General features: G+C 47.4%; 105 protein-coding genes and 2 tRNA genes (2 of these 107 cut by a window edge). 42 read left to right on the top strand and 65 right to left on the bottom strand.

What is annotated here, in order from left to right:
• The 5 genes from VNK96_06350 to purN form a co-directional block, all read left to right on the top strand.
• Window positions 1–214, top strand: the final stretch of a protein-coding gene (locus VNK96_06350; GenBank protein ID HWP31326.1) for a hypothetical protein. Its footprint begins 809 nt before the window's first position; 214 of the gene's 1,023 nt are visible here — the last part of the coding sequence; the start codon falls outside the window, past its left edge; its stop codon occupies window positions 212–214.
• A gap of 224 nt (window positions 215–438) precedes the next feature.
• A complete protein-coding gene (locus tag VNK96_06345; protein HWP31325.1) occupies window positions 439–978 on the top strand; it encodes a CHRD domain-containing protein in 540 nt (179 codons plus the stop codon).
• 176 nt (window positions 979–1,154) lie between these two features.
• Window positions 1,155–3,107 (top strand): heterodisulfide reductase-related iron-sulfur binding cluster, encoded by a 1,953-nt coding sequence (locus VNK96_06340; GenBank protein ID HWP31324.1) that lies wholly within the window; start codon window positions 1,155–1,157, stop codon window positions 3,105–3,107.
• On the top strand, window positions 3,104–3,520 hold the full coding sequence (locus tag VNK96_06335) for a holo-ACP synthase (GenBank protein ID HWP31323.1): 417 nt from the start codon (window positions 3,104–3,106) through the stop codon (window positions 3,518–3,520). The genes VNK96_06340 and VNK96_06335 overlap by 4 nt, the downstream gene beginning before the upstream one ends.
• Window positions 3,521–3,526: 6 nt before the next feature.
• The gene (gene purN, locus VNK96_06330) at window positions 3,527–4,117 is read left to right on the top strand and encodes a phosphoribosylglycinamide formyltransferase (protein HWP31322.1); all 591 of its coding nucleotides are present in this window, start codon (window positions 3,527–3,529) and stop codon (window positions 4,115–4,117) included.
• Window positions 4,118–4,123: 6 nt separating this feature from the next.
• Here purN and VNK96_06325 read toward each other — a convergent pair whose 3' ends face one another.
• The 3 genes from VNK96_06325 to VNK96_06315 form a co-directional block, all read right to left on the bottom strand.
• Window positions 4,124–4,471 (bottom strand): YraN family protein, encoded by a 348-nt coding sequence (locus tag VNK96_06325; GenBank protein HWP31321.1) that lies wholly within the window; start codon window positions 4,469–4,471, stop codon window positions 4,124–4,126.
• Complete coding sequence (locus VNK96_06320) at window positions 4,450–5,172, bottom strand: ribonuclease HII (GenBank protein ID HWP31320.1); 723 nt, start codon at window positions 5,170–5,172, stop codon at window positions 4,450–4,452. The genes VNK96_06325 and VNK96_06320 overlap by 22 nt, the downstream gene beginning before the upstream one ends.
• Before the next feature lie 257 nt (window positions 5,173–5,429).
• A complete protein-coding gene (locus tag VNK96_06315; protein HWP31319.1) occupies window positions 5,430–5,687 on the bottom strand; it encodes a ferredoxin family protein in 258 nt (85 codons plus the stop codon).
• Window positions 5,688–5,938: 251 nt separating this feature from the next.
• On the opposite strand from VNK96_06315, the gene VNK96_06310 reads away from it, so the two are divergent.
• The 4 genes from VNK96_06310 to VNK96_06295 are packed head-to-tail and all read left to right on the top strand — an operon-like array spanning window position 5,939 to window position 13,633.
• A complete protein-coding gene (locus VNK96_06310; GenBank protein ID HWP31318.1) occupies window positions 5,939–6,931 on the top strand; it encodes an NAD(P)H-dependent glycerol-3-phosphate dehydrogenase in 993 nt (330 codons plus the stop codon).
• 41 nt (window positions 6,932–6,972) lie between these two features.
• Entirely contained in the window at window positions 6,973–9,996 is a 3,024-nt protein-coding gene (locus VNK96_06305; protein ID HWP31317.1) for a helicase-related protein, read from the top strand.
• Entirely contained in the window at window positions 9,997–11,217 is a 1,221-nt protein-coding gene (locus VNK96_06300) for a hypothetical protein (protein HWP31316.1), read from the top strand. It abuts the gene before it with no gap.
• On the top strand, window positions 11,183–13,633 hold the full coding sequence (locus tag VNK96_06295; protein HWP31315.1) for an N-6 DNA methylase: 2,451 nt from the start codon (window positions 11,183–11,185) through the stop codon (window positions 13,631–13,633). The genes VNK96_06300 and VNK96_06295 overlap by 35 nt, the downstream gene beginning before the upstream one ends.
• 251 nt (window positions 13,634–13,884) lie before the next feature.
• Here VNK96_06295 and VNK96_06290 read toward each other — a convergent pair whose 3' ends face one another.
• The 7 genes from VNK96_06290 to VNK96_06260 all read right to left on the bottom strand — a co-directional run bounded on the left by VNK96_06290 (window position 13,885) and on the right by VNK96_06260 (window position 25,500).
• Entirely contained in the window at window positions 13,885–16,551 is a 2,667-nt protein-coding gene (locus VNK96_06290) for a discoidin domain-containing protein (GenBank protein HWP31314.1), read from the bottom strand.
• Between the two features lie 417 nt (window positions 16,552–16,968).
• Window positions 16,969–18,252, bottom strand: a complete 1,284-nt coding sequence (locus VNK96_06285) for a S41 family peptidase (GenBank protein ID HWP31313.1) — start codon at window positions 18,250–18,252, stop codon at window positions 16,969–16,971.
• Window positions 18,249–19,598 (bottom strand): S41 family peptidase, encoded by a 1,350-nt coding sequence (locus tag VNK96_06280; GenBank protein HWP31312.1) that lies wholly within the window; start codon window positions 19,596–19,598, stop codon window positions 18,249–18,251. Before VNK96_06280 ends, VNK96_06285 begins: the two co-directional genes overlap by 4 nt.
• Before the next feature lie 10 nt (window positions 19,599–19,608).
• On the bottom strand, window positions 19,609–20,097 hold the full coding sequence (rpiB, locus tag VNK96_06275) for a ribose 5-phosphate isomerase B (protein HWP31311.1): 489 nt from the start codon (window positions 20,095–20,097) through the stop codon (window positions 19,609–19,611).
• On the bottom strand, window positions 20,094–23,765 hold the full coding sequence (locus VNK96_06270) for a HEAT repeat domain-containing protein (GenBank protein ID HWP31310.1): 3,672 nt from the start codon (window positions 23,763–23,765) through the stop codon (window positions 20,094–20,096). The genes rpiB and VNK96_06270 overlap by 4 nt, the downstream gene beginning before the upstream one ends.
• Window positions 23,766–23,799: 34 nt before the next feature.
• Window positions 23,800–24,642, bottom strand: a complete 843-nt coding sequence (locus VNK96_06265) for an S-methyl-5'-thioadenosine phosphorylase (GenBank protein HWP31309.1) — start codon at window positions 24,640–24,642, stop codon at window positions 23,800–23,802.
• A gap of 3 nt (window positions 24,643–24,645) precedes the next feature.
• Window positions 24,646–25,500, bottom strand: a complete 855-nt coding sequence (locus VNK96_06260) for a helical backbone metal receptor (protein HWP31308.1) — start codon at window positions 25,498–25,500, stop codon at window positions 24,646–24,648.
• A 125-nt stretch (window positions 25,501–25,625) separates the two neighbouring features.
• On the opposite strand from VNK96_06260, the gene VNK96_06255 reads away from it, so the two are divergent.
• On the top strand, window positions 25,626–26,492 hold the full coding sequence (locus VNK96_06255) for a tetratricopeptide repeat protein (GenBank protein ID HWP31307.1): 867 nt from the start codon (window positions 25,626–25,628) through the stop codon (window positions 26,490–26,492).
• Window positions 26,489–27,475, top strand: a complete 987-nt coding sequence (locus VNK96_06250; GenBank protein HWP31306.1) for a Gfo/Idh/MocA family oxidoreductase — start codon at window positions 26,489–26,491, stop codon at window positions 27,473–27,475. The genes VNK96_06255 and VNK96_06250 overlap by 4 nt, the downstream gene beginning before the upstream one ends.
• A 254-nt stretch (window positions 27,476–27,729) precedes the next feature.
• Here VNK96_06250 and VNK96_06245 read toward each other — a convergent pair whose 3' ends face one another.
• From VNK96_06245 to VNK96_06215, 7 genes are all read right to left on the bottom strand, one after another.
• Window positions 27,730–28,929 carry a hypothetical protein gene (locus VNK96_06245; protein ID HWP31305.1) on the bottom strand — a complete coding sequence of 400 codons (1,200 nt, stop codon included), beginning with the start codon at window positions 28,927–28,929 and terminating at the stop codon, window positions 27,730–27,732.
• A gap of 112 nt (window positions 28,930–29,041) precedes the next feature.
• Entirely contained in the window at window positions 29,042–30,586 is a 1,545-nt protein-coding gene (msrB, locus tag VNK96_06240; GenBank protein ID HWP31304.1) for a peptide-methionine (R)-S-oxide reductase MsrB, read from the bottom strand.
• Window positions 30,587–30,781: 195 nt separating this feature from the next.
• Window positions 30,782–31,285 (bottom strand): hypothetical protein, encoded by a 504-nt coding sequence (locus VNK96_06235; protein HWP31303.1) that lies wholly within the window; start codon window positions 31,283–31,285, stop codon window positions 30,782–30,784.
• A gap of 69 nt (window positions 31,286–31,354) precedes the next feature.
• Window positions 31,355–32,386 (bottom strand): tRNA (adenosine(37)-N6)-threonylcarbamoyltransferase complex transferase subunit TsaD, encoded by a 1,032-nt coding sequence (tsaD, locus tag VNK96_06230; GenBank protein HWP31302.1) that lies wholly within the window; start codon window positions 32,384–32,386, stop codon window positions 31,355–31,357.
• Window positions 32,374–32,850 (bottom strand): ribosomal protein S18-alanine N-acetyltransferase, encoded by a 477-nt coding sequence (rimI, locus tag VNK96_06225; protein HWP31301.1) that lies wholly within the window; start codon window positions 32,848–32,850, stop codon window positions 32,374–32,376. The genes tsaD and rimI overlap by 13 nt, the downstream gene beginning before the upstream one ends.
• A complete protein-coding gene (locus VNK96_06220; GenBank protein ID HWP31300.1) occupies window positions 32,847–33,548 on the bottom strand; it encodes an ABC transporter ATP-binding protein in 702 nt (233 codons plus the stop codon). Before VNK96_06220 ends, rimI begins: the two co-directional genes overlap by 4 nt.
• A gap of 1 nt (window position 33,549) precedes the next feature.
• Entirely contained in the window at window positions 33,550–34,146 is a 597-nt protein-coding gene (locus VNK96_06215) for an FKBP-type peptidyl-prolyl cis-trans isomerase (protein HWP31299.1), read from the bottom strand.
• Between the two features lie 48 nt (window positions 34,147–34,194).
• Here VNK96_06215 and smpB point away from each other — a divergent pair, with 48 nt between their 5' ends.
• The gene (smpB, locus tag VNK96_06210; GenBank protein HWP31298.1) at window positions 34,195–34,653 is read left to right on the top strand and encodes an SsrA-binding protein SmpB; all 459 of its coding nucleotides are present in this window, start codon (window positions 34,195–34,197) and stop codon (window positions 34,651–34,653) included.
• Window positions 34,654–34,681: 28 nt separating this feature from the next.
• Window positions 34,682–35,104, top strand: a complete 423-nt coding sequence (locus tag VNK96_06205) for a TOBE domain-containing protein (GenBank protein ID HWP31297.1) — start codon at window positions 34,682–34,684, stop codon at window positions 35,102–35,104.
• A gap of 75 nt (window positions 35,105–35,179) precedes the next feature.
• Here the strand turns inward: VNK96_06205 and VNK96_06200 are convergent, their stop codons facing one another.
• The 4 genes from VNK96_06200 to VNK96_06185 form a co-directional block, all read right to left on the bottom strand.
• Entirely contained in the window at window positions 35,180–35,527 is a 348-nt protein-coding gene (locus VNK96_06200; protein ID HWP31296.1) for an ASCH domain-containing protein, read from the bottom strand.
• Window positions 35,528–35,603: 76 nt separating this feature from the next.
• Window positions 35,604–36,740 (bottom strand): citrate/2-methylcitrate synthase, encoded by a 1,137-nt coding sequence (locus VNK96_06195; GenBank protein ID HWP31295.1) that lies wholly within the window; start codon window positions 36,738–36,740, stop codon window positions 35,604–35,606.
• A complete protein-coding gene (gene prpB, locus VNK96_06190) occupies window positions 36,740–37,648 on the bottom strand; it encodes a methylisocitrate lyase (protein HWP31294.1) in 909 nt (302 codons plus the stop codon). The genes VNK96_06195 and prpB overlap by 1 nt, the downstream gene beginning before the upstream one ends.
• A 45-nt stretch (window positions 37,649–37,693) precedes the next feature.
• Window positions 37,694–37,876, bottom strand: coding sequence for a hypothetical protein (locus VNK96_06185; GenBank protein HWP31293.1), 183 nt, complete (start codon window positions 37,874–37,876; stop codon window positions 37,694–37,696).
• Window positions 37,877–37,889: 13 nt separating this feature from the next.
• Here VNK96_06185 and VNK96_06180 point away from each other — a divergent pair, with 13 nt between their 5' ends.
• Entirely contained in the window at window positions 37,890–38,057 is a 168-nt protein-coding gene (locus VNK96_06180) for a hypothetical protein (GenBank protein HWP31292.1), read from the top strand.
• A gap of 15 nt (window positions 38,058–38,072) precedes the next feature.
• Here the strand turns inward: VNK96_06180 and VNK96_06175 are convergent, their stop codons facing one another.
• From VNK96_06175 to VNK96_06155, 5 genes are all read right to left on the bottom strand, one after another.
• Window positions 38,073–39,452, bottom strand: a complete 1,380-nt coding sequence (locus VNK96_06175) for an amidase (GenBank protein ID HWP31291.1) — start codon at window positions 39,450–39,452, stop codon at window positions 38,073–38,075.
• Window positions 39,449–39,751 carry a hypothetical protein gene (locus tag VNK96_06170; protein ID HWP31290.1) on the bottom strand — a complete coding sequence of 101 codons (303 nt, stop codon included), beginning with the start codon at window positions 39,749–39,751 and terminating at the stop codon, window positions 39,449–39,451. The genes VNK96_06175 and VNK96_06170 overlap by 4 nt, the downstream gene beginning before the upstream one ends.
• Window positions 39,752–39,877: 126 nt before the next feature.
• On the bottom strand, window positions 39,878–40,852 hold the full coding sequence (locus VNK96_06165; GenBank protein HWP31289.1) for a pyruvate dehydrogenase complex E1 component subunit beta: 975 nt from the start codon (window positions 40,850–40,852) through the stop codon (window positions 39,878–39,880).
• Window positions 40,852–41,874: a pyruvate dehydrogenase (acetyl-transferring) E1 component subunit alpha gene (gene pdhA, locus VNK96_06160; GenBank protein HWP31288.1), complete on the bottom strand. Its 1,023-nt coding sequence runs from the start codon at window positions 41,872–41,874 to the stop codon at window positions 40,852–40,854. Before pdhA ends, VNK96_06165 begins: the two co-directional genes overlap by 1 nt.
• Before the next feature lie 244 nt (window positions 41,875–42,118).
• Window positions 42,119–43,324 (bottom strand): acyl-CoA dehydrogenase family protein, encoded by a 1,206-nt coding sequence (locus tag VNK96_06155; protein HWP31287.1) that lies wholly within the window; start codon window positions 43,322–43,324, stop codon window positions 42,119–42,121.
• 124 nt (window positions 43,325–43,448) lie between these two features.
• Here VNK96_06155 and VNK96_06150 point away from each other — a divergent pair, with 124 nt between their 5' ends.
• Genes VNK96_06150 through VNK96_06140 form a run of 3 tightly spaced genes read left to right on the top strand, consistent with a single transcriptional unit; the run spans window position 43,449 to window position 44,884 of the window.
• The gene (locus VNK96_06150; GenBank protein HWP31286.1) at window positions 43,449–43,694 is read left to right on the top strand and encodes a hypothetical protein; all 246 of its coding nucleotides are present in this window, start codon (window positions 43,449–43,451) and stop codon (window positions 43,692–43,694) included.
• A gap of 8 nt (window positions 43,695–43,702) precedes the next feature.
• A complete protein-coding gene (locus VNK96_06145; GenBank protein HWP31285.1) occupies window positions 43,703–44,191 on the top strand; it encodes a ZIP family metal transporter in 489 nt (162 codons plus the stop codon).
• Window positions 44,192–44,209: 18 nt separating this feature from the next.
• A complete protein-coding gene (locus VNK96_06140) occupies window positions 44,210–44,884 on the top strand; it encodes a DUF92 domain-containing protein (protein HWP31284.1) in 675 nt (224 codons plus the stop codon).
• Here the strand turns inward: VNK96_06140 and VNK96_06135 are convergent.
• Window positions 44,866–46,293: a Sapep family Mn(2+)-dependent dipeptidase gene (locus VNK96_06135; protein ID HWP31283.1), complete on the bottom strand. Its 1,428-nt coding sequence runs from the start codon at window positions 46,291–46,293 to the stop codon at window positions 44,866–44,868. The genes VNK96_06140 and VNK96_06135 overlap by 19 nt on opposite strands.
• 39 nt (window positions 46,294–46,332) lie before the next feature.
• On the opposite strand from VNK96_06135, the gene VNK96_06130 reads away from it, so the two are divergent.
• The 5 genes from VNK96_06130 (at window position 46,333) to VNK96_06110 (ending at window position 50,562) form a co-directional block, all read left to right on the top strand.
• The gene (locus VNK96_06130; GenBank protein HWP31282.1) at window positions 46,333–47,295 is read left to right on the top strand and encodes a KpsF/GutQ family sugar-phosphate isomerase; all 963 of its coding nucleotides are present in this window, start codon (window positions 46,333–46,335) and stop codon (window positions 47,293–47,295) included.
• A 48-nt stretch (window positions 47,296–47,343) separates the two neighbouring features.
• Entirely contained in the window at window positions 47,344–48,015 is a 672-nt protein-coding gene (locus VNK96_06125; GenBank protein ID HWP31281.1) for a hypothetical protein, read from the top strand.
• Window positions 48,016–48,025: 10 nt separating this feature from the next.
• Window positions 48,026–48,703 (top strand): hypothetical protein, encoded by a 678-nt coding sequence (locus tag VNK96_06120; GenBank protein ID HWP31280.1) that lies wholly within the window; start codon window positions 48,026–48,028, stop codon window positions 48,701–48,703.
• Window positions 48,704–48,800: 97 nt separating this feature from the next.
• Window positions 48,801–50,258 carry a proteasome accessory factor PafA2 family protein gene (locus VNK96_06115; protein ID HWP31279.1) on the top strand — a complete coding sequence of 486 codons (1,458 nt, stop codon included), beginning with the start codon at window positions 48,801–48,803 and terminating at the stop codon, window positions 50,256–50,258.
• Between the two features lie 112 nt (window positions 50,259–50,370).
• On the top strand, window positions 50,371–50,562 hold the full coding sequence (locus VNK96_06110; GenBank protein ID HWP31278.1) for a ubiquitin-like protein UBact: 192 nt from the start codon (window positions 50,371–50,373) through the stop codon (window positions 50,560–50,562).
• A gap of 1 nt (window position 50,563) precedes the next feature.
• On the opposite strand, the gene VNK96_06105 is transcribed toward VNK96_06110, so the two are convergent.
• Window positions 50,564–50,836 (bottom strand): hypothetical protein, encoded by a 273-nt coding sequence (locus tag VNK96_06105; GenBank protein HWP31277.1) that lies wholly within the window; start codon window positions 50,834–50,836, stop codon window positions 50,564–50,566.
• Window positions 50,837–50,943: 107 nt separating this feature from the next.
• Here VNK96_06105 and VNK96_06100 point away from each other — a divergent pair, with 107 nt between their 5' ends.
• From VNK96_06100 to VNK96_06090, 3 genes are all read left to right on the top strand, one after another.
• The gene (locus VNK96_06100) at window positions 50,944–51,705 is read left to right on the top strand and encodes a hypothetical protein (GenBank protein ID HWP31276.1); all 762 of its coding nucleotides are present in this window, start codon (window positions 50,944–50,946) and stop codon (window positions 51,703–51,705) included.
• 12 nt (window positions 51,706–51,717) lie between these two features.
• Window positions 51,718–52,428: a hypothetical protein gene (locus tag VNK96_06095; protein HWP31275.1), complete on the top strand. Its 711-nt coding sequence runs from the start codon at window positions 51,718–51,720 to the stop codon at window positions 52,426–52,428.
• A gap of 76 nt (window positions 52,429–52,504) precedes the next feature.
• Entirely contained in the window at window positions 52,505–52,699 is a 195-nt protein-coding gene (locus VNK96_06090; protein HWP31274.1) for a hypothetical protein, read from the top strand.
• 147 nt (window positions 52,700–52,846) lie between these two features.
• Here VNK96_06090 and glnA read toward each other — a convergent pair whose 3' ends face one another.
• Both glnA and VNK96_06080 read right to left on the bottom strand, forming a co-directional pair.
• Complete coding sequence (gene glnA, locus VNK96_06085; protein ID HWP31273.1) at window positions 52,847–54,304, bottom strand: type I glutamate--ammonia ligase; 1,458 nt, start codon at window positions 54,302–54,304, stop codon at window positions 52,847–52,849.
• Between the two features lie 354 nt (window positions 54,305–54,658).
• Complete coding sequence (locus VNK96_06080; protein ID HWP31272.1) at window positions 54,659–56,986, bottom strand: hypothetical protein; 2,328 nt, start codon at window positions 56,984–56,986, stop codon at window positions 54,659–54,661.
• Between the two features lie 128 nt (window positions 56,987–57,114).
• On the opposite strand from VNK96_06080, the gene VNK96_06075 reads away from it, so the two are divergent.
• Window positions 57,115–57,567, top strand: coding sequence for a hypothetical protein (locus VNK96_06075; protein HWP31271.1), 453 nt, complete (start codon window positions 57,115–57,117; stop codon window positions 57,565–57,567).
• Window positions 57,568–57,572: 5 nt separating this feature from the next.
• Here VNK96_06075 and VNK96_06070 read toward each other — a convergent pair.
• Window positions 57,573–57,648: transfer RNA gene (locus VNK96_06070), tRNA-Arg, on the bottom strand.
• 232 nt (window positions 57,649–57,880) lie between these two features.
• Between VNK96_06070 and VNK96_06065 the strand changes: the two genes are divergently transcribed.
• A tRNA-Pro gene (locus tag VNK96_06065) sits at window positions 57,881–57,958 on the top strand.
• A 168-nt stretch (window positions 57,959–58,126) separates the two neighbouring features.
• On the opposite strand, the gene VNK96_06060 is transcribed toward VNK96_06065, so the two are convergent.
• Together VNK96_06060 and VNK96_06055 are read right to left on the bottom strand one after the other, a co-directional pair.
• Window positions 58,127–58,480 (bottom strand): DUF488 family protein, encoded by a 354-nt coding sequence (locus tag VNK96_06060; protein ID HWP31270.1) that lies wholly within the window; start codon window positions 58,478–58,480, stop codon window positions 58,127–58,129.
• Between the two features lie 153 nt (window positions 58,481–58,633).
• On the bottom strand, window positions 58,634–59,398 hold the full coding sequence (locus tag VNK96_06055; protein HWP31269.1) for a PEP-CTERM sorting domain-containing protein: 765 nt from the start codon (window positions 59,396–59,398) through the stop codon (window positions 58,634–58,636).
• Window positions 59,399–59,482: 84 nt separating this feature from the next.
• On the opposite strand from VNK96_06055, the gene VNK96_06050 reads away from it, so the two are divergent.
• Window positions 59,483–61,978 (top strand): tetratricopeptide repeat protein, encoded by a 2,496-nt coding sequence (locus VNK96_06050; GenBank protein HWP31268.1) that lies wholly within the window; start codon window positions 59,483–59,485, stop codon window positions 61,976–61,978.
• 173 nt (window positions 61,979–62,151) lie between these two features.
• Here VNK96_06050 and VNK96_06045 read toward each other — a convergent pair whose 3' ends face one another.
• The 4 genes from VNK96_06045 to VNK96_06030 all read right to left on the bottom strand — a co-directional run bounded on the left by VNK96_06045 (window position 62,152) and on the right by VNK96_06030 (window position 67,291).
• A complete protein-coding gene (locus VNK96_06045; protein ID HWP31267.1) occupies window positions 62,152–63,399 on the bottom strand; it encodes a hypothetical protein in 1,248 nt (415 codons plus the stop codon).
• A gap of 112 nt (window positions 63,400–63,511) precedes the next feature.
• On the bottom strand, window positions 63,512–64,321 hold the full coding sequence (gene kdsA / locus VNK96_06040; protein HWP31266.1) for a 3-deoxy-8-phosphooctulonate synthase: 810 nt from the start codon (window positions 64,319–64,321) through the stop codon (window positions 63,512–63,514).
• Window positions 64,322–64,330: 9 nt separating this feature from the next.
• Complete coding sequence (locus VNK96_06035) at window positions 64,331–66,247, bottom strand: cytochrome c biogenesis protein CcdA (protein ID HWP31265.1); 1,917 nt, start codon at window positions 66,245–66,247, stop codon at window positions 64,331–64,333.
• Between the two features lie 60 nt (window positions 66,248–66,307).
• Window positions 66,308–67,291, bottom strand: a complete 984-nt coding sequence (locus VNK96_06030; protein HWP31264.1) for a Gfo/Idh/MocA family oxidoreductase — start codon at window positions 67,289–67,291, stop codon at window positions 66,308–66,310.
• A 186-nt stretch (window positions 67,292–67,477) separates the two neighbouring features.
• Between VNK96_06030 and rpsO the strand changes: the two genes are divergently transcribed.
• The 3 genes from rpsO (at window position 67,478) to VNK96_06015 (ending at window position 70,949) form a co-directional block, all read left to right on the top strand.
• On the top strand, window positions 67,478–67,759 hold the full coding sequence (gene rpsO, locus VNK96_06025; protein HWP31263.1) for a 30S ribosomal protein S15: 282 nt from the start codon (window positions 67,478–67,480) through the stop codon (window positions 67,757–67,759).
• Window positions 67,760–67,768: 9 nt separating this feature from the next.
• Window positions 67,769–70,114, top strand: a complete 2,346-nt coding sequence (locus VNK96_06020; GenBank protein HWP31262.1) for a polyribonucleotide nucleotidyltransferase — start codon at window positions 67,769–67,771, stop codon at window positions 70,112–70,114.
• Window positions 70,115–70,277: 163 nt separating this feature from the next.
• A complete protein-coding gene (locus tag VNK96_06015) occupies window positions 70,278–70,949 on the top strand; it encodes a hypothetical protein (protein HWP31261.1) in 672 nt (223 codons plus the stop codon).
• Window positions 70,950–71,012: 63 nt separating this feature from the next.
• Here the strand turns inward: VNK96_06015 and VNK96_06010 are convergent, their stop codons facing one another.
• The 7 genes from VNK96_06010 to VNK96_05980 are packed head-to-tail and all read right to left on the bottom strand — an operon-like array spanning window position 71,013 to window position 78,355.
• Window positions 71,013–73,922, bottom strand: coding sequence for a hypothetical protein (locus VNK96_06010; GenBank protein ID HWP31260.1), 2,910 nt, complete (start codon window positions 73,920–73,922; stop codon window positions 71,013–71,015).
• Complete coding sequence (locus tag VNK96_06005) at window positions 73,922–74,542, bottom strand: hypothetical protein (GenBank protein HWP31259.1); 621 nt, start codon at window positions 74,540–74,542, stop codon at window positions 73,922–73,924. The genes VNK96_06010 and VNK96_06005 overlap by 1 nt, the downstream gene beginning before the upstream one ends.
• A complete protein-coding gene (pilO, locus tag VNK96_06000; protein ID HWP31258.1) occupies window positions 74,529–75,260 on the bottom strand; it encodes a type 4a pilus biogenesis protein PilO in 732 nt (243 codons plus the stop codon). The genes VNK96_06005 and pilO overlap by 14 nt, the downstream gene beginning before the upstream one ends.
• Window positions 75,257–75,871: a PilN domain-containing protein gene (locus tag VNK96_05995; protein ID HWP31257.1), complete on the bottom strand. Its 615-nt coding sequence runs from the start codon at window positions 75,869–75,871 to the stop codon at window positions 75,257–75,259. Before VNK96_05995 ends, pilO begins: the two co-directional genes overlap by 4 nt.
• Before the next feature lie 14 nt (window positions 75,872–75,885).
• The gene (pilM, locus tag VNK96_05990; GenBank protein HWP31256.1) at window positions 75,886–76,977 is read right to left on the bottom strand and encodes a type IV pilus assembly protein PilM; all 1,092 of its coding nucleotides are present in this window, start codon (window positions 76,975–76,977) and stop codon (window positions 75,886–75,888) included.
• On the bottom strand, window positions 76,967–77,500 hold the full coding sequence (locus VNK96_05985; protein HWP31255.1) for a helix-turn-helix domain-containing protein: 534 nt from the start codon (window positions 77,498–77,500) through the stop codon (window positions 76,967–76,969). Before VNK96_05985 ends, pilM begins: the two co-directional genes overlap by 11 nt.
• 3 nt (window positions 77,501–77,503) lie before the next feature.
• Window positions 77,504–78,355, bottom strand: coding sequence for an AAA family ATPase (locus VNK96_05980; protein HWP31254.1), 852 nt, complete (start codon window positions 78,353–78,355; stop codon window positions 77,504–77,506).
• 291 nt (window positions 78,356–78,646) lie between these two features.
• Here VNK96_05980 and VNK96_05975 point away from each other — a divergent pair, with 291 nt between their 5' ends.
• From VNK96_05975 to VNK96_05955, 5 genes are all read left to right on the top strand, one after another.
• The gene (locus VNK96_05975) at window positions 78,647–79,129 is read left to right on the top strand and encodes an N-acetylmuramoyl-L-alanine amidase (protein HWP31253.1); all 483 of its coding nucleotides are present in this window, start codon (window positions 78,647–78,649) and stop codon (window positions 79,127–79,129) included.
• A 228-nt stretch (window positions 79,130–79,357) separates the two neighbouring features.
• Window positions 79,358–81,079: a type II secretion system ATPase GspE gene (gene gspE, locus VNK96_05970; GenBank protein HWP31252.1), complete on the top strand. Its 1,722-nt coding sequence runs from the start codon at window positions 79,358–79,360 to the stop codon at window positions 81,077–81,079.
• 8 nt (window positions 81,080–81,087) lie between these two features.
• The gene (locus VNK96_05965; GenBank protein HWP31251.1) at window positions 81,088–81,975 is read left to right on the top strand and encodes an HDOD domain-containing protein; all 888 of its coding nucleotides are present in this window, start codon (window positions 81,088–81,090) and stop codon (window positions 81,973–81,975) included.
• A gap of 12 nt (window positions 81,976–81,987) precedes the next feature.
• A complete protein-coding gene (locus tag VNK96_05960) occupies window positions 81,988–83,208 on the top strand; it encodes a type IV pilus twitching motility protein PilT (protein HWP31250.1) in 1,221 nt (406 codons plus the stop codon).
• A gap of 82 nt (window positions 83,209–83,290) precedes the next feature.
• Window positions 83,291–83,674 carry a DUF4870 domain-containing protein gene (locus VNK96_05955; GenBank protein HWP31249.1) on the top strand — a complete coding sequence of 128 codons (384 nt, stop codon included), beginning with the start codon at window positions 83,291–83,293 and terminating at the stop codon, window positions 83,672–83,674.
• A gap of 38 nt (window positions 83,675–83,712) precedes the next feature.
• On the opposite strand, the gene infB is transcribed toward VNK96_05955, so the two are convergent.
• The 3 genes from infB to nusA are packed head-to-tail and all read right to left on the bottom strand — an operon-like array spanning window position 83,713 to window position 87,042.
• On the bottom strand, window positions 83,713–85,629 hold the full coding sequence (gene infB / locus VNK96_05950; protein HWP31248.1) for a translation initiation factor IF-2: 1,917 nt from the start codon (window positions 85,627–85,629) through the stop codon (window positions 83,713–83,715).
• Window positions 85,630–85,689: 60 nt separating this feature from the next.
• The gene (locus VNK96_05945; GenBank protein HWP31247.1) at window positions 85,690–85,971 is read right to left on the bottom strand and encodes a YlxR family protein; all 282 of its coding nucleotides are present in this window, start codon (window positions 85,969–85,971) and stop codon (window positions 85,690–85,692) included.
• Between the two features lie 3 nt (window positions 85,972–85,974).
• The gene (gene nusA, locus VNK96_05940) at window positions 85,975–87,042 is read right to left on the bottom strand and encodes a transcription termination factor NusA (GenBank protein HWP31246.1); all 1,068 of its coding nucleotides are present in this window, start codon (window positions 87,040–87,042) and stop codon (window positions 85,975–85,977) included.
• 314 nt (window positions 87,043–87,356) lie between these two features.
• Here nusA and VNK96_05935 point away from each other — a divergent pair, with 314 nt between their 5' ends.
• Genes VNK96_05935 through VNK96_05920 form a run of 4 tightly spaced genes read left to right on the top strand, consistent with a single transcriptional unit; the run spans window position 87,357 to window position 90,427 of the window.
• The gene (locus VNK96_05935) at window positions 87,357–88,175 is read left to right on the top strand and encodes a 6-carboxytetrahydropterin synthase (GenBank protein HWP31245.1); all 819 of its coding nucleotides are present in this window, start codon (window positions 87,357–87,359) and stop codon (window positions 88,173–88,175) included.
• Complete coding sequence (gene folE, locus VNK96_05930; protein HWP31244.1) at window positions 88,172–88,741, top strand: GTP cyclohydrolase I FolE; 570 nt, start codon at window positions 88,172–88,174, stop codon at window positions 88,739–88,741. Before VNK96_05935 ends, folE begins: the two co-directional genes overlap by 4 nt.
• A gap of 9 nt (window positions 88,742–88,750) precedes the next feature.
• Entirely contained in the window at window positions 88,751–89,458 is a 708-nt protein-coding gene (locus VNK96_05925) for an SDR family oxidoreductase (protein HWP31243.1), read from the top strand.
• A complete protein-coding gene (locus tag VNK96_05920) occupies window positions 89,459–90,427 on the top strand; it encodes a Gfo/Idh/MocA family oxidoreductase (protein ID HWP31242.1) in 969 nt (322 codons plus the stop codon). It abuts the gene before it with no gap.
• 179 nt (window positions 90,428–90,606) lie between these two features.
• On the opposite strand, the gene pheA is transcribed toward VNK96_05920, so the two are convergent.
• On the bottom strand, window positions 90,607–91,647 hold the full coding sequence (gene pheA / locus VNK96_05915; GenBank protein ID HWP31241.1) for a prephenate dehydratase: 1,041 nt from the start codon (window positions 91,645–91,647) through the stop codon (window positions 90,607–90,609).
• A 156-nt stretch (window positions 91,648–91,803) separates the two neighbouring features.
• Between pheA and VNK96_05910 the strand changes: the two genes are divergently transcribed.
• Window positions 91,804–94,146: a hypothetical protein gene (locus tag VNK96_05910; GenBank protein ID HWP31240.1), complete on the top strand. Its 2,343-nt coding sequence runs from the start codon at window positions 91,804–91,806 to the stop codon at window positions 94,144–94,146.
• Window positions 94,147–94,531: 385 nt separating this feature from the next.
• Here the strand turns inward: VNK96_05910 and ftsZ are convergent, their stop codons facing one another.
• The 17 genes from ftsZ to VNK96_05825 all read right to left on the bottom strand — a co-directional run bounded on the left by ftsZ (window position 94,532) and on the right by VNK96_05825 (window position 113,902).
• Window positions 94,532–95,761: a cell division protein FtsZ gene (ftsZ, locus tag VNK96_05905; GenBank protein HWP31239.1), complete on the bottom strand. Its 1,230-nt coding sequence runs from the start codon at window positions 95,759–95,761 to the stop codon at window positions 94,532–94,534.
• 40 nt (window positions 95,762–95,801) lie between these two features.
• On the bottom strand, window positions 95,802–97,037 hold the full coding sequence (gene ftsA / locus VNK96_05900; protein ID HWP31238.1) for a cell division protein FtsA: 1,236 nt from the start codon (window positions 97,035–97,037) through the stop codon (window positions 95,802–95,804).
• 1 nt (window position 97,038) lies between these two features.
• Window positions 97,039–97,416, bottom strand: coding sequence for a small basic family protein (locus tag VNK96_05895; protein HWP31237.1), 378 nt, complete (start codon window positions 97,414–97,416; stop codon window positions 97,039–97,041).
• The gene (locus VNK96_05890; protein HWP31236.1) at window positions 97,413–98,147 is read right to left on the bottom strand and encodes a DUF881 domain-containing protein; all 735 of its coding nucleotides are present in this window, start codon (window positions 98,145–98,147) and stop codon (window positions 97,413–97,415) included. Before VNK96_05890 ends, VNK96_05895 begins: the two co-directional genes overlap by 4 nt.
• A 3-nt stretch (window positions 98,148–98,150) precedes the next feature.
• Complete coding sequence (locus tag VNK96_05885; protein ID HWP31235.1) at window positions 98,151–98,813, bottom strand: hypothetical protein; 663 nt, start codon at window positions 98,811–98,813, stop codon at window positions 98,151–98,153.
• Between the two features lie 55 nt (window positions 98,814–98,868).
• Window positions 98,869–101,214: a UDP-N-acetylmuramate--L-alanine ligase gene (gene murC, locus VNK96_05880; GenBank protein ID HWP31234.1), complete on the bottom strand. Its 2,346-nt coding sequence runs from the start codon at window positions 101,212–101,214 to the stop codon at window positions 98,869–98,871.
• Entirely contained in the window at window positions 101,189–102,286 is a 1,098-nt protein-coding gene (gene murG / locus VNK96_05875) for an undecaprenyldiphospho-muramoylpentapeptide beta-N-acetylglucosaminyltransferase (protein HWP31233.1), read from the bottom strand. Before murG ends, murC begins: the two co-directional genes overlap by 26 nt.
• Window positions 102,231–103,412, bottom strand: coding sequence for an FtsW/RodA/SpoVE family cell cycle protein (locus tag VNK96_05870; protein ID HWP31232.1), 1,182 nt, complete (start codon window positions 103,410–103,412; stop codon window positions 102,231–102,233). Before VNK96_05870 ends, murG begins: the two co-directional genes overlap by 56 nt.
• 34 nt (window positions 103,413–103,446) lie before the next feature.
• Window positions 103,447–104,847: a UDP-N-acetylmuramoyl-L-alanine--D-glutamate ligase gene (gene murD, locus VNK96_05865; GenBank protein ID HWP31231.1), complete on the bottom strand. Its 1,401-nt coding sequence runs from the start codon at window positions 104,845–104,847 to the stop codon at window positions 103,447–103,449.
• A complete protein-coding gene (locus VNK96_05860; protein ID HWP31230.1) occupies window positions 104,844–105,749 on the bottom strand; it encodes a hypothetical protein in 906 nt (301 codons plus the stop codon). Before VNK96_05860 ends, murD begins: the two co-directional genes overlap by 4 nt.
• Window positions 105,742–107,106 (bottom strand): UDP-N-acetylmuramoyl-tripeptide--D-alanyl-D-alanine ligase, encoded by a 1,365-nt coding sequence (murF, locus tag VNK96_05855; GenBank protein ID HWP31229.1) that lies wholly within the window; start codon window positions 107,104–107,106, stop codon window positions 105,742–105,744. The genes VNK96_05860 and murF overlap by 8 nt, the downstream gene beginning before the upstream one ends.
• Window positions 107,087–108,583 carry a UDP-N-acetylmuramoyl-L-alanyl-D-glutamate--2,6-diaminopimelate ligase gene (locus VNK96_05850; protein HWP31228.1) on the bottom strand — a complete coding sequence of 499 codons (1,497 nt, stop codon included), beginning with the start codon at window positions 108,581–108,583 and terminating at the stop codon, window positions 107,087–107,089. Before VNK96_05850 ends, murF begins: the two co-directional genes overlap by 20 nt.
• Window positions 108,558–110,285 carry a penicillin-binding protein 2 gene (locus VNK96_05845; protein ID HWP31227.1) on the bottom strand — a complete coding sequence of 576 codons (1,728 nt, stop codon included), beginning with the start codon at window positions 110,283–110,285 and terminating at the stop codon, window positions 108,558–108,560. Before VNK96_05845 ends, VNK96_05850 begins: the two co-directional genes overlap by 26 nt.
• Window positions 110,286–110,328: 43 nt before the next feature.
• Window positions 110,329–110,676, bottom strand: coding sequence for a hypothetical protein (locus tag VNK96_05840; GenBank protein ID HWP31226.1), 348 nt, complete (start codon window positions 110,674–110,676; stop codon window positions 110,329–110,331).
• On the bottom strand, window positions 110,673–111,608 hold the full coding sequence (gene rsmH, locus VNK96_05835; protein ID HWP31225.1) for a 16S rRNA (cytosine(1402)-N(4))-methyltransferase RsmH: 936 nt from the start codon (window positions 111,606–111,608) through the stop codon (window positions 110,673–110,675). The genes VNK96_05840 and rsmH overlap by 4 nt, the downstream gene beginning before the upstream one ends.
• Complete coding sequence (locus VNK96_05830; GenBank protein ID HWP31224.1) at window positions 111,605–112,105, bottom strand: hypothetical protein; 501 nt, start codon at window positions 112,103–112,105, stop codon at window positions 111,605–111,607. The genes rsmH and VNK96_05830 overlap by 4 nt, the downstream gene beginning before the upstream one ends.
• Before the next feature lie 261 nt (window positions 112,106–112,366).
• Window positions 112,367–113,902: a glycosyltransferase family 39 protein gene (locus tag VNK96_05825; protein ID HWP31223.1), complete on the bottom strand. Its 1,536-nt coding sequence runs from the start codon at window positions 113,900–113,902 to the stop codon at window positions 112,367–112,369.
• Between the two features lie 40 nt (window positions 113,903–113,942).
• Here VNK96_05825 and VNK96_05820 point away from each other — a divergent pair, with 40 nt between their 5' ends.
• On the top strand, window positions 113,943–115,343 hold the 5' portion of the coding sequence (locus VNK96_05820; GenBank protein ID HWP31222.1) for a proteasome accessory factor PafA2 family protein. It continues 72 nt past the right edge of the window; only the first 1,401 of its 1,473 coding nucleotides appear in the window; its start codon is at window positions 113,943–113,945; its stop codon lies beyond the right edge, outside the window.

Raw genomic sequence — 115,343 nt, 5'->3', positions numbered from 1 at the left:
GGGGGCGAAACCGGGAGACCTATATCGAGCAATCCGAAATGCAATAGAAGAAAGAACGCGATGGGAAATCGAAATCCCGTCTCGATTAGCGAACAATCGCATCTGGCTATTCCTCGATAAACATTGGAAAATCGAAGGGGCGAAAGTGATTACCAGAAATAAGAACGGAATGCTCGTAGAATGTAAAGGTAAAAAAATAATTGCAAAGAAATAACAAAAATACACTCCACTCTTTGGGTATGCCTCTCACGGACTCCTCTTTGCTGAGGGTATCGAAGACGAAGGACTAGCCTTCTGCTACAGTGGAGACGCACTCTTAGGCTTCCTCCATCATAAAACCCAAAAAACCATGGATCCAAGCCCTAAAAGCCCACGTTAAGAGGTAGTAAGGCTCGAAGGCGAGCCTAAATGACATGTCATTCAGAGAGGAGTAAAAAAATGCGCATATCTAAATTAGCGATCCTTGCAGGACTTACCTGTGCCCTAACCCTCCAGGCATCGGCAGCTACGTGGTTGTTCCAAGCCTTCCTCAGCGGTGACCAAGAAGTACCTCCGACAGATTCCCCAGGGAAAGGCGTATTCGCATTCAACTATGACGACGCCACGAATGCTATCGATGTGATTTTCCTCGATGTCATCTCTCTGACAGCAAACTCTACGACCGAAATCGTCGGTACACACATCCATGCTGCTCCATTTGGAAGCAATGGTCCTATCATCGTTGACTTCCTCGGTGGTGGCGCAGGTTCGTGGTCTGGGATGTTTGGCGTCTTCGAATACACCCAAGCCGGGTCCCTTATCCTCCCCGAAGACCGTGAAGATGACCTGTTCGCAGGGAATACCTACATCAATGTTCACACCTTCAAATTCGGAGGCGGTGAAATTCGCGGTCAAATCAACCTCGTTCCTGAACCGGCTACCCTGGTGATTCTGAGTGCGGGCTTAGGAATACTCGCTGCCCGTAGAAGGAACCGGTAGGCTCCTTCTTTTTTCAGCACTCCCAAAGCGGCTACACGAATCGTGTGGCCGCTCTTTTTCCTTGTCTACAATCAAGTAAAGGCAATGAGAACATCCCGACCCTCGGGAAATAACGAGAAGCAAAATTCCACGTAACTAGAAGCAAACACGACCAATTTCAGCATAATCTATGACCTATGCCAGAAACGCCGACCCGCACCGAATTCCTCTTCATGGATGTCTGGCAAATCATTCTTTTTTATGTCCTCATGTTCGCCGCTGTCGGGATTTTTGCCTGGCAAGTTTATCGAAGGATTCTCCTTTGGAAAAAAGGCAGACCGATTCGGTGGAAACCACCCTATTTCAAAAACTTTCTCATATTCTTTCTCGGGCAGAAAAAAGTTAGGCACTCTCGCAAAACGAGTGGAAGCCCTCTCCATTTGCTCATTTTCTACGGGTTTCTCACACTCTTCATCGGAACTACGCTTTTGGCCATCAACACTTATTCTCCGTGGAAATTCCACAAAGGTGCATACTATCTGACCTACGAATTCGTGCTCGACGTGATGGGGCTCGCTCTTATCGCTGGATTAATTTGGGCATGGATTCGACGAAAATACAATCCCCCCCGTACGCTAACCTCAGAAATCACGGATTACTACACGATTTATCTCTTATTGATTATCACGATCACCGGTTATATCGTCGAGGCGGCACGAATGAATGTCGTCCCCAAACCGTTCGACACCTCTGCGCCGGTCGGTTTTCTTCTCTCTAAAATCATTCCTGACATCACGCCTGCTTCCTATCTCTTTCTATGGTGGTTTCATGCTCTGCTCGTCGCCTTTTTTATCGCTGTCATCCCGAAGCTCAGATTGCGTCATCTGTTTTACGCGCTACTCAGCACTGCTGGCTCTGACAGCAACACCTCCATCGGAAGACTCAAAACTGTTCGATTCGAAGACATCGAAAAAACGGGAAAAATCGGTGCAGAAACGGCGGCGGATTACTCCCGTTGGCATCTCATGTCTCTCGATGCATGCATGGAATGCGGAAGATGCACAGAAGTTTGTCCCGCTTGGAATGTCGGTAAAACTCTCAATCCGAAACAAGTGGTATTGGACGTCCGAGCGGCGATGGAAAAAGACAGCAAAATCGCAGATGCCGTTACGGAAGAAGCCTTATGGGCTTGCACGACTTGCAACGCTTGCGTCGATGTCTGCCCCGTGTTGATTCGACACGTAGATTTGATTGTAGATGCTCGTCGCTGGCTCGTCTCAGAAGGAAGACTCTCCGGAACAGCAGCGAATATGCTGCGACAGGTGCAATCTACCGACCATGCTTGGGGGGGCTCGGCTACGGAACGAGAAAAATGGATGGAAAACGAAAACATCCCTTTAGCGCGAGATTTAATCACAAAAGGAGAACCTTTCGACGTTTTATTTTGGGTAGGTTGCGCGGGGGCTACAGACCCAGGTGCACTGAAAACCACGAAAGCGGTCGCTTCCCTTTTGAAAAAAGCAGGTGTACGCTTCGCTTGCTTGGGAAAAGAGGAAAAATGCACGGGCGACCCGGCGCGTAGAGTAGGGGATGAGTTTCTCTTTCAACAACTCGCCGAACAAAACGTGCGTACCTTCGAACAATACGGCGTGATAACCATCGTTACTTCCTGCCCTCATTGTTTCAACACCATCAAAAACGAATATCCAGAATTCGGCGGGTCATACGAAGTGCTGCATCACTCTCAATTCCTGAGCAAACTCCTCGAGGAAGGAAACTTACAACCTCCACATTTCGAAAAAGGCGAAGTAACTCTACACGACCCTTGTTATTTGGCGAGAACGAATCGAGAAAGTGAAGCACCTCGTCGCCTTCTCGGAGGCAAGGATAAAGTAGTCGAACCTACGAATTTCGGAGACAAAACCCTGTGCTGCGGGGCAGGGGGGGGAAGAATGTGGATGGAAGAACCCCCCGAGCAACGTCCAGGTGTGAATCGGGCGAAAGAACTTGCCACTACAGGTGCTTCGACTGTCGCATTGGCTTGTCCGTTTTGTAAAATCATGCTCGATGCCAGTTTTACGCAAGCGGGATTAGAAAACGGAGTTCGATTAGTAGACATCGCAGAAATCTTGCACGAGGCGAACCAGTGATTCGAGGTATCGGGATAGACGTCGTCGAAGTGAAACGCATCGAAAACACCATGCGCAATCCGCGTTTCACCAAACGCATTCTAACCGAAAGGGAGATCTCTTCGTTTTTAAACAAATCTATTCCCCCTATAAAACAGGCAGAACTTTCAGGGAACGATTCGAAAAGCCCCCCCTCGTTTACAGGGGCAGAATTGAAACCTTCTTTCGTCGCAGGAAGATGGGCAGCAAAAGAAGCGATAGCAAAAGCCATCAATAAAAAACTCCGCTGGCATGATGTCGAAATCCTCGCCGATGAAACAGGCCAACCAGTCGTTCATCTCACTGACAAAGCGGCGAGCATAGGGGGGGCAATAAAAATTTCTATCTCCCACGAACGCGGCATTGCCGCAGCCATAGCCATCTGGGAAGAATGAAGAACGATGAAAAAAACTCGCATCGGCATCCTCGTCGGAACGAAAGGTAGAGGCTCGAATATGCGAGCGATTATCGAAGCCTGCCAATCTGGTCGCATTCCGGGTGAAGTCGTTGCAGTTTTCTCGCCGAAAGACAATACGCCAGCAGTTCAAAATGCACATGCTCTCGGTACGGAAGTCATCCTCGTCAATCCTGACGAGCCCGATTTCGCTGTTCAGTTTCTATCACTCATTCATTGCATGCGAATCGAGTTGTTGTGTTTAGCAGGTTACATGCGACTGCTTCCTAAAGAAATCGTGCAAGCGATGCCGGGACGAATTCTGAACATCCATCCCGCACTTCTTCCAAAATTCGGCGGAAAAGGAATGTATGGAATGAAAGTCCACGAAGCAGTAATCGCATCCGGCGAGAAAGAATCCGGCTGTTCGGTACATTACGTTACGGAAGAATACGACGAAGGGGAGATCCTCTTGCAAAAAAAATGCCCCGTCTATCCCGAAGACACTCCTCAAACTCTCGCCGAACGTATCCTTCCCTTAGAACACGAATGCTACGTAGAAGCCATTAATCTCTGGATCGAAAGACACGATGACTAAAAATAATCAAGGCCTGAAAGCATCCTTATAATGCCGGACACTCCTCCCTACAATCGTCACCACATCGAAACGGACCGGAATCTCCTTCCCCACCACTTCGGAAAGATAATGCGACGCCGCTTCGGTTAACTTCCGCTGTTTGTTTGGATTCACGGTCTCTTCCGGCGAAACTATTGTGACTTTACTAAGCGACCGAACCTCCACGAAAACGAGCGTATCGCCATCCATGCAAACCAAATCTATTTCCGCACTCCGCGCATGATAATTCCTCGTAACTATCGTGTATCCATGTCGCACAAGATAATCGGCGGCTATGCTCTCCGCTTCTCTGCCTAATTTTCGAACTTCAGACACTTTTGATAGATTACTTCACGCACGCGCATAAAACTTTGCCGATGGGCAGAACAAGGACCGTAATTTTCCAGCGCTTCCAAATGCTGGCGTGTCGCATATCCGAAATTCTTCTCGAAACCATACACAGCATGCTCGAAAGATAATTCCTTCATAATCTCATCGCGATATGTTTTCGCAACAATGCTCGCTGCGGCAATCGGAAGAATTTTCGCATCTCCGTCTACTACTGCTTTACAAGCGACATTCATATCCTCAGGAAGCGAAAAAACGTATTTTCCGTCTATTAAAACCCCTTGCACATTCCTTAGTTTCTCTTCACCCATATTAAATTCGACCCCTCTCTCGCTTATTAATGAAATATCCTTATCCTCTCGAAAAGAAATCCTAACATCCTCTTTTATCCAATCGTATTTCTCCAACAACTCTAAAAAAGCCCTCTGCATTGCAAGTAGACTCGCTCGCAATATGTTCAACTTGTCGATCTCTTCCACGCTTGCGACACCATACGCATAAAAGCATTTCTCTTTGATGAGTTCTGCGAGTTCCTCCCGCTCGTTCTTCGGAACGATTTTCGAATCTCTTACGCCTCTAAGCCTAACCCCTTCCGGTATGAGCACAGCCGCCGCAACGACGGGACCTGCTAATGGTCCACGTCCGACTTCGTCTATCCCGACCCAGTTCGCTTTCCTCGCCAACGCCATGATTCCCTTTCGTATGCACGCCAGGCGCGATGCTTTTTAAAGATACTCCATAAATGTAGAGACACCTTTTGCTCCGAGTTCTCCCCTCTGCGAACCGTGTGGCAAACAAAACCGTAGGAGCGCCGTATGGCGCGATGTTTAAAAATTATTTTCGCAAAAAAATTGTAGGAGCGCCGTAAGGCGCGACTTAAAACAAGTTACCTCTGTTTACAGGGGAACTCTTCGAGGAAGGGTTTTAGATCCCCCCCCCTATGAAATCAACCAGCCTTCTTCTGCGACAACTCGCGCCCCTTCACCGCGTTGAGTTCGATGTAGTCCTTCCATTGCACGGGAACGTCTGTATCCACGAAAATCGCAGTAACGGGGCATTCCGGCTCGCACAACCCGCAATCGATGCACTCGTCCGGGTTGATATAAAGCATCTTCTCGTCTTCGTAAATACAATCCACCGGACAAACGGTTACACACGATTTGTCCTTCACTCCAATGCACGGTTCTGTAATAACGTAGGGCATCTTAAATCGTCTCGGTAATCTTTAGCGTCGCTAAACAATATTACCCATTCGCGATCATACCGCATGGAGTTTTCGCAGCGCATAGCAAAATAAAACCACGCAAACAGCCTAAACGACTCACCCGATTCCCCCTTTTAATAGGGGGAACTTTACGGAAGGAATAAGCCACGAACCAAAACCTCATTGCTTAGAATGGAATCAGAGGACTCTGCGGGGAGGGTAATCCGCATAAAGCGAGCAACATCCGTAGTATGATTTCCAGCGTGGTTCGTCCTCCGGAAAACGTGGTGTTAGGAGCAGGCTCTTGGGGAACAGCCCTCGCCCTCATTCTTGCCAGAAACAAACATCGAGTCTTTCTTTGGGGGCGTGATGAGGAACTGCTAACCGAAATAAGCGAAAGAAGAGAGAACGAGCGCTATTTGCCGGGTTTCAAACTTCCCGACAATCTCTATCCCACACATGTAATCCCGGAAAGCGCGGAACTATGGGTGATTGCCGTTCCCGCACAAGCCGTTCGAGAAACTATACGCAAACTCCCTCTCAAAAAAACGACGATTCTGATAGCCGCAAAAGGTCTCGAGCCGGAAACCGGTTTTCGTCTCAGCGAAGTTCTCTTACAAGAACGTCCTGACGCACGATTTTGTGTCATGAGCGGTCCCAATCTCGCGATCGAAATCGCAAAAGGTATCCCCACCGCGACTGTCGTCGCTTCCAATGACCTCGCTCTCGCTGAAAAGATCGGAAAAAAATTCGTAAACCCTTATCTGCGCGTGTATTTCAGTAAAGACACGATCGGCGTAGAACTGGGGGGGGCGCTCAAAAACGTTTTAGCGATTGCCGCTGGCATGAGCGATGCGCTCGGTTTCGGAGACAACACGAAAGGAGCGATTCTCGCGCGTGGATTAAGGGAAATGGCGCTTCTCGGAACTTCTCTCGGTGCAGAACTCATGACGTTTTTAGGAATCAGCGGCGCAGGAGATTTATTCGCCACCGCGGCGAGCAAACTCAGCAGGAATTATCGTATCGGATATTGCTTGGGAGAATTCAAAACCCTCGACCAAGCGCTATTGGAAGTAGGTCAAACCGCGGAAGGCGTACCGACGAGCGAAGCCGTAGTGAAATTGGCGCACAAAATCGGCGTGGAGATTCCATTGATGGAGATGGTGCATCGCGTGTTGATGGAAGAGGTGAAACCCCAAGAAGCCGTCGTCCAACTCATGCACCGCCCCGCAAGGTGCGAGTGAATGCTTCATCGAATATAAAGTACTGTAGAATGTGAAGGGAGATGCAGATAGAACAAGGGTTACTTGAGACTCTTCAAACGCTTATAGACAACCGCGCTGGCAACCAAATGCTGGAAGCGGTTCGCAGGCTAATGCGCGAATCTATTGCATTAGATCTCGCGACTGGTTATCTTGAACTGGGAGCAATGCTTGCATTAGACGGTGATTGGCAAAAGCTCAATTCTATTCGCTTACTCATGGGGGACGAGGTAACCAGAAAAACGAAAGAAGTTATCGTACAAGCATTAAAGGAAAGAGATCTTAATGGAATCGAGCAAGCCAAAGAAGAAGACGACTGGAAAACTTTGGACGGATTGGAAGCCATCAAAGCCGCATTGCAAAATGGAACCATAGACGCAAGAGTCTATACCCGCGCTAAATTTCATGCTAAAGCCCTTCACTTCAAAACCGGGGGGGTGGTGAATCATGGAATTATCGGTTCCAGCAACTTTACCCGAAAAGGACTTACAGAAAACTTAGAGCTCAACCTCTTTACGAGCGATAATGCGCAACTCAAAGAACTCGAACAATGGTTCCAAAAAGCTTGGGAAGAGGCTGAGGATATTAAACCAGAACTTCTTAAGATTATAGAACCTCACATTCGCTTATATTCCCCGTTCGAAATATATCTTCAAGCGATGAGGGAGTATTTCTTTGGCCAAGCTCCTCCTGAAACTACCTGGGAAACGAGTGAGAGTCGTGTTTATCATATTCTTGCCACTTATCAACGAGACGCATACCATACGCTTAGAAAAATAGCGAGTACATGGGGGGGTGCACTTCTTTGTGATGGAGTGGGGCTCGGTAAAACCTATGTTGCACTCGCCCTCATCGAACGCGCACTCAAAGATGGCAAACGGGTGATGGTCCTTGTACCTAAAAGCACTCAGGATTCGCTGTGGGAACCGATTTTGCAACAATATTTCCCGAATGATTATCATTCTGATAAAAATCTCCCTCGTAATATCGTTCTCATTCCCCACACCGACCTAGGTCGAGAAGGAGGGATCAAAGAGGAGCACATCGAGGCGTATCGCGCTGCATTCCAAACGATCGTGGTAGACGAAGCGCACCATTTTCGCGTGCCATTCAGAAACCGAAGTAGACGATTGCGCAAACTTGCAAAAGATAAGGAAATTTATTTGTTAACTGCTACCCCTATTAACAACTCGATCTTCGATCTTTACTGGCTCATGCAATATTTCGTGCAGGATAACCAAAGACGCTTCGAAACACTAGGTGTTCCGAGATTGCGCGATTGGTTCCGAGCCTGCGAAGCGAAAATCCTAAATGAGAAAACAACTCCTGATGGATTCATAGAGCACGAGGAATTCCTGCGAAACGTTCTCGTGTTGCGCTCGCGAAAGTTCGTAAAAGAATTGGAAAAAGCCCAAGATGCAAGAACGATATTCCCGAAACGTCAGCCCCCCCGTCTCATTGAATATTCTCTCTACAAAGTATATGCACAACTCTTGCCTGAATTCATGAAGGCAGCGGAAACGGATAAAGGTTCCCTTCATTTAGCCCTATATGAAACAGAGCGATTCAAGACACAACAAAGCAAAGAAACCCTGCAAAAGCAATCGAACATCGTAGGACTTATTCGTACAACACTTCTAAAACGGCTCGAAAGTTCCTACAAAGCTTTCGAAGCCAGTTTGGAAGACCTCCTTCTCAAACACGTGCAAGCATTAGAATATCTCGACGAAGATGCCTATAAAGCATGGCGTGGAGCGCAAGAAGACATCGTCGCTGCTGTCATAAACCATAGGAGGGAACGCTACGCATCTGAGGAAGACAAAGAAGACGAAGAAGAAAATGAATTACCGCCTCTTACCGAAAGACGCGAGCAAGAATTAGAAGAACTCAAAAAAGCCGTAGACGCCTTCGGTGCAAACCGAGGCGAATGGTTCAAACAAATACTCGAGGATATGGACATACTCTGTCAAAATTTGCGTGGAATTTATAGCAACCTCTCTCCCGATAACGACGACAAACTCCTCGCTCTCATCAAGGAAATTCTAAATAACCCGCTTCTTCGAGAAAACAAATTTATCATCTTCACGGAATTCAAAGACACCGCAAGATATTTAGAGCGAGAACTCAAAAAACGCCTCCCGGATATGAAGCAACGAATCATCGAAGTAGACAGTGGAAGGAATGTAAACAACCGGTCGCAAATCATCAAACGATTCGCACCGTATTACAACTGTTCTCAAGAAGAACTCGAAGAATACCTCAAACATCCTTTGCAAATTCTCATCTCTACAGACGTCTTGAGCGAAGGCCTCAACCTACAAGATGCGAACATTGTTGTCAATTATGACCTTCACTGGAATCCTGTTCGCCTCATGCAGCGAATCGGGCGCATAGACCGCAGAATGGACGCTTCGAAACTCGTGCATGATAAGGCTTGGATTTTTAACTTCTTACCCCCCCGCGAACTGGAAAAATTGATATCCCTCGCAAGACGCTTGCAAGACAGACTCAAAATTATTACGATGGTGCTTGGACTCGAATCACCTGTCTTAACACCGGATGACTACGTGCATACAATCGACCTCTGGATGGAACATGGCGAAGGAAAACTTACCGTCGATGACGAACTTCGCTTGATAGCAGCCGAATTAGAACGTGATTATAATTTAGAATGGGAGAAAACAAAACAATTTCCGAATCGAATCTACTCCGGAAAGAAAGGGAAACCCAAAGGCGTGTTCTTTGCTTATCGCTTTAAAATTCCGAAAAGCCTGCCAGACGGCACAATCGCAGAAAATGAATACGACTGGCGCGTTCGATGGTATTTCTGGGATTTAGAAAATGACAAACTCATTGAAGACAAAAAAGAAATTCATAATGCGATCGAATCGCTGCCAGACGAATCGAGAATCGTGCAACTGCCGCGAGAAGAACGAACACGCATTCGAAAAATTGTAGAAGAAGAAGGGGTGAGTCGTGATAAATTTATTATGCAACTCCCATCGAATTTGAAAACAGAACTGATTTGCTGGATGGAGGTAGGGTAATTGCCAAGAGTATCAGAAGAAATTGCCATCACAGCAGAGGACCTCGCAGGCGTTTCGTCATTCGATGACCTCGCTCGGCTTTTTCACGAAAAACTAAACTGGCCTCGACCGGACTGGCCAACATTCAAAGACGTCGCACATCTCTACGGCATCCCTCAGAGCGACATACCCGGCGTGACCGCTCTCGCGGCAGTCCAAAAGCTGGACGAATGGCAGCAGTGGGGCATTTTTTTAGTGGATTTCGGCGACAATCAACTACGTCGCTCGGACCTTCGCAAAATTCTCCACAAAGTCGCAGAGGAAGCGCGAAAAGAACACGCGAATCCCGTGTGGCCACACGACAACATCCTGTTCATATGTAAACACCGCGATGGCTGGACGCTTGGCTATTTTCGAGGAGAGAACCTTGCGAATGCGAAGTTACACTGTTTTGGGTGGAGTGACCCGCATCGAGCACGGACAGCACTCACCCGAAACCTTCCGGAACTGAGATGGGATAACCAAGAGAACTGGGAAAGAGCTTGGGATGCTGAGCGCCTCACTAAGGAATTTTTCTCCGATTACAGAAAAGTTTTCGAACAGGTTGAGAAAATGGTTGTCGGGCTGGAAACGGATAACGCAAGACGCTTTACACAATCGCTTTTCAACCGCCTTATGTTTCTATGTTTTCTTCAAGAGAAAGGTTGGCTTGAGTTCAATAAAGAGCGTAAAGATTACTTATTCAAACTACATGAAGAATTCGTTCCCTATAATGAGAAGAATTATCATGAAAAAAGATTTTATGATCGGCTCCGACTGTTATTCTTTAGTGGGCTGAATTCGAAAAATCATGCAGGCGGTGCAAGAAAATATTTAGAAAAACTGATTGGCAAAATACCGTTCTTGAATGGCGGCTTGTTTGAAGCTGACCCGGTACTTGACAGAGCTGATGTCTATGTTCCTGATGAGGCATTTCCAATCATATTCGATTTATTCAAACGTTACACCTTCACTGTTACAGAAAGCACACCATTAGATGTAGAAGTCGCCCTCGATCCTGAAATGCTCGGAAAGATATTCGAGGAACTCGTTATAGGTCGGCATGAAGTAGGTTCATATTACACACCGCGTCCGATTGTGTCGTTTATGTGCAAAGAAGCGCTTAAAGGCTATTTGCAAGATGCATGTCCTTCAGATCTCTCACCAGATGAGTGGAATAAGCAAATTTACGAAACTCGTTGACGAGCAAGACGCACGTAACATAAAGATTACCCATGCACAGCGGCTTATTCATAAATTAGAAGCAATCAAAGTATGCGACCCTGCATGCGGAAGCGGTGCATACCTCCTCGGAATGCTACAAGAAATTCACGCTTTGCAGGTTCTGCTCGATACTGCCGCACACAGAGACACCGCACGGGATGATTACGAGCGAAAACTGAAAATAATCGAAAACTGCCTTTATGGTGTAGATATAGACGCATTCGCAATTAATATCGCCTGGCTTCGTCTGTGGCTATCACTGGTTATAGATGACCCTCGCAACCCTTTAGACGACCCTAATGCAGACGTATCTCTACCAAACCTCGATGTTAAGATTGAGGTAGGTGACAGTCTACTTGCTCCCGTACCGTCGGACTTGATGAAGGATACGAGAGGGCAGTTTGCACTTGTAAAGCCATTCATAGAAAAGTACATAAACGAGAAAAGCGAGTATTTACGTTGTGCTCCTGAAAAAAAAGCACAATTGCGTAAAGAGATGGCAAGCACGAAAAATGAGATTCGTGCATTTTTTAAGACCGAACCTCCGGTCGGTTCTCTCGATTGGGCTATAGAGTTCATTGAAGTTTTTATTGATGAAAACGGAGTATGGCGCGGTGGCTTCGATGTGGTGCTGGCTAACCCGCCGTACGGACTCAAACTCGACGACTCTGTTCGCAACCATTACTTCGACCGCAGAACCGAAGGTGCGCAAAGCAAGGACAGTTATGGCATCTTCATTGCCCAAGGTATACGCCTTCTAAAGCCAGGGGGAACGTTGTGTTACATCGTCTCAGACACGTGGCGCACCATCAGGAGCCATCTGCCTCTGCGGAAACGGTTGCTCACGCAGACCACCGTCAGCCACTTCATCGACCTTCCGAGTTGGGTCTTCGATGCGACTGTCAATACCTGCATTCTCACACTTCGGAAGGGTGCTCCAACAGAAGAACACCAGGTCATCGCTGCTGACTTGAGGGCACTTCCACGTGGGGATTGGGATACGCTCATCAAGAACCTCAACGCGATTGCATACCACGGTCCCGACCTACAGACCCTTACCTTCGCCCGCTACACCTACCCGCAATCCCTCATCGCCACTTACGAGAACTGCTCGTTCTTCATCGCATCGCCCAAACTTTACCGGCTGATGAGCGACCCGCGGTTCCAAAAACTGGGCGACATCGCAGACGTGAAAGTCGGACTGCAGACCGGTGACAACGAATACTACCTGCGCAAGCGGCCTGGGGTGCGAGGGAACTACCAGATTCTCGACGAGTCGAAACTGTTGACGGAGGAGGAGATCGCAAACCTATCGGAGGACGAGAAACGCAACGGCGTCGACCCTGCGAAGTATGGCGGCCGCCATTTCGTCCCTTATGACAAAGGCGGAGAGAGCGACGCCGATGAAGGCTGGCTGCCGAATTATTATGTTCCCACAGGCTACTTCATTGATTGGTCGCGCGACGCCGTTCACCGCCTTAGAACCGCGACCGTTGCCGACGTTAAGAGAAGGAAGGGAGAAAAGATCAAGCCTGGGGACGAAGAACGCATCGCATCTCGTTTTCAGAACTCCGAGTTTTACTTCCGAAAAGGCATCACCTTCTCTTACACAGGGTTTTATGCGCCGAATTTCAGGCTTTCGTCAGGTGCAGTGTTCGATGTTGGTGGTTCAAGTTGCTTTTGGGACAGTAATGTCGCTCCAGAATTCCTACTAGCCTTGTTAGCATCCTGCATAAACAAGTTCGTCGCTAAGAACTTCGTTGACCACACAGTCAACTTTCAGGTTGACGAGTTCAAAGAGCTCCTTGTCAATCTGAATATTGAGGATAGCAACAAACATCGATTAATTACACTTGTCGCCAGTATCATGGCTCAGCAACGCAAGGTCCCGAACTATCCTTATCACCTCCACGAGCAGCGTGAGATCGACGCCCTGGTCTATGAAATGTATGGTCTCGACGAGCACGACATCCGGGAGGTCACGCTCTGGTACTGCCGCCGCTACCCTGCGCTCGCTAAAGCGCAGGGCGTCCTCGCCGAGGCGCGCGAGAAGTACGCCGACTACCTCGCCTGGTGCGACTTCATCCTCTCCAAGCCACCGGACTATTGGGCTTCAGATCCCCTTCTAAAACTTATCTCTCAGGGTGAGAGCGACCACCTGGAGTTCAAGCAGTCCCTCGAGTACGTGGACCCGACAACCCTCGACCCAAACATCCCGAACGACCAAAAGGCACGCGTCTTATCGGAAAAACAACGTGCAGTCCTTCATTCGGCACTCAAATCAATTTGTGCCTTCCTAAACTCGCCCGATGGCGGCACACTTCTTATCGGCGTTCATGACAAAGGCGAGATTGTCGGCATCAAGCCTGATCTCGATATAGAAAGCCACAACTGACGGCTTCGAAAACAAACTTCGCTCGCTCGTCCGCGACCGCTTCCAAGGCGTAATTCCCGGAAATATCAAAGTCGCTTTCCACACCATGGCTAACGGTGAGACGGTATGCCAAGTGGACGTATTACCCAACCCTACCGCTGTCTACCTGGATGACAAGCTCTATGTCCGAGATGGGAATGGCACTTTCGAGCTCACCGGGCCACGACTAGAGGCATGGCTTCGCAACAGAAATAAATAATTATCCAACTTGGTCACCTCACCACCTCCGTCTCTCGCACTTCTATTTCTGCCAGTCGCCCCCCCGTAGAAGAGCGGTTGGTGAGGCGAATATAGCGGACTGTTAATGGGCGGGCGCGGTAGGCGACGCTGCGAACTCGAAAATTCTTCGGGTCGATGTCGCTTCGAAACGCAGAGGCGAACGACCAAGAAGCCTCTAGCGAAAACAACTGCGCTTCTTTCACGGTTTGCCCGGTCGTGTAGACCCATATTTCGAATTTCTGCCAAAAGGCATTCGCGTCTCCATTGACGACGAGGCGCACCTCTCCAATCGGGCGGTCTCTACCCAAATCGATTTCGACCCAATCTTGCGTGGCGTCACCAGGAACACCACCCGTCGCGGGGGGCGGGGGGGCGAATTCGAAAATCGTGCTCGCGTCGCCATCGACCAACTTAGAGAGTTCGCTTTGCGGGCTGTTTCGCTTATCGATTACGATTCGCTTCAGCGCCAAATTGTCGGTTTTCAGCGGTCTGTGCGACACTGCAAAGCGCAAATCCTGAATGTAAGCGCGTTTGTTCCCTCTCGCATATGCATCCGCCAACTGCCAGACCTTCAAAAACGCCCACTCCGTTTGCCCCGCGAAATCCAGTCGAACCAGAAAGACCCCGTTCGTCCCCACCACATCGATTCTTCCGAAAGGATTGGGTTTCAAGGTGTGCCCTGTGAGCGTGGTAAATGGCTGTTCGAGTCCAGTAGGGCGATTCGGCAGCAACGCCGTTCCATTTTTGATATCCACCGTGAAATCCGGGGGGGCATCCTGAATTACACCGTTTTTCATTTGATAAAACGATAGCGTCCCTGACGGAATGGGTATTCCTTGATAATCCAAGCATCGTACAATCACGACGTCGGGAACGGAATACAAGAATTCCCCATAAAATCCGCGCCGATATCCCACATTCGCATTGAGCGCGGCGACATCGGTAGCGGAATAGAGTTGAGTCGGTTCGAAAACCGGGCTGAGAAGGGCGGGAATTTCTATGGGTTCGTTCGGAATGCTGTATGCCCAGGGGATATGGATGTCGTTGCGAGTATCCCCCCCACCCATGAGACCAGCGTAGGGATCGAAATGTCCACGGGTCAGAACGAAATCGTTCGTTTTCAGTTTTACTTTGCCGCGAGTTCCATCGGGCAAGGACGGGTCTACATTCATCCAGTACAAATCGATCAAACCGATTTGATGACTGAGTTCGTGAAGCAAGGCTCTATCGCAAATTCGGCGTACGGCTTGGATGTATTTTTCCGCTTCGCCGAAGGAGGAATCGAAGCCCCATTCGCCGTCGTACGTGAGCGTGGGGGTGTCATTCGGAATATGCGCCCCCCCCTTCAAAGTTCCATTCGGCACGATATCGATTTTCTGAATGCGAATTCTTTCCCGCGAGCCGTCTTGCGCGAAACTGAAACGGCTGTGCGTCATGAAAACGTCGTTCCAAATTCGGAACTGCCATTGAATCCAATCTTCGAAAGCGCGCGAACCGATTCCATTCGTTTGTTTTCGGAACGACTCATAGAACCCTTCGTCTACCCAAATGCCGATATTCAGTGCGCAGGCTTGAATCTCCAATGCATCGTTGGCTTTCAAAGCATCTTGCGCATCGGGCGTGACACGAAAGAGGATAGGCTGCGTTCTGTGGTCGAACGAATCGTTTAGGAATTTCGAGCGGATTTCGAATTCCACGGTTTTTCCGGGTTCGATTCTTTGCTCGTAGCGTCCCTCTGCGACTTTTTCGTCATTGAAGAGCCATTGATAGGCGAATCCATTCGAAGGCGCATCGCCGACATTTTTCACGACGGCGACATAACGGACTTCCTCACCGTCTTTGGGCCATTTTTGCGTATCCGCTTTACCTGGATTCATCATCACACCGGACTCATGACCATTCACGTTCATACGCACATACGCGTCTCCCCGATTGTCGTATCTTTCGTATTCCGGAAACCTCGAAATGTAAATCACGCTGAGGTCTGCGCCCGATGATGTCGGAGAATCCACCACCTCGACTTCCAAACGGGGGCGCAGAGATGGGGGGGCTTCGGAAGAATTCAAAACGACATTAGAAGTTACTTCTATCGCCCACCCCCAATTCTCGTACCATCGTTCATAGAAATCTTGAACGTCCTTCTGCAATCCTTCGATTACGATTTCGTTTTGCTGTGGCACGTAAGATGCCTTGGCGCTCGGATTTTTCTCTACGTATTTCTCCCCCCCGTTTTTCCATTCTTTCGGTTTTCCTTTTTCCGAATAGAACTGGTATTTCCATGTGGTTGCTCCGTGTGACGTTTTCTCGTTTGCGTCACCCATCCCTGGACCTTCGTTCCAACGTCCACGAAAGCGAAAGAGGCGAATTTCGCCGGGTGATTGAATGTAATCCGGGAATAAAACCAATTTCGCTCGACGAATCGTTTTATGAGGTCCGATGGCTCGCTCCAAATCAGCGAATCGAATGAGGATTCGAGATCTTGGAGTTGCACGTAGGGAGATTCCCTGCGCGAAGGAGCGCTCGGGAAAATCCGGCGAAAGCGTCGTGTCTTGGCAGGCGTAGTATGGTGTTTGCGGGTCTGAATCCAACTTCGCCCCTCGATAGAGGAGGATGGTTTGAGGGGATTGAAGGAAAGATAGACAGCAAATGAGCCCAAGCATGCGATGATTATACGAGATCGGTTCGGGAAAATCCTCGTCTTCACGGGTGATTTTTCTTAGGTCTTATAGACTTTTCGTTCATTCGGTGACTGGGATAGAGGGGGGGCTTTGTTTGACGGTTTTTTCGCTTCACTTTGGGTGAGTTGGGGAGAAGATTTCGCGGTTCCCAAACAGAGTTTGGGAACGAGGGAAAAACGTAGGAGCGCCGTAAGGCTCGATTTAAACCCCCTCCTTAAAGGTTCCCCCTGCTGCGCAAGGGGAACCGGATTAAGGGAAAGTAAACAAAAATTCTTTTGTGAGTGTACATTCCACACTATTTAGCCCCCCCTAAAACAGGGAGGATAGCAAACGATGCCTTGAAGACTTTGCGTTCCCAAACAGAGTTTGGGAACGAGGGAAAAACGTAGGAAATATTTATTATCCGTCGATTTTTTGTAAGATGACTTTGATTGCTTTTTGAAGTTGATTATCGCTCTTTTGGTCTCCAGGTACAGCGTTGGGTGAAAGTTTTACTTGAACATCGGGCCAAATACCACCGCTGACGTAACGACCGTTTTCGTCTTCCACGCGAGCGATGGGTTTATTGCTCGGAAGATAATATTTTCCTATCGTGATTTTCAATTCGGCACCATTGCGAAGAGGTACCATGGTTTGAACCGAAGCCTTTCCGAAGGTGTGTTCTCCTACGAGCGTTGCTACTTTATAATCTTGCAATGCCCCTGCGAATATCTCTGCCGCGCTCGCCGTAGTGTCATCCACCAAAATCACCACCGGATAATCTCTTTTTCGCGCGAAACTTCTTTTCGTAAAATAGGTTTCAGGAGCGCTATTTCGGCGTTTCATCGTAGCGACTAATTTCCCGCTCAAGAACCTGCCAGCCAAATCCACCGCCGAATCCATCAAACCGCCTGGGTTATGTCGTAAATCAATAATCAAACCTTTTATTTTTTTCGCTTCGAGAGCATCATATTCTTCATCGAACTGCCGCACCATGGTTTCCGAAAACATCCGCACTTGCATCAATCCGATGGGAACCTTGCCATTTTTACTGTCCACAAAAATCACATCTCCGTAAACGTCTTGAATCGAAACTCTGCGTCTTGTCAACGAAAAGGTTTTTGTTTTCTTCTCGGATGGTCGGAAGATCGTGATCTGCACTTTCGTTCCTTCTTGCCCTCTAATTCTTTCCACGATCGTTTCTACAGCGTCTCCTGCGACATCTTCTCCGTTGACTTTGACAACCAAGTCATTCGGTTTAAGCCCCGCTTTCGATGCTGGACTGTTTTTGAAGACTCGTTCCACGCGTGCACCGAGTTCATGAGGTGAAAGTTCTGCACCGATCCCCCCCGAATTCGTAAATCGTCCTCGATTTCTTTCGTCGAAGAGTTCCGCTTCCTTCGCTTCCAGTAAAAGAGTGTAAGGGTCATTCAATGCAGCGAGCATGCCATTCGCCGCGGCGAATATCAGTTTTTGTCGGTCGGGAGTTCCATAAAATTCCGCTTCGATTCTTCCGAGAGCCGTTACGAAAGCGGTCGAGGGTTTTAGGCTTCCCGGTTCTTCATTTCTTAATCCTATGGCTTCTGCCAGCGTGCCCAAGTTATGCGGACCTTCCCCTCGAACGATTTCACGGAAGGAATAACCGGTAATGAACGATAAAATCGCTACCGAGAAAATAAGAAACAAACGCCCCCAAATGCTCATCTGCCCACTCCCTGTTTTTCCTTCTTCGATGTCGGTTCTTTTATCGTTTGGATTTGTCCGTTAGTTTCTGCGGGCAATTTCAACAAATCGAGTGTGTTTCTCGTGCTGATGTTCTGTAAGCGATACAACGGTTTCCCTGCTATGTCGTAGAGCATGCCGGATGTCAAGGTATATCCACTGCCATCTTGAAGCGTGAAGCGTTCGATTTTCGCACCTAATCCGAAAGTAGATGAACCTATCCACTTCGCATTTGCACGATCTCTCAGAGCGACGGCAAAGAGTTCGGCTTCTCTTGCGGTGCCTTCATCAACGTAAACATCGATCTTTATCGGTTGCGCTACTCCTCTTTCAATTCGCAAAGGCTCGAGCGGTTTATCGGGCTCGCGTTTTATTTGTGCATACGTGCCTTCCGGAATCAGTAATTCCAAACAGGCTTGCATGCTTTCGAAGGAGCCTCCGCCATTTTCCCGCAAGTCAATCGTGATTTCCTTTTTATCTTCGAGAAATTTTTTCAACGCAACAGGGACGGAGGGATCGAAGCCCCTGATGCGAATCGTATTCCCATCGATCTCGACCAATTCGACTCGATGCACATCCCGTTGAATCGTAATAAGTTTCGGTTTTCCGTTTCGCAGTATTTTTAATTTTGTCTCGCCTGTGGTCGGTTCGAGTAATTGCTGCAAAGCCTGAGGTACCAAGATAAGATTTTCAATTTTATTTTTCACCCATGAGAATAACTCGTCGAATTGTTTTTGCGTAATTTGTTTTTTTCGCAATTTCATGCGCGCGGCATGCACATCTGCAACGAGCCAGCGACTCGCAACCCATTTTCCATTGATTTCTTCGATGACGTCTCCCGGGCGAAGACCTGCCTTCCACGCAACGCTGTCCATAGGAACGCTCACAACCACGATGGGAAATTCGGGCTGATTATCTTTTACTTGATGGAAAACAATCACGTTTGCTCCGATTCCTCGATAAATACCTTTTAGAATATCTTGTTGAATTTTCCATTCTTTAGGGGTGTAGAATCGGCTTCCTGTATCGTGAAGTTCTTGAAACAGGAAATCGAGTGCACCATGGGCGAGAGGGGTTTCGTCTTTGATTTCCTCTACATAAATCCCATGAACGATGTCCATAATGTGATCGAGAAATTCCCCCCCTGAAATCAACTCTTCGTCAACGACATCGAGGGTAGTTTTTTTTACTCCTTGCGCGTAATAATATCCGAGTTCTCTGCGACGCTCTTGCTCGTAGTTTTCTCGAAGACGATGACCTCCGAACCCCGCAAGGAGTCCGAAGATTACGGTCAGCGAAACAAATATTACGTCTTTTCTTTTACTCATTCTCTAATCTTTATTTTGCTTCTTGCAGTTCAGTCTTTCGCTCTGACGATTTCTCGGAAGAACAACCGAGAGCATTAATTTTCCCTACCCTGCGAATGTGACGCGGTTCTTGGCTTTCCGGTTCGTTCAAAAATGCTTCGAGAATAGCGACCGCATCTTCGGCAGAAATCAGCCTCCCCCCCATGCAAAGGATGTTTGCGTGATTATGTTCCCTACTCAGGCGAGCGCTTCGAACATCCCAACATACCGCGGCTCGAACACCTGGAAACTTATTCGCTGCCATCGCCATTCCGATTCCTGTGCCGCAAATGAGAACACCGAAAGGCGCTTCGCCTCGAGAGATTCGCTCTGCAACTGCGGCAGCGGCATCGGGATAATCGAAGGCGTTTTCATCGGTCGCTCCGAATTCCGATACTGCATATCCGCGATCGAACAGCCATTGAGCGAGAACTCTGCGAAGGGCGAAACCAGCGTGGTCAGAACCTAATAAAATTGTCATGAATTTTTTAACTCCTTTACGAGTGTGCGAACCTCAGCGTTACGATGTTCCGATAAGCGGGAGAGCATTTCATCCGGAAGTTTGATTTTGCCCGATTTTGCTACATGAAGTACAGGTAAAAGCACTTGCTCGTATTCTTCTTCGGATAAAACACTGATTTCCTCGTATTTACGCTCTCCGGGCATTTTGAAAAGCGAACTCACAGCGGCGGCACGCACATAGGGATTAGGGTCTTTGAGCATCTCTTGTAAATAAGAAACATGATGTTCTTGCGAGTCGTTCCCCATTTCTTCGCAAACTATTCTTCTGATTTCGGGGTCGGCTTCTTTTAAACCCGCATAACCGCGTGACCTGATCACCGGGTCTTTAGCGCGAGTGAGCCGAGCATAACAATATCCACGAACCACATTCGAAAGGTCGTTGACACTGCCCCATTCCAGCCTTCTTGCGACAAGGGGAACATCTGGATTCGCTCCTTGTACTACGGCAATCCGCACCATCGGGTCCAACTCCTGTAAAAACGCCATGAGCACGATTTGCGAGCGTTCATCTTGAAAATTTCCCAGCGCTTTCGCTCCATCTCGCCTTGTCTTCCATGAGCGTGCAGCCAACAGGATGGAGATGTCCTTTCTATATTCGGGGTTTCCTTTTTTGCTCAACTGCAAGGCTGCCTCGGAAAGTGGTTCTTCGCCGTAGCGGTGAAGCCTCGTAAAAGAGGCTATCGCTTCCCAAGCCTCGGGTGTATCTTGAAAAGCGAGGGCTTTTACTGCTTGTAGAGCGACTCCAGGGTCGGGGTCGAGTTTTACTCTTTGTATAAGCATCGGAATCGAATCGGCGTCTTTGATACGAGTAAATGCAGCAGTGGCATTCAATCGCACCAAAGGAGATTTATCTTCGATGAGTTTGCGAATTTGAGCAATGCGTTCAGGGGGGGCATTTTCCGGCAAATTCGCACAGGCACGCGCTCTGTCGTCTGCGTTAGTAGAATTCGGGTCTCCTTCTTTGTTGATTTCTGCATCTGGGTCGTTAACGGTCGTATTGGCTGAAAGGTCTGCTTCTCGAGTGATGCGGAATTCGTCAACATAATGTTGGAAACGATTCGAAGAGCGATATTGATTGCTACTGAATGTGCGTGTATCTCCGAGTGAGATATCTACTACGTAATGTGGTCCTTTTCCGGCGACTTTTGTCAATTCTTCGTGCAATGGGTAAACGATGCGCTGCCACTCTCCATTCGGAATGAATTTCGCTCTCGGTAATTGAACACTTTCGCCCCACTGCTCCTGATACGGTCCCGTTAGCATAATCACATAGCGCTTACCTTGGTGAAGAGTCACTACCAAGCCGAGACTTTGCACCGAATCGGTTTTGAAATAAAAATCGAGATAAGGATAAGAGGATGTTTCATAACCCATTCCTTCGGGATCTCTTTTCCCAGCGCGATAGAAACCGAATGCGGTTACTCTTCCCCATCGCACTCCGCCGGAATCTTCTATTTCCAAACATTTTCCTTGTACCCCCCCCTCTACCGTTCGAACCGTCCAGCCGCCGGAATCTTCTCTTTCCGCATCCCAACCTTCTGTTCCCATTTCGAAAGCGTCATGTTTCAAGGTCTTGCCTGTTTCACGGGAAAGGATTAATTCTTCTGTTTTCACGCTTCCAGGATAAGCGTCTGCGGTGATCTCGAGTCGAATCGTGGCTTTGCCATCACGAACTTCGCTGGAAACTTTCCCTTTTGCACGCAATTCTTTTTGCTCATATGCATCCAACGAAATCTCTTGCGGAAATCCTTCTATGCTCCATCCATCAGGAAGAATCGGGGTGAGCTTTACGCGAGACGACTTGCTTCCGTTTTTCAAAAAGAGTTTCAATTCGAAATCGGAACCGGAGATTCTTCTCGTTCCCACGTCTTGAAGTTTCGCACGAATCGGTTCGATAACTCGAATAACGAACGGCCTCTCTATCCGCTCTCCATTCGAAAGAATTCCCTGAACTTTCAAAAAATGCGTTCCGACTCCTAATGAACTTATAGACAGATTTCCGTTTGCTTCGAAAGGAATCACCTTTCCTTCCCAATCCGTTACGACATATCGTATGTCATTCGATCCAGACCGGAAGGAAACGGAAGCCTCTTCGCCTTTTAGATATTCTCCGCGTGCTTTTACGAATATTTTTGTTCTTTCGTTTCCTAACGCGAGCGTGTTCGTTTCGCATAGAGTATCGGGCAGAGGTTTCGTTTCTGCTACAAGCATGACTCTTCCATCCACGCTGATATAACCTAAGACTTTAGGTTCTTCACCGTTTTCGTTATACAAATTGCGGAGAACGAAATCGGCAACGTTCCAACGAATGAAAATTAAATCGCGCTGGTTGTTTCCGATTCGAGCCATCGCTTCTTTTGCAAATTGCAATTCGTTGTTCAAAGTGAAATCGTCTAAATCGATGTCTTTGAGAATCGGTGTCTTCGCATCGAACCCTTCTGGGATAAATAGAACTGCTGATTCCTCTGCTCGAATCTCGACTTTCGAGGCTCCTAATCTTTTCGCGATATCCTCAGGAGTAAGAAACGGAAGTTTTTGCCAAGGCGAATCGCGCACATCGTTCCATTTATATTCTTCATTCTTCCATCTTCGAGTCTGGCGGATGGCGTTTTTCCAATCTGGTTCTTTACGGTTGCTCAATAACTTCCACATTTCTTCGGTGACACTGTTCTGCATCAAATCTCGAAGCCACGAAAACCAGCCGGAATATCCGACTTCGTCTGTGGAATAACCGTTTTGCGATGCGTTATGAAGCCAGGGCAGCCACGACCATTCTCGCCCTCCGAAACCATAATGAAAATACGTGTCTTCGATTTGGTGATACCATTCGTGAAGCATCGCTTCGGTGTGACCGATGCGCTTCCCGAATTCCCTTCCGTTGGAAAGAATCACATAGGCTTGTGTCGCGTTATTCGTACGACCCGCTGTGCCGCCGAAACTGAAGGAACGCGTCGTTCCGGGATGGAACATGTATAAAATACAATCGAAATCGCCGAAATTGAAACGTCCACGCAGATACTCGTAACCTGCCTCACGCGGGTCGAGCGTCCAAACTTGGTCACGTTCGTAATAACCCGTAATCGGCTCCTCTTCGATACTCACGGTAATTTGCATTTCCAGCGCCCCCCGAGTAAACGCTTCGACTAACGCTTTGAACCGCGCGAAGGTTTCCAAACAAAAATTCAAGTCCGATTCGGATACATAGTTTCGCTGAGGCTCGAGTACGCCATCTTCTCTTTTGTAAAGCACGTCTGTTCTCCTAAAGACGACTGCTTTACATTTCCAAACATTCGCTTTACCTTCTTGAATTCTTTTTTGCGCTTCCTGGTAAAGCGCTTTGAATTCCTCCCAACCGCCTTTGTCTCGATAGGCTCTTCCTATATTTCCCGCTTCGTTGAGGAGGAGATTGTATCCTTCAGCCTTTAAATGCGGCATCGTTTCGTCTGGCGCGGGAAGAAAATTTACTGGAAACCGAATGGGGACTTTACGGGGGGGCAATTTCCGCCCGTCGGGATCGGTTTGACCGAAGACCGTGATTTCACCGAGAGTAACCCATTCTCCTGCTTGAGGGGGGGCTGATGGTCGAGTGAAGCCGATTACGAGCGATGCAATGGAGAAAACAATCATAGAGGTTCTCTTCCTTTTTCCTTCATTTCACTACTCAGAAGCGTATTTCATGCAAACGAACATCTTCCGAAGTAGCGACGTGGGCATCTCCGCGGGCAAAATCTAAAGCCTTCGCAGCTCCCAACGAATCCAAATCCTTCGGAAACTTCCCGATCATCTCCAAAACAACGTTTCGCAACGTTTCGGAATTTCGAGTGAACATTTCGATTACCTCGGCAGCGCTAACCGGTGGTGTTCCCGTTATTACTCCGCTATCGTAATCCGTAATGAGCGATATATTGACAACAGCCATTCCTAATTCTCTGCATAAGTAGACTTCTGGATATTGCGTCATGTTAATTACTTCCCACCCTTGCTCGGAAAACCATTTGCTTTCCGCTTTCGTGCTGAAACGCGGACCTTGAATAACGACCACAGTTCCCCTTTCGTGAAAAGAAACTCCATGTTCGGAAAGAGTTTCCGCTGCGATTTTGCGTAATGTCGGGTCATAAGTCTCTGCAGAATTAATATGCGAGACGATTGGCCCATCGTAAAAAGTATCGATGCGACCATGTGTTCTGTCAACGAACTGGTCGCAGAGCACGAAATCTCCCGGTTTCACATGTACTTGCAAACTGCCTGCCGCACAAGGACTGATTACGGCTTTCACTCCTAAAGATTTGAAAGCCCAGACATTCGCTCGATAATTGATTTTGTGTGGAGGAATGTCGTGTCTTCGTCCGTGCCTGGGAAGGAACGCTATTTTACGTTTATGTACCTCCGCCAAAAATATCGAATCGCTCGGTGGTCCGTAAGGTGTATCTACTTTAATTTCACGAACGTTCTCTATCAAAGAATAAAATCCTGAGCCGCCGAATATTCCGATTTCAGCACGCATCACTTAAGTTCTGCCTCCGCTCATTTGCCTCTTCATCTCTCCGTATAAGGAATCGATTAGATCCGCTACACGAGCGCCAGGGCGAAGAATCAAATTCGCTTTCACTCCGATGATTCTTTTGCGTTTGCCTGCTTCCGTCAATGACCAGGCTTTGTCTTTGTAATACATAGATGGGTCGTCGCTCACGAAGACGATGTCCGGATTCCATGCGATGATTTGTTCAGGAGTCACTTGCACGAATTTATCTGCTTTGGGTCCGACATATTCACCACCCGCGTTACGGACAACGTCTGCTTGGAAAGAATCCGTCCCGGCAACCCATGGCTGCGAACCTCCCATCGCGACAAGCACTTTAGGCTTAGGTTCTATCGGGTCGCTTTTTGCCCTCGCTATCGCCTCGTCTACTTCATCTACTTTCCTACTCGCAAGCGACTGCTCTAAAAACAGATTCCCTAACTCTAGTACGGTTCGTTTCCAATCTTCCACCGAATCGATTTCGATGATTTTGAGGTTGAGATTCAGTTCTCGCAATCGTTTTTCGTCTGCTGGATTGAGTAGATGCTTATCAGCCAGGACGAGGTCGGGGCGGATTGCCATGATTCGCTCGAAATCGGGTCTCGGGTTCGCCACGATGGGGATGTCCACGATGCTTTGCGGAGAATCGTCCACAGCGGTGCGGCCGATAAGAATTTTTTCGAGATTGAGCATCGCCATGAGTTCGGTAATGCTCGGGCTCAATGAAATCACCCTCCCGTAGACCTGCTTAGGGAGTTCTCCGCCATACTCTGCCGGCTTTTCCCCGCAACCCATCCAACCTAAAAGGATAACCCCTGGAAGCACCCAAACCAGACGAAGCATCCGCCTATTTTGGCACGCCAAAGCAGTGAATAAAATACAATCAAAATAACGGATCCAGTGAAAGGTGGTTTTGTGCGAGGAAATTAAGCGGGTATCTTACTTTTTCATGTTGTAAGGAGGTTTTCATGAACGGGGTCATTCTTCTATCCAGCGTGGTTCTTCAAGCCAGTGTTTCTGGTTCGATAATCTGGCCTAGCGCGTCTCCTTCGGAATGGGAAATCGCTTTGCTAACTCCCGGGGCGGAAATTTCACAAAAGATGAAAGATACGAGTCATTTCGAGTTTTCCGATGTCAAGCCGGGCTCTTATCGAATTAGAATCAAAAAAGATAAAGAAGAATTCTTTATCCTCAACATTTTGATCGAAGAAGGAAAAAACGAAATCACACTTTACTATCCACCGAGTTTGAACAAAGAGGAAAGATCTGCAGGGCTCAAAAACGCCTTCGAAGCAGGGCAAAAAGCGCTGAACGAAGGGCGTTATGACGAAGCGGCGGGGCATTTTCGGAATGCTCTTGCATGGGATACGGGTCAAGCCCCCCTCTGGGCATCATTAGCCCTTACATCGGTCGGTGCAAAAAAATTCGACGATGCACTAAATGCATGGAAAATGGCAATGCGCCTCGATCCGGAGGAGGCATCCTATTGGAACAACTACGGCTCTACTTTATTTCAAATGGGCAGATACGAAGAAGCCCCCCCTTATTTCGTGAGAGCCGCGGAACTCAACCCGGATGGCAAAGGTATTTTTTTGTCGAACGCTGCGGCTGCATGGCTCGCTGCCGGGAATGAAAACGAAGCTATCTCCGCATACGAAAAGGCTATCGAAGACCCGAACGTGCTTCCCGATGCATACTATCATTTAGGTTCCCTCCTCGCTAAAACCGGAAAGTCGAAAGAGGCTTCGGAACATTTGAAGAAATATCTTCAATTAGCGCCGGACGGAATTTATAGTAATTCCGCGAAAAAACTGTTGCAGCAAATGGGAAGATGAGTTCGAAACTGCGCGGAGGAGCGCTCGGAGTTTCCCATCCCCATTTTTCGGGGAGATTGAAAGCGATACAAACTCTCGATGAAATCGAATTGGTGGGGATTTACGATGCGGATGTTACACTCGCACGACGTTTAGGAGAAGAAACCGGCGCTAAGGTTTACTCGAACGAGGAAGAACTTCTTCGTGCGAATCTCGATTTCGTCATTATCGAAAGCACGAATCACGAAAATGCGAGATATGCTTTATCCGCAATTCGTGAAAGGAAAGCGATTCTTCTCGAAAAGCCCGGAGCGCATGACCTACCGACTTTGAAAACCATCTCCCAAGAGGCAGAAAGGAATAACGTTTTCTGCCAAGTCGGTTACCATCTCCGCTATTCACCATCGGTGCAAGAAGCATTGAATATTATCGAAAACGGGGGGGTTGGGCGCATCACTACTGGTCGTTTCCATGTTGCGGTGATGTCTCCCTGGCTGACCGACCCATGGTTCTGCAATCCCTTCGATAGGGGGGGCTTAGTCTATCTCGATTTTTGTCACATGCTCGATTTATTGATTCTGTTTTTAGGAAAGCCCAGTTCCCACCTCTCGAAAATCTTGAAACTGGAAAACGTTCCGAAACATCCATTCGAAGATTCCGGGGCGTTCTTATTCCGATTCGGGGATGCCTTGATAGCCGGTGATTGTTGCGGTTGGGAAGTCAACGACTGGATTACGACATGGGATATCGAATTATATGGAATGGAAGGGACGCTGAAACTCGGAATTCATCCTCCATGGTGGAAATTGTATTCACCATCCAAAGGAGCAGGGTGGAAGGAATGGTCGGAGATGGATTTCGACGGAGACAAGAATTATTTGTTCGAAATGGAGGATTTCGCGAAAAGACTAAGAGGCGAGGTCACTGGAAAAGGGTGCACGCTGAAAGAGGCGGTGACGATTCTGGAAATCATCGAAGAGATGTATCGAGCGAACGGAATGTAACATGGATTTACCGAGTACGAGAAAACACCAAAAACATGAGAGTAGCGACAAAATCTAATTAAGAAATCTTCTTTCTTTTTATGATTGAAATCATCGGAATTTATCTTATTTCTTTTTCACCTCCGCACCCTCTTGACAGTGAACTCTCTTTTTGCTTCGAGTTTTCCGAATGGACCAAGGTCCCATGTTGCGATAGCCGTTAATTTCCCAGACATTCCGTTCTTCGGTGTCCACGACACCGCGCATATGAATCCTCAGCCATAGTGAACTTCTGGCGAATCGAGCACCTTTCCATCAGCATTGACAATCTGCAATCTCGGTGGGGGTGGACGAACACCTGTTTTTTTCTGAATGTTCACTACCATATTGCCATAACTATCCGAGAGAGAAAATTTGAAGAAGTGTTTCTGATTAAATTCGTCGACTTGCAGAGATAACTTGAACGGTGGTCCTACTGGCAACTCGGTTGTCTTTCCTGCTTCGACGATTAGATCCCTACCGTCTCTCTTCGAAACGTTTATCATCCATTCTTCCCGCGGAGTCGGATATTGCACACGCGCATAATCTATCGCATATCTACCGATGGGAAGCGAAAAGCCGCCATTAACCGAACGCATCCAAAGCGTGCCTCTTCGTCCAGAAAGAACGACCAAGGAATCGCCCTTCGTTTTAACTCTTCCCAAAGTACCTTTTTCTCGTTTGAATTTTAAAGAATGATTCTTATCGTCGAAATCTATGCTGTAAAGTCCACCGTCAGGCAATTGAATAAGAGGGGAAATCGGAAACCCTTCGTAGTTCGACATAGCAACGTTTTCCCATTCGAGTTTTCCATCGCCATTGTAATCGATGAAAATGAAATCGCTCGTCGAGTTTTGATTATACGGGGATGCATAAATATCGCTCACCCTTCCGTTCGTGTTCATGTCAACGAGGGCAATCTTGTAAGTTTTTTTGCCGAGCGCGATTTCTGTCTCATAAATCCCGTCAGGGTAAATAAAAAAGCAAACATCCTGAGCCAAAACGAAGCAAACACGTACCGAAGTCTTATTATCGTATCCAGGTATGAATGCGGGACCGTAACAATACCACCCTTCCCACTTCGGTCGGTGTTTTTCGAGCGGAATTGCTTCCTCAGAAGTAAATTTCTTGTCGCTATTCCAATCTACCCATATCTTTTGGGGGGGCATATTCTGTTTAGGCTTAGGCATCACACCGAACGTAAATTCTTCCCGATCTTTGAAAACCACTTGAAAGAAAATAGGATTTTCTATCTTCGGTAGTGTGTATTCTTTAGCATACGGAAAACCTGTTTCGAAGATGGGCGCTGAACCGGAAATGCTCGACGGACGGAACATTTCGACGCCCTGCCCACCTAATTCCTTGAAGTGGAGTCTTGCTTCGATTACTCCGGATTGGAGAAACATCGCCATTGCTACGAGAGTTAAAATCGCCATTTTCGATATCCTCCTTTGGAGATTGCCTCCACAATATTAGTGGGGATGAGAACCTCGAAGGTTCACTCTTGAGCAAATTTTTCGAATCCTCAATCGTGAATGTACCTGCGTTTTAAGGCTTATCCTCTTTCTTTTTGAAGTCGAGACTTGCAGAGTTGATGCAGTAGCGCTTACCGGTCGGTTGAGGACCGTCTGAAAAGAGGTGACCTAAGTGCCCGCCGCATTTTGCACATACGACCTCTGTACGACGCATACCATGACTCAAATCCTCACGTAATTCGACTTTTCCGCTATCCAATACATCCCAAAAACTCGGCCAACCCGTTCCCGAATCGAATTTCGTCTCCGAGGCGAATAATTCTTCCCCACATCCAGCGCAAATATAAACTCCCTTTTCTTTATTGTTCCAAAACTTTCCCGTAAAGGCAGGTTCGGTGCCTTTCTCTCGGAGAATGCGATATTGCTCTGGAGTTAGGAGTTTCTTCCATTCTTCGTCGGTTCGGTCACAGGGTTCCATATTCATGCTCAATCCATCCTTGTTATTTAGTGTATTCGTTTTGATGAAGACGTATGTTGCATGGATTGTATTCGTTTTTTCGTCATAAATGCCAACCACCTTCAAAACGGTATTTTCCGATAGCGAATCTCCCTTCACGATTTCATTCCCTCGTCGCATAAGTGTTTTGTCATCCCAAATGACCTTCACTGTGGTCTCCTTCGGGGTGAAACCTCGAGGATTTTGTAACTTTGTCAATATAAGAGCATTCGTTTGGGTGTCTACGCTTTGTGCGATTCCCGAGAGTTCTACCCCCCCTGCAGGTTTTTCGATTTCACTGACACGTATGGCGGTTGCGAGGACAGAATTTCGTGTAGGGTCGTATTTACCTTCGATCTCGACGGATTGTCCATTTTTCAACGGTATATTCTGCTCTTGCGATGATTCGGCAGGCACTTCTTCGGATAGAAGCGCGGCGTCATCGTAGAGAACTTTGATTAATCCACTTTCCACGAGGTCGAGCAAAAAGAAACCCGACTCGAGGCTCGTTACGATTCCGTGATATTCCTGCGCTTCGTGTCTTTCTGGATTTTCGAAGCCTGTATCATCACCTTGTCGAAGCACGGGAACTACATTTCCTTCGTTATCGAGAGAGAATTTTTCGAGATCGAAATCGATGATGATTTTGTTTTCTTCTGAAGGAGAAACGAGCGGCGGATTGAGGTCGAAGGTTATCACTGCATCCCCTGCATCGAGGATTGTTTTCGTAAAATGTTTCAGTTCTCCCTTTGTTTCACCTTTGCGAATCAATCCGATTTCGTCTTTCAATGTAACTCGAACTTGGTCGTAGGTTCCTGGTGGCATAGAAGCATTTGCAAGATGAGCGAATTTTCCCCCCCATTCATCTCGCAGAGATTTCAAGTCCTGCAATGCTCCTTCCGTGCTCTCGTACGCCGATCGGAATATGCCTTCCGAATCCCGCATTTCGACTTTATAAATCCTCACCCACACGTGTTCGTAATCATCGCGGAAACTATCGGTGAGAAAAACCCCTACCGTGCCAGCAGAGGATTCGGAGCCGGAGAGCCCCCCGCTTCCCCCGCAGCCGGACAGGACGAGAAGACCCGCAACCGTCAGAGCGTGAATTATAGGTGTTTTCATGGTTCCTTTTAACTTTTTCGGTCGTTTTTGCCGATTCATTTGGGAGGCAATGATATTTTACATAATTTTTCAATAGGAATTTTTCACAAGGCATGCATTCGTCGAGGTTTTGTAACGAATACGACATTCGACGGGACAATCCGGAGGCTACAATCAGGGCGCCAAAGAAACTAAAGACTGAGTTATGGATGATCTTCACTTCACCTTTATCCGCAAGGTTCCGACTCTCATATTGTTTTGAATTATTGGGCGAGTGATCACCCACATATCTCCTTCACGTGCTTCGCTTACCGTCACTTTCGCCATTTCTGTTTTAAAACCTTCTTCGCTCGGGTCGCTCGTTACAACAACTCGACCCTCGACATCGGTGATGATAAGCGTTTTTATGGGACCTTTTCTTGCGAGAGCATCACAAATGTTTTTGATATAATCTTTCGTAGGAGTCGTATCGAGAGCAAGCAGCGTGCCGAAAGTCGTCGTTAAATTCTCCGCTAACACGATAGCACTCTGCTTTTTCATTTCGTCCATCTTCGAAGCGAATTCGGCTTCTTGCTTCTCGAGGTCGTTTCTTGCTGCACGCAAAGCGAACATCTGCCACAAAAGCGTGATGATCACAGCAAGCATTACGAGCCAAATCCCTATCACCTGAGCGTTAATCACAAATTTCTTTTCTTCTTTTTTTTCTTCGGTTTCTTTCATTTTTTATCTCCCAAACGAATGGCTCCTTCCACAGTCATGCAGATTCTCTTTTCCCGAGCCCACGATGACTCATTCTGACACGATTCCCGTAGCTTGCAACCCGGGAAGGGGGGCTGAAGACAAGGTTTCCATGTCCAAATCGTCTCTTTCTCCGAATGATAAACGCCAAGCAGCGACATGAGCAATCATCGCAGCATTATCCGTGCAAAGAGAAAGCGGGGCTGCGAAAAAGCCTATATCGTATCGCTTAGAGAGCTCATCCATCTTGGAACGAAGCCTTCGATTCGCGGCAACACCTCCAACTAAAGTGACGGCTTTGGCATTCGTTTCTTTGCACGCATAGAAGGTTCTTTCCGCCAGGACCGAAGTCACGACTTCTTCGAAAGAAGCGGCTAAAGAGGGCACGTCTAAAGAATCTTTCTCCTTCTCGATAAGTTTCAGCACCGCCGTTTTCAAACCGGCAAAACTGAAATTCATGTTGGGGTCGCTAAGCCCTCTTGGGAGTTTATAGCGATGCGGATCACCCTTTTCAGCGATTTTTTGAATAGCGGGTCCTCCCGGAAATCCGAGACCCATAGCCCTTGCGCATTTATCGAAGGCTTCTCCTGCGGCATCGTCGATCGTCCCCCCCAATTTTTCGTACATCCCCGCCCCTCGAACGAGAATCAATTCCGTATGCCCCCCCGAAACCAATAAACAAACATGAGGAAAAGGCACATCTTCTGCCATAAGGGGAGAGAGAATATGCGCCTCCAAATGATGCACGCCGAGCATGGGAACTTTCCATGCCAGAGATAACGCTTTTGCGCCTGCGACACCTACAGCCAATGCCCCCACCAATCCAGGACGATTCGTTACGCCGATTCCACGAATTTCATCGAAAGAAACATGCGCTTCTTCGAAAGCCCGCTCGAGCGCAGGCAATAACGCTTCGGTGTGTTTACGAGCTGCAACTTCCGGAACGACTCCTCCCCACTTCATGTGAAGCGCCGCTTGAGAACTTACGACATTCGATAAAACTTCCCTCCCACGAACCAAAGCGCAGGAAGTTTCATCACAACTCGTTTCGATACCCAAAACGATGCCGTCTAAGTATTCCACTTCTTTTCATGAAGATTATACAGCCACATTACGACGGCATCTTCATTATTATGAGAATAGTAGCGTTTTCGGGTGGCGCAACGTACGAAGCCGAATTTTTCATATAACGCAATGGCTCGAGAATTGCTCGCTCGCACTTCCAAGGTCGCGCACCTCAGTCCTTTTTCTTTAGCATCGTTCAAGAGGTGCGCAAGGAGCTTTTTCCCGATTCCCATTCCTTGATAATTCGGATCGACGGCAATCGTTGTAATGTGGGCTTCGTCTATGACTCTCCAATATCCTGCAAAACCTACAATTTCGTCTTTTGCGATCACTACGAAATACGAAGCCTGAGGGTTATCCAATTCCGAACGAAAGGAGCGTAAAGACCAAGGGGTAGGATTCGTCTTCTCTTCGATTTCATGAACACGAGGTAAATGAGAAACCTGCATCGGCTCGATTCGCACCGAAAGTGCCACTTTCATGCTCCTAAATACGCCTCCCGAACTTTTGGATTATTCAAGCAGGCTTTCCCCGTATCAGTCAAAACGATTCTGCCTGTTTCTAAAACATAGGCGCGATTGGCGAGTTCCAAAGCGCGATGTGCATTTTGTTCTACGAGCAAAACCGTCGTTCCATCCTCATTGATTTGTTTGATGATGCGAAAAACCTCTGTAACCAAGTTAGGCGCTAAACCCAAACTCGGTTCGTCCAGTAAAAGCAGTTTGGGACGACCCATAAGCGCTCGACCGATGGCGAGCATTTGTTGTTCCCCCCCGCTGAGCGTGGCTCCACTTTGATTGAACCGTTCACGAAGACGCGGAAAACGATTCAGCACCATTTCCAAGTCCTTCTGAACTTCTGGGTCTTTTCGGGCATAAGCGCCCAGCAAAAGATTTTCTCCTACCGTAAGATTCGTAAAAATCTTTCTTCCTTCTGGTGCATGAACGATCCCGAGTTGCACGACTCGATGGGGGGGCGCCCCCGTAATGTCCTTGCTTTCGAAACGAATCGTGCCTTCGCGAGGCTTGATTAACCCCGATATCGTTCTTAAAAGGGTACTTTTCCCCGCTCCATTCGAACCGATGATGGAAACGATTTCACCGGCATAAACATCGATATCCAAACCTTTGAGCGCATGAATCGCGCCGTAATAAACGTGCAGATTTCGAATCTCTAACAATTTATGCTCCTTCCGGTTCGGCTACGAAAACGAGTTCCACATCGAATATAAGAGCAGCATTCGGTGGGATTCCACTCCCCACGGGCGGTTTGTTCCCATATCCCAATTGGGGGGGGATTGTTATGGTGCGAACGCCGCCTACGCGCATACCCGAAACACCCATTTCCAGCCCTTTGACCACGGTGCCCTTTCCAATAGTGAAACGCAACGCAGGCTTCGATTGCAAAAGATTCGAATCGAAAATCGTGCCATCGGGAAGCCTACCGACATAGTTGATAAATACCGTAGAGTCTTCCGTCGCGATTTTCCCGCTTCCTAATATCACGTCCTTAACCTGCAAGGTTTTGATTTGAGCAGAAGCCTCTCGTATTTTGTCGAGATTGCGTTCTTTCGGAGACGGGGTGATTTTAATGCGTGGAGGAATAAAGGGTCTGAGTCTCGCCTGGGGAGTGCGACGGTTAGCGAGTTCCTTCGCAAGGTCTTCGGCGATTTCTTCCGTTTTTCGAGGCGGCGTACAGCTCGAGAGACCTAATAAAAGCAAAAGCATAAAAATCGGCATAAGATACGACAGCGCGGCAAGGCGCGGAAAAAGCAGCACGGTAGAAAAGAGTACCTTGTAAAGTTCTAGCGCGTAAAATCTGTTCCTATGCCGTCCCCCTCCGATTCCAAGGCGAAATCGCTGCCGGTCTTCATCAACCGGCGTGCGAGGCACGATTACGAAATCCTCGATTCCTACGAGGCGGGGATCGCGCTTCAGGGTGCGGAGGTGAAGAGTATTTTGCAAGGAAAGCTTAACTTTACAGGTGCATATTGCCGGGTGGTTGACGGAGAGTTGTGGTTGGAAAACATGGATATCGCACCGTACGAACAAGCACGGGCATATGCTCCTCCAAGGCAAAGACCGCGAAAACTTCTCATGCACAAGCAAGAAATCGAACGCTTACGGAGAAGAATCGAAGAAAAAGGGTTGACATTGATTCCTACTAAGGTTTATTTCCGGAATGGGAAGGTGAAGGTCGAGATCTCACTTGCGCGCGGGAAAAAGAGGCATGACAAAAGAGAGAAATTGATAGAAAAAGCAGCGAGAAGAGAGGAAAAGTTATAAGTGTAGGTATCTTTCCTATGGAAAAAGAATGAAAGATTCTGGGCGACTTACTCGCAAGCAGGCAGCAGAGGCATTAGGTGTAACCACGAAAACTCTCGCTCTTTGGGAGCGTAGCGGAAAGATTCCGGCACCTGAAAGGGATTGGCGAGGATGGAGATGGTACGACCCGGAAACACTGGTCGAAATTCGCAGAAAGATGTTAGGAGGTGATGAGAAAACCCAACCACCTCTCGAAATTCCCGGAATGGAACTCAGCACCCGAAATCGTTTAAGGGGAATCGTTAAGGAAATCACCTGTGATGACGTTCAGTGTGAGGTCGTCGTCGAGTTGCCGGATAAGCAGGAAATTGTAAGCGTAATCACGCACAATAGCGTGCGCAGATTGAGGCTTCGCGTCGGAGACAAAGTTACTGTCGTTTTCAAAGAGACCGATGTAATGCTTGCCCGTTAATTCCCTTTACTCTATCCCAGAAGAACGAAACAGTAAATTTTCATTATCGAAAACTGAATTCTCACTCTTGAATTCTCACTCTTGAACGGCGCTGAAATGAATTACAGTAACTAAATGTTCCAAAGAAATCTGTTCGTTATAAATACGTTGAAGCAGATTGCGAACGTCTTCGGGAGTACGAAATTCTGGATTTTCTCGTTCGATATCTCTGCGGCTCAAATCACCTATCGTTTTCAATTCCACTCTATCTATAACCGCTGTATATAATTTTTGGCGCAGACCGAAACGAGGACCGACCGTTACCCATACGAGTTCGCCTTCTCGGTATTTATAGGATTTATCCCCTAAGCGAATCGTCACCGTTTTGCGATGCGTGCGCAACGCTTCCGCATACAACTCGGGATAAAAGTTCAACGCATACATCGTTATTTATCGGTTTTCACGCTTACGAATCGTTGTTTGGAGCTCACGATTGATGCAACGATGCCTAAAACCTCTCTTATCCTCTCTCTTCAATCGGAACATATGCACGTAACGGCTCTCCTTCATAAATACATTTCGGTCTGATAATTCTATTATTGTCCAATTGCTCGATAATATGCGCTGACCATCCCGTGATTCGCGATACTGCAAAAATCGGCGTGTAAAGCGGAATGGGAATTCCCAAGGAATAATACGCATACGCCGCAGGGAAATCCACGTTCGGGAAAAGACCTTTTTCTTCTTTCATGACACGCTCGACGATGTCGGCAATTTGTGCCCACTTTTCGTTTCCGCTTCTTCGTGCAGCTTCTTTGCCGACCTCTCCCATAATTCCCGCGCGACTATCGCTAATGCGATATTCCCTATGTCCGAATCCCATAATTTTTTTCTTCTTCGCAAGGGCGTTTCTTATATAAGTTTCTGCATTCGCAGGGTCTCCGATCTCCAGAAGCATTTCCATAGCTTTCTCGTTTGCCCCCCCGTGTAAGCTTCCCTTCAGGGTTCCAATAGCAGAAACGACTCCGCTATAAATATCGCTCAACGTCGAGACTGTGACTCGAGCGCAAAAAGTGGAAGCATTAAAGCCATGCTCCGCATATAAAACGAACGAGGTATCCAACGCCTTTTCCGCAAAATCGTCCGCTCTTTTACCGAAAAGCATATAGAGAAAATTCGCTGCCGTGTTCAATTCCGGATTGGGGGGGATTGGCTGTTCATCATGTGCAATTCTCCATCCATTGGCAACGAGTGTCCCCATCTTTGCGGTAAGCCGAATCGCTTTTCTCAAATTCGCTTCATGGTCTGTCGGGTCTGCCGAATAATCCGGGTCACTCGGTGCAAGAGTCTGCACACCTACTTTGAGTTGGTCCATAGGATGCGCATTCCTTGGGACCTTCGACATTGCCTCGTATACGAACTGAGGAACATCACGATTTTCCGAAAGAGTTGTTTGAAAATCATCCAATTCCCTCCTCGTTGGCAGTTTTCCGTAAAATAGTAAATAAGCAGTCTCTTCGAAGCATCCTTCTTTCGCCAAATCGTGTACGTTATATCCTCGATACATTAACAGCGACTTTTCTACATCTATGTCGCTCAGCTTCGTGACACCAGCGATAACTCCTTCGAGTCCTGGGCTATAAGTCTGCGATGCCATTATTTTTTCTCCTTGCTAAGTTTTTGAACTTCATCTGCAATTTCTTTATCGAGCGCATTGTACGCTTCGTAATCGATTAGCCGATAGAGTGCTTCACGAGTCATCATTTTATCTAAGATAGAAGCCTGCGTACCTTCATGTAACACAGTTTCGTATGCTCGACGCGCGCTTTCCGCAGCCATTCGAAACGCCGTCATCGGGAAAATCACGAGGCTATAGCCCAACTCCTCGAATTCCTTTGCGGAGATCAAAGGAGTCTTCCCGAACTCGGTCATATTCGCCATGAGCAAGCCGGGAACTTCTTTGCGAAAAAGGGCGAATTCTTCTTTCGACTCTAAGCCTTCGGGAAAGATACAATCCGCACCACTCAGAACATATAGTTTAGCGCGATGGATAGCCTCTTCCAAGCCGGCTACACCTCTTGCATCCGTCCGAGCGATAATCATAAACGAAGGATCTTCCCTGGCTTTCACTGCTGCGCGAATTTTTGACGCCATTTCCTCTGGCGGGACGAGTTGTTTCCCTTCTAAATGTCCACAGCGCTTCGAATGAACCTGGTCTTCGATATGCACGCCTGCGAGTCCTATATTTTCAAACTCTCTAATAGCGCGAACAACGTTCATCGTTCCGCCATAGCCTGTGTCGGCGTCGCAAATGATGGGCACTTTCGAAACTCCCGCGATTGCGCTCGCATGACACACCATCTCTGTGAGAGTAATCAACGCGATATCCGGCACGCCTAGCTGACTGTTCGTGACACCAGCTCCTGTAATGTAAAGGGCTTTCGCTCCAGCCTGTTGTGCCAAAAGGCATGTAATTGCGTCATAAACTCCCGGCGCGATGACGGTTTTTTCTTCGAGTAGTTTTCGCAAAACCGCACCGGGCGAAGGCAGTTTCGGATGAAGCACGAAAAAAGATTACCCCCTCACCCACAACCTCGCTTCTGATAAGTATCATATTAAATGCCCGAAAAGCATGTTCTCTTTTACGAAGGCGGTTGAGCGATTTGCGAGCGGTTTATCGCCTGGGTCAGGCGAAGGGGCGGAGAGAGGATTTTCGAAATCTATCCCTTTCAAACCGCACCCGAGCCACCGATGAACCCAGTTCTCCGAAAGGCTTGCGAAAAAGCGTTGCACGTTCTCACGAGCGATGGGAAGATATTACGTGGTGCGAGAGCCTCATTGTTCGTATTGGAAAAAACGGGATGGGGGGGGCATCGCGCGATTCTTGCAATTTCCCCCGTTTATATGGTTAGGAGAGGCTTTTTATTATTTAATTGCATGGAACAGAAGATGGCTGGGAAAAGTATTTCGATAATGGAAACTTCGATGGTTACGTCCCGGGTGGATGTGTTCGATGAAAGTTCGTCTCTCTTTGGAAATCGCGCGCGACATGGAAACAAATATCTTCCCTCATCGCAGGAGCGATGATCTGCCCCCCCAAAGGAGCGCCGTCTTCGAAACCTATCGGGAAAGCCATCGAAGGCCATCCCAGTAAATTCGCAGGACCTCCATCCCCGCCCATATTTCGAAAACTTTTGTCGAACGGTTCGTCGATAGGGGGGGCTGCATGATAGAAAACCGGAGTGAAAATGCAATCGCATTTTTCCCAAATCTCATTGGCTTTCAATGCCTCGTTTCGAAATCGCATCGCCCATAGATAATCTACAGCAGGCGTTTCGAGTGCAGCGGCAAGCCCTGCGACTTGGTTAATATCTGCCAGCATCTTCAAACGAGGACCGCGAATAAAATTTTCATGAGCGCTCGCCCCCTCCGCATCCACGATAATCCCAACCGCAAGAGAATAGGGCATGGAGGGATACTTCACGTCTACGATTTCATATCCTAATTTCTTGAAAACTTCCACCGCTTCTTTGTATGCTTTCTCACATGCCGTCGCTCGATTTCGCGTGAATTGCTCAGGCAACAAACCTATTCTTAGTTTTCCGAGACGTTTTCCCAAAGATAATTTTTCTCGCAGTGTGCTCGCGTCATGCGAATCCTGTCCAGCAATTGCCGTGAGCACCTCTGCACAACACTCTGCAGAACGCGCCATCGGTCCTAATTTGTCTAAAGTCCAGCATAGTGCCATCGCTCCATAACGGCTCACTCTGCCATATGTGGGGCGAAAACCAGTTACTCCGTTGAATGCCGAGGGGCAGGTGATGCTCCCGCTCGTTTCGCTTCCTATGCTGAACCCCACACAACCTAAAGCGGTAGCGGCACCGCTTCCACTGCTCGAGCCGCCCGCCCATCTCTTTTTATCCCATGCGCACAAGCAAGCACCCACATCGCTCGCATGAGCAACGTTGTAATTTCCCCCCCCTGCAAGTTCTATCATGCTGAGTTTCCCGATTAAAACCGCACCGGCTTCTCGCAATTTTCGAATTACCGTAGCATCGTAATCGAAAACTTGGTCGTGATGCCCTGGAGAGCCCCACCGCGTTGGAATCCCTTTCGTAGCCAGCAAATCTTTTGCTCCGTAAGGGATCCCATGCAATTTACTCTTCGTTCGTCTGTTCTTCTCGAGGTACTCATCCGCTTCTCTCGCTTGTTTCAAAGCGATCTCTTCCGTTATTTCCACGACTGCGTGGTGCTCTTTCCCGAGAGTTTTGAGACGCGCTAAATACGATTCCGTCAATTCGACCGAAGAAATTTTTTTGCTACGTATCGCATCGTGCATTTCCTGAATCGTGGCAAATGGGCTCATCATGGTCGTGTCCTTTTTGAAGGTTGTGGGACGAATATCGTGCATGGTTCGCTGTTTTCGGGGAGTTTGAATCTCCAACGAGCGGCGTAAGCCCTAAAGTTCGATTGCAGCGCATCCTTTGTCAACTTGCGCGCCTCCTTGGATAAAGGCTCGGCTAACTTGGCTTCCAAGCGGGCAACATCGGCTTCGAGGCTTTCTGGCTCTTTTTGCCCCTGCTGGAGGGAGGTTTTCCCCAAAAAAACGGCTCCCAACGAGACAGCTCCTAATTCCTTTGCAAACTGCCGACGCGAGATTTTCTTCATAAAAAGATTATTCTCCACAAAAGCGTGAATTCCCTGCTTGTTAAAAAGAAAAGTTTACGGTTTCCGGACTCGTGGACTTGTCAGACTAAGAGCAATTGGGGAGGTTTATAAATTTAGCGAGTCGCCTTAAAACAAACTTTTCACCTTTTCTACGACATCGTTATTATTCGGCACGCACAGGAGTTCCAATTTCCTCGAATAAGGCATCGGTACGTTCAGCCCCCCCACTCTCAATACGGGAGCATCCAAATCGTCGAAGCAACTCTCTTGAATCTTCGCCGCTATTTCGGCTCCGAAGCCGCCGAACTTCCAATCCTCGTAAACAACTACAGCGCGGTGCGTCTTCTTCACGGACTCGAATAGTGTCTCCGAATCCAAAGGCATCAACGAACGAACGTCTATAACTTCCGCGGATATTCCCTCTTTCTCTAATTCCGCAGCGGCTTCTGCACACACATGCGCCATTCGAGAATATGCAATCAAAGACACGTCTTCTCCGAACCTGCGTATTGCCGCTTTTCCGAATGGAATCGTGAAATCGTCGCCGGTGGGGGCTTCACCTTTCAATCCGTATAGGTTCGGATTCTCTGTGAAAATCACGGGGTTATCGTCACGAATTGCCGTCTTTAGCATCCCATAGGCATCTTCCGGTGTGGAAGGAGCGACGACTTTCAAACCAGGTACATGCGCATACCAGCCTTCCACACTATGACTGTGTTGAGCGCTCAACTGATGCGCTGACCCCCCCGGTCCTCGAATCACCATAGGAACTTTGAATTGCCCACCACTCATGTAATGTATTTTTGCAACATGATTGATGATTTGGTCGAATGCTAAAATCGAAAAACTCATCGTCATCATTTCCACCACAGGACGCAAACCCTGCAGTGCGGCGCCCATCGCGATGCCGACGAAGCCCGGTTCCGATATCGGTGTATCCACCACGCGCTTCGAACCGAATTGTTTAATCAAGTTTTGCGTTACACGAAAACTGCCTTGATATCTCCCGATGTCTTCTCCGATAAGAAACACATTTTCGTCTCGCTCCATCTCTTCGATGAGTGCTTGACGAAGTGCTTCGCGATAAGTGATTTCTGCCATCAGTGTCCTTTCTCCGGTTCGATGTCAGTGTAAACATCCCGATAAACTTCTTCCGGTTCTGGATGCGGAAGCGCTGCTGCCTTTTTATAGACTTCTTCCATTTCTTCCTGAATTTCTTTGCGAATTTTTTCGAGTTCATCTTTGTTGATGACATCGTGTTCGAGCATATGCTTTTCCAAAAGAAGTATCGGGTCGCGTTTCTTCGCTTGTTCTATTTCTTCTGGCGAGCGATAGAGAGTTTGCTCCACGTCTGCAGCACCATGTCCTTCGAAGCGATAACTCATGATTTCGACGAAATAAGGGCGTTGCGTTTTTCGCACATGTTCGATGATTCGTTTCGCATCGCGCCGCACTCGAAGAACATCCATTCCATCGATTCGTTCATGTTCCATGCGAAATCCAGCGGCACGGTTATGTAGTTCCGGGTCTGCCGAGTGATATTCCACTCGAGTTCCCATTGCGTATTGATTGTTTTCGACAATAAACACAACCGGCAAATCCCAAAGAGACGCCATGTTCATAGCCTCGTAGAGGATTCCGGCATTGACTGCTCCATCTCCCATGAATAAATGCGTAACTTGGTCGCCGCCCTTGTATTTCGTCCCGAATGCCAATCCAACGCCTATTCCCGTATGTCCACCGACGATCCCCCAACCTCCATAAAACCTATGCGCAGCGCTATAGAGGTGCATGGAACCTCCCTTCCCGCGACTCAGGCCACCGGTACGACCCATAATTTCCGCCATCACTGCAACCGGGTCACATCCCAGGTATAGGGCGTGACCATGGTCGCGATAGGCGGTGATAACAGGGTCGTCGTTGCGAATGCATGAAAGCCAGCCGACAGCAACTGCCTCTTGGCCAGAGTACACGTGTAAATAACCCCCCGCGAGCCCCGCACGAAATGCTTTGATAGATTGGTCCTCGAAGACCCTTATGCGAAGCATTTCGCGAAAAAGACGTACGAGTTCTGCTGGGCTCTCGGTGCCGGCTTCAGTAGGTTCGACCGCTTCCTTCTTCATGGGGAAACTCATAGATAATTTGAACTCCTTCTATCAGGTTTAGGGCTGGTCATTGTATTCGAGATGTCTTCGAATCGGGAACTCGTATTGTTGCAGATAAGCGTTGAATGACAAATTGTACCTCTTCGATATAAGTCATTTTTCGCATAGTAAGTCATTTTTTCATACGAGGACGAGCGAGCTCGCACACTTGCTTCATCTTATCTTCGTTTTTTACGTGGTCGTTATGATTTTCGTCATTCCATTAGACGTCTTCAGAGAAAGGATACGTGGGAAGCATTCTCTTCAATGGTTTGTCCTCACGGTAACCGAGGGCATATTCAGCCTGCAAAAGGGTATGGATTTCGCGAGTTCCCTCGTAAATCATCGCCCCTCTTGAATTTCTGAAATACCGTTCGACAGGAAATTCATCGGAATATCCATAAGCCCCATGAATTTCTATGGCATCATGAGCCGCTTGAAATGCGTTATTGCAATTCACCCATTTCGCAAGCGATGCCTCCCGGGTGTGACGGAGACCGACATTTTTCATCCATCCCACTCTCTGATATAAAAGGGTACCGATCTCGATTCCCGCAACCATATTCGCAATCATCTGTTGAATGAGTTGCTTTTTCCCGATAGGTTCACCGCCCACTTTTCGTTCTTGTGCATAAGCGACAGAGGCATCCAAACACGCACGCATTATCCCCACCGCTCCAGCCGCAACTGTATAACGGCCATGGTCGAGGGCGCTCATCGCGATACGAAACCCATCCCCCTCTTCCCCTAAACGATTTTCGACAGGAACACGCACATTATCGAAAAAGATCTGTCCGGTGTCCCCTGCGCGAACCCCCAATTTGCCATGTATAGGGCGACTGCTAAATCCGGGAAGATTTCTTTCGACGATAAACGCACTCATTCCTAAATGACGCGGTTTTGCATCAGGATTCGTTACAGCGACGACTAAAAACTGATCAGCATAATTCGCTAAGGAAATCCAGGTTTTCTCGCCATTCAGTACATAAACATCTCCGTCTTTTTCGGCGCGCGTTCGCAAATTGACGGCATCGCTTCCCGCATCGGGTTCGGTCAATGCGAACGCACCCACTTTCTCTCCTTTCGCGAGAGGCGTTAACAGTCGTTGTTTTTGTTCTTTGTTTCCCCATTGCAAAAGTGTGAGAGCGTGCAAAGCAGAATGAACACTCAAAACGACCCTTGCACTCGTGTCGGCTTTTTCGAATTCTTCACATACGATTCCCAAACTAATGTAATCCGAATCACTGCCGCCATATTTCGCAGGCAATGCGACTCCTAAGAACCCTGCTTCTCCCATTTTCTTCAATAAATCCGGCTTGACTTCGTGGTTGCGGTCGCGTTCTCGGATATTGGGCAGAATTTCGTTTTCAGCGAATTTCTTCGCAGATTCACGAATGAGTTCGTGTTCTTGACTGAGTCGAAAATCCATTTGTGCGTTATTCTACAGCAATATCGAAGAGCGGCGAGGTGTTTCAATTGGTGCTTTTTCTTCGAAAGTAAGAAAGCGAATCAGCAACCACGACCTCGAAATAAATGCAAAATAGTGTCCTCCAATGGTTTTGACATTGTTAATCGCTTTCAGCCTCATTGGGATCGTGGGTTCGATATCCTTAGCGGGGATACTTTTGGTGTTTCCCGATACGACTCGAAAGATTCTCCTTCCGTCACTTATCAGTTACGCAGCAGGCACGTTATTAGGGGCTTCTTTTTTGGGACTCTTGCCGGAAGCGGCGAACAATATAGGAATCGAAAAAGCGCTCGAAATCACTTTGCTGGGAATCTTGCTTTTTTTCTTTTAGAAAAGGCAGTGATTTGGCGCCATCGCCATGAAACGAACCATCAAGAAGAAAAAACTGCGGGCACCCTGATTTTGGTCGGCGATACATTTCACAATTTTCTCGACGGTTTCGTGATTGCAGCGGCTTTCCTTCATTCGATCCCTTTGGGAATTGCCGCTTCTCTTGCAACGATAGCGCACGAAGTCCCACAAGAAGTAAGCGATTTTGCGTTGTTGTTGCAAAGCGGATACTCTCGTTCACGTGCACTGCTTTTGAATTTCCTCTCCGGCTCGGGCACTTTGGTGGGTGCAATTTTAGGATATTTCTTCTTAGAGCCTTTGAAAAGCGCAATCCCTTTCATTATGATTCTCGCCGGAGCGAGTTTCCTTTACATTGCCACTGCCGACATCGTCCCCACATTGCATCGCTATCGTTCCTTTCTCGATTCGGTCATACAATTCGTTTTACTGCTATTCGGAATATTCACAATCCTTCTCCTTCGCGAAATACAACATTAGCACCATAATGATTCTTCCATGCTCTACGCACTGGCAATCTCTTTCTTGGCATTCGCAATGCGGCTTCTCACCTTCGATGGTGCTGTCGCCGCTACTATCGTGGGGGGGCTGATTTGGGAAGCAGGAAAATGGTCTACCGCAATTCCTCTATTGATGTTCTTTTTTAGCGCCGGTCTTATATCCCGAATCGGAAAAGCCAGAAAAAAAACACTCGGATTAGAAGCCAAACCTCGCAACGCCATCCAAGTTTTTGCAAACGGTGGTCCTTCGTCTATTTGCGCAGCGCTTTTTCTGTGGACGAATGAACCTGTTTTTTTCCCCGCTCTCATCGGGGGAATTGCATCGGCAACAGCAGACACGTGGGCAACGGAAATAGGCGCTGCATTCGGCAAAAAAGTTTTTCGAATCACAACACTCGAAACAGCAGTTCCAGGAAAAAGTGGCGCAGTTTCTACTCATGGAATCATCGCATCTTTTTTCGGTGCCGCCTTCATCGCGAGCACCGCGTCTCTTGTAGGGCGAACAGATTTAATCCCCATTCTCACGACTCTCGGATTCTTCGGCTCGATTCTCGATAGCATTCTCGGAGATTTATTTCAAGATTCTAAAAAAACACGATGGATGACGAATGATATGGTCAACTTTATCTCTGTTTCTGTTATTACGATATGTTCCTACTTCGCTGCACGATGAGCCAATGCATAAAAAATATGGCAATAAATTTTTGCCATCTTCAAAAGATGCTCGATTTTGATTCGCTCGTCGTGTTCGTGTGCAGGTCCATCGCCTTCCCATCCCGCTCCTACACTCACCGTATTCGGAACAGCGCGCGCATAAGTTCCTCCACCCATCACTCCAGGTGCCTTGTCTTCGCCGGTCTCTAATCGCACCACATCGCAAATCGTTTTAACCGGCTCTTTCTCAAGCGGAAAATACAAAGGTGGATTATCGTCGAATGCCACGATTTTCGCTTCTGGAAAGTTCTCGTGTAAAAACCGTTCACATTTTTCTTTGAGTTGCTCTCCACTCCAAGTTACGGGATAACGAACATTGGCAACGATGCGCAAGCGATCTCCTTCGTTCGTTACGATTCCGATATTCGTTGTCAAGTCTTCCGATACTGCGTCCCTTCCGTGAATGCCGAGTCCGACACCAGAAGGATGCGTCAAATAAAGCAAATTCGAATACTCTTTTTGTTGTTCAGGGGGGGCTAATTCCAGTGCGAAGCGCAATAATCGCGTTAATGCACTGTCACCCGAAAAGGGCATGCTCCCGTGGGCAGCCTTGCCTACCGCTTTAGCAATCACACGCGAACCTTCTACCTTCACGCTCACGTTTTTGTCCCAGTAGTCGCTGATCTTCTCCAACGCCTCTTTCATCAACTCTCGCGAAAGTTCCAATTCCATTTCCGCATAATCGGGGACTACATTCGGTCTGCTACCACCGGATAGAGAGATCAACGAAAGAGAACCTTTCGGTTTTGGGATTTCCAATGTGATATTTACGATTCCCTTCTCCGCGTGAATCAAAGGCCAATCCGCATCGGGGGCGAAACCCAATGTCGGCGGTTCTTCTACTTCGAAATATCGCTTTACACACAAAAAGCCACTTTCTTCATCGCATCCGAAGACCATCCTCAAGCGAGCGGGCACATGCGCATTCGTTTCTTTCAGCGCTCTAAGAGCGTAAAATGCCGCCATCGTCGGTCCTTTGTCATCTGCAGCCCCTCTTGCATAGATGTAACCGCCGTCTATTTCCGCACCGAAGGGTTCGTGTTTCCAACCACTGCCCACCGGCACTACATCCAAGTGCCCGATTCCCATCACGACCGGTTTCTCTTCACCCCATTCCGCATGCCCTGCGTACCCTTCTACGTCTCTCGTACGCATGCCCCATTTGTTTCCCAACTCAAGCACGAAATCGAGCGCACGGCGAACGTCTTTCCCGAAAGGTGCATTCGGGGATGCCTCGCCCTCTACACTGGGAATGCGAAGAATGGCTCTCGTGTCTTCGATAAGCTCTTTTTCGTGTTGCTCTAACCACTCTTGCGCGCGTAAAACTTCTGTGGGGCGTTCTATAGAACTCTCTTGAGAAATTGCCATAAATGAAATCTACCCCGAGAGGTATCCTCGAAACGGTTTATGCTCGAAGAAATCCGCGCAACGCTAAAACAGGAAGCGCAAGAAATTTTGAAACTCGCCGAGCGTTTAGACGAGCGCTTCGAAACCGCCGCATGTTGGATACTCGCTTGTAAGGGTCGAATCGTTACGGCAGGTGTGGGAAAAGCGGGAGACATCGCCAAAAAAGCGAGCAGCACTTTCAGCAGCACGGGTACACCGAGTTTTTATTTGCACGCTTCGGACGCTTTGCACGGCGATTTGGGAATGGTTACGAACCAAGACTTAGCCTTGCTTTATAGCAACAGTGGTGAAACGGAAGAGATACTGCTCCTCATTCCTGCGCTTCGTCAAATGGGAGTGAAAAAGATTCTCATAACAGGAAAGCCCGAAAGTACTGCTGCGCAAAATTGTGAACTCGTTTTAGATGTTTCCGTCGAACGTGAAGCATGTCCGCATAATCTCGCTCCCACTACGAGCACCACTGCTATGCTTGCAATTTCTGATGCTCTCGCTCTCGCTGTAATGAACGCAAGAAAATTCACCAAAGACGACTATGCACTCATCCATCCGAGCGGAACATTAGGAAAAAGACTATTACTTCGAGTGCGTGATACGATGCGAAAAGGAGAAGACATCGCGCTCGTTCGTGAAAACCTTCCCTTTTTGGAAGTTCTTCGTGCTATCACACGCGCAGGAGCAGGTGCAGCCATCGTCGTCGATGATGAATTGCACCTTCTCGGGTTAATTACGGATGGCGATGTTCGCCGTCATCTCCAACAATTCGGTGAAAAAGCATTCGAACTCAGCGCAAAGGATATGATGACGAAAAATCCTTTCACGATTGACGCCGATGCTTTAGCAGTAGAAGCAATCGAGCATTTCGAAAATCTGCCTCGCAAAATCGGTGAGATTCCTGTGCTCGAAGAGGGACGCGTCGTCGGAATCGTGATGCTCAAAGATTTAATTCGTTTAGGATTGCGATGAAATACGATGTGATAACAGTAGAATGGATAGTATGAAAATGGTGAATGTATGATATCGTTTGCGCTTTTTCCATTGTTCGCACTCACGAATGGTGGGGCTCTTCAAAACGAACCATGGAGCCTAAAACCACCTTATCGTGAAAATACTGTTTATGTATCCTCTTGGAGAGGCGCATATAAGCAAAAAGAGAGCACTTTCAATATCGAATACACTGCGGAACTTTTGATTCGCTCGACATCTGCAGAAGGCTACCGTGGTGAATTTCTGCAAAAAGATTTCTATTTCAACGATGAACCCGAAGGCTGGGAAGATGCTTTTCGCATCCACTTGGATTCGAGGGGGGCTATCCTCGAAGTCGAAGACGAAGATCCCTATATTTCTGTTAGACGATTGCAACCTGCATTTCTTATCTATCCCGAAAAGCCAATAAAACCTGGTGATACTTGGGAATACACTTCCGAAAAATTGGATTGCCTATACCATTACGAAGCGAAGGACATCGAAAAATTGGACGGCAAAGAAGCTTTGCGAGTGGTTTGTGTTATGAAAGAAAACAAAAAAGATGGCTTCAAAGGCTCGGGAATCCATTGGGTGAATAAAGAAGGAATCGTCTTAAAGTCCGACCTTAAATTCAAAAACTGGCGCTACACATGGGACGGCGAGCCGGTAGAATACGAATTGAAAACGAAATTTATCAAAAGCGTAAATAAACCTAAATAAGGAGGAACCCGTGTACGCATTTTTAGTTTTCGCTCTTTTAGGCCAACAAGAACCCATCGTGCAACCAGAACGCTGGGAAATCAAATTACCCTTCGAAGTAGGAAAAACCTACAATTGGTCGGTAGCGGTAGATACCACGATTCAAGGCTCGGCTTTGACCGCGGAGTTCAAAGCAGTCCTCTCTATGAAGACAAAGGAAGAAGGAGGAGGGTTGAAAGGAACGATGGGTTGGCAGGAGTTATATGTGAATGGAGAACCTGCTGGCGAAGACGCAACAGCAACGAATGCCATTCTGAATTCGCGAGGAATGCTCATTAATGCAGAAAGCGAATTAGGTGAAGACTTTCGAAGAATGGCTTCTGTCCTTTTTCTGATTTATCCGGAAGCACCCATCGCCCCGAAAGACAAATGGTCTTATACTTACGAAGCAAAAAAAGATTCCAAAAATTACAAAATCAAATTCGATTTCGAAGTGATGGGCATAGAGAAAATCAAAGACCAAGACACCTTAAAAATTTTCGCAAAGGCTTCTGAAGAGGGGGATACCCCGATGACTTCCGAAGGCTATTTTTGGGTTTCCAAGGATGGAATCCCTCAGAAAATTTCGATAAATATAAAGAACTGGCCTGTACCGCAAGCAGGACAACCACTCGACGTATCCCTCGTCGCAACTTACATCGCAAAATGATTTTCGGTTCCCTTTTTCCCTGCAAAAGGAAATAATTCCATAGGAACAGGCGTTATGAAATTTCTAACTACGCAGCCTCCTGCATTAAAATAAAACATTGAGCCTCTTTGGAATCGAAACCGAATACGGTCTTTCTGTAGAAGGACACACTGCTGCCGAACAAATGGAAGATTCCTCGGCGTTCGTCTCCTCGTTTCCATTCCATGCATATGAAGGGTGGGATTATTCGAACGAAACTCCACGTAACGACATCCGTGGATTCAGTGTCGAACGCTTGGAAAGCGACCCTTTAGACGCGCAGTGGGATGTGGGCAGACCGCGTTTTCCAGAAAAAGAGTCGCCGAACAATAGAGTTCTCGTAAACGGAGCGCGTTTTTACAACGACCATGGACATCCCGAATACGCGACACCAGAATGTCGGCGCATCGCAGATTTGGTCGCTCACGATTTAGCAGGAGAGCGTCTCGTTCGAGAAACAGCAAAAGCATACGAAAAACGAATCGGGAAAAAGGTGCGTGTCTTCAAAAATAATTCCGATTATCACGGTGCATCGTACGGAACGCATGAAAATTATCTCGTTCCTCGCTCGATTTCTTTCGAGAAACTTCTAAAAGGTCTTTTGCCGTTGCTCATAACGCGGCCGATCCTCGTCGGCGCGGGAAAAGTCGGAAGCGAGGTGGGGCGTCCTTGCAAATATCAAATTAGCCAACGAGCGGAATTCCTTCACGAACTCGCCAATGTAGAAACCCTCTATCGTCGCCCGATTTTCAACACCCGTGACGAGCCTCATGCGGATGCGAAAAAGTGGTTGCGCCTACATGTTATTTGCGGTGATGCCAATCGAATGCCGTGGTCTACTGCGATGAAAGTCGGAATGACTCGCATCGCACTCGAATTGTTGAACATAGGGGAATGCCCGGAATGGCAAATATGTCAACCGACTCGTACTGCAGAGATGCTGAGCAAAGACGAAACTCTGAAATGGCAAGTGGAATTAGAAAATAATTCATGGACGACAGGCCTCGACATTTTGGAATCCTATCTCGCTGCGGGTGAACGCTTCCTTCGAGGTCGCGATGCAGAAACGGACTGGATTTTGAGTGAATGGCGTTTGGCACTGCTCGATTGCAGCACAGACCCGATGCATCTTGCGGATAGAGTCGATTGGGTCGCAAAACTAAAGATGTTTCAGGAATATGCAGCGTCGAATGGTTGGAATCACCACACGATGCAATCCCTCGAACTGGAATATCACGATATAGACCCTTCAGTTAGTTTGTTTTCCACTCTGGAAAAAATGGGGCGAGTGCAGAAAATTCTTGACGAGAATCGAATTCTCGATTCCATGACGACCCCCCCTGGAGATACCAGAGCGTTCTTGCGAGGAGATTTGGTGAAAAAATTTCGAGACAAAATCGCAAGCCTAGGGTGGAAAAACGCAACTCTCCGCATTGGAGACGAAATCCGTACCATCGAACTACCCGTCGAATGGAAGAATGGAGCGAATCTCGTCTCGGCGAACGACATCCAAGAATGGCTCCGCTTTCTCGAATGACAAATTGCAAATGGGCGCGCGAGAACTATTTTTCAATTTTCGAAGAGAACACCACGTCTTGCCCTCATTTATGGAACGTACAATATAGAAACTAACGTCCTAAGTAAGGAGAATGAAACGTATGATATTCCAAGCAGAACGTCGAGAACGAGATTTACCTTTTACCGAGCGCAAGCCTCTCGAAGATCCAAGCATCCCTTCGAAGGATGTCAAAAAGCCAGGAGATGACAACGAACTCCTGCGTCGCATGCGTAAGGTAGATCCCGACCAAGCGAAGCGTTACCGACAGCGAAGCGGTGAATAACCTAATTCCCTTCCGAATCTGTCGTCTTACCGACTGATGTCGGGGGTGAAGAAGCAATACTCTTCGCCTTCTCCTTCGCCGCATTTCCGACCCCTCCACCACTACCCTCTATTCCTTGAGCCATATCGGGAACAGGCGTCAGCGGTCCCGCGCCGGGACTTACAGGCATCCCGCTCGGTGCATTCTTTTGTGTTGCTTCTGCGTTTTCGGTCTGAGGGGAGCAAGAACAAACAAGAATGCACAAGCCGCAAATCGACAGAGTGAAGAATTTCATGGCATTTTTTACCCTTCTTTGAAAGTGTTACTCGTATTTTGCTGCGAAAGTCCTTGATAGTGATACCAGAACTCTTACTTTTGGGCTTTAATAAAACTTAGGACTCGATGATGCGCGAAATCAAGCATAAATCTTTTGCGGAGTTAGTGGGATTCCCGGAGTGCACAAATCGTATTCCTTCAGGAACACAAGACACTCACAGCACGACCGTTTTAGCGCTTCGATTCAAGGAAGGAATCGTAAACTTAGGGGACAGGCGCGCTACGTCGGCGAACTACATCATGTATGACCGTGCCGATAAGATTTTGCCCCTCGACGATTACACACTTGTAGCCGTCGCCGGTTCTTTCGCGCGAAGTGTCGAGGTCGCTCGCTATTTAAGACATGCTTTTAAATATTATGCGCGCATGCATTTGCAAGATTTGAGTTTAGAAGGAAAACTCCAGGAAGTAAGTCGTGCCTTAGTGGCGAATCTCAGCCTCGCCATGGATGGAATCGGGATGTTTTTGCCAGTCGTGAGCGCATACGACCCATCGAAAAACACATTCGCAATCTATTTCTTCGACGCTTTAGGCGCGCGTTTCGAAAATTCGGAGTTCGGATGCGCGGGTTCAGGAGCAGAACGAATACGAGGTGTTTTCGATTTTATCAAAAGGACGAAAGGACCTTTCGAGAAGCGCTCTTTAGAAGACGTATTAACCGATGGATTGGTTATGCTCGACATCGCTTCGCAATTGGACAGCGCGACAGGTGGTTTGGAAAGAGTCCCCCCCGTAGCAAAAATATTGACTTCGGACGGAATACAAAATATTCCCGAATCCGATTTGATAAAAGCGATTCGTTCTTTAGAATCCTCGACTAAAAAATGAGAGTGAAATAACATGATAAGCCCGTATCTTTGGCAAGAAAACATCATACAACGCGCGCAATACATCGAAAATCGTTTGCGCATCGGTTCGCCCGTGATTGGCCTTTCCATCGAAGAAGGTTTGTTGTTATATTCCTATCGAGGTCATGTTCGAAAAGTGTACGAAATTTACGACAAACTCATGTTTTCAGCGCTCGGTGCGCAAGCGGATGTGGAAGCACTTCGCATCACAGCAGTCGACTTTGCTCATCAAGAAGGGTATGCACGAAGCGAAACCGATGTAACGATCGGAAGACTCGTCGGGTTTGCATTGAGCAGTCCTCTAAAAAGGGCGTTTGGTGATATGACGACGGCGCCTTTCGTGATTAATGCGCTATTTGCAGAATTGAATGAATCCCCTGCAGAAGATTTGTTTTTTACTCTTCGTTATGATGGAGATTTCGAGACAGCGAGAAGTTTCTCCGTTGTAGCGGGAACGCGTGAGGCAGAAGAGCGCGCGATGCGATTCTTGCAACCGAATCATCGTCCGAATCTCTCTTTGAAAGAAGCGGTGAAATTAGCGGACTCTGCTTGGAGAATCGCTGCGGATGTAGACTTGAGCGGGGAGCCCGAACCGGAACTTTTAAGGGGGACAAGACCAGAGGCTGGATTTTTAGTGCGTCATACCCCGCGCGAAAGGAAGTTTCTCATTCTTCCCAATGTGGGTGAACTCTTGCAGGATTAGGAATTCTTTAATTTCATCCCGTATATTTGCTGTGTATCCAATGTTTTCTTGGCATGATCTTTGCTGAGAAAAAGGCATGCGCGAAAGTCGAATTGTTTTGGCATTCGTCATTGCCGTTATCCTGGTATCGGTAACAGCCGTCATTGCGGCTTTTCAAATTCATGGTCGCATAGACGACGGAGCAAAACAAAACATAGACCGCACGCAACTCATAGATGAAGACGAACTCGGAATAGAAATCGAAAATCAGGATTACCAGGCTCGAATTTAAACCTGGGTTCACAAACAGAAAGGCAGGCAACCTATACCGAGAGGCTCTAAAATGTGCACATCCATTGCGGAAAGGATGCGGCAAGAACCCCTGTTTCCAGTTTTACAAAGTTTCTACATTATTTCCAGCAAGAAATACCGTTCCTAATCAAGCGTCGAAGTACAAATAGAACTCGTAGGGATGCGGGCGCAAGTCTATCGCTTCGACTTCATTTTTCATTTTGTAATTGATGTACGTTTCTATCGCATCTTTCGAGAACACATCCCCTTTTAGCAACCAGTTATGGTCGGCTTTGAGTGCTTCCAAAACTGCTCTCAAAGAACCGGGAGTTTGCGGGATATTCGCTTTTTCTTCTGGAGGGAGTTCGTACAAGTCCTTATCAATGGGAGCAGGAGGCTCGGTGCGATTTTCGATGCCGTCCAAACCCGCCATCAAAATCCCGGCAAAAGCGAGATATGGATTGCACGTGGGGTCAGGTGCTCGGAATTCGATGCGTTTCGCGCTTTTCGTTTTGCTGTACATCGGAACGCGAATGCATGCAGAACGATTCCGCTGGCTGTACACCAAGTTAATCGGCGCTTCGTATCCAGGTACTAACCGCCGATAGCTATTCGTGGTCGGGCTCGTGAACGCAAGCAATGCTGCTGCGTGCTTGAGCAAACCACCGATGAAAAACCGAGCCGTATCGCTGAGACCTGCGTAACCCTTTTCGTCGTACATAAGCGTCTCGCCGTTCTTCCAAAGGCTGATGTGAACATGCATTCCGCTTCCGTTATCTCCGAAGATAGGTTTAGGCATAAAGGTTGCGGTCAGTCCATACTCCATCGCAGTGTTTCGAACGATGTACTTGTACATTTGCAACTTATCTGCCATTCGCACCAACTTGTCATAGCGAATGTCTATTTCACATTGACCCGCTCCTGCGACTTCATGATGGTGAACTTCTACTGGCACACCTGCATCAATGAGTTTCTGTGCCATATCGGAGCGCACGTCCTGAAGTCGGTCACTCGGTGGACACGGGAAATATCCTCCTTTGGGTCGCAATTTATAACCGAGGTTCGGAGCTTCTTCAGCGTTGGTGTTCCAATACGCTTCAAGGCTATCAACCCGGAAGCCAGCGTTGTTCGCTTCGTTATAGAAACGGACGTCATTGAAAAGAAAGAACTCCGCTTCTGGTCCGAAATAAGCAACGTCAGCAACTCCGGTCTGTCGCAGGTATTGCTCCGCTTTGACAGCGATGTAGCGTGGGTCACGACTGTAGGGTTCCCGAGTGATTGGGTCTTCGATGTTGCAAATCACGACAGCAGTAGGGACATCGGTGAAGGGGTCCAAGAATAGTGTCGCAGGGTCGGGAACGAGGAGCATGTCGGATTCATGAATCGCTTGAAAACCCCGAATGCTCGAACCATCGAACCCGATTCCTTCTTCGAAAATAGACTCGTTCACTTCCCCAACAGGTGCAGTGAAATGCTGCCATGTCCCAGGGAGATCTGTGAAGCGAAAATCTACCATTTTCGCTTCATGTTCTTGAATGAACTTGATAGCCTCTTTAGGAGTCATCGCGGTTTCCTCCTTACGAGTTGTTTGCACGAATGCTGCCATTGTATGTTTCCTCCTTACGTATTGCTGCAGAAGTCAGTTCGATGGAAAAGCCTTTTTATCCTTCCGCTCTCGGAGCAAAAAAGAATACGAACGCGGTGAAAACCACGCTCGTATAACAAACCGAGCACCTGGGATAGTTTCCTCGATGGCAAACACTTCGCTATTCCCTCTCGGAAAAAGAAAAAGAGCGCCGTGAAAGCGACGCTCTTTTTAAAAAAATGAGCACCCGGACGGCTTCTCCGAACCACGGGATTATATGTTACCCACTCGATGTTTCGAGAATGCAAGAGCTACTGCTAAAATAATTGTTAAATTTTTTTAATTACCGTTTTTATTTTTTTTAAAATTCTTCTTCTACCGTGCTTCTTTTCCACCGTCTCCATCGTCTCTTTTTCTGCCCCGAATTTCTTCACGCTGCTTCGCTATCTTTTTTTGCATTTCGGGTGGGAGGTTCTCGAAAGTTCCGAACGCGTGGGCAGGATTGCTGTAGCCACAACCGAAGAAAACCTGGACTTTTCTCTCCGGAAGAAGTTTTAGTTCGAAATTCCACATTTCCAATGTAGCGGGCTTTATCCGGTCCTTTTCCAGCGTAAAGAACTCGTCCATGCCCATACCCCCTTCAGAGGAAGTCCATTCTTCGAAATCCGCAAACATTTTCGTGGGAATTACCAAAGGAAATTCCATTCCTCCGAGAACAGTAAACTTCAACAAGGTTGCCAATCCTTGTCGCTGTTTCACGGTGAGAACGATCTCCGTCCCGGGAGGAACACCGTCAGGAAGAATTTGCGTCACTTCCGTGTCGGTCATATTCATATCGAAAGTAATAGCCCCCACGTCTCTTTGCAATTCTTTGCTGGCTTCATCGAAGTCTTCTTCGAAGAACATTTGTGCAAAATCTGGTCCGTTATCGATACTTCCTTTCCGATAGATGTACTCCGATAAATGATTTTTTGCGATAGGATTCAAATCGGTAAACAACAGCATCCCCCCCTCTATCAAACGCTTTTTCTGAACAGGGCTAAGATTCGCCCACATTCTTAAAAAACCCAAACCTTCACTGTCACCCATTTCCCAAAACCAAGGACCTGCGGTAAACATCAATACTGGTGAAGTCACTTGGCGATCGGTTATGCTGGATGCAAGCCATGCCATTTGTTCGAAATTCAATCCACATTGTGTAAAATAAGCATCCCTTATAGAAAATAATATATTGCGTGGAACGGAAAACGCTCGTGCTAATGCCCACTCACGATTTCGAATCGTAACCCAACCGTTTTCGAATTTCCATTCGCAGTCTGTAGATTTCCCATAAGCATCGAAAAGTTTTCGCGCAGTTTTAATATCGTTACCTACTGGAAGCGGGACTTCCATATAAGAATCATATGCGTCTGCAATGAGCGCAACATCGGATTGGGAAGCCGCTTCATTCAAGAAAAATCCAACGGGAGATAACGGGTCTACGGTCGAGCCAGGCTTGAGAAAATTTGCAATATCTGCGCTGGGAACGGGAACCGGGAAAGGAAAGTTCGCGTTGCCTCGTGCTTTTTCGAACCGTTCCGAATCTAAAGGTTTATCGAGTTGGTCTTGTATCGACGTCTGATTTTCTTCTTTCTTCAGAACTTCTTTGTTTTCGGTGTTTTGAGGTTTATCATCCGATACTTCGTAATCGAGGAAAGGAATTTTCGAGGTGACTTTATCGCTATTGGCAACAGTCCGAGTCTCCTCTAATAGGATGTCTCCATTAATCCCTAAAATTTTTACTTCTGTATTCATTAGACCATTTTCTCTTCCCAATTCAGGAGCATTTAAAACCACGCGAACCGCTGCAACGTCTTTCATTTCGAAAACTTTGACCCCCCATGGTGCCTCGACAATAACATCCTCATCTCCTCTTGCTTGCGCTTTTCGCTGTTCGATGTATTTTTGTTGTTCTGCCAGTTCTATTTTCTGCAATTCGATGATTTCATTGAGAACACTTGCAACGACGTTTTGAGCAGAAGGAGGATAAGCATATTGCGCGCGTGTGGGGCGAGTGGAAAAAACCAATCTGTGCCTTCTTTCTAATTCCAAAAGTTGCTGTGGTGATAAAGACACGATAAGGCTATAAACCAAACGATTGTAAGGATTGATTCGCTCTTCGAGTGCCCTTTGTTCTTCATAAAGAGGTCGCAGAATCGCCCATCGGCTTCGAAACGCTTCCGGAGATTCCTCTCCCTCTGGTGCCTGGTTTTCTATTTCGTCGATTTTCTTTCGAATTTCTTCGAGTTTTTTCTCGATTTCTTCTTTGTTCGTCTTCGATATTCTCTCCAATTCTTTTTTTGCCTGCTCTTGATAAGTTTTCATCCGTTTCAAGAGGCTTTCGTCGAGGAGTCGTTTTTCTTCCGCTTCTGAAGAGGGAAATTGCACTAAGCGATACCCACGCGCGGTTTTTTCCCACTCCCACCCGAAATGGGAAGCCAGACGATGGAGGACTTCCTTCGCAGGACGTTCTTTCGCATAAAGAATCACGAGTTCATCGCGAAGTTTCGGGCTTATTTCAATGGAAATCCCGAGTTGCTTGGTCAATTCTCCGGCAACTACAGCTATTTGCGCTACATCCGCCCGAATGGTTACTGGCTTATCGAGGAGGTCAGCAACTGGTTCTTGAAGAAGAACCGTACCTACGAGAAAGGTCAAGAGCATAGTTCTTTTATTGTACGATAGAAAGTACTAAGACGAGTTACTTTTTTATACATTTCGACCCAGAAGGGATAATCTTTTCGCCACGAAAAACGTATAATTTCCCGTTGGGACACACCGAACAGAAACGAATGGAGACCCGTGAACAAACTCTTACCTTAGCGAAGACAATGCTGGAAGAAGGAGACCCTAACGGCGCGTTGGGGGTCTTGGAGGAATACTTGCGCCTTTATGACGGGGACTCCGAGGCGCATGCCCTTGCAGGTGTGGCTTATGGGCAGTTAGGGATTTATTACCTGGCGGCAAGACATCTCGGTCATTCACTCGCTGTAAACGACAACCAAAACAATGTTCGCCTTATGCTTTTGCGTGCGCTGATTGAAATGCGAAGATGGGACGACGCGCTTCCGGTCGCCGAGCGTTTGAAAAGGGATAACCCGAACAGTTCGATGATTGCCACGCTTTACGAATCGGTTATAGAAAACGCACAATTGCCGGAGACGGGATGGTCTCGTACGAAGACGCGTTTGGATGCGACGATTACCTTCGCTCGGGATAATAATGTTTTTGAGGATGAGGGTTGAGAAATTGGCGCGGACGGCAGGACTCGAACCCGCAACCCTCAGATCCGAAGTCTGATGCTCTATCCATTGAGCTACGTCCGCACAAAATTGATTCTACCTTGGCGGAAACCCTACAACTTGTTTAAACATTGATATCATTAGATAGTGCCTCGACAACATCGTCACGGACCTAGGCCTTACTTCGGCGTACGCTTTAGTCGCCGCGGCTGCCGTCCTTATGCTGGTTTTGGTTGCTGGACGTTCGCATTGCTTATTGGTTCGTGTGTTGCAGTCGCGGTATGGCTTCGGGGGGTTTGAGTAAACTTGGATATGTCGGGGCGTGGCGCAGCCTGGATAGCGCGCTTGCATGGGGTGCAAGAGGTCGCTGGTTCGAATCCAGTCGCCCCGACCAGATTTAAATAATAGGGATTTTTCGGTGGTTCGTTCCCTTGCCCTCTTGCAGAATTGAATTCCTACTATAGGCATCCCTTGAGGGCGAGGGATCGGATGACCTTAGCCACGGATAAAAGATTATGGTGTTGGCGCGCTAGCGCTTTACTTCGCGATGTTTTTCTAAAATTTATAATCCAAGTATTTTCTTCAATGCGACTGCGTTGTTGTGCGTTTCGTCTTTGGCGGAGTAAAGAAAAGTCACGACTTTTTCTTTTTTGATGATCTTTTTCAGTTTGTTCACAATTTCCTTTTTAACCTCGAGTTCTTCTTTGTATCTCTTTTGAAACTCAGTCCATTTCGACTTATTTTTGTGATACCACTTTCGCAGTTCGTCGCTCGGGGCGATTTCTTTTAGCCATAAATCGACTTTCGCTTTCTCTTTAGATAAACCCCTTGGCCAAAGTCTATCTACTAAAATTCGAAAACCATCACTTTTCTCTGCTTCCTCATATACTCTTTTGAGTTTTATTTCGTATCGCACATTTTTATTTTATTCGAAATCGAAAGTCGTTCCTAAACGTGAAGTGAGAGAACCAATCTCGCGAAGGAGAAATGCGAGAGGCTTAGTAATGGCACTCAAAACGAAAAAAAAATCTGCATGCTTTCGCATGCAGACTAAAAGTAATTCTAAAAGTTACCTACGATTTCGTTTTCGCAATCCGAGCAATGCGATGCCTGCAAAAAGAGCAGTCATCGTCGCTGGCTCAGGTACTGCAAAGCCTTGACCGGTTTCCCCGGAAAAAGCGGCTCGAATTCTGTAATCGAGTTCGCTTTTCGTGGGGTCGTACAGAGCAGGAATCCAGCCGGGAGGGGCGTCGATAAAATCGAGGTGACCTCTCATCACGCCCGATTGACCGATTAGCCCGAAATGTTCTGCGACCAATCCGCCGGCTATGGTGCCGACACCTTCGAGGACATAGGAAGGTAACCCCGAATAGCCGTAAAGCGACACCAATTCCAAATCGAGTGCCCACAGAACACCAACCAATCCCAACGCAGGGATCGCCCCTACAATGAATAGATCAGGTCCTGCTGGGTCTACTCCCGTTCCAGTAAGACTAACATCGATTGTTCCGCCAGGTCCAACATAAGGGGCGTCCTGTCCAGTGAACATGACACCCATTGCGAAGTCCCCACCGAATGCTCCCGCGAGATTGAACACGGGAAATACAGGCGGAGCGGGCCAAAATGGCCAGTAAGCGGTTACTTCGGTGTCTGTCTCGGAAAAGGTGTAAAAGAGTGTGTCTGGTGCAGGTCCTCCTGCACTCCACTCAAACGATCCATCTCCGTTGAACGCCCCGAAGTTGAAGTCATGACCGGTAATCGTAGGAAACAAAGGAAATGCCCAAGCCGAGGATAGCGATGCTAACCCCAGGATGAGGGGTAAGGTTCGTTTCATATGAATCTCCTTTCCCACCCTTTCAGGGCAGTGTTTACAGTATACCACACCTCTGAAAAAAACCTGTACGATAAATGATTCGACATGAATTTTTATAGGAATTTTCAAATCCTCGCAGTATTACTTATGCTTTATAGTGGGATTCACCCCGCTATTGCCCAAACGAACGACACTAAAGAACAGCAAAGTCCGAAAGGAGACGGAGTCATCCTCGAAAAAGCGATTCGTGCCGAGAAACAGGGGCGAATCGAAGAAGCAATTCGGTTGTATCAACAGCATTTAGGGAAACAACCAAGAGACTTCGTAGCGAACACGAACCTCGGTTACCTTTTTTTAAAAAAAGGGCGACCTCTCGATGCAATTCCGCGTTTCAAAGCGGCTATTGCTGCTTCACCGGGAAGACCAGAACCCGTTTTCGGGTTAGCGAATGCTTGTTTAAGTTTGGATCAGCCTAAGGATGCTCTCGAAGTTTTGAAAGCGAACGAAAAAGCCTGCGCATCATTGCCCCCTTATTGGGTGATGCGCGCCGGCTTGGAGGCGAGATTAGAGTCGAAAAACGAGGCTTTGAATTCTTTATCCATGCTGAGGCTCGAAAATATAAAAGACAAAAATGTCCTGATAGAGGCAGGGAGAATTTATGCAGCACTGGGAGAGACAAAACATGCCGAATCATTGTTCCGAAAGGCATACGAAACGGCGAATTCGGATGATGTAGCAATCTCTTTTGCTTCTTTTTTACATTCGATTGGAAAAAAGGAAGAGGCTTCTGAAATTTTCGAAAATTCCATTCGCGCTCATCCGACGAATGCCAACTTATATTCTGCATATGCCGAAATCATTCGCTCGACATCTCGAGAACGCGCATTAGAGATAACAGAAAGAGGAATCGCGCGCAATGCAAAACCTGAAGAGAACCTTCTCACGGCGAAAGCACAAATCTTATTCGAGATGAATCGTGATGAGGATGCTTTGAAAATTCTCGATGCAGCGCTTGCAAAAAATCCGAAGTATGCACCGGCTCGGATTTTACGCGCGAATATTCGTTTTTCACGAAGAGAATACGATTTATCTGCAAAAGACGCATCGGAAACGATAGCGTTAGAGCCGAAAAATTCCCAAATGCGTCGTTTGCTTTACGATTCTTATCTTTTAGCGGGAAGACGCGAAGAAGCGCGAGAGGCAGTTCGCGATTGGTTAAAAAAATCACCGACCGACACGACGGCGATGAGACTTTACGCGCAGATGCTTCTCGATGAAGGAAAGGCAGAAGACGCTCGCAAAATTTTGGAATCAGCGCTGCTTCGAAATCCGAACGATGCCGAAGTTTTAGAAATCTACGCCCGTGCTGCGATGCTCACAGGGAAAACAGCATCGGCGATACTTCTCATCGAAAAAGCCATCGAAAAAGGAATTAAAACATCGGAACTCCTTTTGCGTTTAGGGCTTTGCTATCGACAAATTAACGAAATCGCGAAGGCAATTCAGGTTCTCGATATGGCGCAAAAGGAATTTCCCGAAGAAACACGCAGTTGGATGATCGAAGCCTCTATTCACGAACAAGCATTGCGTTTCGATGCTGCGTTAGACGTGTATCGTGATTTTGCCTCGCACCACCCCAAGAATCCCTACGCGCTCGACGGGATTGCACGAATGTTGGATCGTTTGAATCGTCCTATCGAAGCAGCGGAAGCATGGCTTCGATTTTCGGAAGTTTCTCCGGAAGGGGTAACTCCCTATCTCTATGCGGCTCGAAGTTTCGCGAAGGGGGGGCAATCGGAAGGAGCAGAAGAGGTATGGAGAAAGGCATACGAAAAGCGGCCTAACGATTTGACGCTCATGACGGCTCATGGTCAGTTTCTCATGGAACAGAAACGTTATTCGGATGCGGAGAAAGTGTATTTGCGCATGATTGAAATCGATTCTACGAAATCGGGACCCTATTTGGCAGGAGCGGAGGCGTTGGAAGCGCAAGAAAAGCACGACGACGCTTTCGAGTTATTGAAAAAAGGTTTGGAAAAACACTATCACGAGAACGCATATCTCAAAGCGTTCGAAACGACCGCATCGAAGGCTGGACGTCAGGATGAATACGATTCGCTTTTAGAAAAGTTGTTAGAGGAAGGCAAAACCTCTAATGCAAGCGTGTTGGCGCTCGTCAATGCGATGGCGAGAAAGGGTCAGTTGCCGGCAATCATAGAACGATTCGAGAAGATTTTAGAAACGGAAAAAACGAACGCAGCGCTTTGGTTGGGGCTTTCCCGCGCGCAGGCGTTATTAGGCAGAGGGGGGGATGCTTTGGAAAGCATCGAGAAAGCTGCAGAATGTGCGCCGGATAACCTCGAGATTATTCGCCTGTTCGCTTCTGCGGCAGAAGTTCATGGGGACGCGAGTCGTTCTGCGAAGGCTTATGGAATGCTCTCGAAACTGCTTCCGGATAACGTGGGATATATTTTGAAACATGCGGCATATTTAATAGAAGTGGGGAGAAAGGAAGAGGCAAAGAAGATATTGATGGATGCCTCGAAGCGATTTCCCGGAAATAGCGAAGTTAAAGAATTGTTTAAGAAAGTGAATAAATAGCCAATATTGGATATAAAATTTCCCTAATCGTTTTTTTGCAGTTTCAGGAAAATAATTTATCCTTTACTTTCTTGATGATATGCTGAGCACACCATCACGCATGGAAAACCCCCTCCGTAAGGTTCCCCCTGCGTTTCAGGGGGAACCGTTTTTTATCAATTTACGAACACAACTCACTTCGTGATCGAAAATATCGCTCCATCGTCCTTGATCGGTTTTACACGCCTGTCGAATACACCATTGTCGTCCTTTCCGTTCGGACCTACGCTATAAATCAAAAGCGAATTCTTCGTCGTGCGATAGAGAAAATCACGGTTGCTAAACGGGTCTTTCGAAGAAACCTTAGCGAAATCGGATGCTTGCGATAGTTCAGGCCATTTATCATTACGAGCATAAAGAATGGAAGCGGCGACTCCTATCTTCGTCGTTCGTTCATAGGCTTCCGCTAAGAGAACTCTTTCATGGTAGCTTTCTACGACTGGAGCGAGAAGTCGGCTAAACGCGTACTCCACTTCTAGATTCTTCTCGAATTCATGCACAATAGAGACGATTTTCTCATGGTTATCCCATTGTTCGGCGCTACGGACAAAGAGCTCCACGATATGAAATTCATTATCATTTAGCGATTTTAACTGTATTTCTCCTAAGAAACCCTTCAGATCGTTTTCGGTCATTTTTCCACTTTTCAAATCATCTATAGGTTGCCTTGCGCAGGCTATTTCGTAGCCTAATGCTTTTTTGTAATCTTTCTGCTCTATAGAATTTACGGATTTATAAATCTCCGTCAGCGCTTCTGGGTCATCGAGAAATTCTTTGCAGAGTTTGGCAACAGCACGCGACCACATTTCGCGACGTGCGATAAGAGATAAACCTCCGATCATGGCATCTTCAGGTCCGCCTTGATTTATCGTTTCCGTCGCTAAATGGAAATGCGACAATGCTTTATCTCGTTTCTTCGTTGTCGCATAATAAAGCGCATTCGCTAAGAGGACATTCAAGGCATTCTTCATATTCACGTACTCTGGGAAAAGAATCGAATAGTTTTTTCGCCAATCCCGCCGAGGAGCAAAGTCTTTCCTTTGTGCTGCAGCGATGCATAGTCGTAAGTATTCAGAATTTCTTTCCATTACAGTAAGCATTTGCTGATTCGTAGCAGAACCTTTTAAGTAATCGTCTACTACTTTGAATAAATCAGTCGTAGTTTTCTGTTGTGACAATTCTCTATAAAGGATCGAACTATCCTCTTTCGATATCTTGTTCGCAGCCAAGGCTTCCTCGACACTCGTTATCAACTCCTGCTGTTTTGCACGGTTAAGAAGGGCACCAATATCATATTCTTTCTTCACCGCACGTTCTTTCTCCACGCCACAGCCAGAAACAACAAACACCGACACGATGAATAAGCAAACCTTTCTCTTCATGCTGTATTTTTTACCCGTATTTTAATATCGGAAATGCCACTCCTCTCTTTACTGAATTCGATTCGCGTGGATTTTTTGTCGCTCCAAAGCCTGCTTTTGCAGAGAAGTCTCTTTAAGCCACTTTCCAAATGCGCATCACTTGGCGCAATAAAGCCTCTGCCTCCGCAAGTGGCCATTGTGTTTCTTTATCGCTTAAAGCATTAGGGGGGTCAGGATGGATTTCCATGAACAATGCATCTATGCCTACCGCAACTGCGGCTTTCGCCAAATAAGGAATCGCTTCACGATTCCCCCCACTCGCCGTTCCAGCCCCCCCCGGTCTTTGTACGCTGTGTGTTGCATCGAAACAAACAGGATAGCCATAAGAACGCATAATCGGCAAGCCCGTCATGTCCACCACGAGTGTGTTGTAACCGAACGATGTCCCTCTTTCCGTAAGCATGATGCCACTCGCTCCGAAAGAGTCCAACTTTTCGATAATATTTTTCGTATCCCAGGGAGCGAGAAATTGTCCTTTTTTGACGTTGACCGGTTTTCCCGTTTTGGCACACGCTTCCAGCAAATCCGTTTGACGACAAAGAAATGCCGGAATTTGCAACAAATCCACGACCTCGGCAACAGGGGGGGCTTGCTCCGGCAAATGCACATCCGTCGTAATCGGAACGCGAAACTCCCTTCGAATCCTTTGTAGAATGTTCAATCCTGCCTCCAAACCGTAACCCCTTTCGCTTTTTACGCTGCTTCGATTCGCTTTATCGAAACTCGCTTTGAAAATATACTGTACGGATAAAACGGAACAAATGCGTGTCAATTCCTCCGCAACGGTCTTGCAAACTTCATAGGACTCTGCCAAACAAGGACCTGCGATGAGGGTGGGATGACCATTGCCGATTCGCAATGCACCGACCGAAAGAACATGCATTTTAAAAATTTACCTTGACGCCACTCTGCTTTCGACTTGAAGGAATGCCAAAAACTTATTCAAATCTCTCGTGGAGCCCTCGAATCGTTTTATTACGGTGCCGTCCGGTGAAAGGATGACGTAAATTGGCAGAGTCGTGAGGCCGGTCAATCGTATTTGTAATTCTTTGTTCTTTTCGTCGCCCACCCTGTCTGTATACAGTCTTACTAAAACGAAATTTCGAAATTGGGAAAGAACTTCGGGTTTCGTGAACATGTTCTTTTCCATCCATCGGCAGTTCGTGCAAGTAACCCCTGTGAAATCGATGAGAATGTTTTTGCCTTCTTTTTTCGCCATCGTTAAGGCTTGGTCATAATCGGTGAGCCATTCGGTCGTTCTATCCGGTGGCAAAAAGGCTTCCCATTCGCCGAGTTGTTTTCCTCCGATTCCTGCCATGAAATAACCTGCTACTGTGAGCGTTATCACTCCAACAGAAATTCGTCCCCATCCACGGACGTCTTTTGAGGTTTCTGTAGGAAATCGCAGCCATCCGAGCATATATAACCCTGCAATCGAGAGGATAACCACCCACACCGCCAAAAAAACCGGACGCGGCATAAACCATGTACCCCATACCAAGTCTGCATTGGATAAGAATTTAACCGCGGCGACGAGTTCGATGAAGCCCATATAAACTTTCACGGATTCCATCCACCCCCCCGATTTAGGCATTTTCGCTACGTAATGCGGAAAAATCGCTAAAAAGAAAAAGGGCAATGCGAATGCGAAACTAAAAGCGAGCATCCCCACCAAAGGATAGAAGTATTCACCTGTCGCTGCCTGTGCAAAAATCGTACCGACGAATGCGAGAGTGCAAGTGAAAGATGTGAGGGTAAACGCCAAACCCATGAAAAACGGTCCGGCGAGACCTCCACGTTTGCCGGCGAAATACAAACGCGATACGAGCCAATTCGGAAGGCGAATTTCGTAAACCCCGAAAAGATTGAGTGCAAGCAGAATGAAAAGAAGGGCGAGCGCGAGGTTGGTGATGGGATGCGTTGCGAAATCCGTGATTTTCGTCCCTCCGAAAACAGCGGAAACGAACACTCCCAAACCGGTAAACGTAGCGATGATTCCCAAACAATAACTCGTAGCCGCGAGAAGAAGCGATTTCCCCCCCTCTCCTCTTTTTGAGAAGTAACTCACGGTAATAGGAATCATGGGAAAAACGCACGGGGTAGCCAATGCTCCGAGCCCTGCTAAAAAGGAAAGCAAAATATACGCGAGTAAACCTCTGTTTTTCGCATGTTCGATATCGCTGGAGGATGCGTCACCGGAAGATTCTTTGTTTTCGTTTTCAGTTTTAATAACCGGGTGAGTCTCGACGGATAAAATTTCTTTTCGCGGTTTCGGTGACTGCAAATGCGAAGGGCGTGCTTTTCCGGGAGAAACTTTGAAATTCAATTTAATATTCGTCGTCTGGGGGGGGGTACAAGTAGTTTCGCTACATGCCATCCATCGAATCGTTAGATTGACGACGCCTTTCCCTTTGGTATTTTGTTTTAATTTTATAGGGATATAAAAAGCCCCTTTTCCTTCATGCCATTGTACGTTGACTTCGAAATTCGGATCGAAGGATTTCTTCGGCTTCGATTCGAGAATATTTCCTTTGATGACGACTGCAGAATCCGAACTCACGGAGAAAGAAGTCGGTAAAGGACCGCCTTTTTGGGAAAGTGAATAGATATGCCATTCCGGACGGATTTCCGCGCTTACATAGAGAGCAGCGCCTTCTCCTGCACGAACATCTTTCGGCTCAATCCAAACTTTCCAAGTAACGTATTCGCCCTTTTCGATCGCCTGTTGTTCGCTCGATTGTGCGAAACCAAAAGAAATTGCAACGATCGCTATGAGGAAAGTAGTGATGCTTTTCGAAAGGTAGAACACGTTTCGCTTTCTTTTAACACGATTCGCGTGGAAATAACTCCAATTTTTCATAAACGATATTCAGACGTCGATTGCCTTGCCTGTTGCACCGCTCTCGAAGGCCGATTCGATAATACGAAGGGCTAAACGAACCTGTTCCGGTTTTACTGCTAGTTCTTCGCCTTCCAAGAGATGACGGGAAACATTGCGATAAAAAGCATGCCAATCCGTTTTCTCTACCGGGAGATTGAGCTCCCCTTCCAAACCGCATAACTCGCCTTTCACCGTAGCAGTGTGCCAATCCTTCATGAGAAGCGCGGCCTTCTCACCACGAATGAGCCATCGAGGGCGAGAATAGTGGCTAATGCATCCAACGTCGAATTGCGCCATAACCCCATTATCGAAGGTAACTACGACAGTCGCGTGGGTCTCGATATCTACGGGATGACCTCCATAATGCAGGGTGGCGAAAACAGTTTTCGGCTTCGCTGGGTGAGCCAGTTGAACGATTTGGTCACTCAAATGCGCTCCCCAATCGTAAAGCATTCCTCCTCCTTTGGCTTTTTCTCCACGCCAACCCGGAGGACACCACCAACCGTTTACACATGACTCAATCGAAAAAACCTTTCCGAGTGTGTTCGTTTCCAAAACTTTTCTCACCGTCAAGTAATCCCCATCCCAACGTCTGTTTTGATAGACGGTAAGCATCTTCCCTGCCTCGTTTGCAGCCCGAATCATCTCGTCTGCTTCTTGAGTATTTAGGCACATGACCTTCTCGGTAATTACGTGCTTCCCTGCTTTGCTCGCCGCGATGCTCAGAGGAGCATGAGTATGATGGGGAGTTACGAGCACCACCAAATCCACTTTTGGGTCAGCGAGCATATCTTCGTAGGTTTCATAGACGAATATGCCTTCTTGCTCGACCCTTGCCGCCTCTCTGCGTTCGGGAAGGATGTCATAAACACCATAAAGGGATAAACCTGGAGTCTTTCGAACTTGCTCGGCATGGTGTTTGCCCATATCGAACTGGGCTCCATAACCTACGATTCCGACACGAATACTCATAAAAGGGGATTCAAAAGGATTGTACCGTTAGAAATTGTTTTCATTTTGGGGTATGATAGGTTTTGTTGCCCTTGCTATGGGTCGCCGTTGTACAGAGTGGTTCGTAAGAACCTTTGTGTAGAACGGCCATCTACGCAGGGCGACAAGGAAACTAAAGCAATAAAGAATGAGGCTTTTATAGGCGGGATGCCGTTACTAAAAGAGAAAAAAGCAGAAATACTCCGAAAATACGCAAAGTCGGAAAAGGACACAGGTTCTGCCGAAGTGCAAATCGCTCTGCTCACAGCGCGGATTGAGCAGATTACGGAACACCTCAAGGTTCACAAGAAAGACCGCCACTCTCGACTCGGTCTTCTCAAACTCGTAGGCCAAAGAAGACGCCTCGAGCAATATCTGATGAGCAAAGACATCGAACGCTATCGCTCATTAGTGCAAGAACTCGGCATACGCGAACAAAAGCCTCAATAAGGAGGCAACATGATTCAAACAATTTCCTTCAATCTCGGGGGGAAAGACCTCTCGATAGAAACCGGGCGCGTCGCTAAGCAAGCGAATGGTTCAGTTCTCGTCGGAATGGGCGACACGATCATCCTCGCTACCGCGGTGATGAGCCATGAGCCACGAGAAGGTCTCGACTTTTTCCCTCTGACTTGCGACTACGAAGAACGTCGTTATGCAGTCGGAAAGATACCGGGGGGGTTCAATAAACGGGGGGGTAGACCCAGCGAAAAAGCAATTCTCGTTTCTCGCTTGATGGACCGTCCCATCCGCCCTCTGTTTCCGAAAGGGTTGCGACATGACGTTCAATGCATCGCGATGCCCATAGCCGTAGACCAAAACTATCCGCCGGATGTGCTCGCAGTCAATGCAGTATCCGCCGCGTTAATGATTAGCGATATTCCTTGGAACGGACCAATCGGCGCGGTTCGCATCGGCAAATCGAACGGCAGTTTCGTTTTATTCCCGAATGTTCAAGAAGTCGAAGAAGGGGAATTGGATTTAATTCTCGCCGGAACGAAAGAAAAAATCATTATGGTGGAATGCGGTGCTAAAGAAGTAAAAGAAAGCGAAATTATCGAGGCGATGGAATTCGGACATCAATACATTAAAACAATATGTGAAGAATTAGAAAAATTCAGAGAAATCGCAGGAAAAGAAAAACGCGCAGTAACGCTATTCGAAATAGAACCCGAAGTCATAGAAACCATTCGAAGAGAATCCGGAGAAGAAATTCGCGAGGCCATTCAAAACCCCGACAAAACAGTGCGTGAAAGTGCTCTATCAGATTTATTGCGAGAACTCGTTCAGCGCTATTCCACAACGATTTACGCAGATGATCCTCAAAAGCAACTCCAATTACCGGAAGCGATAGATAAAGTCATTCAGGAAAACGTACGCGAATTGGTGTTGAAGAAAAAACTTCGTCCAGACGGACGCGGACCGAGAGATATCCGCCCGATAACGATCGAACCTGGTCTCCTTCCCAAAGTGCATGGCTCTGGTTTATTTACCCGTGGACAGACACAAGTTCTTTCCGTCGTAACTTTAGGGACGCCCGACCAGGCGCAAATCCTCGATGGATTAGAAGAAATCGACCGAAAATCGTTTATGCATTTTTATAATTTCCCACCGTATTCGGTCGGTGAGGTACGACCTATGCGCGGACCTGGACGTCGTGAAATCGGTCATGGCGCACTGGCAGAACGAGCCCTCAAAACCGTGCTTCCACCGAGTGAAGAATTTCCCTACACAACGATGGTCGTCAGCGAGGTTTTAGAATCAAATGGTTCGACGAGCATGGCAAGCGTTTGCTCTTCGAGTGTTGCGCTTTTGGATTGCGGTGTTTCGATTAAAGCTCCCGTTGCCGGAATCGCAATGGGATTGATGACCGATGGAGAGCAATATATCACTCTAACTGATATTCAAGGAATGGAAGATTTCTGCGGAGATATGGATTTCAAAGTCGCAGGCACTCGCGAGGGAATCACAGCGATGCAATTAGATTGTAAAATCGCAGGAATTCCCATTTCCATTTTGAAAGAAGCGCTCGAACAAGCGCGAGAAGCGCGCTTTTACATCCTCGATAAGATTGATGAAGCTGTTCCTGAACGACGCAAAGAACTCAACCCGAATGCACCTCGACTCGTCGTCATCCAAATCAACCCCAACAAAATTGGAGAAGTCATCGGTCCGAGTGGAAAAGTCATCAAACGTATCATCGCTGAAACCGACACCGAAATAGATGTCGAACAAGATGGAAGAGTTTATATTTTAGGAAAAGACACTGCCGCAATCGAAAGCGCTAAGCGCATGATCGAAGGACTCGTGAAAGTCCCAGAAATTGGCGATGAATATGTCGGGCCAGTAACTCGTTTGATGAGCAAAGGCGTAATGGTCGAATTTCTTCCCGGAAGAGAAGGAATGGTTCCTATCGAGCACCTTTCTTCGAGACCCATTCGCAGAGCAGAAGAAGTTGTCAAAGTAGGCGATATTCTTCGTGTGAAGGTTCTCGAGGTGGATTCTTTAGGAAGGGTTAATTTAACCGCTTTGGGTCTTCCACAAGAAGTAGAAACACTAAAGGAAAACGTCGAAGCAGATGCATCGGCTGTCGTCCGAAGCCGCGATAAAGGATACGAACGTGGCGAAAGACCGAGACATCCCCGCGATGGCTATGGAAGAACAAGAAGAGGAGAAAGAGAGCAAGAAAGCCGACGAGAAGAGCAAAGACCACAGTTCCGACGTCGCTCTTCAGAAGAAGAACATCCTCGCAGAGAGCGAGATTCTGAGAGTGGGACTAGCGCTCGATTTCGCCCTAAACGATAAGATTCAATTCACTACTTGTACATATTTGGCAATTTACTACCTGCCCTGCTTGTTCAACGCTTTTTTAATGCGCCCATTTCAATCGGCAACCCGAAACCTTATGCCATAAAGAAATAGTTTTTGATTAGTAGAAATTAATTTTATGATAGGTCAAAATGTGCCTATGAAAAAACTCATATTCTCTTCGTCTTTTTTGCTTTTTATCTCTTCATTTTCTTTTGCCCATCTTCGATATTTCACGTTCACCTATGATTGGTTCACTCCTGTAAAAGGAGAGCGAGAACTCGAGCTTTGGTGGACGCAGCGAGAAGGAGGGACTGTCACTGGTCTTATCGAGTTCGAGTATGGGATTACAGACAAATACGTGATAGCTCCCTATTTGATTTTCGAACGAGAGGAAGGAGAAATGGAATTGATTGGATGGAAAGTCGAACAACGTTATGCTATCGGGGAATTCGAGTTCAATCGCATTTTGCCCGCCCTCTATTTCGAAGTCGAACGAGAAGAAGACGAATACAAACTCGAAGCGAAGGCAATAGGTTCTTATCTTCCCTCAGAGGGAAATTTCGTGATTTCCGCGAACCTCATCGCTGAAAAAGAACTGGAGGGGGATTCGGAAATCGAATGGGGTTATGCAATGGGACTAGCACGTGAATTCGAAAACGGCTTGTCTTTAGGGGTCGAGTTTTTCGGTGATTGGGAAAGTAATAGGCATTACTATGGCCCAGTCGCAGCATGGAAAATTCGAGCAGGCACGAAGCTTTTAGCGACGGGGGGGCTTCCTTCTAATGGAGGTCCTGCTCTTTTTAGGTTGCTATTCGAGCACGAGTTTTAAAATTGTTTGGTCGGACAAGCCTGACCTGGCTGACTTGTCCGACCTCTTATTACTATTCAGGACCTACTTACCTTTCCCGTTCCCATTCACCGGAGCCTGGGAATTATTGTTTTGCAGCGGGTTGTTGTTTGCGTGCGCAGGACCTTCGATAACACGCACGGTAATGAAAATAACGATCTCCGAGCGTCGTTTCGTGTTCGTCGTCCTGCGGAAGAGTTGCCCGATTATCGGAATGTCCATCAAAACAGGAACACCTGAAACTTCTTTTCGATCCTCGTCCGTAATCAATCCGCCGATAGCAATCGTTTCGCCATTCATCACGCGCAAAACGGTTCTCGTCGTTCGCACGGATGTAATCGGAACTTCCCCACCGTTCCCGGTTGGTACGAAACTTTTAATGAACGAGACGGTAGGTTGAACTTCGAGACTGATTGTGTTATCCGCTCCGACTCGAGGAAGCACGTTCAATTTCACGCCGACTTCCTCTTCACCGATTTCCACGGATGGACCTGTTGTTCCAGAAGTAATGGATTTGATATAGCGCACGACGTCGCCGATGAACACCACGCCCTCGCGTCCATCTGTTACTAAAAGATTCGGACGCGAAATCAAATTTCCTTTGCTGAGAAACTTATCGAGCGTGGCAGTAATGTCGAGAGTCGTGCTTCCCGACTTTGCGCCAACTTGAATTTCATTGAAAGGACTTCCATCAGAACCTGCGGGTTGCGAGTTGTTCAAACGAATCAACTTCACAGTACCACCGGAAATTAAATTCCAATCAATTCCCGCTTTCACGATGTCTTCCCTACTCATATCCGCAACACGCGCTTCGATTGCGACTTGTTTTGCGGGAACATCAAGCGTGTGAAGAACTTTGAAAGCTTCATCCACCAATGCCCTCGGGCCGGAGAGGATGAGTTTCATGGGAACTGCAGCCGGTTCTCTATCATCGAAAACAGGAGTGCCAGTAGTACCCACACCAGAAATGGTTTTCGTGGAAGTCGTGTCACCCGCCGTCGCTCCTCCTGTGCCTTCTGCTTTTTGTCCAGGGGGGGCATAACTGAGACCGGAGACGTCTTCAGGTCCCACGACTACGTTCAATGCTTCGAAAGTCATGAGCAACCTGTCGCGTAAGGCGCGCGGGTCGGCATACTTGACTTCATAAACCTCGTAGACGAGTTGGCCTCCGGTAGTCACGCTGTCTAATTTCTCCAAAGTCTCGATGAGACGATTTACATCTGCGGCGCGACCGCTGAGCACGATGGACTGTTCTGCGCGACTGCTTTTCGGAGTCGCCACGACTCGTACGGAGCCGGCTATTGCGCTGATTGCGTTTGCCATATCTTCGGCTTTTCCTCCACGAACGAGGTAGGTCATGGTTACCGGTTTCAAATCAACCTCACCGTTCATGGAGATACCGGACATCTCGGCAAGAGCCGTGTCGAGTTCTGTGATCATCGTAGCCGCTTGTTCGACCCTGCCTCTATCACCGATAAGAATCAGATAGTCTGCGTCACCTTCCAGTGCATTCGCAGAAGGTTTTGGAGTCGCGCCTTGTGCCCCCCCTTGTTGACCCTGATTGCCGTTACCGCTGGGTTGCGCATTCGGGTCTTGCGGTGGAGCTCCACCGGCTCCTCCATTCACGTCCAAAACGCTTCCTCCTCCTAAGAGGCTCGTCGGAGAGGTCGAAGCGCCTTTTTGCGCACTAGCCCCCCCATCTTCCGGTTCGCCTTGTTCCATGGGATGGACGATGCGAAGAGTTTCATTCACAGCGTCTAAGCCCAATGCCTTTATCACAGCGCGTTTGATTTCTCCTGCTTTTCTACTTGCGAGAGGAATGACACGAGTCGTCGTGCTTATCCCGGTAACGCCTTTCTCGTGAACGAGAAGACGCATCAAGAAATCGGGAGTGCCTACGACATACGTGTTTGCAATTTTCGCATAGCGATAGCCAGAGAGCTTTGTCGTGAGGTCCAACGCTTGTTCCAAGTCGACATCTCTCAACGATATGGACATCCTTCCTTGAACATTAGGAGCAGTGACGATATTCGATGCTGTTTGCACTGCCAATGCTTTCAGGATGAAGACAATTTCAGTATCGTAGAAATCGAGTGTAATCCTGGTAGATTTTCTCGGGCTTTTGTTCGCACCTTTGCTCGCATCGCTTGCAGTGATTCGTTGCGTCGTAATCGTGCTTTTCGCTATCGAGTTCTTATTACCTTGCGTTTGTTGCACGTTTTGAATCGTTTTGGGTTGTGTAGGCGAAGCGACACAATCTGGCTTCTGAACAATGAGCCCTTTGATTCCCTTCTCGACAATGGGAGTGTTAATCTGTGGAGCATGTCCCTCGGTAGTAGGAATATTTTTTCTAGTCGATTTTGAGACGGATTGCGATCGTGAGACGGAAATAGGCTTTGCCAAATTTTTTCCATGGGATTGTTTGCCCTGGGATTGCTTATTTCCCTTCGAGTTATTGGTGAGCGCTGCTTCCGCTTGTTTCATCGCGATAGCGTCTTGGATAGCGGATGCTTGGAAATTTTTCTCCTCGACAATCTGCACGACGGGAGCAACCACCGCATTGCCTCTTCCTTGTGAAATGGCATTGACTATGATTTGATAGCCGTTCGGGATCGTCGAAATCGAAGGGGTTTGCTCCGATTGGACGCTGACAACCACACGGGCAATCGGTGGTTTGGTTTTGAATTGCGCAGCCTTAATGAAATCTACGCCACCTCGAGCGACATGTATGCGGAGGGGTTTCGTTTTCAAAACCGCGGAAAAATCATAGACGCAGAATTTACCTTTGTATGCTTTGAAAGGTTTCGGCGACTTTAGGTTTTCACCTGTAACTCGAACGATGCACCCATTTTGCGATGCTTCATACGTAATCGAAGTGATTTTCGATTGCGCGGAAGCGAGAGATGCTGTCGCTACGAGCAAAGAAATTGCGAAGATGTGTTTGATGAAGTTCATCACTGCTTACCTCCCACGGAGAACGTCAAAGTTTTTCCATTGTGTCGCACCGTCACCTTTCCATTACGAATCGCTACGACACGACTATTTTTTTCGACAAAGGAATTGAGCGGAACCATTTTTTGTTGTCCAGAATCGTTTTGAAAAACGGCGACTGGATTCGGTCCTTCCACAATTCCTATCAAAGTGTAAGTAAATTCGTCAGGACTGCGAGCGGGTGCTGACGGAGTCGTAACCGTTCCAGGTTGATTCGGGTCGAATAGAGGAACGGAAGTATTGATATTCGGACGAATCGTTGGACGACGAGTTTCCTTCGGAGGATTGTTCTCTTCCGGTGGGGCGACGACCACATTTCCATCGTCCGATGTCGATGAAGGGTCTTCAGGCAGAGATCCTGTTTGGAAAGGGTCTTTACGAACGAGACCCATTTCAGCATAACGAATTGCTGAATTTTGCGGCTCTTCTTGCGGAAGATCTTTAGGTTCTTTCCTCGCTGTCTGGGAATCCTTCCGTTCTTCCGTTGACGAAGAGGAAGTCCCCATAAACTGCCAAACTCCTACAGCAAGTAAGGCTACAAGAAGCACCGCGACGACGATAATTTTTCGTTTATCTGCTTGCATTCGGGTTTTCTCCCATGTTCGATGAATTATTCGGAATCGTAGTTCTTGTTTCGGATTGAAGATTGGATGAGTTCAGGGGGGAATTCGGTCTCGTCGAGTTTTGTAGCGCGGCTGCAGGATTGAGAATCGTGAAGACGTAAACGCGAATCACGAAAACCGCTTCGAGGGATGAGATTGTTTTTCCGTCTTTGCCCATTTTAGGGTTGATGCTGACGGATTGGACGCCCACGATTTTAGGAAAGTCCTGCAACCTTTGTAGGAAAAGCATTTGATTTTGGAAAGAGCCTTGAGATTTGACTTCGAGGTCTAATTCTTGATAAGGCTTACGCTGAATGGTTTCAGAAGATTTGTTTTCGTCGTCTGATTTCTTCTTTTTCTTGTCGGTGTTCATAGGAAGAGGGCGAACCCCGATGATTTCGAGATTGCAAGATCTTCCTACGGATTCTAATTCTTTGAGAAGGGTTGGGACATAAGCGGCAGTAGAAACTCCTGCCTCGAGATGCTGAAGTTTTTCGAGAGATTCAGCGAGAATCAGTTTTACACGTAGCGCTTTCGCTTGAAGTTGTTGTGCGTTTTGCAAATCGTTTGAAAGTTTTTCGACATTGCTTTGTACACTGCTCATTTTCGTGTATTGCCAATAGCCGAGGGCGGAGGCAGTGACGAAAAGAACGAATGTCAAAACAATGAATGGAGTCGGAGAAGGGAAAGTCTTATTCATGAGGTGGCTCCTGGGTTACTGTTTGTTGCTTGTGTTTTATTTTCGGCAGTTGTGCCGCTATTAGCCAGGAGAGAGACAATTTGATATTCCAGCCCGAGGCCTTGCGATGTTCTGCGTTGGTCGGTGTATTTGAGTGAGACATCCGTAAGGTCAGGGCACTTTTGAAGTCGAAGCATCAATTCACCGATGAGGTCTTGGCTTGCGCTCATGCCGGTGTATTGAATTTCAACGGGTTTGTCATCCTTAGAAGGTGTGCTTCGTAGATTCGTGAGCCATGTGTTTTCTGGCATGACATAACTGATGTGCTCCAGAACCCGATTCCATTGTTGCGTTGCTTGTCTTGCTCTTTCGAGAGTTCGGAGTCTCGGTTCGAGTTCTTTGAGCGCTTGAGAAGCGAGTGCAAGTTGTTCTTTTATCGGTACTAATCTTTCTTCTTGCGCTTTTAGGTCTCTGAGTTCGGAATGCGCGCGTTGTGTTTGGAACCAAAAGAATCCAAAAATCAAACCGCCAAAAACGAACACTGCTCCGGAGGCGGACATCCATTTACGGACTCTTCGTTCCGCATCGCGTTTGATTTGACGTTGTTCTGCAATTAGATTGATTGAAGGCATTGTTAACAACCCCCTTATGCCGCGGCAACCATTTTTTGGGATTTATGCATAGCGAGTCCGAGCGCAACGCCAAAAGCGCACTGCTCGATGTTTTCCGAAGGTTCTTCGAAAGTAAAGTGCGGGTTCATGAAGAAATTCGGTGTAATCACTTGAAGCCCGAGTTTATGGCTGAGGTATTCAGGAAGACCTGTCATCTGACTACTTCCGCCTGTGAGAATCAATTGAGAAGGTTTTTTATCCCGCGTATCCCCCTGCTGGGATTGATAATAGTTAATCGAGCGCCTAATTTCACGAATCAATTCGTCAATTAAAGGCTGCACGACTCTAAGGGGGGGGTTTTCCATAGGTCCTTGCGTATCTATGAGTGGACGCAAATCGAGCACGAGCTTGCCTTGTGTCGCTTCTTCATAAGATAGTTTGAAATAGGATTGAAGGGCGTTGGTCAGCGCTTCGCCAGCCATAGGAATCGAACGCGTGAGAGCGAACTTCCCCCCGTCTACCACGCTAACGTCTGTTATTTGTCCTCCGATATCCACTAAAACGAAGGGTCCTGTAGGTTGGAAATCCGAGTCTGCTTCGACGAATGCTCGGTAAGATGCAAAGGCTTCGATGTCTACAATATCGACTTCGAGCCCAGCAGATTCAGCAGCGGCAATTCTTCCTTCGACGATGTCTTTCGGTGATGCGACAATGAGTACGTCCATTTGTCCATCGCTCGAATTCCCGATGATTTCACATTCGACATAAGAATCCTCTACGGAAGAGGGAACGTAGCGCGCCGCTTCGAAACGAAGAGATTTTCGAAGAGCCGCTTCGGGCATTTGCGGCATTTTCACCGTTCGCACGATCACGGTGGGTCCTGCCACGGCGAGATGTGCGGTGTTTGCATCTGTTCTCGCTTGTCTCAAAAGTTGCCGGATTGCATCAGCAGTTGCATCGATATCCACTACAACCGAATCCTGGACCGCATTTTGAGGAGTCGGGATGGAATGCATCGTTTGGATTAGGTATCCCGTCGAAGTGGGTTCGACCTGCGCGATTTTAATGTTCGAATGGCCAATGTCGAGCCCGATTCGCTTTTGTGCTTTGAAAAAGTTAAGCGGCATTGACATCCTCCTCCTTATCATCGCGACTTATTTCGTTACTACTGCCATGAAGGTTTGTTTCAGTCTTGCCGTGAAGTGTTTGGAGGGTTATCCATTCGTCTACCGCATATCTTGCAAATCTCCATTGGCCATCGATCATAAACGCAGGGATTTCCCCAGACTCTGCGAGGTGAAGCAGCGTTTGTGATGGAATGCGAAGATGCTGTGCCGCTTCTCGAAGCGTCATAACGGTGTGTGCGCCTTGGAGAATTCCTCTGAGCATCATATGCATTTGCTCTGGGGAAAGGAAGAGCTCGAGACGAACGACGCTGCCTCCGGAGTTTGCTACGACAGGAGTAACAGGTTCAGGAGTTGTATCTTTTGTATTCATGGTTGTAATTTCCGTTGTTGTAGTTTCCGTTTCGGTGACTGGACTAGGAGTGAATTCTGTGTTTTGGCGTGTGAAATCTTCGGGAACCGTGTTTTTGTTTTTTCCCGATTGCGCTTGTTTTTGCGCCAGTCGAATTGCGTCAACGAGGTGCATGATTTATGCTGCCTTTCTTGTTTCGCTACTTAGATCGTTCTTACTTCCGAGTTCGTTATCTTCACAAAGGATGGAATGCATCGTAAAGCCATCGATTCGTTTTAGGTTCTGGACGAATCCAACAAGAAGGGCATTATCGGCTGCCTGACTGATCAGTCGTGGTGTCCCCCCCGTGACTTTGTGAATTTCGAAAATGGCATCGGGTGTAAATGGAATTTGTTCTGCTGTGTATCCTGCGGTCCTAAGTCGAAATTCGATCATTGCGCCTGTTTCTTGAATATCCAATTGCTGGAGGGCATAGCGAACTGCGATTCTTTGATTCAAAGCAGGAACCTTTTCGATTTTCTTCTTCAATTCCAATTGCCCTAACAGAACGAGGCTGACGAGGAACTGGTCGTTCATTTGGCAGTTAAGGAGAAGACGAAGTTCTTCCAAAGTTGCGGAAGAGCGAATAAGGTGTGCTTCGTCTATAAGAACAATCACCCGTTTCCCCCTGCAGTAATTGTCGAGGAGATGGGAATGAAGTTGTTGAACTAAAACTTGTCGGTTGCGTGATGTGGGCTCGATCCCCAGTTGTGAAAGGATTTCTCCCAGCATTTGCGTAGGAGTGAGAATGGGGTTCACGATGAGAACGAACTGGTACGCGAGTGGGTCAATCATTTCTATCAATTTGCGGCTAATCGTGGTTTTTCCTAATCCGATGTCGCCACAGAGCATCGCCGCTCCCTTATTCCTGGTAATCGCGTAATGAAGCATCATAAGGGCATCCTCGTGAGCGCGGCTCAGATATAAAAAACGAGGATCCGGCGTAAGACTGAAAGGTGGTTCTTGTAATCCCCAATAGGCTTCGTACATTAGGTTTATCCTTTGCGGGCGGGAAGCCCAGGTAGAGTTTCGGATGAAATCCCACCAACCTGTAGGGTTGGATGAAGTTTGAATGGGAGAAAATCAGAGAAAAAAACTTTCACGACGTCTATTAGTCGCGGATTACATCGCTCCTACAAACACTTTTTATCGGGCTTACGCCACTCCTATATCTATCGCGGCTTATGCCGCTCCTACAACAAGGGCTTTGCACACACTCGATATTCCATAATTTAGAAAAAGTCTCAACAACCGGAGCCTCGAAAGTGTGACGGAAAATTTATGAAAAAATCGTGGAACCCTTCCCCGAATTATGATGAAAGACCCCGGGACGCGGTTATAGATACGATTGTTCTCCATGCGACGGTTTTCGATTCCCTCGAGGAAACGATTGAACATTTTTCAAAACCTGAATCCAAAGTTTCCGCTCATTACACGATTGACCGCGATGGCACCACCGTGCAGCACGTAGAGGAAAGCAAGCGCGCATGGCATGCTGGGGTTTCGGAGATGCCCGACGGACGAAAAAATGTAAATGATTTCTCCATCGGCATCGAACTCGTGAATAAAAATAGCGGCTTCGATGTTTATCCTTCTCCTCAAATTACAGCCTTGAAATTTTTAGTAGAAGAGATTATTTCGCGGCACCCGATTCGTAACATCGTAACCCACGCCCAAATCGCACGACCCTTGGGAAGAAAAGACGACCCTAAGGGTTTCCCGTCTGAAATCCTGCAAAGTCTCTTAGGAAAAACAAATCGCTAAACGCCGATTATCTATTTAGATGATTCGGGAAGGTGTTCACGCGACACCCATTCTTGCAGGTGATATTGACAGGGTCGAATACAAAGCGAATGTGGAACATAAATACGACGGGTAGAGGGTTTTCTTTGGGATTATTTTTTAAACAAGGGCATTGCATCCGCTGGAGCGACGTAAGCGCTAGCTCGTCGCCTTCCGCATGCTATCGATTTTTCACACAGGAGACGCGGCATGCTTAGCGGTGAAATCTACGTACAGCAAGGAGTAATCACCGAGGAGCAACTTCGAGAGGCTCTCTCGAAACAAAAAGAACTCGGCACACAACAACCTATCGGCGACTTGCTCGTGCAGATGGGCTATTTGAGCGAGAAAGACCGTGTTCGATGCATGGGGCTGATGTGGGGTGTGGAATTCGCGGATGTAAGCGAAAACAAGCCGGATCCCACAGCCGTGGTTTTATTGAGCCCAGCCTTCGCAAAACGCTTCAAGGTTTTGCCTTTATCTATCGTTAATAACCGTCTGCAAGTGGCGATGGTGAATCCGCTCGATATTTTCGTCATTGACGAACTACGGATGGTTACCGGATATGAAATCGAGCCCTTAATTTCCGTCGAAGAAGACTTAGTCGCTGCAATCAATGCAATTTACGCAAAAGAAACGGCGGTTTCCGATACGTTAAAAGGCGTTTTAAACGAATACGATGGTGAAGTTCAACTCAATAAAACGGACGGTGAAGAAGAACTCAGCGCTGCGCAACTCAAAGAATTAGGAGAGGAAGCCCCCATCATTCGGCTTGCGAATCTGATTATCAATCAAGCCGTAACCGATAGAGCAAGCGACATTCATATCGAGCCTTACAAAGACAAAGTGCAAGTTCGCTATCGAATTGACGGTGTTCTCCACGAAATCATGGACATGCCGAAACGCGTGCAAGCCCCCCTTATTAGCCGCTTCAAAATTATGGCAAATATGGACATCGCAGAAAAGCGTGTTCCCCAAGACAACAGAATCTCTGCGGTGATTCAAGGAAAAGAATACGATTTTCGCGTGAGCACACTTCCTCTGGTGCACGGCGAGAAAGTGGTTCTCCGAATTTTGGATAAAGGTAACGTGATGATAGGACTTAATAAATTGGGTTTCTTGCCGGATACCTTATCTTCACTCGAAGACGTTTGCTCACGCACTTACGGAATTATTTTGATAACGGGCCCCACCGGCTCAGGAAAATCAACGACGTTGTATTCCATCTTGAACAAAATCATGAGTTCCGAAAGAAACATCATCACGATAGAGGATCCGGTGGAATACGAGATTCCTGGCATAAACCAATGCAATGTCAATGTGAAAGCAGGAATGACATTCGCTGCGGGATTAAGAGCCATGCTACGTCAAGACCCGGACGTCATCATGGTCGGTGAAATGCGCGATTCAGAAACCGCAACGATAGCGATGGAAGCGGCACTCACAGGACACTTAGTGTTAAGCACTCTTCATACCAATGATGCCGCAAGCGCTGCAACTCGTTTGATGGACATGGGCGTCGAACCCTTTTTGATTGCTTCTTCTATCATAGCGGTGCAAGCACAGCGGCTTGTCAGAACAATTTGCACGAAATGCCGTGAATCGTACACCGTCCCTCGAGAAACGCTTCTTCGTTACGGATTTCCGCTCGAGGAGGATATGGGGACAAGCATAGATAAGTCATTAAATTTATTCCGCGGTGCTGGCTGTGACCATTGTCTCCAAACCGGTTACAAAGGACGTACAGGCATTCATGAATTGATGATTTATACCGATGAGATTAGGGATCGCATCTTGAAAAAGGAACCTGCTCATGTTCTCCGTACATTAGCGGTCCAAAACGGCATGCGCACACTACCCGAAGACGCGCTGCAAAAAATCCTTCGCGGAGACACAACGGTGGAGGAAGTAGTAAGGGTGATTTATGCGTGAGGAGATAAATGTCTTCTATTCCTAATCCTTTACCGGAATGGCCGGATGAAACTCATTCCGCCATCGAAGCGATTCTCGAAGAAGCGAGAGAATTGGCCGCGCTTCCACAAGTGGTTTATAAAGTGATTCAACTCACCGGCTCGAACAATTCTTCGGCGCAGGAAATAGAACGCGTAATTTCCATAGACCCAGGTTTTTCGAGCAAAGTGTTGATTTTGGCGAACAGCGCTTTTTATGCTCTGCCCAGGAAACTTACGTCCATACGCGAAGCGACTACTTTTTTAGGTTTTAGAACAATTCGCCAACTCGCACTGACGGTGGGGGCTTTCGATTTGTTTTTAGGAAAAGCGGATATCGGAAGTTTACGACGCAGGGATTGGTGGCGCCACAGCGTAGATAGCGCGGTTTGCTGCAAAGTCATTGCCGAGAAACTGGGAGGGATGCAGCCAGAGGACGCTTATACTTGCGGACTTTTGCACGACATCGGAAAACCCCTTTTAGACCGCTCGAAACGAGCATCTTATAGCGACGTAGAACAATTAGTGCAAGGGGGGGCTTCCATCTTAGATGCCGAAAAGTCGGTTTATGGCTGCAACCACACGGAAATAGGAGCAGCGGCGGCAAAACTTTGGAATCTACCGCGCATGGTCATCGAAGTGATTGAACATCACCATGCACCGAACGGCTTTTCCTTAAGGAACAAATGTCAATTTTTGAACAGTGTAGCCATTACGGCTTTCGGCAGCGAGATTGCCCATGCACTCGGGAAGGGGAATCTCGAAATTTGTCTCGAGGAATGGGTTAGCAAAACGCTTTCATTATCCGAAGATAGCAAAGAACAACTTTTTCAGCATTGCAAAGATGCGGTCGCAGAGCGTTCGTCATCGAGTTTTTAGGAGGTATCGAAAATGTCTTCACGATTCGATTGGAAAGAAGTATTGAGTCAGCAAAACCAGGAAGAAGGCTCTCTAGGTCCGCTTCCGGAGCATGTCGAAGTAGATCCGAGGAATGGCGAACCGATCGAAATTAAGCAGACTTCGGACAGCGAGGGAGCCCGTTCTCTCGATGATGTTCATATCGACGATTTGCTGAGAGAGAGTGTGGAGAGAAAGGCTTCTGACTTGCACATCACCGTCGCTCTCCCTCCTATGGTGCGCGTAGATGGAGAGTTGACTCCGCTTCCTTACGAAATCGTGCGACCCGAAATTTCACACCGTTTGATTTATGAAATTCTTAGTGATGAAAGAATTACGATTCTCGAAAAAACGCGAGAACTGGATTTTTCTCACGCTGTAAAAGATATCGGTCGTTTCCGTGTCAATGTGTATTACCAGCGTGGAAGCCTCGGTGCGGCTCTTCGTGTCATTCCCCAGAATATTCCGTCTTTCGATGATTTGCGGCTACCACCGGTTTTACGGGAAATTACAAAAAGAACGAGCGGATTGATTCTTGTTACAGGCGCAACAGGTTCTGGAAAATCCACAACAATCGCCGCAATGGTAGACGACATCAACAACACTCGGCGCTGCCATATCATGACGATCGAAGATCCGATTGAATACCTGTATAACCACAAAATGGCAATGGTGAATCAACGAGAAGTTCATCATGATACTTTGAGTTTCCAGAACGCTCTCCGAGCAGTGTTGCGAGAGGACCCAGACGTGATCGTCGTTGGCGAGTTACGAGATTTGGAAACGATTACTGCCGCCCTCACCCTTGCCGAAACGGGACACCTCGTTTTCGGAACGTTGCATACGAGAAATGCACCACAATCCGTTGACCGTCTCGTGGATGTATTTCCTCCTGGGCAACAGGAACAGATTCGCGTTCTTTTATCGAACACTTTAGAATGCATTATTTCACAGCAATTGGCTCCGAAATTAGGGGGGGGTAGAATCGTCGCTGTGGAAATCATGGTCGCTACACCCGCAATCCGAAACCTGATTCGCGAAGCGAAGACGCACCAAATGTATTCCGTAATCGAAACCAGCACACAGCAAGGAATGGTTACCATGGATCGCTCGCTTTTGGATCTGTATCGCAACGGATACATCACGCACGAAGATGCCTTGATGAGAGCAGTGGACCAGGAGAACTTCAGTCGCTTAGCGAAAGGTGTTGCGTAGGCATCTGCCGTTCTGACGGTCAGACATGTCCACCCATCGTGGCTGATGCTTTTTTAACCGCGGTATCGTCTTAAAAAGCATCATGGAACAACCACCGCCTGAACAACGGCCTTCCCCTCCCGACCCCTATGGGTTAGGACCTACTTCCGCAGGTATTAGTGCTCATTTGGCTGGAGCGCTTTGTTATGCTCCTTTTCTCGGTTGGCTCATTTCGCTTCTATTTCTCGTAATGGAAAAAAATCGCTTCGTAAAATTCCACGCTCTTCAAGCATTAGCCCTCGCAATCGTTTTATACGTGTTTTCGTTATTTTGTTTTTGGTTTTTATGGATAATGTGGCCTTTAATGTGGCTTATAAGCTTTGCTATTTTCGTCGCGTTGATTTATCTCATGGTTCAGGCATACAACGGCAAATGGTTTCGTATTCCGGTAATCGGTGATTTCGTCGCAAAACAGATGGGATTATAGGAGCCCCGCATCCCGCTGATTCAGTATAAGCGAAGTTCTTATCTCACTTGCACTTTTTCGTAAACTTCGACGACATCTCCTTCTTGGAAATCGTCCCATCCTTCGAATTGCATACCGCATTCGTATCCCGCCAATACTTCACGCACATCTTCCTTCAAATGCTTCAAAGAAGCAATTTTGCCTTCGTAAACAATCTCTTCCTCGCCTCTTCGTACACGACACAGTGCACCCCGTTGCACTTTTCCTTCTTTCACGTAACAACCAGCGACCTTCCCCGCTTTCGTAAGTTCGAAAACTTTCCGAATCTCGACTTTTCCGAGCGGCTGTTCTTCGTAAACCGGTTCGAGCATTCCTTTTATCGCTTTTTCGATATCTTCGATTAATTCGTAAATCACTCGATAAATGCGAATTTCTACTCCTTGCCGCTGCGCCTCTGCTTTTGCATTCGGTTCTACTTTCACGTTGAATCCGACGACGATCCCCCCCGCTGCGCTCGCGAGCAAAATATCGTTTTCCGTAATCGAGCCTACGCCGGAATGCAATACTTTCACTTCGACTTCAGGATGCTCCATCTTTTGCAAAAGACCTAACACCGCTTCTAATGAACCTTGCACATCAGCCTTTACGACCATGCGAAGTTCTTTCATTTCTCCCGCTCGCAGTCGCTCGCTCAAAGCCTCGAGGCTTACTTTCACGCCGGTTTTCTCTATGGCTTTTAATCGTTCTTGCATTCGAAGTTCTTCCGCCTTTTCACGAGCGGCTTTTTCATCGAGGTAAACCACGACTCGATCACCTGCTTGTGGAACACCATCCAAACCGACTATTTCTACAGGTGTCGAAGGTCCTGCATCTTTAATTTGCTTTCCTTGGAAATCGTACATCGCTTTGATGCGTCCACAATACTTGCCAACGAGAACGACATCACCTACTTTCAAAGTACCGCTTTCGACCAAGACCGTAGCTACAGGTCCTCTTCCTTTATCTAACCTCGCTTCGATAACGACCCCTTCGACTTCCCCCCCCGGGTCCGCTTTCAAATCCATGAGTTCCGCTTGCAAAAGAATCATTTCCAAAAGCGAATCTATTCCCTCGCCGGTCTTTGCAGAAACAGGAACGCAAACGGTTTGTCCCCCGAATTCTTCAGGAACGAGACCATGTTGTAGTAGTTGCTGTTTTACGCGAGCTACATCTGCCTCAGGTTTGTCTATTTTATTAATAGCAACGATAATCGGGACATTCGCCTGTTGAGCATGATGGATCGCTTCGATAGTTTGCGGCATAACTCCATCATCCGCAGCCACGACTAAAACCGCAATATCAGTAACTTGTGCACCACGCGCTCGCATCGCTGTGAATGCTTCATGTCCAGGTGTATCTAAAAAGGTAATTTTTTTAGAATTTACACTCACTTGATATGCGCCGATGTGCTGTGTGATTCCACCGTATTCTTTTTCCGCTACCTTGGTCTTGCGAATGTAATCCAATATGCTCGTTTTTCCGTGATCTACGTGACCCATTATGGTGACGACAGGTGCTCTGGGTTGCGTGCCAATTGCGCGTTTGCGACGTATTTGAGGCTCTTCGAGTTTGGGTTTCGGTGGTTCCGCCCATTTCACTTTGTATCCGAATGAATTTACGATTTTTTCTGCGATATCGTGCTCGAGTACTGTCGTTAGAGGAACAATCTTTTGCAGTTTGAGCAACGCTTTTTGTACATCTCTCGTTTCGATGTTCAGTGCAATAGCAATATCGCGCGGCGTCGCTTTCGGCGGTAAGAAAACGACTTTTTCTCCTACGACTTCCGCTACGGCTTCTTTGATAACTTCGAGAGTATCTTCATCAACCTCGATGACGCCATTGACAGGGAAAACACCGAGTTCTCCCAAAACGTGCGTAACTTGCGAAGGGAGCGCACCCCATTCCGACGCAAGTTTCTGCACTTCCACTTTCTGCATAAGAGTCTGCGTTTTCTCTTTCAGTTCCGAATTGTCCTTTTTATAGGTTTCTTATTTCTATTATGTTCTTTCCTTGTTGCTATTTTCGGAAAGCGCTTTCATGAGTTCGCTTTCTAACCTCTTCCAGTCTACCGAAGAATTCCCTAGTCGAAGCGGATAGACGATGACCCGTTTTCGTATCGCCTTTTCGATGCATTCGCTGGAAGGGCATAAATACACACCTCTTCCTTCCGATTCACCGACTTTTACTTCCCCTGCCTTCGTTTTACCGATTCGAAGCAATTCCAATTTAGAACGCTTGGCTTTGCAGGCAACACACGTACGAATAGGGACATGGGGCATGCATTACATCCCTCCTCGACTTCGAGACGCTTTTGCTGTCTCCGCTTCTGATTCGCTTCGAATGTCGAGCTTCCAACCAGTGAGTTTCTCCGCTAACCGGGCGTTGATTCGATTCTTTCCTAGCGCAAGGCTCAGTTGCGTGTTCGGGACGATGACTTCTGCGCGTTTTTCTTGAGGCACTAACTTTACAGAAGTCACTTTGGCAGGGCTTAATGCCGCTGTGATAAAGGCTACCGGGTCATCATTGTAAGGAATGATGTCAATTTTCTCGTCGTAAAGCTCATTGACGACAGCCTGAACTCTGCTTCCGCGCTGACCTACACAAGCCCCGATAGGGTCTACTCGCTCATCATGCGATACGACTGCGATTTTGCTCCTCACGCCAGGTTCGCGTGCCACGCGCTTGATCTCGACCGTCTTAGCGGCAATCTCAGGCACTTCCAGTTCGAAAAGTTTCGCAACAAGTTCTTCTGCCCTCCTTGAAACACGCACCTTAGGTCCCCTTCGCGTATCTTCGACTTCCTTCACGTAAACACGAATCCTGTCATTAGTGCGATAGGGTTCGGTCCGAACCTGGTCTTCTTTTTTCAAGATGCATTCGCTGCGACCGCACATCAGGATTACATCCGAACCTTCCCTACGCAATACCTGTGCGCTTACCACTTCACCGCTTTTCCCGCTGAATTCTTCTAATGTCCTTCGCCTTTCAGCCTCTCGCAGCTTCTGTTGGAGAACTTGCTTGAAGGTAGCGGCGGCAATCCTCCCGAAACTCTCAGTGGGAATCTCGATAGGAATGAAATCACCGATCTCTGCATCTTTTTTTATCTTCCGCGCCTCTTCGAGGCTTATCTGGAAATGAGGGTTCGTTACGATGCCGACTACCTCTTTCTCAATGACAGCATGGAGTTTTCCCTTCTCTGTGTCTATGCGAACGGTAACTTCTCCCGTCGCATTGACCTGCTTTTTATAAGCCGCCGCGAGGGCGACCTCGAGCTCCGCGATGACTTCCTCCATGGGAATGTCTCGCTCCTGTGCCAACTGGCGTAGGGTCTGGAAAAACTCCTTGTTCATTTTCTTCCGTTTTTGCTCTACGTATGAATAAAAAAGGATGGGGCAAAAACCATCCTTTTCCATTCGACGCTTTAGATTTTTAGTATATCACATTTTAGCATTGGTTATCGTAGGGGATAGGGTTCGGTAAAATCTTGATTGGAGATGGAACGACCTCTACTTTTGGGAACCTACGATGACCCTATCCATTGGCGGGGTTTGCCGCAAATACTCTTGCTTCATGGATATAACGCCGTTGATGAGGGGGGAGTTGGACGAGAGGCTGAGTGGGCTATTATTCCTTCAGAATCACATTTCTGCTTCATAAAATGAAATTGACTCGAAGAATTGGTTTTTCATGCGGACATCGTTTTTGGTATTCGAATCGAACTCCCGAAGAGAATAAGCGGCTCTTTGGAATATACGCTTCTCCTTATAATCATGGTCATAACTACGTATTGGACTATTCGATTCGAGGAAAGATCAATGAAAAGCACGGAATGGTCATCAATATAAAAGACTTAGATGACTTACTACTCGCAAATATATTCGAACATCTGAATAACAAAAGCCTCAATGACGAAATCGATTATTTTTTCGATAACCCACCCACGCTGGAAAATTTTATTTCCTATATTAACAAGAAGATGCCTCCCGCGTTTAAGGAGGCGAAATTCGATTCCATGCGTTTATACGAAAATCCTACGCTTTATGCCGAAATCCGGATGGAAGGAGATACTCCTATGCTCACGATAAGCAGAGTGTATGAATTTTGCGCCGCGCATACTCTTCATTGCAAAGACTTTTCGCCAGAAGAGAATCGGAGACTGTTCGGAAAATGCAACAACCCAAGTGGTCACGGACATAATTACGAAGTGCACATCGAAGTAACCGGACCGGTAAATCCACAAACAGGGATGATTATTGCATTGGACGAATTGGATAAAATCGTAAATGAAGAAATCATCGAACGATTCGACCATAAAAACCTCAATACGGACGTGGAAGAATTCCGCGAGATAAATCCAACCGGGGAAATGATTGCAAAAGTGATTTGGCAGAACCTCGCGAACAAACTTCCCGTTCAACTCGTTAGAGTCGTTTTACAAGAGACTCCACGAAATTTTTTCGAATACTCGGGTGAAGACGAATGAGCAAAAAATTAGAAGAACTTTATCGAGCAGTTTTATGCGAGATAGGAGAAGACCCTGAAAGAGAAGGTCTACGACGAACGCCCGCGCGCGCTGCAGACGCCCTTCTCTTTTTGACACGCGGATACAAGATGAGCCTCGATGGAATCGTACGAAACGCTGTCTTCCAAGAAGATGTCGAAGACATGGTTGTGGTTCGTGACGTTGAGTTTTTCAGTTTATGCGAACATCACTTATTGCCATTCTTCGGATATGCTCATATCGCATATCTCCCTGCGGGGAAAGTCATCGGGATTAGCAAAATCGCTCGCATCGTAGATTTGTTTGCGCAAAGGCTTCAATTGCAGGAACGAATGACCCAACAAATCGGGCTTGCTTTGGAAGAGGTGCTCTCCCCCGTGGGTGTAGCAGTCGTCACCGAAGCGAAACATTTATGCATGATGTCTCGTGGGGTAGAAAAGCAGGCGTCCAACGTCTCTGCGAGTTTTCTTACAGGGATTTTTAGAGATAACCCAACAACGAGAAAGGAATTCTTCGACTTGATTCGGCACAATAAACAATACGCATAAGGGTTCAGGATGGCTGATGTTTGCGTTGTTACAGGAGCAGGAAGCGGAATTGGTCGTGCAACATGTTTGGCACTTGCAAAACGTGGCGTAAGCATAATTATGGGGGGGCGAAATACGGAGCGCTTGGAATCCACCGCCGAGGAATGTAAGGGTGTAAACGTTCGCTGCTCCGCTGGCGATGTCGGAAATCCCGACTATACGGATTCGCTTTTTCAGTACGCACTGGAATTGAGAGAAAAATCCTCTAAACTTCTTGCAGTGTTTGCCGCAGGAGTGGCACACTTCGGTCCCACATTGGAACAAGAACATTCCCTGTGGGAACAGACCCTAAGGACGAATCTCACCGGGATTTACAATGCTTGCCGCTCTGCAATCCGTGCGATGCTTCCCATCGGTGGGGGAAGAATTGTGAACGTGTTGAGCACTGCCTCGAAAATTCCTTTTCCGGAGAGTGCCGCTTATGTCGCATCGAAATACGGTGCGTTGGGTTTGACGAGAAGTCTGAACGCAGAATTTCGGAAAAAAGGTATTTTGCTCACTGCATTTTTGCCCGGTAGCAGTGCGACGAATCTTTGGGAGGCTCAACCTTGGTCGCCCCCCCGAGAAGACATGCTCGACCCTCGAGATGTGGGAGAAATGATTGCATATATCGTTACCTCACCTCCTACATATAACGTAGATGAAATCGTTTTCATGCCGCCGAAAGGAGTTCTTTAATTGCAAACGGTAGGAATCATCGGCTGCGGAGGAATGGGGAAAACCCATGCTCGGCAGTATCGAAAGATGTCGGATATCGAATTGTTAGCCTTCGACATCGTTCCTGAGCGCTTAGAAGAATTTCAAACGGAAACCGACGCACACGCAGCCCCCTCCGTAAAAGCGCTCATCGAGAAGGCAGATGTCGTTGATATCTGTGTACCGACGGATTTACATCACGCACTCATCATGGAAGCGCTTTCGGGCGGAAAGCCGACACTTTGCGAGAAACCGCTTTGTCGCACCGTGCGGGAATGCGAGGAAGTCGTGAATTACGCAAAGAAATTGAACATTCCCCTTATGCCTGCGCAAGTCGTGCGATTTTTTCCGGAATTTCGTAGAGCGCATGAACTCGTGCAGTCGGAAGTAATCGGTACTCCTGCCGTTATACGCACGCGCCGGGGGGGTAGTTATCCGACGGGAGCGGGAGAGTGGTTCAATGATTTTAAACGCTCGGGAGGTGTGATTCTCGATTTGATGATTCACGACCTCGATTGGATTCGCTGGACGTTCGGAAAAGTGAAAACGATTTTTGCAGACGCACTCACCTTTTCTGGACTCGAAAAGAAGGATTATGCGTTGGCGACCCTCGCTCTCGAATCGGGTGCGGTCGCACACGTCGAAGCGACATGGGCTGATCCGGCTGGTTTTCGTGTGACTTTCGAAGTCGCTGCCAGCAAAGGTCTTATCGAACACGACAGCAGAAAAACGCCGACTTTGCGCATCTCTACATTCGAAAGGCTGTCAGCGGAAAGTCCGCTCGCTTCGGAAGACGACCCTTATTTTTTAGAACTGCGCGCATTTCTCGATTCGGTGAGGATGGGTATCGCCCCCCCGGTCATGCCGGAAGATGGGCTTGCCGCCGTTGCTCTTTGCGAGGCAGCAATAGAAAGCGCACGAACGAGAAAACCGATCCGAGCCGATATTTAACCACCGGAAAGTCATTTGAAAATCACACCTTACGGTGCTCATACGATTTTTCGCACCTTACGGTGCTCCTACGAACTATGGATTGAAAATCTTTTCACTTCTCAACCTCGAATTCAGAACATGTCCCCAAAAAGTCGAAACATAATCGCGCCTTACGGCGCTCCTACACGCGCCTACGGTTATGTTTCGAATAATGGATAACTTCCCAAAACATTCACGAACAAAGCAATCTTTCGGAGTTCTTTAATCGCATTAGCGACTTTCCTATCCCTCTCATGCCCTTCTAAATCTACGAAAAACACATATTCGAAAGAGGTGAACGGAGCAGGGCGTGACTCGATCATCGTCATATTCACGCGGAACTTTCGAAAAACATTCAGCGCTTCTGCAAGAGCACCCGGACGATGGGGGACAGAAAAAAGCAAAGAGCATCGATCGTTTCCGCTGCGCATAACCGGATGCAATCCGATTACGAGAAATCGCGTGCGATTGTGCGGATTATCGTGGATATTCGATGATAAAATCCCGAGTCCATAGAGTTTCGCCGCCAATTTCGAACCGATGGCTGCGGAAAGTTTTTCTTGTGCCGCTTGCTGTGCCGCAATCGCAGTATTTACAGCGGGAACGATTTTCGCATGAGTTAGTTCCTTTCGCAAAAATTTTCTGCATTGTGCTTCTGCCTGCCCCACCGCATATACTTTTTCGATTTCACTAAGTTTTTTCTCTTTGCTCAACAGATGATGATGGATTTCTAACTGAACCTGCGAGCAAATCCTTGCCGGAGACTGCAGAAACATATCTAAAGTATGCGCAACGACACCTTCCGTACTATTTTCGACAGGAACGACGCCGTATTCCGCTTCTTGTTTTTCGACGAAATCGAAAATATCCGGAATCGTTTCGAGCGGGATATATTTGGCTTTCCTCCCGAAATGACTCGTTGCAGCGATATGAGTGTAAGTGCCAGGCGGTCCCCAATAAGCCACGCGCACAGGATTCGGCATCTTGCTCGTCGTTGCTATGATTTCACGATAGAGAGTTTGCAATTCACTTTTCGGAATTCCTTTCTTTTCCTCGTAACGCTGTAGGATCTTGGATGAATGGGAAAAATCATAACCTTTCCCTTCCACTTTTCCCGAAATCTCCATTCTTCGATGGAGAAGGTCGAGAATCGCTTCGTCTATTTTTTCCAACTGCTTACGATAGTCTTTTTTCGGCATGGGTTTTTAGAGATTATGAAACGAAAGCGGCATCTGAGTTTTTGAAAATGAAGACGATGCTCTACCAGGGCGCTGGGAGGAAGCGCCAAAATAGCGAAATACGTAAATAATTCGTATTTTTTTCTGAGCAAAACCGTCAAAATAAACGAACTCGAAGTGATGATTTCTTGGTTATTCGCCCTTACGACCTTCCTTCCTTGTAACTTCGCTCCTGCCGCCAGTTGGAATGTGACGCCGAATCACGCGCTTTTATGGGAGGGGAAAGCGTATTTGCCGATCGGATGGCGAGCCAACGCGAGCGAACAAATTCTCCGCGCCATCGAGGGAACGGGAATAAAAGATGTCTTGCTGGAAGTTCCGCCCGAAAGCAATTGGAACGAAATCATCGAATCTTGTGAAGCGAAATCCTTTCGTTACTTGTGGCTCGATAATCGAAAAGCGCCGCGTGCACCTGCTTTCCTTATACGCCCCGAAAGTTACCGAATTACCGGAGCAGGTCCACAAGGAGATTACAGGATCCCTGTTCCGAACGGGCGCAGTGTTTTCTATATCGTTGTTTCCAACCAAGGTGATGTCGCCGAAACGCACGGTTGGGCGGACGTCGTGGACGGATACGCACGCATTCGATATCAATTGAAAGTCGGTGGGGGGGAATACACGGTTTTGCTTTATCCGAGAGTGGAGCAGAGTTCATTGACAGATTATTGGGAAAAGTTCGACCAAAGGCGCGACGCTTTTTTAGCGAAACTAAACCAAACGAAGTTCGGAGCAGGTTTGAGAGGCTTCGTAAACCCTCTCGGTCAAGTCGAAATTTGGAATGCAGCAGAAGGATACGTGCCGGATTCGGAAATCTTTCGTTTGCAATTCGAAGCGTATTTGAAAGAAAGATACCAAAACGATATCTATCGCCTAATACGCGCCTGGAAACTCGATACGGCTGAAATCGAAACATTCAAACAAGCAGCGCGTTTCGTTGCTCTGTTTTCTTCTGTTCGAGGAGTAGATAAATTCCTCGACCCGCAAACCGGCTCGCTCTTCTCTTGCGACCCGAAAACATCGGGATATTGGAACGACATAAAAACCGTAATTGACAATGCCGCTCGCAATCGCATGAAACGATTTGCAGAAGCGATTCGAAGAATTCACAATGTTCCCATCATTATCGAATGGAACGGCTGGGCTGCTGTTTACGACACGAGAGACTTAGCAGGCGATGGATTGGGTATGCGCGCAATCGGAATAGCGCTTTCACCCATCGAGCATTATGCAGGAGGCGCTTGCAGTACGACGCTTGCCTGGAATCATCGAAGTTGGCTCGTCGCGACAGACCTTCGAGTCTTAGAAAATGGGAAACCCTATCCAGATGAACAATCTTTACGCTCCGTGATTCTCGATACTGCAGAACTCGGCGCAAAAGGTTGGTACGTGAAATGGACGGGGGGGTACGAAGCGGATTGGTTGAAAAACATCCTACAAGAAATCTCGAGAGACGAAACATTCCTCACGAGACTTCCCCGTGCCTTGTTTTATCCTGAAAATGCGCGCCATCCGGCAACCACGATGCGACTTCCGGGAAATGTTTGGTGGTTGCCAACTCCGGAGTCTGGGAATCGTTTGGAGTTAGGCGAGAATTACGAAGGTTATCGTCATGTCGCTCCTTTTGCGACATACACCGTGATTTGGCGTACGGACACAGCCGCAAAAGTGCGGTTAGTGATGCGCGAGCCTTCGAAAGCGAAATTTTCGACACCCGACGGTCTCCCCATCGAAAGCAAAATTGTAAAAGGCTTACCGGAACTCGTCATCGGTACATATCCGGTTGTCATCACGGGAACGGAAGAAGTACCCGTTCCGCAAGATGCGATAGATGGTGCTCTTGCAGAATTCCAAGATTTGACGAACGAAGCGAAACGATTGGGCGTGGATATATCCGATTTGAAATTTTTCTTCACGGATGCTCATCGCAGGATCCAAGAGAATCCTCCTGCTGCATTCGAGCAGATGGTTGCAAACCTGAGAGCGATAGCTTTGCGTGTGCGCCCCCTCTCATGGATAGAAGGAGAAAGCGCAGAAGAAAATAATTTCGGATATGTCATGACGAGCGCTGCATGTTCGAATGGAAAGGCGTTGGCTCTGGACAGTGCTATCCCCCCCACCACTGAGGGATTTTATGCAACCTATCGTTTCAACGTCCCTACAGAAAGAGATGTAGAGATATGGCTTGCGGCGAGAATTCCCGAAGATTTACGCCAGTTCGTTTCGTTCGAATTCGGAAGCGAAAACGTTTTCGGAATTCCCGATACTGCGCAATCGCTTTACGGGACAGATTTCGGTTGGTATAGATTAGGGAAAATTACAGTACGTCCAGGGAATCACAAAATTCGCATTCGTTTATCTCCGAACGCGCCATCGTGGAAAATAGCGATTGACGCAATTTTTCTCACACCGTTTTCTTTCAAACCCTCAGGGCCACGCATGCCTTTTTGGCTGAAAGGTTAAAACCAAGATTTTCCCTCTTTGCAATTACTGCATACGTTTTTATCTTTCGCAATTCTTTTGGGATTCATTTTTATGTCCTAAAAAAAGCCTCAACAACAGCAGGAGCTGTTGAGGCATAAAATAGAAAGCTGTCGAGGCATGAAATAAAGCTTTTATTTTTTGCCCAAACATTAATTGTAGGAGCGCCGTAAGGCGCGATTAATATCGCATGAGATAAGGCGCGGTTTTAATTCAAAAATAACTATAGCCTCAACAGCAGGAGCTGTTGAGGCATAAAATAGAAAAACTATAGCCTCGACAGCAGGAGCCGTTGAGGCATGAAATGCATGGAAATATGCATTACCGCATCTTTCGATGCGGGCTTATTTCCCACTCGCAAAAACTTTTAGCCTTGTCTTTTCCTATATTCCCTTATGAATGTGGGAATGTCGAGTTCATCCTCCTCGGTGAGTTCTGGTTTCGGCAGATTGAGGGTTTCGTTGTCTTTCGAACCCACAGGGCGAGGAATTCCGGTAGCAGAACCGGCGCCAGGGGGAAGCGTACTTCCGGACGAGTTAGTACCAGTCTTCGCCTCTTGCGTTCGAGACGGCATCTGGACTGCGGCGGAGCGAGGGGTTCCAACGCTCGTTGCGGCTTGAAGCGCTTTCCTACCCGTCGCAGTGGTTTGGTCGAATCCCGAAGCGAGCACGGTTATTCGTACTTCGCCATCCAATTCTTTATTGAGGACAGTACCGAAGATGATATTCGCAGCGTCGCTTGCGGCGAGGTTTTGGATAAACATCATGGCTTCGTTTGCTTCGGCGAGAGTGATATCCTCGGAAGCCGTGATGTTCACGAGCAAGCGCGTTGCTCCCTCGATAGTGGTTTCCAGAAGCGGGTTGGAAACTGCGCTTTGAGCGGCTTGCTGTGCGCGATGCTCTCCTGTTCCGTATCCGATTCCCATAAGTGCAGGTCCGGCATTGGACATGATTGCACGCACGTCGGCGAAATCCACGTTGATCATCCCCGGGATGGTGATGATATCGGAAATCGCTTGGACGCCTTGACGCAATACATCATCCGCGACTCTGAACGATTCAATCAATGTAGTTCGTCGGTCTACGACAGGGAGAAGGCGGTCGTTTGGTATGCAGATAATCGTGTCTACGATTTCGCTGAGTGCCGCGATACCTTCTTCTGCAATCTTGCGTCTTTTAGCACCTTCCCACGTAAAGGGTTTCGTCACCACAGCGATAGTCAATGCGTTGGCTTCTTTTGCCAATTCTGCGATGATAGGAGCAGCACCTGTTCCTGTGCCACCGCCCATACCTGCTGTGAGAAAGACCATGTCGGCATCGCTGAGGAGTTCGCGAATTTGATTGCGGCTTTCTTCTGCGGCGTTTTTTCCTACTTCGGGGTTTCCACCGGCGCCTAATCCACGAGTTAGGTTCGCACCGATTTGGATTTTCGTAGGTGCTTTAGCGAGTTCGAGGACTTGGACATCGGTATTCATAGCGATGAAATCCACGCCTTGAATATTCGCTTCAATCATGCGATTGACGGCATTCGAGCCGCCACCGCCTATTCCTAACACTTTTATCACGGCTTGTGGCACGCCACCTTCTTTTACGTTCATAGTCATTACTCCCTTATTTTCGAGTTATTATTTATTCGATTCATTTATTCGTTCCTGCCTTAGTTCCGAAAAGCGTTTTGAGTGGCGCAAAAAATCGACGCCAATCTCCGACTTCTGCCGAGACGGTTTTTTCTTCTCGCATTTTCAGTTCATGAAGCACTAATCCTACCGCTGTTGCGTGTTCTGGACCGGATACCATGTCGCTTAAACCACCTAATTGTTTTGGTGTTCCTATACGAGTGGGAATTCCATTGAGCGTCTTTTCTGCCATTTGAGATAGACCGGTTAATTTACTTCCGCCTCCGGTGAGAACGCACCCTGAGACCTGACGAAGAGCAAAACCGGATTTTTCCAAAAGTTCACTAACGAGGTAAAGAATTTCATCCACTCTCGCGGTGATAATTTCTGCTAACACGGATCGTGGAAACGGACGAGGGGAATCCATTCCCAATTGAGTTACTGCAACCACTTCTCCTTTACCGATGTTATCGGGAAGACAAGAGCCGGACGAAATTTTCAATCTTTCTGCTTCTTCGCGCGACGTCTTGAGAAGTTTCGAGATATCCGAAGTGATGTGACCCGAACCGACGGGAATGGTTGCACTAAATGCCAGACTGCCTTCCGTATAAAGGGCGATGTCCGTCGTTCCCCCCCCGATATCCAAGAGTAAAACTCCGGATTCGATTTCATTCGGTTCGAGCACAGCAAGCCCACTGGCGATCGGGCTAAAGACAACTTGGTCCACTTCGATTTGAGCACGATTGACGCATCGTTCGAGGTTTTGGATATGCGTAATTTGCCCATGAACGAGGTGCGTGCTGACTTCTAATCTTTCTCCACTCATTCCGAAAGGTCTTTCGATTCCGTCCTGCGAATCTACTTTAAAGGCTCTGGGCAAGGCGTGGATCAATTCACGGTCGGAGGGTAAGACGATTTGTTTGCTGTGGTTTATGACTCGATTGACGTCTTCACGAGTAATCGTGCGATGGGGGGGGATTAAGGGGATGATTCCTTTGGAGTTTTGTCCTTGGATATGTTCCCCCGTTACGGAAATGACGACGTTATTGATTTTTCTCCCTGCCATTTGTTCGCATCGTCTTACGGAATTGACGACGGCTTGGGCGGTTTCCTCGATATCATTGACGGTTCCCCTCTTGAGCCCTCTGCAAGGGGATGAGCCGGTAGAGACGACACGCGTATTTCCCTTTTCGTCTACATCGACGATAAGAGTAAGGGCTTTCGTAGAGCCTATGTCTATAGCGGCTATGGATTCCATGTTAGCGCCCCACCTCTAATTTTTTTCTTGCCATTGCGTCTGTAATTTTGGTGATGTAATGTCTTCGAATGAGGGAGAGGTTAAGGAAAAGTCTGCCTCCCAAAGTGATAACGGCAGCGAGATAGAGTTCTTCGACTCCGATGGCGAAACCGAGGGCGACCAAACCGACAGCAAGGAGAATATTTACGAAAAAGCCCGACATGAAAAGGTCGTTTCGAAAGCGACCTTCGAGTCCTGCTCGCAACCCGCCGAAGACGGTGTCAATCCCTGCTAAAGTAGCCACTCCGATATATTCTCTCGGGATGTTTTCCCACCCACCCACGAAAAAGGCGAGAAGACCGCCAATAACTAAAGCCAAAATCGGAATTAATAAAATCATTGTTTCGGTACTGTGCTTCTTGCGTGACGGAACTCTGTCGAGCCGGTATATGCCGGCAAGACCATTTTATAGCGCTTATGGATTTCGACCATTTTAGGGTCTACCGTACGAATTTCGTTCAAATATCTTCCCGGCATGTTGAGTGCACCCATAAGAGTCTCGGGGTCGCCAATTGCGCGAATGACAACGGGCGACGAAATGGGAACGCGCCCTACATAAATCACCGGACCTTCACATCGAAATGCAGTAGTTATGGAAATTCGTTGATTATTGACGGCAATCGCTTCAGCGCCTGCTAACCAAAGTTCGTTCACGACGCGAATCACGTCATCGTCGTGGATTACATATTGCCATGGGTTGTCCGATTGTTTTTCGCTGTCTTTTAAAATAATTTCGACACCGGGTCCTTCGACTTCGGTAAGCGCTGCCAATAACTTCGCCTCTTGCAAACTCTCGTTGAGAACTTTTGCCTGTCGAGACTGATTCGCTAAAGCGTTTTGCAACTGCGTGATTTCTTCCCGAAGTTTGTTGATTTCGTTATCTTTCTCATCGAGGGAACGAGCAAGGCTAGCGCCCGCACCGCGTCCTTCCGGTGCGCCGTACATCCGCGGCGCTCCACTCGATTGAGGACCGTAACTTAAATGTGAAGAAACGAGAAGAAAGCCCATGAGCAAGGCAACCAGAGTTACTGGCATCATCCATTGCGGAAATTTTACAAAATTAATTTGCATATTTTATTCTTCGACCACTACAGGGTAATCGGGCTCGACCAAGTTAACGACTCTAACGCTCTCCAACAGGTCGGGCTGAGAATCGAGAGCCCGTTCGAGAACCTCGACTTTTTCATCCAGCCGCCTACCGCTTCCGAAAAGCACTCGACACTTTCCACCCTTGACATAAAAGCATAGACGACTTTGGAAGTCCAAATCAAGGTTTCCTTCAAGTTTCGGCAGGTGAACTTGAAGTTTTTCTGCCAGTTGCAAGGCTTCGAAATAGGGGTTCGGGTTGCATATGCTAAAGAATGGATTGTAATCCTGTACTTTCTCCCCTATGCCTATTTTGGGCATGGAACCCTTCGATACGGGGAAGACTTTTCCTTCGATGTCAGCACCCATCCCCGGTCTTCCTATTATTGAGGCTATGGCTTTACGCTTTTCGATGTGCAAATGCGCGCGACCGAAAACGTTAACCTCGAACTTCGATACTTTTATCTTCGGATTCAATTCGATGAGCGATTCGACCTCTGCAGTAGGTATTTGCAATGCAGGAATATTTTTATACGACTGCAATATCTTTCTTATTCGTTGTTCATCGTTTTTATCAGCACCGGAAACGCGCACGATAGTCAGAGAAGTCAAATCACTCGTGAACAATCCCGCGATAATTACAATAGGCAACGAGACAGCCCAATAAAATGCCCAAAAGGGACGCCAAAAATTACCTAATTCAAAACTACGTTTTTTTCTTTTCGATGCCATAACGCTTTAACGCAGATTCTAAAATCCTGCAACACAGTTCATCGAAAGCGATTCCCGCCGCACTCGCGGAACGCGGAAGCAACGAGGTAGGTGTCATTCCAGGAATCGTATTAACCTCCAAGAAAAAGACTTCGTCACCACGAACGATCATATCGCTGCGACTGAAATCTGCAAGACCGAGAATTCGATGTGCATCGAGTGCATAACGTTTCGCGTTTTCTTCCGCTTTTTTCGAAATGTTAGCGGGAACGATTTCTTCGGTCGCATTCGGAGTGTATTTCGCCATGAAATCATACGAACCCGATTTTGGGCGGATCTCCACAATAGGCAGCGGTTCGTCGTCCAAAACCGGCGCCGTGATTTCTACACCTTCGATGTATTCTTCTAACAAAACTTGGGAATCGTATTTGCTTGCTACTTCGATACATTTTTCCAATTCTTTTCGTTCGCGAGCGATTCCCAAGCCTATCGTTGAACCTTGACGGTTGGGTTTCACAACGATTGGAAAGGCTTCCCAACCCCCCATATCAGTAAATGGAGGATGGACTGCATGGCTGGCTAACGATAGGAGTTTCGCTCTCGGTGTAGGGATACCATGAGCGGAAAGGATTTGTTTCGTTCGGTATTTATCTATCGCTGTAGCACTCGGCAAAACTCCGCTCCCCGTATAAGGTATTCGCAAAAGTTCTAAAAATCCCTGTATCGTGCCATCTTCTGCTGACGTTCCATGAAGAAGCAAAAACACGATATCTGGTCGCTCTACACCCGTCAAACTCTGAACGTTGCCTTGTCCGATTAATAGTTCGCTTGGGTCGTAAAGTTCTACTCGGTATCCTTTTCGTTTCAAAGCATTTGCGACATTAATTCCCCCTGATTTCGAGACTTCTCTCTCTGTGGATTGTCCTCCGCAAAAAACCCCCACTCGAAGCGGTTCGCTCTTTCTTGCAATTTCTTTCAAGAGATTCGGTGCGAACGCTTCGATATCCCCAGCACCCATTCCAATAACGACATCCCCCGTTCGAACATAGTTCGCTACCGTTCGAGGGAGGAAATGTTTCGATGCTTCATGGAAACATTCTTTCTTTGATTTCTCTAAGCCTTCACAAATCAACGTAGAAGAAATTCCCGGTATGGGTTCTTCGCGCGCCGGATAGATATCCGTCAGAAAAACTACATCCGCTTTACACAACGCTTCGATGAATCCATCGAGAAAATCGCGTGTGCGCGAATATAAATGCGGTTGAAAAGCGACGACAAGGCGTTTCTCCGGATAGAACTCACGAAATGCATCGAGGGTCGCACGAATTTCTGTCGGGTGATGAGCGTAGTCGTCGTATACGATTACTCCGTCTCTTTCTCCGATTTTCTCCATGCGGCGTTTCAATCCACGATACGAAAGTAAAGACTGTAGAGCGGATTCAGATGGAATCGAGAGACATTCTGCTGCTGTTACTGCTGCGAGCGCATTCAATGCATTGTGTCTGCCGAATTGTTGCAATCGAAAATCCCCGAAAGATGTTCTCAAAGTCCCCTTGTCGTAAACGGCATCCCAAGGTTTTAATGAAAAATCATAGGGCACCCCCCCTTGTACACGATGGGCGACTTTCGAAGCACCCTCATCGCACGCACAATAGATGAATTTCGGCGTACCTCGAGCCTTTTTGACGAATTCCTCGACACTCGATAAAAGGTTTTCCCAATTTTTATGAAAATCGAGATGCTCCGGTTCTAAATTCGTCAACACGACGATTTCAGGAGTCAAATCTAAAAAGGAGTTATAAGCCTCGCATGCCTCGACGACTGCATACTCGCCATTTCCTATTCGCACGTTGCTGCCATAAGCGACGGAGTCAGCACCGATTACCACCATCGGGTCAAACGAATGAGATTCCAAAATGTGGCCAATCATCGCCGTTACCGTGCTCTTGCCATGAGTTCCCGTAACCGCGATTACGCGATAGTTTTTCAACAAATCAGCCAATGCTTGCGAGCGTCGCAATAAAGGCAAACCGAGTTCTTTCGCTACCGACACTTCTGGATTACTTTTCAAATCCACTGCATCGGTAACGACGACAGCGGACGCTCCGAATACTTTTTGGGCATCGTGTCCGATGGAAATGTCTGCACCACGTACGCGCAGTTCGTCGAGAACACCCGAAGGAACCAAATCTGTCCCTGAAACTTCTCTTCCTCGATGGAGGAGGATTCTTGCGATAGCGCTCATCCCAGCACCACCGATACCGATGAAATGAATCCTTCCGGTTTCCGGTAGGGATACTGATTCGGAAAACGATTTATCTATTTCTGCCTGCGTTCTCATTTACGACTTCTTCGATGATTTTCATTACCCTTTGCGTGGCATCAGGAATGGACCATTCCTTTAAATTTATAGATGCTTGCTTCCTGCGAGAAGAATCCGACATCCATTCTTTCCATACAGATTCTAACCTCTCCGGAATCAGTTCTCGTTGCGGGATGACCGTTCCGCCCCCAATTTTCTCAATGGCTTTAGCGTTTTCCATTTGGTGATTCGCATAAGCATAAGGGTATGGGATATAGATTGCTGGGATACCGAAGAGAGCGAACTCAGAAATAGCCCCTGCTCCCGCTCGTGATATCGCCAAGTCGGCACGAAAGAGGACTTCTGCGAGTTCGTTTCCTTCTAAAAACGCTTTCAGCCGATAATTCTCGGGCATACAGAGTCGTCGAGCGGCTTTTGCGCAAGATTCGAAAAGAGCAGGACCGCAAACATGAAGCCATTCTGTTTTTTCGGGATCGGCTCGCAACACGATCGTCAAAACGGCTTCGTTAATAACGCTCGCACCTTGAGAACCACCCATGCAAAGGGTGAAAAATTTTTGTGATGCGGAGGGTTTTTCGGCTTTCGCTTTTAGTAAAAGCGTTTTTCGCAAAGGGAGACCGGTGCGTACAGTTTTATCGGGAAATGCATTGCGTGTTTCTTCGAAAACGATGCAAACATATTTCGCGAAACGCGCTGCGTAACGATGCGTTCGTCCCGGTATGGTGTTTTGTTCGTGAAGTACGATTTTCGTACCGACTTTAGACGCAGCATATAAAACCGGAGCGGCAGAATACCCCCCCGTTGAAAAGACCAAGTCTGTCGAAAAGTCCGTTAAGATTTTACGCGCTCGATAAGTCGCGCGCAAAAAAAGGATCAACGAACGCCAACCGGAAGGCTTCCACAAACTCCCCAAAGAGCGAGCGTTCAATCCGATAAATTCGATATCGCTTTTACTACAAGCATTGGATTCTTGTCCTCTTATACTTCCGATATAGAGAACGTCGTGTTTATTCGCTCGTGCTTCGAGAGCGACTTCAAGCGCGGGATAGACGTGCCCTCCTGTACCTCCGCCGGTCACGACGAGTTTCAATGGGCGCCTCCTTATACACACGTCTATGAATCATGGCTTGAGACGCTCCGAGAGCCATCATCAACGCCAACAAACTGCTTCCACCATAACTCAAAAAAGGCAAAGGCACACCGATGGGGGGGAGCAATGAACCGACCATGGATAGATTCAAAACGCTTTGGATACCAATCCACCAACCAGTGCCTCCTATAACCAATCGAGAAAATGCGTCTTGAGATAGGGAAGCAAGAAGAACAAGACGAAGAGAGATAGCGGCTAAGAGAGAAATGACGATAATTGAGCCGATAAATCCCGCTTCTTCTGCAATGGTAGTGAAAGCGAAATCGGTGCTTGCAGCAGGAAGAACCCTTTTCGCTCTTCCCTTCGGAGGACCTACACCGGTAACTCCCCCGATTGCCATCGCTAATTCGGACTGTGCGGATTGATAGCCTGGACCGTCAACAACAGAAGCATCCCAGCGATGGAGCCATGTGCGAAATCTCCCCCCCCTATAATCCTCGGATATCGTAAATACCGTACCCATAAGAAGGGCAAAAAGAAGCACTAATGCGATAACCCTTCCTTTTATGGGAGAGTAAATCATGATTCCGATAGCGATAACTCCCACCATTGCCGCCGTGCCCAAATCCGGTTGCCTTTCTATAACCAAAACAGATATTCCCACGATAAGCCAATGCCAATTTCTACGCAAGAAAATTACGAAGCGATTATCCATCCATTCACCGAAATGACGGACGCTTTTCGGATAACTTGGAAATTTATAGAGACACATCGCCGCTAAAAACCAAATCGTCAGCGGTTTCAGAAATTCCGAAGGTTGGATTCTAAATGGTTCGACTCCGAACCATCTTTTTGCCCCCCCTGATTCTATCCCTACACCAGGAATAAACACGAGTATACATGCGACTAATCCCAGGAAATACAAGGGTTTCGAAATACCCCTTAGAATTTCTGGTGGTAGTTTCGTAAAAAAATAATATACGACACCACTTAGTATCACCCATAACACATGTTTGACAATCGCAAAGGAAGACCAAGAGCCTCCTTTAAATAACATGATATAACTGGTGTCGAAAACGACAAACAAACCCAAGAGTATGGCAATAAGTACAAGCCACGATAGCAAACGATCCCCGGGCAGGTTTCTTCCTTGTCGCCCTTTATCCAACTCGAACTACCTCCTCTACGAGTTTGCGCATCAATTCGCCACGTTCCATGAAGCTTTCGAATTGGTCGAAACTGGCGCAACTCGGTGCAAGCAATATCGTTTCGCGCGGTTTTGCCTCGCTTTGAGCCGATTCGAATGCTTCTCGTAAAGTATCGAACCTTGCGCTTTTTACGCCCATCTTTTCGAAAACTTCTTTCAAATACGCACCGTCACGACCGAACAAGTAGGCTTTTTTGATTCTATTTTTTACGGAAGATATCATCGAGTAATCTTTCACCTTCGCGATGCCACCTGCTAATAATAAAGTAGACGAATCCATTGCCTCCAAAGAAGCCTTCAATGCTGTCGGATTCGTGCACATACTGTTGTTGATGTAGCGAACTCCGTTTCTTTCGCCGAGAAATTCCATTCGGTTACGGAGGGGGCGAAACGAAAGCACACCTTCGCGTATTTCGGAAAAAGTCACACCGAAAACATTTGCCAAAAGCCCCGCCGTTGCGGCGTTTTCCAAATTATGGGGGGATGCATCCCAAAGTTCCGAAAGAGAGATGGAAGTATTACCCTGCGGAAAATACACATCTTGCCCAGATATTTGCGCCTGCGCGTCTAATTGCGCATCCTCATCTTGCGCGCCAATCTTCAAAACACGAGCCGAAGAAGGGACTTCGGGTTTCGTTTCCGGTCGAAATGTATTGAAAACGACGACATCGCCGTCTTTCATGTTGCGAAAGATTTTATGTTTAGTCGCGGCATATTCACGAAGACTCTCGTATCTATCGAGATGGTCTTCTACGATTTGCGTTATCGTCGCTGCTTTAGGACGAAATTCCGAAATCCATTCCAATTGAAAAGAACTCACTTCGGCTACCAATATCGAATCCGTATCACCATTCAATGCCGCTTCGGTAATCGTATATTCGGGATATCCAGAGCCTGCGATGTTTCCGCATAAAATTGCCTTCTTCCCCGCTTTTTGCAAAATCCAATATGTAAGTGCAGTGACTGTGCTCTTTCCGTTCGTTCCGGTTATCGCGATTATCGGAGACTCAGCGATACGATAAGCGATTTCCGTTTCGCTATATAAAGGAATTCCTCTTCGCAACGCTTCTTGCAAAGTCGGATGTTTGCTCGGAACGCCCGGAGAACACGCTACACCATCCCATTCGCTCCATTCCAATTCTCCGGTCCAACTCGTGATTACAGGAATGTCCAATTTCGCCATCTCGTCTAACGGTTCGAAGAGTTTCTGAGAGTCTGCGGATTTTTCGTCCACTACCGTAACTTGCGCACCTTTTGCCTTTAGAACTCTCGCCATGCCGGTCCCAGCCTTTCCAAGACCGATGACGACGATTCTTTGATTCTGAAAGACATTTCGTTTTTTGTAATCACTCATAAAAACATCACCGTGAATGCCATTGAAGTTAAAATCATTTGCAAAAGAATCATTGCCCATAACACGCGTGATTCAGGCCATCCCAATGCTTCGAGAGAGTGATGAAATGGAGTCGCTGGGAAGATGCGTCTTTTGAGTGTTTTCACGGCTCCGATTTGAATGGGGACGAGCACGAGTTCTAATAGAAATACCCCAGAGGTGAGCCATGGCCAAGTTTGGGTTTTGTAAGGAGTCGTAGAAAAAAGATGACCGTAAACCGCTCCGAGCGCCAATGCCCCCACATCTCCCATGAAAATTTTCGCAGGGGGGGCATTGAAGTAAAGAAAAGGTAACAAGGAACCGAGAATCGCCAAAGAAACGATGAGAAGAGCGCGATTCCCATCAGAATAAAAATAAACCAAAAACGGGATTAAAGCAATCCACAGAGTCATCGTTACGAGCGCATCGAGGCCGTCCGTAAAATTCACCGCATTCGCGAAGGTCAACACGAAAAATGCCGCAAGCCATGCTTCCGGACGGAATCCGAGCATCCAAACATAACAACTTGCTGCAAGGGCTTGCATTGCGAGTTTTATCGTCCATCCTAATCCCCTTTTCGTCGTGAAACGAGGGACTAAATAATCGTCTACGAAACCAATCAAAGCAAAAGTAAAGATCAAATACGAAATCAAAACATTCTCGCGATTTTCGAATCCATTGAAGAGCGCCATCGCAACGAATATTCCCACCAAAACGAAAATCCCCCCCATATTCGGTGTCCCCTCTTTTTGCTGATGTGCCGGAAGAAAAGGACTGACTTTCGCACGAGCGTTTACTTTCTTTAAAAGAAATATACAAGGATACGAGAGAATCGCCGATACGAAAAAAGAAATCCAAAATGCGTTAACCACATGCTCAAACATTGATGAGCCCCCCCTCTTGCGGCAACGCCTTTTCCAATTGCAAACGACGAGAGCCTTTGATGAGCACCAAATCGCCTGGCTCCAAATTCTCTAAAATACGTGCCACCTCGCTCGAGGAAGGAACGCTCATTCCTATTCCCTTATATCCACGCGTTTTTGCTTCCTCCAAAATCCAAGGTGCCAACTCCCCCACCGTGACGAGAACATCTATATCGGAAGAAGAAACGAGTTTGCCTATTTCTCGATGCGCAAACTCGGCAAACTCACCTAACTCCAGCATGTCTCCTAAAATGGCGATTTTTCGAGAAAATCCTTCAGCGTCCGAAAGAATCTTCAATGCTTCTTTACAAGATTCTGGACTCGAGTTATAAACGTCCACTAACAAAGTCGCCCCGCAACATTCGACTGCGCGCAATCTATCATTCGGAAGTTCTGCGTTTTGCATTCTTTGCAAAGCCATTTGCGGTTCGATTCCGAGCGCGATACAAACGGCGAGCGCAGCGGAAGCATTGATTGCCTGATGTCTGCCGAGACCGGGAATTCGCCCCGAGAATCGTTGGTTTTTGATTTCTATTTCGATTTCTGTTGTATTGTTTTCGAGATAAATAAGAGATGACAGCACACGTACATCTGCGTTGGGTTGCTCACCGAACGATAAAACCTTGCAATTCGAATAATGAGAAAGCGCATCGAAATCTTCTCCCATTGGCAAAATGGCAAGACCTTCTTTAGGAAGGGATTCCAACAGTTCCGCCTTCGCTTTAATAATTTCCTCCCGAGAACCTAATTCGCCGATATGCGCGGTTCCTATAGATGTAATGACACCGATATGCGGACGACTAAACGAACAAAGATGCGCAATCTGTCCTTTTCCACGCATTGCCATTTCCAAAACAGCATAGCGATGACTCTGCTCGAGTTTCATCCAAGTGATGGGCAAACCGTATTCCGTGTTGAGATTTCCTTCCGATTTCAATACAGTAGTGGAATCTCCTAATGCCGCTGCTAATAACTCTTTCGTGGTCGTTTTTCCGACACTTCCTGTTATGGCAACGACTTTGCCATGAAACGAATCTCGAATCGTGCTTGCAATTTCTGCTAATGCCTGGACTACCGAGGAAACTCGGACATGAGGAAATTTTTTTTCTATTTCCTTACTCACCAATGCCCCCACCGCCCCCCGTTGGAAAGCATCGTGAATAAAATAGTGCCCATCTGCGTTGTTTCCTACAACTGCAACGAACAAATCACCTTTTTTCACGTGACGACTGTCGACAGCAATACCGTGCACTTCTCTATCCGGTCCGGAACATTTTCCACCAGTAATTTCTGCGATTTCAGACAGTTTTAATTGCATCTTTTCTTTCTTTTTTTCTTTCTTCGAGAGCTTTGCGCGCGATGACCCTATCGTCGAAGGGATGTTTCGTGGTGCCGATGATTTGGTAGGTTTCGTGTCCTTTTCCGGCGATGACTACGATATCGCCGGACTTCGCTTCGAATACTGCATCATGAATTGCCTTCGCGCGGTCTGGTTCGATTTTCGAAACCACGTCCGGATGCAAACCTTGCACGATTTCTTCGATAATTTTCATCGGATTTTCGGTTCGCGGGTTGTCACTGGTAACGTAAACGAGATCCGAAAGAGAGGAAACAACAGACGCCATTTTCGGGCGTTTGTTTCTGTCTCTATCCCCACCGCATCCGAACACCGTCAAAATACGTGATGGTCGAAGCGCACGAACAGAATTTAAAAGTTTTTCCAAAGCATCGGGTGTATGCGCGTAGTCTACGATAATATGAAATCCTTCTTCGCTCGTTATCGTTTCGAAACGTCCAGGTGCAGGTTTTACTTTTTTAAGCGCATCGAGGATTTTCGAAAGGGGAAAATTCAAAGCGAGAGCGCCGGCTATGGCTGCCAAACAGTTGTTCACATTGAAGTGCCCCCCCAAAGACACTTCGACAACTGCAGATTCCCCTTTCCAAGAAATCTCGAATTCGAGGCGATGAATATCGATCTTCGATGAAAGGACTCTCAAATCCGTATTTTCAGAACCGAAACCGATTCCGCTATTTGCGCTTTCCAAAAGACGTTTTCCGTAAGGGTCGTCCGCATAAGCGACCGTGACAATTTTTTTGGCATTAGGTAAATCGCAAAAAAGGCGAGACTTCGCTCGAAAATAGTCTTCCATACCGGAATGGTAATCGAAATGGTCTTGGCTTAAATTCGTAAAAATTCCGACATCGAACTGTACTCCATCCACTCTCCGCTGATGAAGAGCGTGCGAAGAGACTTCCATGACCACGGTATCCGCTCCAGCGTCTACGAGTTCGCGAAGAGTTTTTTGTATTTCGGGTGGGAACGGAGTCGTAAATGAAGAATCGCGCCATTCACTATCGAAAGCGACTCCCAAAGTTCCCATATAAGCAGCGCGACGCCCGAGTGTGTTTATAATCTGATAGAGCAGCCACGCGGTCGTCGTTTTGCCATTTGTCCCGGTTACCCCGATTACGGTTAATTTTTCCGAAGGATTCCCATAAAATAACGCACTAAACTCCCAACAAAAATCATTCGTATCGCGAACCCATATTACGGGGACACTTTTCTGCACACATCGCAAAAATGCTTCCTTGGAAGATACGACTACCGCAACAGCGCCTTTCGAAACCGCATCTTCGATATATGCATGCCCATCTGTCTTTTGTCCTTTCAAACAAATAAACAAATCGCCACGGTTTACGTTTCTCGAATCTATCGTGATTCCACGAATCTCCGCATCTTTGAACACAGCACGAACACCCGAAAATTCATTAATTCTTGCGCTTCTCAATTGCATAAAGTTCCTCTGGTCTATCGGGGGGGATTTCGTACTTCTGAATTAAAAATGCGGCAATATCTCTAAAAACAGGACCAGCGACCGCTGCACCGTAATACGTGCCCGAAGTGGGATTATCGATTGCAACAACGATCACCACCTTCGGATGCATAGCGGGAACGAAACCTACGAACCAACTCACGTATCTTTGCCTTGTCGAAGTTCTCGTCAATGCATCTCGTTTTTGCGCAGTTCCCGACTTACCTGCTAACGTGTAACCAGGAATTCGCAATTTCTTTCCGGTACCTTCCTCGCCGTGAATGACCTTTTCCATCATTATTAAAATTTTGTTCGCTGTCTCAGGTTTGAAAACGGTGCTTTTTTCCGAAGATTTCGTGAATCGTCCGCCTATCGAATGCACCAAACGAGGTCTAACCATAATGCCGTCATTTGCAAAAACACTAAGCGCACTCGCTAATCCGACAGGTGTAACATTAATAGACTGTCCAAAGCCGAGATTCGCCATTTGGATGGTTTTATTCCAATCATGATAGTTTATCTCACCGGGGACTTCTGGTTTTAGCATGATGCCAGGAGATTGTAATAAACCGAGTTTTTCCACCATCCTCGCGAAGCGCTCGAAGCCGATTTCTACTCCCCAAGTCGCCGCCGCGACGTTGCAACTCACCTCCATACAGCGCTGCACTCCTACAGAACCATGCGATTTGAGACTGTGGTCTCCTGAACAATGGATCGTCGCTGCGGAAAACTGCTTTTTACCACCGCAATAAACCGTTTCACCTGGGAGAATCACTCCGCTTTCCAACCCTAAAGCCAACGTGAAGACTTTAAATACAGAGCCGGGTTCGAAACGCAATCCCACACCGGGATTCAACTCCGGCGAAATTCGCTCACCCTTAATGGCAGAACTCCATTCGCGTTCGGCTTGCGAATCTTCGAAACTCGGAAAAGCAGCCAACGCAAGCAAATCGCCAGTTTTCGGGTCTAAAACCACGGCGACACCGGCATCGGCTTTATGTTTTTTACAAGCATAAGAGACGGATTCGTAAGCAATTCTTTGGATTTCTGAATCTATCGTTAAAACGACGTCGCTTCCATCTTGTCCTGGTTTCGTTTCTTCGGACATCAACCAAGGGAGAAAATCTCCCTCTTTATCCGTCATTCCTACGAGTTTTCCTGGATTTCCGGAAAGCAATTTATCGAGAGACTTTTCGATTCCAGAGCGCGGTATACCATCTTGCAAATATCCCACTACACTCGCTGCAACCGCTCCGAATGGATACTCTCTGTTTCCCCCCCCTGATTGCACCCAAAGCCCATCCGCGAGATAACGAGATTTTATTTCTAATAAGCGAGCGATTTTATCGCGACTCAGTTCCACTTCCCATACCCCCCCTCTTTGCGAATCGGAATCGAAGTCCATCAATTCTGCCGCTGATACTCCTGTAATCGAAGAGACTTCGAAAAAGAAGGTGGGTGTTCGGGGCACGAGTTCACGATTGATTCCGAACAGGCAAGTATCCGATGCACTTGCTAAAACTTTTCCGTCTTTGCTGAATATCTCCCCGCGTGTAGGAATGATAGTTTCCGTGACGAAAAGCCTTTTTCTTTCCTTCGCGAGGGCGATAATCTCGTTGCGTTCGAGGAGTTGTACACGCGCCTGATTCCCTAACACGCAAACGAATAAGGCTGCAAGCAGCACAAATACGAAATTTGCGCGATTTACAGTAAAAAGTTTCCTTCTATCAACTTTTTTCGACGCCACTTTCCATATTCAAAGGCAAGCGAAAGCCGTTCATTTCTGCCCATTCTCGAACGGCAGCCACGTTCGTAGCGGCATCGAGTTCTCTACGAAGAATCACTGCTTCTTTTTGCGCGGATTCCAACCTTTGCTCGGCATGCTTCGCGGACATTTGTGCATATTCGATTGCGAACACGCAACCGAATCGAAGGAAAAGCGTTAGAATCGCGCTTCCGAAAGCTATTCCCGCTACATACAAGGCGAGATTCCAAAGCGCGATACGTTTTCGGTTGCGTACGCGTATCTTGCGTCGTGGTTTTATTAGTGAACCGGGATGTACGATTGCGCTCATGCTGTCTCCTTTTGTTTGAAGTTTTGTTGGTTTGGTTGTATCGTTCGTTCTATCGCTCGTAACCTCGCACTGCGACTGGGAGGATTTTCACGAACCTCTTCAGAAGAGGGTCGCACTGGGCGAGGGGTTAGAGTTTTAAAACCGTGTTCTTTAGTTAGTTTTCGGAAGGCGAGCTTCGCTTCGCGGTCTTCGCCCGAATGGTAAGATAAGGTAACCATACGCCCCCCCGGATTCAAACAAAAAGCAGCATTCATAATTGCTTCTTGCAAGTCCTGCAGTTCTTGATTCACGGCAATCCGAATCGCTTGAAAGGTTCTCGTCGCAGGGTGGATTCTTTTCTCGCGGTATTTCGGTGGAATCGCTTCGAGCACTGCATCTACCAAATCCTGAGTTCGATGCATGCGCCCTTCTTTTCGCCTGCGAATAATCGCTCGAGCAATTCGATTCGCCCATCGTTCCCCCCCGTATTCCCGCAACACGCGCTCGATTTCCCCCTGACTCGCACGATTCAAAAACGATGCAGCCGTTTCTTTTGCGCTCCGATTCATCCGCATGTCCAAGGGAGCATCGGCTAAGAACGAAAACCCTCGCGAAGCATCCTCGAAATGCTCGATGCTCACCCCGAAATCGAGAAGGATCCCGTCAACGCCAGAAATGTTCAAACCTTCGAGGACTTTCGGCATCATACGGAAATCCGCATGAACGAAAAATTTCCTACCCGGCACGTCTTTCAAATTTTCTTCTGCTTTCCTTAGCATCGTTTCGTCCCAATCCATTGCAACGAGCGTTCCTTTTTCTCCTGCTGCAGTTAGCATTGCTTTCGCATGCCCACCATGTCCGACTGTTCCATCGACGAGGGTTGCCCCCTCTCGAATATTCAAATAATAAAGCACTTCCCTGAGCATCACGGGATAGTGCTTTCGTGTCGTCACTTTTCCATTAGCCGCTTCCAAAGTTTTTCCATGAGCTCTTGTCTCTTTGCGTTCGTCATGTATTCCTCTGGGTTTTGTCTGTATTTAGCGAAATCTTCTTTTCGCCAAATTTCCAAATGGTCCACACAACCCACCAACAACACTTCTCCGCTGTTCATGCCTGTTACATCGCGTAAGCCTTGTGGTATCACGAACCTTCCTTGCGGGTCGAATTTCATTCCTTGTTCTGCAAACGCACCTACTTCGCGTAAATGCGCATCTCTCGCAGGATGCGATGCAGGTGTTGCGATGATCTCTGCTATTTTTCGATTCCAAACCTCTTGCGGATAAAGTCCCAAACAACCATCGTAAACCACGGCTATAACGAAGTCTTGTCCTATTGCCTCCTTTTGTCTACTCGGTATACGCACACGCCCTTTGTCGTCGATGACAGCTCCTTCCACACCGAGAATCTGTCTTCCGAGCATCGGGTTGCCTGCGTATGAGGTAAAGTCCATTTATTCCGAATATCCGAAAGGATGGAAATGGGTCGAAAAGCACCTCCGTGTGCCCTTCCGACCCGAGCAATTTCGAGGGAAACGCCGCACTATTTCCCAAGAGCCCCACATCCTTGAGGACTATGGGCATTGTAAACCACTTTAATGGGAATGTAAACCGCTGGGCAGAAGATTTTTGGGAATTTTTGGATTTTGCAGTGAATGTCTACATTAAAAAGTATCAACAACTCGTCGCTTGTCTACATTTTTTAAGGGAGCGAATCACCATTCTATAACTCGATAGAGTTCGAAATCACCGTAAAGAGCCAAAGGGTTCAGCTTCAACCCATACTGCCTTAAAGTTTCTTCCCCCCCTCTGCCCAGACGATTCTTTCGAGTTAGAAGCAGTTTCCCGGGGGAAGCCACTTTCACGAGTTCTTCGAGCCACTGAACCTTTTCACCCGTTCGAGATGTATACCAATACAAACTCGGGTGTGCGGTCTTTAGCGGCTCACCCATACCGTCCATGCGGTATTCGATGAAGGGCGACTCTTCCGAACGAATAATTTGCCCAATACGATACACATCACCGTGTGTCTGCTCCCAATATTTAGGCATCCCCCAGACGAGCAACAAAACAGTAATTGACCAGCCTATGGCGAAATTTTGCACAAAACTTCTCCTCATTAAAAAATACAAAACTACGGAAAAGAGGGTTGCGAGAATCACCCCAATTCCTATTCTAACAAATATGTCATTAAGAACTGGAAAAGACTTAGGCGCTTGAGTAATAAATACAAATGCAACTATCGCACCGTAAAGGACGGCTGCCCAAGAAAAACGCTTTTTTAGTTCTGCAATTCCGAACAACGCTGCAAAAGGAATAATCGCAGGCAATATGTAATGAGGAAGTTTGCTCCCGCTAAGACTAAAGAAAATTAAAGTTGATAATCCCCATATCCAAAAAAAGCGTTCCGTTGGTTTACTACGCGTTTTTCTCCAGACGGAAAAAATTCCGAAACTCCACGGTGCTAATGCAACGAAAAAAACCGGGATATAAAACCATAATGGCGCTCGATGCGCTATATCCCCCCCTAAGAAGCGCAATATGTTCTGCTTCCAGATGAATTCCCCTAAAAATTCTTTACCTTGCTGTATACCGATAGGGACGTACCAAGTAGAAAGGACACAGATAAACGCGAAAATAAATAACCCCCATCTTCCTCGATATTCGAATCGAACCTCCGGCTCTGTAAAATATATGATGAGAAAAATAAGAGAAAACAAAACGACAGCGACAGGACCTTTCGCGAGAACCGCAAAACCGAGAAGCACGCTGGAAAGAACTCGATACAACTTCTCTCCTTCTAATGATTTCCAAAAAGAAAAACACGCTCCGGAAAATGCCAAAGCGAATAGCGCATCAGGCATCATCATCCGACCTACACCCATAAGCAAAGGCGACGCGGCGCAAATGCAAAGAGTACGAACGGCAGCGCTTTCTCCGAATCTCGTGTGGACGAACCGAACCGCTAACGCAATCAAAAGCACGGTAGCAAGAACGGATGGCAACCGCAACGCAAGCATGTCAAACATGCCAACTTTCAAGAAAGGAAGAACCGACCAATACAAAAGAATCGGCTTTTCCAAAAACGGCTCTCCCCCGATTGTGGGAATGACCCACTTGTGATACAGGAGCATCTCTTTGGTAGCCGCTGCGTAAAGACCTTCGTCTAAATCAAAAAGACCATAAGACCAAAACCCATATAACGGGATAAAAACGAAAAGCCAGAGGATAAGCCCCCGCGGGGTGCTCATTGCACTGATTATCCTTAAAAAAGAGGCGTATTATAAGAACATGACCGAAGGAATGAACCGCATCTTCGGCGTCGAAACGGAGTTCGGGTGCTTCGTAGACCCGGATTCCCCATTGACTTACGAAGGCGTCGTCGAGGCTGTGAAGGATTACATCTTTCACGAGCAGCGGTTAGGCGCGCTCGACCTCCATCCGAGAGACGAAGCCTTCGAACCGGCTTTCAGCGGTGGATTCCTCATCAATGGAGGAAGGCTTTATGTGGACGCCGTCGGTTCGCATGAAGAGTATGCCACACCCGAATGCCGTTCCCTTTCCGATTTGATTGCTTCGGATCGTGCAGGGCAAAGGCTCTTAGTGCGAGCCCTGAAAGAACTCAATCTTTCGGAAATGGCGAGTTTCTATAACAACAGTGTGGACCACTTCGGAGGTCACACGTTCGGTTGCCATGAAAATTATTTAGTTCGTACAGAGGATAAATTTTTGAGCGAATCGGTTTACGATTTGTTTCCATTTCTCGCAACGCGTCAAATCTATGCAGGCGCTGGGAGAGTGGGGGGGCATAGAATCGAATACACAGGAACGAGACCTAACGTGAAAGAATTTTCACGAAACCCAGTAGATTATATATGGGTAACGAACATCTATTCCGTTCGTCCTGACAGCAGCGTCCCCTTTCAACTCAGTCAGCGCGCTGACCACATCGTAAAGACAATCGCGAGCCGCGTTCGTTTCAACCGAGCGCTTATCAACCCCAAATGGGAAGCATTTTACAGTTACGGTAACACGACACGCCTTCATTTACTATTCGGGGAGCCGAATCAAATGCAATTTGCTTACGCTCTCAAGATCGGCACGACTTGCCTAATTTTGGATTGCATAGAAAATAACTTGATACCCCCCCGTTTTCGTTTGCTCGACCCTCTCGAAACATTGCGTAGCGTAAGTAGAGACCAAACCTATCGCTGGATTGTAACTTTGGAGAATGGAGACACGATTCGTGCAGTGGATTTACACCGTGAATACTTAAAGATCGCCGAAGCATTCCGAGGAAGGGATGATGACACGAACTGGATATTGGATAATTGGCGCGAAACTCTCGACCAATTAGAGAAAAACCCCATGCAACTTTATAAGAAGCTCGACTGGGTTGCGAAGAAGCGAATCGTAGAACAATACATCGAAGACCAAGGACTCGATTGGGGGAACGATGCTTTGCATTCGATTGATTTGGAATATCATAATCTCGACCCCAAAAAAAGCCTTCATCAGGCACTCGTTGAAATGGGGGATGCGTTCGAAATCACAGACGAACTCTCAATAGTAAACGCGATGACAGAGCCTCCTCGCAACACTCGCGCTTATGGAAGAGGACAATTAGTGAAATATTTGCTCACCGGGAGAAAAGCGAGTTATTGGATTGAATGGGATGCCGTTTATCTCGAC

Source organism: Fimbriimonadales bacterium (genome assembly GCA_035559795.1).
Lineage (GTDB): Bacteria > Armatimonadota > Fimbriimonadia > Fimbriimonadales > ATM1 > DATMAR01.
This window is presented reverse-complemented; position numbering and strand designations above follow the sequence as displayed.

Excerpts from the sequence above, each read along its gene's own strand:
- VNK96_06345 (HWP31325.1), top strand. The coding sequence starts at position 439 with ATGCGCATATCTAAATTAGCGATCCTTGCAGGACTTACCTGTGCCCTA.
- VNK96_06340 (HWP31324.1), top strand. The coding sequence starts at position 1,155 with ATGCCAGAAACGCCGACCCGCACCGAATTCCTCTTCATGGATGTCTGG.
- purN (HWP31322.1), top strand. The coding sequence starts at position 3,527 with ATGAAAAAAACTCGCATCGGCATCCTCGTCGGAACGAAAGGTAGAGGC.
- VNK96_06320 (HWP31320.1), bottom strand. The coding sequence starts at position 5,172 with ATGGCGTTGGCGAGGAAAGCGAACTGGGTCGGGATAGACGAAGTCGGA.
- VNK96_06315 (HWP31319.1), bottom strand. The coding sequence starts at position 5,687 with ATGCCCTACGTTATTACAGAACCGTGCATTGGAGTGAAGGACAAATCG.
- VNK96_06310 (HWP31318.1), top strand. The coding sequence starts at position 5,939 with ATGATTTCCAGCGTGGTTCGTCCTCCGGAAAACGTGGTGTTAGGAGCA.
- VNK96_06305 (HWP31317.1), top strand. The coding sequence starts at position 6,973 with ATGCAGATAGAACAAGGGTTACTTGAGACTCTTCAAACGCTTATAGAC.
- VNK96_06295 (HWP31315.1), top strand. The coding sequence starts at position 11,183 with ATGAGTGGAATAAGCAAATTTACGAAACTCGTTGACGAGCAAGACGCA.
- VNK96_06290 (HWP31314.1), bottom strand. The coding sequence starts at position 16,551 with ATGCTTGGGCTCATTTGCTGTCTATCTTTCCTTCAATCCCCTCAAACC.
- VNK96_06285 (HWP31313.1), bottom strand. The coding sequence starts at position 18,252 with ATGAGCATTTGGGGGCGTTTGTTTCTTATTTTCTCGGTAGCGATTTTA.
- VNK96_06280 (HWP31312.1), bottom strand. The coding sequence starts at position 19,598 with ATGAGTAAAAGAAAAGACGTAATATTTGTTTCGCTGACCGTAATCTTC.
- rpiB (HWP31311.1), bottom strand. The coding sequence starts at position 20,097 with ATGACAATTTTATTAGGTTCTGACCACGCTGGTTTCGCCCTTCGCAGA.
- VNK96_06270 (HWP31310.1), bottom strand. The coding sequence starts at position 23,765 with ATGATTGTTTTCTCCATTGCATCGCTCGTAATCGGCTTCACTCGACCA.
- VNK96_06265 (HWP31309.1), bottom strand. The coding sequence starts at position 24,642 with ATGCGTGCTGAAATCGGAATATTCGGCGGCTCAGGATTTTATTCTTTG.
- VNK96_06260 (HWP31308.1), bottom strand. The coding sequence starts at position 25,500 with ATGCTTCGTCTGGTTTGGGTGCTTCCAGGGGTTATCCTTTTAGGTTGG.
- VNK96_06255 (HWP31307.1), top strand. The coding sequence starts at position 25,626 with ATGAACGGGGTCATTCTTCTATCCAGCGTGGTTCTTCAAGCCAGTGTT.
- VNK96_06250 (HWP31306.1), top strand. The coding sequence starts at position 26,489 with ATGAGTTCGAAACTGCGCGGAGGAGCGCTCGGAGTTTCCCATCCCCAT.
- VNK96_06245 (HWP31305.1), bottom strand. The coding sequence starts at position 28,929 with ATGGCGATTTTAACTCTCGTAGCAATGGCGATGTTTCTCCAATCCGGA.
- msrB (HWP31304.1), bottom strand. The coding sequence starts at position 30,586 with ATGAAAACACCTATAATTCACGCTCTGACGGTTGCGGGTCTTCTCGTC.
- VNK96_06235 (HWP31303.1), bottom strand. The coding sequence starts at position 31,285 with ATGAAAGAAACCGAAGAAAAAAAAGAAGAAAAGAAATTTGTGATTAAC.
- rimI (HWP31301.1), bottom strand. The coding sequence starts at position 32,850 with ATGAAAGTGGCACTTTCGGTGCGAATCGAGCCGATGCAGGTTTCTCAT.
- smpB (HWP31298.1), top strand. The coding sequence starts at position 34,195 with ATGCCGTCCCCCTCCGATTCCAAGGCGAAATCGCTGCCGGTCTTCATC.
- VNK96_06205 (HWP31297.1), top strand. The coding sequence starts at position 34,682 with ATGAAAGATTCTGGGCGACTTACTCGCAAGCAGGCAGCAGAGGCATTA.
- VNK96_06200 (HWP31296.1), bottom strand. The coding sequence starts at position 35,527 with ATGTATGCGTTGAACTTTTATCCCGAGTTGTATGCGGAAGCGTTGCGC.
- VNK96_06195 (HWP31295.1), bottom strand. The coding sequence starts at position 36,740 with ATGGCATCGCAGACTTATAGCCCAGGACTCGAAGGAGTTATCGCTGGT.
- VNK96_06180 (HWP31292.1), top strand. The coding sequence starts at position 37,890 with ATGGGAAGATATTACGTGGTGCGAGAGCCTCATTGTTCGTATTGGAAA.
- VNK96_06175 (HWP31291.1), bottom strand. The coding sequence starts at position 39,452 with ATGATGAGCCCATTTGCCACGATTCAGGAAATGCACGATGCGATACGT.
- VNK96_06170 (HWP31290.1), bottom strand. The coding sequence starts at position 39,751 with ATGAAGAAAATCTCGCGTCGGCAGTTTGCAAAGGAATTAGGAGCTGTC.
- VNK96_06165 (HWP31289.1), bottom strand. The coding sequence starts at position 40,852 with ATGGCAGAAATCACTTATCGCGAAGCACTTCGTCAAGCACTCATCGAA.
- pdhA (HWP31288.1), bottom strand. The coding sequence starts at position 41,874 with ATGAAGAAGGAAGCGGTCGAACCTACTGAAGCCGGCACCGAGAGCCCA.
- VNK96_06155 (HWP31287.1), bottom strand. The coding sequence starts at position 43,324 with ATGGATTTTCGACTCAGTCAAGAACACGAACTCATTCGTGAATCTGCG.
- VNK96_06150 (HWP31286.1), top strand. The coding sequence starts at position 43,449 with ATGGTTTTGACATTGTTAATCGCTTTCAGCCTCATTGGGATCGTGGGT.
- VNK96_06140 (HWP31284.1), top strand. The coding sequence starts at position 44,210 with ATGCTCTACGCACTGGCAATCTCTTTCTTGGCATTCGCAATGCGGCTT.
- VNK96_06135 (HWP31283.1), bottom strand. The coding sequence starts at position 46,293 with ATGGCAATTTCTCAAGAGAGTTCTATAGAACGCCCCACAGAAGTTTTA.
- VNK96_06130 (HWP31282.1), top strand. The coding sequence starts at position 46,333 with ATGCTCGAAGAAATCCGCGCAACGCTAAAACAGGAAGCGCAAGAAATT.
- VNK96_06125 (HWP31281.1), top strand. The coding sequence starts at position 47,344 with ATGATATCGTTTGCGCTTTTTCCATTGTTCGCACTCACGAATGGTGGG.
- VNK96_06110 (HWP31278.1), top strand. The coding sequence starts at position 50,371 with ATGAAACGTATGATATTCCAAGCAGAACGTCGAGAACGAGATTTACCT.
- VNK96_06105 (HWP31277.1), bottom strand. The coding sequence starts at position 50,836 with ATGAAATTCTTCACTCTGTCGATTTGCGGCTTGTGCATTCTTGTTTGT.
- VNK96_06100 (HWP31276.1), top strand. The coding sequence starts at position 50,944 with ATGATGCGCGAAATCAAGCATAAATCTTTTGCGGAGTTAGTGGGATTC.
- VNK96_06095 (HWP31275.1), top strand. The coding sequence starts at position 51,718 with ATGATAAGCCCGTATCTTTGGCAAGAAAACATCATACAACGCGCGCAA.
- VNK96_06090 (HWP31274.1), top strand. The coding sequence starts at position 52,505 with ATGCGCGAAAGTCGAATTGTTTTGGCATTCGTCATTGCCGTTATCCTG.
- glnA (HWP31273.1), bottom strand. The coding sequence starts at position 54,304 with ATGGCAGCATTCGTGCAAACAACTCGTAAGGAGGAAACCGCGATGACT.
- VNK96_06080 (HWP31272.1), bottom strand. The coding sequence starts at position 56,986 with ATGCTCTTGACCTTTCTCGTAGGTACGGTTCTTCTTCAAGAACCAGTT.
- VNK96_06075 (HWP31271.1), top strand. The coding sequence starts at position 57,115 with ATGGAGACCCGTGAACAAACTCTTACCTTAGCGAAGACAATGCTGGAA.
- VNK96_06055 (HWP31269.1), bottom strand. The coding sequence starts at position 59,398 with ATGAAACGAACCTTACCCCTCATCCTGGGGTTAGCATCGCTATCCTCG.
- VNK96_06050 (HWP31268.1), top strand. The coding sequence starts at position 59,483 with ATGAATTTTTATAGGAATTTTCAAATCCTCGCAGTATTACTTATGCTT.
- VNK96_06045 (HWP31267.1), bottom strand. The coding sequence starts at position 63,399 with ATGAAGAGAAAGGTTTGCTTATTCATCGTGTCGGTGTTTGTTGTTTCT.
- kdsA (HWP31266.1), bottom strand. The coding sequence starts at position 64,321 with ATGCATGTTCTTTCGGTCGGTGCATTGCGAATCGGCAATGGTCATCCC.
- VNK96_06030 (HWP31264.1), bottom strand. The coding sequence starts at position 67,291 with ATGAGTATTCGTGTCGGAATCGTAGGTTATGGAGCCCAGTTCGATATG.
- rpsO (HWP31263.1), top strand. The coding sequence starts at position 67,478 with ATGCCGTTACTAAAAGAGAAAAAAGCAGAAATACTCCGAAAATACGCA.
- VNK96_06020 (HWP31262.1), top strand. The coding sequence starts at position 67,769 with ATGATTCAAACAATTTCCTTCAATCTCGGGGGGAAAGACCTCTCGATA.
- VNK96_06015 (HWP31261.1), top strand. The coding sequence starts at position 70,278 with ATGAAAAAACTCATATTCTCTTCGTCTTTTTTGCTTTTTATCTCTTCA.
- VNK96_06010 (HWP31260.1), bottom strand. The coding sequence starts at position 73,922 with ATGAACTTCATCAAACACATCTTCGCAATTTCTTTGCTCGTAGCGACA.
- VNK96_06005 (HWP31259.1), bottom strand. The coding sequence starts at position 74,542 with ATGCAAGCAGATAAACGAAAAATTATCGTCGTCGCGGTGCTTCTTGTA.
- pilO (HWP31258.1), bottom strand. The coding sequence starts at position 75,260 with ATGAATAAGACTTTCCCTTCTCCGACTCCATTCATTGTTTTGACATTC.
- VNK96_05995 (HWP31257.1), bottom strand. The coding sequence starts at position 75,871 with ATGCCTTCAATCAATCTAATTGCAGAACAACGTCAAATCAAACGCGAT.
- pilM (HWP31256.1), bottom strand. The coding sequence starts at position 76,977 with ATGCCGCTTAACTTTTTCAAAGCACAAAAGCGAATCGGGCTCGACATT.
- VNK96_05985 (HWP31255.1), bottom strand. The coding sequence starts at position 77,500 with ATGCACCTCGTTGACGCAATTCGACTGGCGCAAAAACAAGCGCAATCG.
- VNK96_05980 (HWP31254.1), bottom strand. The coding sequence starts at position 78,355 with ATGTACGAAGCCTATTGGGGATTACAAGAACCACCTTTCAGTCTTACG.
- VNK96_05975 (HWP31253.1), top strand. The coding sequence starts at position 78,647 with ATGAAAAAATCGTGGAACCCTTCCCCGAATTATGATGAAAGACCCCGG.
- gspE (HWP31252.1), top strand. The coding sequence starts at position 79,358 with ATGCTTAGCGGTGAAATCTACGTACAGCAAGGAGTAATCACCGAGGAG.
- VNK96_05965 (HWP31251.1), top strand. The coding sequence starts at position 81,088 with ATGTCTTCTATTCCTAATCCTTTACCGGAATGGCCGGATGAAACTCAT.
- VNK96_05960 (HWP31250.1), top strand. The coding sequence starts at position 81,988 with ATGTCTTCACGATTCGATTGGAAAGAAGTATTGAGTCAGCAAAACCAG.
- VNK96_05955 (HWP31249.1), top strand. The coding sequence starts at position 83,291 with ATGGAACAACCACCGCCTGAACAACGGCCTTCCCCTCCCGACCCCTAT.
- infB (HWP31248.1), bottom strand. The coding sequence starts at position 85,629 with ATGCAGAAAGTGGAAGTGCAGAAACTTGCGTCGGAATGGGGTGCGCTC.
- VNK96_05945 (HWP31247.1), bottom strand. The coding sequence starts at position 85,971 with ATGCCCCATGTCCCTATTCGTACGTGTGTTGCCTGCAAAGCCAAGCGT.
- nusA (HWP31246.1), bottom strand. The coding sequence starts at position 87,042 with ATGAACAAGGAGTTTTTCCAGACCCTACGCCAGTTGGCACAGGAGCGA.
- folE (HWP31244.1), top strand. The coding sequence starts at position 88,172 with ATGAGCAAAAAATTAGAAGAACTTTATCGAGCAGTTTTATGCGAGATA.
- VNK96_05925 (HWP31243.1), top strand. The coding sequence starts at position 88,751 with ATGGCTGATGTTTGCGTTGTTACAGGAGCAGGAAGCGGAATTGGTCGT.
- pheA (HWP31241.1), bottom strand. The coding sequence starts at position 91,647 with ATGCCGAAAAAAGACTATCGTAAGCAGTTGGAAAAAATAGACGAAGCG.
- ftsZ (HWP31239.1), bottom strand. The coding sequence starts at position 95,761 with ATGAACGTAAAAGAAGGTGGCGTGCCACAAGCCGTGATAAAAGTGTTA.
- ftsA (HWP31238.1), bottom strand. The coding sequence starts at position 97,037 with ATGGAATCCATAGCCGCTATAGACATAGGCTCTACGAAAGCCCTTACT.
- VNK96_05895 (HWP31237.1), bottom strand. The coding sequence starts at position 97,416 with ATGATTTTATTAATTCCGATTTTGGCTTTAGTTATTGGCGGTCTTCTC.
- VNK96_05890 (HWP31236.1), bottom strand. The coding sequence starts at position 98,147 with ATGCAAATTAATTTTGTAAAATTTCCGCAATGGATGATGCCAGTAACT.
- murC (HWP31234.1), bottom strand. The coding sequence starts at position 101,214 with ATGAGAACGCAGGCAGAAATAGATAAATCGTTTTCCGAATCAGTATCC.
- murD (HWP31231.1), bottom strand. The coding sequence starts at position 104,847 with ATGAGTGATTACAAAAAACGAAATGTCTTTCAGAATCAAAGAATCGTC.
- VNK96_05860 (HWP31230.1), bottom strand. The coding sequence starts at position 105,749 with ATGTTTGAGCATGTGGTTAACGCATTTTGGATTTCTTTTTTCGTATCG.
- murF (HWP31229.1), bottom strand. The coding sequence starts at position 107,106 with ATGCAATTAAAACTGTCTGAAATCGCAGAAATTACTGGTGGAAAATGT.
- VNK96_05850 (HWP31228.1), bottom strand. The coding sequence starts at position 108,583 with ATGCAATTGAGAAGCGCAAGAATTAATGAATTTTCGGGTGTTCGTGCT.
- VNK96_05840 (HWP31226.1), bottom strand. The coding sequence starts at position 110,676 with ATGAGCGCAATCGTACATCCCGGTTCACTAATAAAACCACGACGCAAG.
- VNK96_05830 (HWP31224.1), bottom strand. The coding sequence starts at position 112,105 with ATGGACTTTACCTCATACGCAGGCAACCCGATGCTCGGAAGACAGATT.
- VNK96_05825 (HWP31223.1), bottom strand. The coding sequence starts at position 113,902 with ATGAGCACCCCGCGGGGGCTTATCCTCTGGCTTTTCGTTTTTATCCCG.